This window comes from Gottfriedia acidiceleris, from assembly GCF_036421055.1.
In the GTDB taxonomy this organism is placed as follows: Bacteria; Bacillota; Bacilli; order Bacillales; family Bacillaceae_G; genus Gottfriedia; species Gottfriedia acidiceleris_C.
Window position 1 is genome coordinate 1 of record NZ_JAZGQS010000001.1, and the last position, 115,343, is coordinate 115,343.

Annotated in this window: 99 protein-coding genes, 2 pseudogenes and 1 riboswitch (1 of these 102 running past the window's edge); of the genes and pseudogenes, 97 read left to right on the plus strand and 4 right to left on the minus strand. The window is 33.5% G+C overall.

From position 1 onward, the window contains the following. Window positions 1-17: 17 nt before the first annotated feature. On the minus strand, window positions 18-1,718 hold the full coding sequence (locus tag RAH41_RS00005; protein WP_331219691.1) for an Rqc2 family fibronectin-binding protein: 1,701 nt from the start codon (window positions 1,716-1,718) through the stop codon (window positions 18-20). Between the two features lie 415 nt (window positions 1,719-2,133). On the opposite strand from RAH41_RS00005, the gene RAH41_RS00010 reads away from it, so the two are divergent. The 16 genes from RAH41_RS00010 to spoVM all read left to right on the plus strand — a co-directional run bounded on the left by RAH41_RS00010 (window position 2,134) and on the right by spoVM (window position 20,162). Further along, window positions 2,134-4,806, plus strand: a complete 2,673-nt coding sequence (locus tag RAH41_RS00010) for a calcium-translocating P-type ATPase, SERCA-type (protein WP_331219693.1) — start codon at window positions 2,134-2,136, stop codon at window positions 4,804-4,806. 147 nt (window positions 4,807-4,953) lie between these two features. Next, window positions 4,954-5,823 (plus strand): YicC/YloC family endoribonuclease, encoded by an 870-nt coding sequence (locus RAH41_RS00015; protein ID WP_331219694.1) that lies wholly within the window; start codon window positions 4,954-4,956, stop codon window positions 5,821-5,823. Between the two features lie 155 nt (window positions 5,824-5,978). Further along, a complete protein-coding gene (gene gmk, locus RAH41_RS00020; RefSeq protein ID WP_331219696.1) occupies window positions 5,979-6,596 on the plus strand; it encodes a guanylate kinase in 618 nt (205 codons plus the stop codon). A gap of 3 nt (window positions 6,597-6,599) precedes the next feature. Further along, the gene (gene rpoZ / locus RAH41_RS00025; protein WP_098808998.1) at window positions 6,600-6,812 is read left to right on the plus strand and encodes a DNA-directed RNA polymerase subunit omega; all 213 of its coding nucleotides are present in this window, start codon (window positions 6,600-6,602) and stop codon (window positions 6,810-6,812) included. 303 nt (window positions 6,813-7,115) lie between these two features. Next, window positions 7,116-8,321 (plus strand): bifunctional phosphopantothenoylcysteine decarboxylase/phosphopantothenate--cysteine ligase CoaBC, encoded by a 1,206-nt coding sequence (coaBC, locus tag RAH41_RS00030; protein ID WP_331219699.1) that lies wholly within the window; start codon window positions 7,116-7,118, stop codon window positions 8,319-8,321. Further along, window positions 8,318-10,717, plus strand: a complete 2,400-nt coding sequence (gene priA, locus RAH41_RS00035; protein ID WP_331219700.1) for a primosomal protein N' — start codon at window positions 8,318-8,320, stop codon at window positions 10,715-10,717. The genes coaBC and priA overlap by 4 nt, the downstream gene beginning before the upstream one ends. Window positions 10,718-11,066: 349 nt before the next feature. Then, entirely contained in the window at window positions 11,067-11,540 is a 474-nt protein-coding gene (gene def / locus RAH41_RS00040; RefSeq protein ID WP_331219702.1) for a peptide deformylase, read from the plus strand. A gap of 8 nt (window positions 11,541-11,548) precedes the next feature. After that, window positions 11,549-12,493, plus strand: a complete 945-nt coding sequence (gene fmt, locus RAH41_RS00045; RefSeq protein WP_331219704.1) for a methionyl-tRNA formyltransferase — start codon at window positions 11,549-11,551, stop codon at window positions 12,491-12,493. 1 nt (window position 12,494) lies between these two features. Then, the gene (rsmB, locus tag RAH41_RS00050) at window positions 12,495-13,841 is read left to right on the plus strand and encodes a 16S rRNA (cytosine(967)-C(5))-methyltransferase RsmB (protein ID WP_331219705.1); all 1,347 of its coding nucleotides are present in this window, start codon (window positions 12,495-12,497) and stop codon (window positions 13,839-13,841) included. 2 nt (window positions 13,842-13,843) lie between these two features. Further along, entirely contained in the window at window positions 13,844-14,935 is a 1,092-nt protein-coding gene (gene rlmN / locus RAH41_RS00055; protein ID WP_248266390.1) for a 23S rRNA (adenine(2503)-C(2))-methyltransferase RlmN, read from the plus strand. A 4-nt stretch (window positions 14,936-14,939) separates the two neighbouring features. Next, entirely contained in the window at window positions 14,940-15,692 is a 753-nt protein-coding gene (locus tag RAH41_RS00060) for a Stp1/IreP family PP2C-type Ser/Thr phosphatase (protein ID WP_097975522.1), read from the plus strand. Between the two features lie 8 nt (window positions 15,693-15,700). Further along, window positions 15,701-17,695 (plus strand): Stk1 family PASTA domain-containing Ser/Thr kinase, encoded by a 1,995-nt coding sequence (gene pknB / locus RAH41_RS00065; RefSeq protein ID WP_331220407.1) that lies wholly within the window; start codon window positions 15,701-15,703, stop codon window positions 17,693-17,695. Window positions 17,696-17,715: 20 nt separating this feature from the next. After that, window positions 17,716-18,597 carry a ribosome small subunit-dependent GTPase A gene (gene rsgA / locus RAH41_RS00070; RefSeq protein WP_331219711.1) on the plus strand — a complete coding sequence of 294 codons (882 nt, stop codon included), beginning with the start codon at window positions 17,716-17,718 and terminating at the stop codon, window positions 18,595-18,597. Between the two features lie 2 nt (window positions 18,598-18,599). Beyond that, window positions 18,600-19,244 carry a ribulose-phosphate 3-epimerase gene (gene rpe / locus RAH41_RS00075; protein ID WP_331219713.1) on the plus strand — a complete coding sequence of 215 codons (645 nt, stop codon included), beginning with the start codon at window positions 18,600-18,602 and terminating at the stop codon, window positions 19,242-19,244. 98 nt (window positions 19,245-19,342) lie between these two features. Beyond that, window positions 19,343-19,984: a thiamine diphosphokinase gene (locus RAH41_RS00080; protein WP_331219715.1), complete on the plus strand. Its 642-nt coding sequence runs from the start codon at window positions 19,343-19,345 to the stop codon at window positions 19,982-19,984. Between the two features lie 94 nt (window positions 19,985-20,078). Beyond that, window positions 20,079-20,162 (plus strand): stage V sporulation protein SpoVM, encoded by an 84-nt coding sequence (gene spoVM / locus RAH41_RS00085; protein WP_056470930.1) that lies wholly within the window; start codon window positions 20,079-20,081, stop codon window positions 20,160-20,162. Between the two features lie 97 nt (window positions 20,163-20,259). On the opposite strand, the gene rpmB is transcribed toward spoVM, so the two are convergent. Further along, the gene (rpmB, locus tag RAH41_RS00090; protein ID WP_025568947.1) at window positions 20,260-20,448 is read right to left on the minus strand and encodes a 50S ribosomal protein L28; all 189 of its coding nucleotides are present in this window, start codon (window positions 20,446-20,448) and stop codon (window positions 20,260-20,262) included. Window positions 20,449-20,771: 323 nt separating this feature from the next. On the opposite strand from rpmB, the gene RAH41_RS00095 reads away from it, so the two are divergent. The 57 genes and pseudogenes from RAH41_RS00095 to dpaB all read left to right on the plus strand — a co-directional run. After that, window positions 20,772-21,134: an Asp23/Gls24 family envelope stress response protein gene (locus RAH41_RS00095; protein ID WP_025568946.1), complete on the plus strand. Its 363-nt coding sequence runs from the start codon at window positions 20,772-20,774 to the stop codon at window positions 21,132-21,134. 23 nt (window positions 21,135-21,157) lie between these two features. Then, window positions 21,158-22,846 carry a DAK2 domain-containing protein gene (locus RAH41_RS00100; protein ID WP_331219718.1) on the plus strand — a complete coding sequence of 563 codons (1,689 nt, stop codon included), beginning with the start codon at window positions 21,158-21,160 and terminating at the stop codon, window positions 22,844-22,846. 503 nt (window positions 22,847-23,349) lie between these two features. Further along, window positions 23,350-24,012 carry an L-serine ammonia-lyase, iron-sulfur-dependent subunit beta gene (sdaAB, locus tag RAH41_RS00105; protein WP_331219719.1) on the plus strand — a complete coding sequence of 221 codons (663 nt, stop codon included), beginning with the start codon at window positions 23,350-23,352 and terminating at the stop codon, window positions 24,010-24,012. Window positions 24,013-24,029: 17 nt separating this feature from the next. Then, window positions 24,030-24,911, plus strand: a complete 882-nt coding sequence (sdaAA, locus tag RAH41_RS00110) for an L-serine ammonia-lyase, iron-sulfur-dependent, subunit alpha (RefSeq protein ID WP_331219721.1) — start codon at window positions 24,030-24,032, stop codon at window positions 24,909-24,911. Beyond that, window positions 24,911-26,959 (plus strand): ATP-dependent DNA helicase RecG, encoded by a 2,049-nt coding sequence (recG, locus tag RAH41_RS00115; RefSeq protein WP_331219722.1) that lies wholly within the window; start codon window positions 24,911-24,913, stop codon window positions 26,957-26,959. Before sdaAA ends, recG begins: the two co-directional genes overlap by 1 nt. A 102-nt stretch (window positions 26,960-27,061) precedes the next feature. Then, window positions 27,062-27,628 carry a transcription factor FapR gene (gene fapR, locus RAH41_RS00120; RefSeq protein ID WP_025568940.1) on the plus strand — a complete coding sequence of 189 codons (567 nt, stop codon included), beginning with the start codon at window positions 27,062-27,064 and terminating at the stop codon, window positions 27,626-27,628. Window positions 27,629-27,640: 12 nt separating this feature from the next. Continuing rightward, a complete protein-coding gene (gene plsX, locus RAH41_RS00125; RefSeq protein WP_331219723.1) occupies window positions 27,641-28,636 on the plus strand; it encodes a phosphate acyltransferase PlsX in 996 nt (331 codons plus the stop codon). A gap of 14 nt (window positions 28,637-28,650) precedes the next feature. Then, window positions 28,651-29,601, plus strand: coding sequence for an ACP S-malonyltransferase (gene fabD, locus RAH41_RS00130; protein ID WP_331219724.1), 951 nt, complete (start codon window positions 28,651-28,653; stop codon window positions 29,599-29,601). Continuing rightward, the gene (fabG, locus tag RAH41_RS00135; protein ID WP_331219725.1) at window positions 29,595-30,338 is read left to right on the plus strand and encodes a 3-oxoacyl-[acyl-carrier-protein] reductase; all 744 of its coding nucleotides are present in this window, start codon (window positions 29,595-29,597) and stop codon (window positions 30,336-30,338) included. The genes fabD and fabG overlap by 7 nt, the downstream gene beginning before the upstream one ends. 67 nt (window positions 30,339-30,405) lie before the next feature. After that, complete coding sequence (gene acpP / locus RAH41_RS00140; protein WP_088012963.1) at window positions 30,406-30,639, plus strand: acyl carrier protein; 234 nt, start codon at window positions 30,406-30,408, stop codon at window positions 30,637-30,639. Window positions 30,640-30,733: 94 nt separating this feature from the next. Beyond that, window positions 30,734-31,477: a ribonuclease III gene (rnc, locus tag RAH41_RS00145; RefSeq protein ID WP_331219728.1), complete on the plus strand. Its 744-nt coding sequence runs from the start codon at window positions 30,734-30,736 to the stop codon at window positions 31,475-31,477. A 246-nt stretch (window positions 31,478-31,723) separates the two neighbouring features. After that, window positions 31,724-35,296: a chromosome segregation protein SMC gene (smc, locus tag RAH41_RS00150; protein WP_331219729.1), complete on the plus strand. Its 3,573-nt coding sequence runs from the start codon at window positions 31,724-31,726 to the stop codon at window positions 35,294-35,296. A 14-nt stretch (window positions 35,297-35,310) separates the two neighbouring features. After that, the gene (gene ftsY, locus RAH41_RS00155; protein WP_331219731.1) at window positions 35,311-36,303 is read left to right on the plus strand and encodes a signal recognition particle-docking protein FtsY; all 993 of its coding nucleotides are present in this window, start codon (window positions 35,311-35,313) and stop codon (window positions 36,301-36,303) included. Window positions 36,304-36,600: 297 nt separating this feature from the next. After that, window positions 36,601-36,933 (plus strand): putative DNA-binding protein, encoded by a 333-nt coding sequence (locus RAH41_RS00160; protein ID WP_025569019.1) that lies wholly within the window; start codon window positions 36,601-36,603, stop codon window positions 36,931-36,933. Between the two features lie 16 nt (window positions 36,934-36,949). After that, window positions 36,950-38,293 (plus strand): signal recognition particle protein, encoded by a 1,344-nt coding sequence (gene ffh, locus RAH41_RS00165; protein WP_331219732.1) that lies wholly within the window; start codon window positions 36,950-36,952, stop codon window positions 38,291-38,293. A gap of 135 nt (window positions 38,294-38,428) precedes the next feature. Continuing rightward, a complete protein-coding gene (gene rpsP, locus RAH41_RS00170) occupies window positions 38,429-38,701 on the plus strand; it encodes a 30S ribosomal protein S16 (RefSeq protein WP_025569022.1) in 273 nt (90 codons plus the stop codon). 14 nt (window positions 38,702-38,715) lie between these two features. Next, complete coding sequence (locus tag RAH41_RS00175; protein WP_025569023.1) at window positions 38,716-38,943, plus strand: KH domain-containing protein; 228 nt, start codon at window positions 38,716-38,718, stop codon at window positions 38,941-38,943. A gap of 215 nt (window positions 38,944-39,158) precedes the next feature. Then, window positions 39,159-39,674 carry a ribosome maturation factor RimM gene (gene rimM / locus RAH41_RS00180; protein WP_331219734.1) on the plus strand — a complete coding sequence of 172 codons (516 nt, stop codon included), beginning with the start codon at window positions 39,159-39,161 and terminating at the stop codon, window positions 39,672-39,674. Beyond that, window positions 39,674-40,420, plus strand: coding sequence for a tRNA (guanosine(37)-N1)-methyltransferase TrmD (gene trmD / locus RAH41_RS00185; protein WP_098427112.1), 747 nt, complete (start codon window positions 39,674-39,676; stop codon window positions 40,418-40,420). The genes rimM and trmD overlap by 1 nt, the downstream gene beginning before the upstream one ends. A gap of 129 nt (window positions 40,421-40,549) precedes the next feature. Then, entirely contained in the window at window positions 40,550-40,894 is a 345-nt protein-coding gene (gene rplS, locus RAH41_RS00190; RefSeq protein ID WP_025569026.1) for a 50S ribosomal protein L19, read from the plus strand. A 154-nt stretch (window positions 40,895-41,048) separates the two neighbouring features. Next, complete coding sequence (gene lepB / locus RAH41_RS00195) at window positions 41,049-41,603, plus strand: signal peptidase I (protein ID WP_331219735.1); 555 nt, start codon at window positions 41,049-41,051, stop codon at window positions 41,601-41,603. 45 nt (window positions 41,604-41,648) lie between these two features. Beyond that, the gene (gene ylqF / locus RAH41_RS00200; protein ID WP_331219736.1) at window positions 41,649-42,548 is read left to right on the plus strand and encodes a ribosome biogenesis GTPase YlqF; all 900 of its coding nucleotides are present in this window, start codon (window positions 41,649-41,651) and stop codon (window positions 42,546-42,548) included. Between the two features lie 68 nt (window positions 42,549-42,616). After that, on the plus strand, window positions 42,617-43,384 hold the full coding sequence (locus tag RAH41_RS00205) for a ribonuclease HII (protein ID WP_331220409.1): 768 nt from the start codon (window positions 42,617-42,619) through the stop codon (window positions 43,382-43,384). A 368-nt stretch (window positions 43,385-43,752) separates the two neighbouring features. Next, on the plus strand, window positions 43,753-44,913 hold the full coding sequence (sucC, locus tag RAH41_RS00210; protein WP_069034519.1) for an ADP-forming succinate--CoA ligase subunit beta: 1,161 nt from the start codon (window positions 43,753-43,755) through the stop codon (window positions 44,911-44,913). A 16-nt stretch (window positions 44,914-44,929) separates the two neighbouring features. Continuing rightward, window positions 44,930-45,844 carry a succinate--CoA ligase subunit alpha gene (sucD, locus tag RAH41_RS00215; protein ID WP_088012949.1) on the plus strand — a complete coding sequence of 305 codons (915 nt, stop codon included), beginning with the start codon at window positions 44,930-44,932 and terminating at the stop codon, window positions 45,842-45,844. Window positions 45,845-45,902: 58 nt separating this feature from the next. Beyond that, window positions 45,903-46,769: a DNA-processing protein DprA gene (gene dprA, locus RAH41_RS00220; RefSeq protein ID WP_331219738.1), complete on the plus strand. Its 867-nt coding sequence runs from the start codon at window positions 45,903-45,905 to the stop codon at window positions 46,767-46,769. Between the two features lie 257 nt (window positions 46,770-47,026). Next, window positions 47,027-49,102 carry a type I DNA topoisomerase gene (gene topA / locus RAH41_RS00225; RefSeq protein WP_331219740.1) on the plus strand — a complete coding sequence of 692 codons (2,076 nt, stop codon included), beginning with the start codon at window positions 47,027-47,029 and terminating at the stop codon, window positions 49,100-49,102. Window positions 49,103-49,306: 204 nt separating this feature from the next. Then, complete coding sequence (gene trmFO / locus RAH41_RS00230; protein WP_331219741.1) at window positions 49,307-50,611, plus strand: FADH(2)-oxidizing methylenetetrahydrofolate--tRNA-(uracil(54)-C(5))-methyltransferase TrmFO; 1,305 nt, start codon at window positions 49,307-49,309, stop codon at window positions 50,609-50,611. 64 nt (window positions 50,612-50,675) lie between these two features. Beyond that, the gene (gene xerC / locus RAH41_RS00235; protein WP_331219742.1) at window positions 50,676-51,575 is read left to right on the plus strand and encodes a tyrosine recombinase XerC; all 900 of its coding nucleotides are present in this window, start codon (window positions 50,676-50,678) and stop codon (window positions 51,573-51,575) included. A 47-nt stretch (window positions 51,576-51,622) separates the two neighbouring features. Then, complete coding sequence (gene hslV / locus RAH41_RS00240; RefSeq protein ID WP_056470870.1) at window positions 51,623-52,168, plus strand: ATP-dependent protease subunit HslV; 546 nt, start codon at window positions 51,623-51,625, stop codon at window positions 52,166-52,168. A gap of 11 nt (window positions 52,169-52,179) precedes the next feature. After that, entirely contained in the window at window positions 52,180-53,571 is a 1,392-nt protein-coding gene (gene hslU / locus RAH41_RS00245) for an ATP-dependent protease ATPase subunit HslU (protein WP_331219744.1), read from the plus strand. A gap of 87 nt (window positions 53,572-53,658) precedes the next feature. Continuing rightward, window positions 53,659-54,438, plus strand: coding sequence for a GTP-sensing pleiotropic transcriptional regulator CodY (gene codY / locus RAH41_RS00250; RefSeq protein WP_088012939.1), 780 nt, complete (start codon window positions 53,659-53,661; stop codon window positions 54,436-54,438). A 1,227-nt stretch (window positions 54,439-55,665) separates the two neighbouring features. Next, on the plus strand, window positions 55,666-56,436 hold the full coding sequence (locus RAH41_RS00255) for a FliA/WhiG family RNA polymerase sigma factor (protein ID WP_331220411.1): 771 nt from the start codon (window positions 55,666-55,668) through the stop codon (window positions 56,434-56,436). A gap of 562 nt (window positions 56,437-56,998) precedes the next feature. Then, entirely contained in the window at window positions 56,999-57,697 is a 699-nt protein-coding gene (rpsB, locus tag RAH41_RS00260) for a 30S ribosomal protein S2 (protein ID WP_056470859.1), read from the plus strand. A gap of 127 nt (window positions 57,698-57,824) precedes the next feature. Further along, on the plus strand, window positions 57,825-58,709 hold the full coding sequence (gene tsf, locus RAH41_RS00265) for a translation elongation factor Ts (protein WP_331219746.1): 885 nt from the start codon (window positions 57,825-57,827) through the stop codon (window positions 58,707-58,709). 93 nt (window positions 58,710-58,802) lie between these two features. Beyond that, a complete protein-coding gene (gene pyrH, locus RAH41_RS00270) occupies window positions 58,803-59,525 on the plus strand; it encodes a UMP kinase (protein WP_069034511.1) in 723 nt (240 codons plus the stop codon). Between the two features lie 2 nt (window positions 59,526-59,527). Continuing rightward, the gene (frr, locus tag RAH41_RS00275) at window positions 59,528-60,085 is read left to right on the plus strand and encodes a ribosome recycling factor (RefSeq protein ID WP_248266366.1); all 558 of its coding nucleotides are present in this window, start codon (window positions 59,528-59,530) and stop codon (window positions 60,083-60,085) included. 188 nt (window positions 60,086-60,273) lie between these two features. Beyond that, the gene (locus tag RAH41_RS00280; protein ID WP_331219749.1) at window positions 60,274-61,053 is read left to right on the plus strand and encodes an isoprenyl transferase; all 780 of its coding nucleotides are present in this window, start codon (window positions 60,274-60,276) and stop codon (window positions 61,051-61,053) included. A gap of 17 nt (window positions 61,054-61,070) precedes the next feature. Next, window positions 61,071-61,847: a phosphatidate cytidylyltransferase gene (locus RAH41_RS00285; RefSeq protein ID WP_331219750.1), complete on the plus strand. Its 777-nt coding sequence runs from the start codon at window positions 61,071-61,073 to the stop codon at window positions 61,845-61,847. Window positions 61,848-61,880: 33 nt separating this feature from the next. Continuing rightward, on the plus strand, window positions 61,881-63,032 hold the full coding sequence (gene dxr / locus RAH41_RS00290) for a 1-deoxy-D-xylulose-5-phosphate reductoisomerase (RefSeq protein WP_331219752.1): 1,152 nt from the start codon (window positions 61,881-61,883) through the stop codon (window positions 63,030-63,032). A gap of 13 nt (window positions 63,033-63,045) precedes the next feature. Next, on the plus strand, window positions 63,046-64,302 hold the full coding sequence (gene rseP / locus RAH41_RS00295; protein WP_331219754.1) for an RIP metalloprotease RseP: 1,257 nt from the start codon (window positions 63,046-63,048) through the stop codon (window positions 64,300-64,302). Window positions 64,303-64,549: 247 nt separating this feature from the next. After that, a complete protein-coding gene (locus RAH41_RS00300) occupies window positions 64,550-66,247 on the plus strand; it encodes a proline--tRNA ligase (RefSeq protein WP_331219756.1) in 1,698 nt (565 codons plus the stop codon). A gap of 123 nt (window positions 66,248-66,370) precedes the next feature. Next, the gene (locus RAH41_RS00305; RefSeq protein ID WP_331219757.1) at window positions 66,371-70,681 is read left to right on the plus strand and encodes a PolC-type DNA polymerase III; all 4,311 of its coding nucleotides are present in this window, start codon (window positions 66,371-66,373) and stop codon (window positions 70,679-70,681) included. Between the two features lie 244 nt (window positions 70,682-70,925). Then, window positions 70,926-71,399, plus strand: coding sequence for a ribosome maturation factor RimP (gene rimP, locus RAH41_RS00310; RefSeq protein ID WP_097975469.1), 474 nt, complete (start codon window positions 70,926-70,928; stop codon window positions 71,397-71,399). 16 nt (window positions 71,400-71,415) lie between these two features. After that, window positions 71,416-72,540: a transcription termination factor NusA gene (nusA, locus tag RAH41_RS00315; RefSeq protein ID WP_025568539.1), complete on the plus strand. Its 1,125-nt coding sequence runs from the start codon at window positions 71,416-71,418 to the stop codon at window positions 72,538-72,540. 8 nt (window positions 72,541-72,548) lie between these two features. Then, window positions 72,549-72,818 carry an RNase P modulator RnpM gene (gene rnpM / locus RAH41_RS00320; protein WP_331219758.1) on the plus strand — a complete coding sequence of 90 codons (270 nt, stop codon included), beginning with the start codon at window positions 72,549-72,551 and terminating at the stop codon, window positions 72,816-72,818. Continuing rightward, entirely contained in the window at window positions 72,815-73,114 is a 300-nt protein-coding gene (locus RAH41_RS00325) for a YlxQ family RNA-binding protein (protein ID WP_025568541.1), read from the plus strand. Before rnpM ends, RAH41_RS00325 begins: the two co-directional genes overlap by 4 nt. A 23-nt stretch (window positions 73,115-73,137) precedes the next feature. Further along, window positions 73,138-75,318, plus strand: a complete 2,181-nt coding sequence (gene infB, locus RAH41_RS00330) for a translation initiation factor IF-2 (protein WP_331219759.1) — start codon at window positions 73,138-73,140, stop codon at window positions 75,316-75,318. A gap of 284 nt (window positions 75,319-75,602) precedes the next feature. After that, the gene (rbfA, locus tag RAH41_RS00335) at window positions 75,603-75,950 is read left to right on the plus strand and encodes a 30S ribosome-binding factor RbfA (protein WP_025568543.1); all 348 of its coding nucleotides are present in this window, start codon (window positions 75,603-75,605) and stop codon (window positions 75,948-75,950) included. A gap of 72 nt (window positions 75,951-76,022) precedes the next feature. Continuing rightward, window positions 76,023-76,934, plus strand: coding sequence for a tRNA pseudouridine(55) synthase TruB (truB, locus tag RAH41_RS00340; protein ID WP_331219760.1), 912 nt, complete (start codon window positions 76,023-76,025; stop codon window positions 76,932-76,934). Window positions 76,935-77,005: 71 nt separating this feature from the next. Then, window positions 77,006-77,947, plus strand: a complete 942-nt coding sequence (gene ribF / locus RAH41_RS00345; protein WP_331219761.1) for a bifunctional riboflavin kinase/FAD synthetase — start codon at window positions 77,006-77,008, stop codon at window positions 77,945-77,947. Window positions 77,948-78,086: 139 nt separating this feature from the next. Next, window positions 78,087-78,356 carry a 30S ribosomal protein S15 gene (gene rpsO, locus RAH41_RS00350; protein ID WP_025568545.1) on the plus strand — a complete coding sequence of 90 codons (270 nt, stop codon included), beginning with the start codon at window positions 78,087-78,089 and terminating at the stop codon, window positions 78,354-78,356. Window positions 78,357-78,587: 231 nt separating this feature from the next. Further along, complete coding sequence (gene pnp, locus RAH41_RS00355) at window positions 78,588-80,702, plus strand: polyribonucleotide nucleotidyltransferase (protein ID WP_331219762.1); 2,115 nt, start codon at window positions 78,588-78,590, stop codon at window positions 80,700-80,702. 400 nt (window positions 80,703-81,102) lie between these two features. Next, entirely contained in the window at window positions 81,103-82,083 is a 981-nt protein-coding gene (locus RAH41_RS00360) for a polysaccharide deacetylase family protein (RefSeq protein ID WP_331219764.1), read from the plus strand. A gap of 101 nt (window positions 82,084-82,184) precedes the next feature. Further along, the gene (locus RAH41_RS00365; RefSeq protein ID WP_331219766.1) at window positions 82,185-83,426 is read left to right on the plus strand and encodes a pitrilysin family protein; all 1,242 of its coding nucleotides are present in this window, start codon (window positions 82,185-82,187) and stop codon (window positions 83,424-83,426) included. Between the two features lie 235 nt (window positions 83,427-83,661). Next, window positions 83,662-84,564, plus strand: a complete 903-nt coding sequence (gene dpaA, locus RAH41_RS00370; RefSeq protein WP_331219767.1) for a dipicolinic acid synthetase subunit A — start codon at window positions 83,662-83,664, stop codon at window positions 84,562-84,564. After that, a pseudogene (dpaB, locus tag RAH41_RS00375) lies at window positions 84,561-84,986 on the plus strand (dipicolinate synthase subunit B); the annotation flags it as partial. The gene dpaA and the pseudogene dpaB, both read left to right, overlap by 4 nt. 36 nt (window positions 84,987-85,022) lie before the next feature. Here dpaB and RAH41_RS00380 read toward each other — a convergent pair. Beyond that, the gene (locus RAH41_RS00380) at window positions 85,023-86,519 is read right to left on the minus strand and encodes a recombinase family protein (RefSeq protein WP_331219770.1); all 1,497 of its coding nucleotides are present in this window, start codon (window positions 86,517-86,519) and stop codon (window positions 85,023-85,025) included. 121 nt (window positions 86,520-86,640) lie between these two features. Here RAH41_RS00380 and RAH41_RS00385 point away from each other — a divergent pair, with 121 nt between their 5' ends. From RAH41_RS00385 to dapA, 6 genes and pseudogenes are all read left to right on the plus strand, one after another. Beyond that, window positions 86,641-86,814, plus strand: a complete 174-nt coding sequence (locus RAH41_RS00385; RefSeq protein ID WP_331219772.1) for a cell division protein FtsZ — start codon at window positions 86,641-86,643, stop codon at window positions 86,812-86,814. 306 nt (window positions 86,815-87,120) lie between these two features. After that, window positions 87,121-87,654 (plus strand): hypothetical protein, encoded by a 534-nt coding sequence (locus RAH41_RS00390; RefSeq protein WP_331219773.1) that lies wholly within the window; start codon window positions 87,121-87,123, stop codon window positions 87,652-87,654. A 139-nt stretch (window positions 87,655-87,793) separates the two neighbouring features. After that, window positions 87,794-87,982, plus strand: a pseudogene (gene spoVFB, locus RAH41_RS00395) (dipicolinate synthase subunit B); the annotation flags it as partial. A gap of 183 nt (window positions 87,983-88,165) precedes the next feature. After that, window positions 88,166-89,209 carry an aspartate-semialdehyde dehydrogenase gene (gene asd, locus RAH41_RS00400; RefSeq protein WP_331219775.1) on the plus strand — a complete coding sequence of 348 codons (1,044 nt, stop codon included), beginning with the start codon at window positions 88,166-88,168 and terminating at the stop codon, window positions 89,207-89,209. A gap of 25 nt (window positions 89,210-89,234) precedes the next feature. Further along, entirely contained in the window at window positions 89,235-90,464 is a 1,230-nt protein-coding gene (dapG, locus tag RAH41_RS00405; RefSeq protein ID WP_331219777.1) for an aspartate kinase, read from the plus strand. A 20-nt stretch (window positions 90,465-90,484) separates the two neighbouring features. Further along, window positions 90,485-91,378, plus strand: a complete 894-nt coding sequence (gene dapA / locus RAH41_RS00410; RefSeq protein ID WP_331219779.1) for a 4-hydroxy-tetrahydrodipicolinate synthase — start codon at window positions 90,485-90,487, stop codon at window positions 91,376-91,378. 95 nt (window positions 91,379-91,473) lie between these two features. On the opposite strand, the gene RAH41_RS00415 is transcribed toward dapA, so the two are convergent. After that, complete coding sequence (locus RAH41_RS00415; protein WP_331220412.1) at window positions 91,474-93,006, minus strand: multicopper oxidase; 1,533 nt, start codon at window positions 93,004-93,006, stop codon at window positions 91,474-91,476. A 458-nt stretch (window positions 93,007-93,464) separates the two neighbouring features. On the opposite strand from RAH41_RS00415, the gene RAH41_RS00420 reads away from it, so the two are divergent. The 18 genes from RAH41_RS00420 to rny form a co-directional block, all read left to right on the plus strand. Continuing rightward, the gene (locus RAH41_RS00420; RefSeq protein ID WP_331219781.1) at window positions 93,465-95,135 is read left to right on the plus strand and encodes a ribonuclease J; all 1,671 of its coding nucleotides are present in this window, start codon (window positions 93,465-93,467) and stop codon (window positions 95,133-95,135) included. 168 nt (window positions 95,136-95,303) lie between these two features. Next, complete coding sequence (locus RAH41_RS00425) at window positions 95,304-95,987, plus strand: ClpP family protease (protein ID WP_235821793.1); 684 nt, start codon at window positions 95,304-95,306, stop codon at window positions 95,985-95,987. After that, entirely contained in the window at window positions 95,984-96,196 is a 213-nt protein-coding gene (locus tag RAH41_RS00430; protein ID WP_025568559.1) for a YlzJ-like family protein, read from the plus strand. Before RAH41_RS00425 ends, RAH41_RS00430 begins: the two co-directional genes overlap by 4 nt. Window positions 96,197-96,319: 123 nt before the next feature. Then, on the plus strand, window positions 96,320-98,710 hold the full coding sequence (locus tag RAH41_RS00435) for a DNA translocase FtsK (protein WP_331219783.1): 2,391 nt from the start codon (window positions 96,320-96,322) through the stop codon (window positions 98,708-98,710). A gap of 60 nt (window positions 98,711-98,770) precedes the next feature. After that, window positions 98,771-98,872, plus strand: a riboswitch (purine riboswitch). A 245-nt stretch (window positions 98,873-99,117) separates the two neighbouring features. Next, the gene (locus RAH41_RS00440; protein ID WP_331219785.1) at window positions 99,118-99,843 is read left to right on the plus strand and encodes a GntR family transcriptional regulator; all 726 of its coding nucleotides are present in this window, start codon (window positions 99,118-99,120) and stop codon (window positions 99,841-99,843) included. Window positions 99,844-100,012: 169 nt separating this feature from the next. Next, complete coding sequence (locus tag RAH41_RS00445; RefSeq protein ID WP_331220414.1) at window positions 100,013-101,110, plus strand: BMP family ABC transporter substrate-binding protein; 1,098 nt, start codon at window positions 100,013-100,015, stop codon at window positions 101,108-101,110. A 249-nt stretch (window positions 101,111-101,359) separates the two neighbouring features. Beyond that, a complete protein-coding gene (locus tag RAH41_RS00450; RefSeq protein ID WP_331219787.1) occupies window positions 101,360-102,883 on the plus strand; it encodes an ABC transporter ATP-binding protein in 1,524 nt (507 codons plus the stop codon). Further along, a complete protein-coding gene (locus RAH41_RS00455; protein ID WP_331219789.1) occupies window positions 102,880-103,947 on the plus strand; it encodes an ABC transporter permease in 1,068 nt (355 codons plus the stop codon). Before RAH41_RS00450 ends, RAH41_RS00455 begins: the two co-directional genes overlap by 4 nt. A 3-nt stretch (window positions 103,948-103,950) precedes the next feature. Continuing rightward, on the plus strand, window positions 103,951-104,898 hold the full coding sequence (locus RAH41_RS00460; RefSeq protein ID WP_331219791.1) for an ABC transporter permease: 948 nt from the start codon (window positions 103,951-103,953) through the stop codon (window positions 104,896-104,898). Between the two features lie 293 nt (window positions 104,899-105,191). Next, window positions 105,192-106,469: an EF-P 5-aminopentanol modification-associated protein YfmF gene (gene yfmF, locus RAH41_RS00465; protein ID WP_331219793.1), complete on the plus strand. Its 1,278-nt coding sequence runs from the start codon at window positions 105,192-105,194 to the stop codon at window positions 106,467-106,469. Beyond that, a complete protein-coding gene (gene yfmH, locus RAH41_RS00470; protein WP_331219795.1) occupies window positions 106,469-107,752 on the plus strand; it encodes an EF-P 5-aminopentanol modification-associated protein YfmH in 1,284 nt (427 codons plus the stop codon). The genes yfmF and yfmH overlap by 1 nt, the downstream gene beginning before the upstream one ends. A gap of 181 nt (window positions 107,753-107,933) precedes the next feature. Next, window positions 107,934-108,662 carry an elongation factor P 5-aminopentanone reductase gene (ymfI, locus tag RAH41_RS00475; protein WP_331219797.1) on the plus strand — a complete coding sequence of 243 codons (729 nt, stop codon included), beginning with the start codon at window positions 107,934-107,936 and terminating at the stop codon, window positions 108,660-108,662. Between the two features lie 112 nt (window positions 108,663-108,774). Further along, window positions 108,775-109,566, plus strand: coding sequence for a DUF3388 domain-containing protein (locus tag RAH41_RS00480; protein ID WP_331219799.1), 792 nt, complete (start codon window positions 108,775-108,777; stop codon window positions 109,564-109,566). 20 nt (window positions 109,567-109,586) lie between these two features. Continuing rightward, the gene (locus RAH41_RS00485; RefSeq protein ID WP_331219801.1) at window positions 109,587-110,480 is read left to right on the plus strand and encodes a helix-turn-helix domain-containing protein; all 894 of its coding nucleotides are present in this window, start codon (window positions 109,587-109,589) and stop codon (window positions 110,478-110,480) included. Between the two features lie 72 nt (window positions 110,481-110,552). Continuing rightward, the gene (gene pgsA / locus RAH41_RS00490; RefSeq protein WP_331219803.1) at window positions 110,553-111,131 is read left to right on the plus strand and encodes a CDP-diacylglycerol--glycerol-3-phosphate 3-phosphatidyltransferase; all 579 of its coding nucleotides are present in this window, start codon (window positions 110,553-110,555) and stop codon (window positions 111,129-111,131) included. 23 nt (window positions 111,132-111,154) lie between these two features. Then, a complete protein-coding gene (locus tag RAH41_RS00495; protein WP_331219805.1) occupies window positions 111,155-112,414 on the plus strand; it encodes a competence/damage-inducible protein A in 1,260 nt (419 codons plus the stop codon). Window positions 112,415-112,663: 249 nt separating this feature from the next. Next, window positions 112,664-113,707, plus strand: coding sequence for a recombinase RecA (recA, locus tag RAH41_RS00500; RefSeq protein WP_098848311.1), 1,044 nt, complete (start codon window positions 112,664-112,666; stop codon window positions 113,705-113,707). A gap of 413 nt (window positions 113,708-114,120) precedes the next feature. Next, on the plus strand, window positions 114,121-115,343 hold the 5' portion of the coding sequence (rny, locus tag RAH41_RS00505) for a ribonuclease Y (protein ID WP_069034493.1). It continues 349 nt past the right edge of the window; 1,223 of the gene's 1,572 nt are visible here — the first part of the coding sequence; its start codon is at window positions 114,121-114,123; its stop codon lies beyond the right edge, outside the window.

Below are 115,343 nucleotides of genomic sequence, written 5' to 3' on the forward strand. Positions count from 1 at the left end.
TTATAGGCACCATTTTTTTACTTCTTCAATTTTAAAACAAGTTCTTCGTCAGGAGTTACATAAACTGTATTGTTTTGTTCGTATATGACAAAACCTGGTTTGGAACCATTTGGTTTTTTGACATGGCGAATTTCTGTGTAATCAACTGGGACCGAGCTTGATTGTCGTGCTTTACTAAAATATGCAGCGATAATAGCTGCTTCTTTAATCGCGGTTTCACTAGGATTCTTAGCACGAATGACAACATGGGATCCTGGGATATCTTTTGTATGGAACCAAAGCTCGTCTCTACTCGCAAGTTTATTTGTTAAATAATCATTTTGTTTATTATTTTTACCGACTAATAATTGTTCGCCAGTCGTAGAGATGTATTCATCTAATGTAACTTTTTGTTTGTTAGACTTTTGGGCTTTTTTCAATTTTTTCTTTCTTATATAACCCGTCTCCACAAGTTCTTCTCTAATTTCTTCTAAATCACGAGGAGAAGCAGACTCGATTTGCTGGATAACTGTCTCTAAATAATCATTTTCTTCTTTCGTTAATTTAATTTGTTCTTTAATATGAGCGACTGAATTTTTAAGCTTTGTATATTTGGTGAAATAAGCTTGTGCATTTTCAGAAGGTGTTTTTAATGGCGATAAAGGAATGACCACAGTAGCACCATTTTCATCATAATAATTAATTACTTCTATTTCTTTCATACCTTTTTGTAGTGCAAACATATTTGCAGTAAGCAATTCGCCTTGTAACTGAATTTTATCTGCTTTATCTGTATCTTCAAGACTTTTGTGTAACTTTTTAATTTTTTTCTTATTTTTTGTTAGTTCATTTTGTAACAGTTTTTCTAAGTCTCCGCTTTGTTGTTTTACACGGTCACGTTCAGCTTTACCAAAGTAATAAACATCTAACAGCTCACTTAAGCTGTCGAAAACAGTTTGTTTGGCTTGTAAGTGAGATAAATTTATGAAATAAAACATTTCTCTCGATTCTAAGCGGAAAAGTGAAGGAGTAAACTTTTTTAATTGTATTTCATTCATAATTGATTTAAATGAATTATACACTTCTTCTTTTCCATTATAGACAATTTCATTTGCGAGCAATGGAGAGATTCCGGAGAACTGTTGAACAATTGCTTCGGATGGTGATTGATCACTTTGAGTAATTAAAAGATTAAATTCCTCTTTGGAAGTGACTTGAAATGGATCATGTTTTTCTTGATTAGGAGGAGATATATAAGTAGCACCGGGTTGTACAATTCGATGACGGTTAACAGCCATCGGTACGTGCTTTATACTATCTAAAATTACTTGTCTTTCCTCATCAATTAAAAGGATATTACTATGTCTACCCATTAGTTCAATGATCAATGTTCGGTATTGTTCATCACCAATTTCATTTCTACTACGAACTTTAATGTTAACAATTCGCTCGTGTTCAAATTGTGTAATGCTTTCAATAATTCCACCATTTAAATGTTTTCTCAAAAGCATTGTAAACATTGATGGTTCTGAAGGGGTATCGTAGTTTTGATTTGTAAAATGGAATCTTGCGTAACTAGGGTGAGCGCTTATTATAAGTTTGTAATTGGCACCATTTGCTCTTACAGTAAGTAGTACTTCATAGTTACTTGGTTGTACAATTTTTGATATTCTTCCAGTTGTTAATTTAGAAGCTACCTCGTTTGTCATAGCTCCTGTAAAAAGTCCGTCAAAAGACATATGTATCACGTCCTACTCTTAAAAACACTATTTTTATTTTTTAAATTTATAAATTTTTTATCATTATCAAAAAACGATGAGATGTTAAATGTGACTTAATATGAATGGGGATTAGTAAGTTGAGTTCCACTACAGAGTGCCCGAATACTATCCTAAAATTCCAATTAACTTCTAATTACTACTCTTTAAATCAACATAATTCTTTAACTGGCTCATATCCATTAAATAAACAATCAAGAAATTTCTCATGGATTTCAATCATACAATATCTTGATTGGTTTTGTCACAGTTCTAGTTGGTTAATAGCTAGATTTATTTTCATCATTATATCATTTATTTGGACGAGTCTGAATATGCTTTTATGAGAGGTAAGGGGGACAACTTACCTAATGTATAATTAGGGGTGAACGCGGGTATGAATTTTTATCGGATGAGAGCGGAAGAAGTCGTGCAAGTAACGAATACAAATGTTTCCTCCGGTTTAACTGATGAGGAGGTAAAAAAAAGGCGAGCAACTTTTGGGGCAAATGAATTAAGGGAATCAGAGAAAACTTCCAAACTCGTTTTATTTTTAAATCAGTTTAATGACTTTATGGTATTTGTTCTATTAGGTGCAACGATTATATCAATCTTTTTAAAGGAAGTAGTAGATGCAGTTGCGATTATGGCAATTGTATTAATTAACGGGATTTTAGGATATTTTCAAGAAGCTAAGGCAGAGAGATCATTGGAAGCTTTGAAAGAATTGGCTGCTCCACAAGTAAATGTTTTGCGTGATGGGCAATTTGTTAAGCTACCTTCAAGAGATTTAGTTGTTGGGGATATTATTAAGTTTTCAAGTGGCGATCGGATTGGTGCTGATATTCGCATAATCGAAGCATCAAGTTTATACATAGAAGAATCAGCGCTAACAGGGGAATCTGTTCCGGTTCAAAAAAGATTTGAATCCATACAGGTAGATGATATTGGTATTGGTGATCAAGATAATATGGGCTTTATGGGAACACTCGTAACGCGGGGAAATGGTAAAGGTGTTGTTGTATCGACAGGAATGAAAACAGCAATGGGTCAAATTGCGAATTTACTTCAAAATACTGAAACCATTGTTACCCCTTTACAAAGACGATTAGAACAATTAGGTAAAATATTGATTGTTTTAGCATTGTTTTTAACAGCTTTAGTTGTATTTATCGGTGTTTATCAAGGAAATGAATTATATCATATGTTTTTAGCGGGTGTGTCACTTGCAGTTGCTGCGATTCCAGAAGGTTTGCCAGCAATTGTAACAGTAGCTTTATCACTTGGTGTGCAACGGATGATTAAAAAGAAAGCAATCGTTCGAAAACTTCAAGCCGTTGAAACATTGGGTTGTGCTTCAGTCATTTGTTCAGATAAAACAGGGACTATGACAGAAAATAAAATGACTGTTACAAATATTTGGTCGGGCGGAACTAGTTATGAAGTATCTGGAAACGGATATGCAATCGATGGAGAATTTACAAATAAAGAGAGAACGATTAATCCAACTTTAAATAAACAATTATTCCAAACTCTTGTATTTGGATCAATTTGTAGTGATGCACAATTAATTCAAAAGAAAAAAGAAATCGTACTTGATGGAGATCCTACTGAAGGTGCAATTGTTGTTGCAGGTTATAAAGCTGGGATTGACCGTGAATACGTCAATTCAAATTTTACTAGAATACATGAGCTTCCTTTTGATAGTACACGGAAAATGATGTCGGTCGTTGTAAAAAATAAATCAGGTGAACAATTTGTAATTACAAAAGGTGCACCAGACGTCTTACTTTCAAAATGTAATACAATTTTATGGCATGAAAGAGAAGAACAATTAAATACGTTTAGACAAAATTCAGTTGAAAGTATAATCGAAACATATGCAAATAATGCACTTCGTACGATTGCGATTGCTTTTAAACCATTAAATCCAAATTCGATCATTGATGAAAGGGAACTCGAAAGCAATTTAACTTTTATTGGCTTACAAGGGATGATTGATCCACCTAGAGCAGAAGTTGCACAAGCCGTTCAAGAATGTAAAGAAGCTGGTATTAGGACGGTTATGATTACTGGGGATCATAAGTTAACTGCTTCTAGTATTGCTAGAAAACTAGGAATCTTAAGAGATAACGGTAGAGTAGTAGAAGGTAAAGAATTAGATGCACTTTCTGTAGAGCAGATTCAGGAATTTGTTGAAGATGCTGCTGTGTTTGCCCGAGTTTCACCTGAACATAAATTGAAAATTGTTAAAGCACTTCAAGCGAATGGACATATTGTAGCGATGACTGGTGATGGTGTAAATGATGCACCAGCCATTAAAGCAGCCGATATTGGAATTTCAATGGGGATTACTGGTACAGATGTAGCAAAGGAAGCTTCATCATTAGTATTACTAGATGATAATTTTGCGACAATTAAATCTGCAATTAAAGAAGGTCGCAATATTTATAGTAATATTCGTAAATTTATTCGTTATTTATTAGCTTCAAATGTTGGTGAAATTTTAGTTATGTTGTTTGCAATGTTATTAGCCTTACCGCTACCCCTTGTTCCAGTACAAATTCTATGGGTAAATCTAGTGACTGATGGTTTACCTGCAATGGCATTAGGTGTTGATTCAGCTGAAGATGATGTAATGAAAAGGAGTCCCCGCTCCTTAACAGAAGGTATTTTTGCAAGAGGATTAGGATGGAAAATTATTTCAAGAGGGTTTTTAATTGGATTTGTCACACTATTAGCTTTCATTATTTCCTATAATCAACATCCGAATCAACTAGAATATGCACAAACAGTTGCTTTTTCTACTTTAGTTTTAGCTCAATTGATTCATGTGTTTGATTGTAGAAGTGAGCGTTCCATTTTCCATCGAAATGTATTTGGAAATTTATATTTAATTGGTGCTGTGATCGTTTCAATGCTATTAATGCTCGTCGTTATTTACTATCCACCATTACAACCTATTTTCAAAACGATTCCGATTGTACCAAGAGATTGGTTCTTAATTGGAGGTCTATCATCAATTCCAACTTTTATGCTTGCGGGAGCATTATTTACTAAGAAAAAATAATTTACGAACAAAATGGATAACCAATTTAAAATATGTTATAATTCCTTAAGGTAGTAGAGGTATGCTCTATTACCTTTTCTCTTTTACATATTGAATGAAATTTGGGAAATAAATTAGAGAGAAAATTAGTGTATTGGAAGTGGAACAATGGTCGTAAGTATGACAGGGTATGGTAAAGCCATTTTGTCAAATGAACAGTACAAAATACATATTGAAATGAAAGCAGTGAATCATCGATACTTAGAGACAATCGTTCGAATGCCTAGGCAATTATTAGCATATGAAGATGCAATTAAGAAAATTGTAGCTGAGTATACTAGTCGAGGGCGAGTTGAGGTTTTTGTTACAATTGAGGGCTTATTACAACGTACGTTACAAATAGATGAAGGCTTAATTCAACAATATAAAAAAGCGATTGAACATCTTTCAGGTGAAGAGCAAAATAAATCTTCTTATAATCCAATCGATTTATTAAAGCTACCTGAAGTTACTACAGTAAGTGAAGTAGAACAAATCAATGATAATTTTGAAGAATTATTATTAACGACTACTGAAAATGCATGTCAGCAATTTTTTGATGTTAAGTGCAAAGAAGGTGGACAACTTAAAAAAGATTTAATAGAAAGATTAACAGCAATTGAAGAATGTAAAAAACAGATTACTTTGCATTCTCCTCTTGTTTTGAAATCATATCGTGAAAAACTTCAATCGAAATTAGCGGAAGTTGAACTAACAGCGATTGATGAGCAAAGATTATTAACAGAAATTATGCTCTTTGCCGATCGATGTGACATATCTGAGGAATTAGTTCGACTAACTAGTCATTTAGAATTATTTAATGAAACGTTACAAATAAAAGAATCAATTGGCCGAAAATTAGATTTCATCGTACAAGAAATGAATCGTGAAGTAAATACGATTGGTTCTAAAGCAAACTCATTAGATATTTCTAAACAAGTTGTTGAAATTAAAAATAATCTTGAAAAAATTAGAGAGCAAGTTCAAAATATTGAATAATGTAAAAGATTTGTTTATAGTTGCAAAGGTCCGGTAACAATGTGAAGTAGAAGACTAATTAATTTTTTATTAATTGACTCTAAATACACAAGAAGTAACAATAGATTGACCTTTAATAAATTAAACTGTCTAGAATTAGAAGGGTAGGGTCATAAATGAGGCATGAAAGAGGCTTATTAATCGTACTTTCTGGTCCATCAGGAGTAGGTAAGGGTACGGTGCGTAAAGCTATTTTTGATAATAAGGACTTAGATCTGCAATATAGTATTTCGATGACGACAAGAAATCCTCGTGAAGGTGAAGTACATGGAGTAGATTATTTCTTTACATCAAAAGAAGATTTCAAACAGAAAATAAATGAAAATAAGTTTCTTGAGTGGGCAGAGTTTGTAGGTAATTACTATGGAACGCCAATTGATTATGTTGAAAAAACATTAAGCGAAGGAAAAGACATTTTCCTAGAAATTGAAGTTCAAGGTGCCTTACAAGTAAAAAAAGCCTTTCCAGAAGGAATTTTTATTTTCTTAGCCCCTCCAAGTATGAGAGAATTACAAAATAGAATTGTAACAAGAGGTACAGAAACTGAAGAAGTAATTATGAATCGTATGAATGCAGCAAAAGAAGAAATTGAAATGATGGATGCTTACGATTATGTAGTTGAAAATGATCAAGTTGATTTAGCTTGTGACCGTATTAAAGCTATTATTTTAAGTGAACATTTAAAACGTGAACGAGTTGCAAATTATTATAAAAGAATGATGGAGGCCGAATAAACTATGTTATATCCTTCGATTGACCGTTTATTAACAAAATTAGACTCAAAATATACGCTAGTAACAGTTGCTTCAAAGCGTGCTCGCGAAATGCAAGTAAATAAAGATATTCGTGTTGAAAAACCAGTGTCTGATAAATTTGTAGGAAAAGCATTAGAAGAAATTAATGCTGGATTATTATCATATAGAAAACTTGAAGAAGTTAAAGAAGATTAATATTTAACTGTGTGATGAGGCTGTCCCAAAACATTTGCTAATTATCCATATGACTAAAAAGGACAACGTGGTGTTTAACACCTCTCCTAAAAGTTTCGTGGTGATTAGAAATGGGGGCAGTCTTATTTTTGTGATAAAATTGCCAAGAAATTTAATCGACGAAAAGCCTATGACGAGCTTTTTTAGAAAAGCCTATAACATTTATTTCAAGCATATTTGTGGTATCTTAGACATAGAACGTCAAAAAGACCTATTTTTTGACATATAACATAGAAAGAATAAAATTTGAAAGGGTGAAGGTGAGTGGAACAAAAAAAGATTCTCCTATGTGTTACAGGTGGAATTGCAGTCTATAAAGCAGCAGCACTTACAAGTAAATTAGTACAAGCAGGATATGACGTTAAAGTAATGATGAGCTTATCCGCTACAAAATTTGTGACACCTTTAACGTTTCAAGCTTTATCAAGAAATGATGTTTATATAGATACTTTTGATGAAAAAGATAGTTCAAAAATTGCACATATCGATTTAGGTGATTGGCCTGATTTAATAATCGTTGCCCCAGCATCTGCTAATACAATTGGAAAATTAGCAAATGGTCTTGGAGATGAAATGATTCAGGCAACATTACTGGCTGCAACAAAACCAGTTTGGATCGCACCAGCTATGAATGTTAATATGTATAACCATCCAATTGTTCAAAAGAATATGAACATATTAAAAGAGATTGGTCAACGATTTATTGAGCCAAATGAAGGATATTTAGCATGTGGCTATGTTGGAAAAGGTAGATTAGCAGAGCCAGAAGAAATCGTTCAAATCGTGAATGAACATTTTCAAAGTGATGTTAGTTTATTAAAAGGTAAAAAAATTATTATATCTGCTGGCCCAACAGTTGAAAAAATTGATCCAGTTCGTTTTGTTTCAAATCATTCAACGGGTAAGATGGGTTATAGTATCGCAGAAGTTGCAGTTTCTTTAGGAGCAGAGGTTATTCTCGTTTCTGGACCAACTAATTTAACACCACCTAAAGGGTGTAAATTTATCCAAACTGAGTCTGCTGAGGAAATGTTTGAAGCCATTTGGTCTTATTATAATGAAGCGGATGTTGTAATAAAAACAGCAGCAGTTGCAGATTACACACCTTCAATTACTTATGATCAAAAAGTGAAAAAAGCTAATGGTGATCTTTCAATAGCTTTTAAACGTACAAAGGATATTCTTCTAACATTAGGTCAACATAAAACACATCAAATTTTAGTAGGGTTTGCTGCAGAAACTGATCAAGTAGATGAGTATGCAAAAAGTAAACTTTTAAAGAAAAATGCTGATATGATTGTAGCTAATGATGTAACAAAAGCAGGGGCTGGCTTTGGATCTGATACGAATATTGTAACCATTTTTAAGCGTAATGGTGAAGTTAAGCCACTTCCTAAAATGAGTAAAAAAGAAGTAGCAGAAGAAATATTACTTGAAATTCATCACTTATTAAATGAGGTAGAAAGATGACATACGCATCAGTATTAGTTGATGTATCAGTCAGACAAACAGACCGTCCTTTTGATTACAAAGTACCAATTAGATGGCAGGATGCAATACAACCTGGAATGCGAGTAATTGTTCCTTTTGGGCCAAGGAAAGTTCAAGGATTCGTATTGTCTATTAAAGAAACGACTAATTTAGAGAAGGTAAAAGAAATTGAGGAAGTTCTTGATGTCATGCCAGTTTTAACAGAAGAACTTCTTCTTTTAGGTTCTTATCTATCTCAAAAAACACTTTGTTTTTTCATTTCTGCATATCAAGCAATGCTTCCGACTGCTATTAAAGCTGTATATAAAAAACATGTTCAAGTAACATCTGAAGAAGCTTTAGAACGTCTAGTCCCTGAATTAGCAAATCTTTTTTCAATCGTTAAAAGAAGAGAATGGACTGAAATAGAAAGTCTTGTTAGTAAAATTTCATTAGTTCAAAGAGCAATTAAAGAAGGATTGCTTGAAATTGAATATGAAGTGAAAAATAAAGCAAATAAAAAAACAGAACGTGTAGTTTCTCTATTAAAGGTATTGGACGAAGAATTACCTGTCATTAAATCTCCACAACAAAAAGACATTATAGAATACTTACGTATGAATGGACAAACAAGTGTGAAGGAGTTGAAAGAATGTCTTGGAATCACTGATTCACCTATAAAGACATTGGAGAAAAACGAGGTAATTTCAATTAAAACAGTTGAAGTTTATCGTGATCCATATGTGGGTAGGGAAATTGAACGTTCTAAGCCTTTACCATTAATAGAAGAACAACAGATTGCATTCGATCAAATCGTTTCTTCATTCCATGAAAAAAAGAATAAGATTCATCTTTTACACGGCGTAACAGGTAGTGGAAAGACAGAAGTATATTTACAAGCCATTCAAGAGGTCCTATCTGTTGGGAAAGAAGCAATCGTATTAGTACCAGAAATTTCACTTACCCCACAGATTGTAGGACGTTTTAAAAGTAGATTTGGAAATGATGTTGCAGTTCTACATAGTGGTTTATCTATTGGTGAGAAATATGATGAATGGAGAAAGATTCAAAGAAAAGAAGTTAAGGTAGTAGTTGGCGCCCGTTCAGCAATCTTTGCACCATTTGAAAACATAGGCATGATCATCATTGATGAAGAACATGAGACAACATATAAACAAGATGAACATCCAAGATACCATGCAAGAGATATTGCAATTTGGAGAGGAGAATATCATCATTGTCCGATTGTTTTAGGAAGTGCAACTCCTACACTTGAATCATTTGCTAGAGCCAGCAAAGGTGTTTATGAACTGAATACAATGTCAAAAAGGGTTAATCAAGGCCCATTACCTGAAGTGGAAATAGTCGATATGAGAGAACAATTAAGAATCGGAAATCGTACGATGTTTTCTACAGCTTTACATGAAAAAATAATTGAACGATTAGAGAAGAAAGAACAAATCATCTTATTTTTAAACCGTCGAGGCTATTCTTCGTTTGTAATGTGTAGGGATTGTGGTTACACGATTCAATGCCCCCATTGCGAGGTTTCCTTAACTTATCATAAACATAATCATCATCTAAAATGTCATTATTGCGGATATGAAACCTATATGCCAAAACAATGCCCATCTTGCCAAAGTGAACATATTCGATTTTTTGGAACTGGAACGCAAAAGGTAGAAGAGGCTATTACAAAAACCTACCCAGAAGCAAGAGTAATTAGGATGGATAATGATACAACTAGTCGTAAAGGTGCCCACGAAAAAATGCTTAAGCAATTTGGAAACGGTGAGGCTGATATATTACTAGGTACACAGATGATTGCAAAAGGACTTGATTTTCCAAATGTTACATTGGTTGGTGTTTTAGCAGCAGATAGTTCTCTTCATTTACCTGATTTCAGAGCAAGTGAGCGAACATTTAGCTTATTGACACAAGTAAGTGGAAGAGCTGGTCGTCATGATAAACCAGGTGAAGTAGTTATACAAACATATTCACCAGAGCATTATAGTATTGAATTAGCTAAAACACAGGACTATGTTGCGTTTTATGAAGAAGAAATGAAAATAAGACGTTCATTTCGATATCCACCTTTTTACTATTTAGTGTTAATCTCAATAGCACATAATGATTTGATAAAAACAGTAAAAGTAAGTGAACAAATTGCAGGCTATTTAAGAGAGTACTTATCAGAAGGATCAATTGTACTAGGACCAGTAGCATCACCAATCGCAAAAATAAAAGACCATTTTCGCTACCAATGTGTGATAAAATACAAATCTGAACCTGCACTCTATGACGTCCTAAACCGAATCCAACAATACTACCAAGACGAAACGGACAAAAGCAAACTACAATTAACAATCGACTTTCAACCTACTATGTTTATGTAACGAAAAGTGGAAGGCGTTTGCTCAGCCCCGACAAGCATAAGACAAAGGCCGATTAAGGTTGGTTTTTAACCTTTATTGGGCTTTGGCTTATGACCTCGAGGGGCTAACGCCTGGAACTAGACATAGCGAAAAGTGGAAGGCGTTTGCTCAGCCCCGACAAGCATAAGACAAAGGCCGATTAAGGTTGGTTTTTACCTTAATTGGACTTTGACTTATGACCTCGAGGGGCTAACGCCTGGAACTAGACATAGCGAAAAGTGGAGGCGACTGGTTAGATAAAGGCAAGCATAAGACAAAGGTCGTTTTTAGAAGTTAAATTTAACGTTCAATCAAGATAGGAGTTGTGAAATTGGCTTTATTAAAAATAGTAGAATATCCAAATGAAGTTCTTGAAACACCTTGTGAAAAAGTGACGACATTTGATAAAAATTTAGTAAAACTTTTAAATAATATGTATGAAACAATGCTAGCAGCAGATGGTGTTGGTTTAGCAGCTCCACAAGTTGGAATTCTGCAACAAGTAGCTGTTGTTGATGTTGAAGATGAGAATGGAAGAATTGATTTAATTAATCCAATCGTAATGGAAACAAAAGGCGAGCAAACTGATGTGGAAGGTTGTTTAAGTTTCCCTAACTTATATGGTGATGTAACAAGACCTAGCTATGCAAAAATCAAAGCACAAAATAAACGTGGAAAATATTTTATTATAGAAGCTCGTGGTTTTTTAGCTCGTGCACTTTTACATGAAATTGATCATTTAAATGGAGTTTTATTCACTTCTAAAGTCTCGAAATACTATGAAGAAAGTGAATTAGAAGGGTAGGCAAAAAAATGACAAAGATTGTTTTTATGGGGACGCCAGATTTTTCTGTTCCTGTTTTAAGAAGATTAATTGAAGAAGGATATGATGTAGTCGGTGTAGTAACTCAGCCAGATCGCCCTGTTGGTCGAAAAAGAGTGCTAACTCCACCACCTGTTAAAGTAGAGGCTTTAAAACATAATATCCCAGTATTACAACCTGAAAAAATTAGACTGCCAGAAGAAACAGAAAAAGTTTTGGCATTGAAGCCAGATTTAATTGTAACTGCAGCTTTTGGACAAATTCTTCCAACAGATATTCTTGAAGCTCCTAAATTTGGTTGTATAAATGTACATGCTTCATTGTTACCAGAATTACGAGGTGGGGCTCCAATTCATTATTCAATCATTCAAGGTAAGAGTGAAACTGGTGTAACAATTATGTATATGGTTGAAAAGTTGGATGCAGGTGATATGTTAGCTAAAGTCGTTGTTCCAATTGAAGAAAAAGATCACGTTGGAACGCTTCATGATAAATTAAGTATTGCTGGTGCGAATTTACTTTCAGAAACAATCCCACCATTATTAAAAGGTGAAATTACTGCAGTGAAGCAAGATGAAAGTAAAGTTAGCTTTGCGAAAAATATTAAGCGTGAGGAAGAACAAATAAATTGGTCAAAAACTGGTGAAGAGATTTATAATCACGTAAGAGGTTTACACCCTTGGCCAGTAGCTTATACTACATTAAACGGAGAAGTTTTAAAAGTTTGGTGGGGTGAAAAAGTAAATACGAATCAAAATTCTACATCAGGTGAAATCATTGATGTTTTAAACGATGGCATATTAGTGGCAACTGGTAATCATACGGCTATCAAAATTACTGATTTACAGCCTGCTGGTAAAAAGCGTATGGAAGCAAAGCAATATATTAATGGAGCAGGTTCTTTTATTGAACGTGGAATGAAGTTAGGAGAATAACATGAGTAAAAATGTACGAGAGATTGCCTTGGAGGCTCTTCTTTCAGTTTATAAAAATCAATCGTATAGTAATTTGTTAGTAAATAACTATATTCAAAAGAATGATTTATCTTCTGCTGATTCGGGACTATTAACAGAAATAATCTATGGAACAATCCAAAGAGATCAATTATTAGATTTTTATTTAGAGCCATTCATAAAAAATCAGAAGAAATTAGAAGAATGGGTTTATATTTTAATAAAACTTTCATTATATCAATTGCATTTTTTAGATCGTATTCCCCCTCACGCAGTTTTAAATGAGGCTGTTAATATTGCTAAAAAGCGAGGACATAAAGGAATTGCTTCTTTAGTAAATGGGGTTTTAAGAAATATTCAAAGAAATGGTTTACGATCAATTGATGAAATAAAGGACCCAATTGAAAAGCTTTCAATAGAAACCAATCATCCAAAATGGTTAATTGAACAATGGGTAAAAGAATTTGGAGAAGAAGAAACGAGAAAAATTTGTGAAGAGAACATACTTCCACCGTTTCAAACTGCAAGAGTCAATACAATGAAAGCAACAAGAGAAGAAGTGCTTAATATGCTTGAAGATGAAGGAGTACAAGTTAAGAAAGGAAAACTGTCTCCATTTGCAATAGAAATCCAAAAAGGAAATGTTGCTCATACAAAAGCATTTAAAGAAGGTTTCCTTTCAATTCAAGATGAAAGCTCGATGTTAGTTGCACAAGCACTTGGAGTTGAAAAAGGTGAAGATATTTTAGACACATGTGCAGCACCTGGAGGGAAATCAACACATATTGCTGAGTTGTTAGGCGGTACTGGATCAGTTACTTCATTAGATTTACACAAGCATAAAGTAAAATTAATAAAAGAACAAGCTAATCGTTTAGGGTTAGATAATATTGAAACGAAAGCGCTAGATGCTAGAAAAGCACCTGAAGAGTTTGAAGGAAGATTATTTGACAAAGTATTAGTAGATGCTCCATGTTCTGGTTTAGGGGTTATTCGTCGTAAACCAGATATTTTATTAAAAAAGAATGCTACTGATGTAACAAATTTACAAAGAGTCCAGAAGTCTATTTTAAACGAAGCTTCAAAGTTAGTTAAGCCAGGTGGAACTTTAGTATATAGTACTTGTACAGTTGGACATGAAGAAAATATTGATGTAGTCGAAGCTTTTTTAGATGAGCATAAAGATTATGAATTAGATCATTCATTAATTGATCATGTTCCGGAAAAATTAAATGAAAATGAATCCGTTCAAAAAGGGTATGTACAGCTTCTACCGCATTATTTTGGAACGGATGGATTTTTTATTGCAAGATTAAGGAAGAAGGTGTAACGTTGAAATTAGAAAATACTACAAATTCAGTCAAAATAGAAAAAACTCATAAACCCTCAATTTACTCGTTAAAAGTGAGTGATATAGAGGATTGGTTAAAGGCGCAAAAGCAGCAGGCTTTCCGTGCAAAGCAAATTTATAATTGGCTATACGTACAACGAGTTGAAAGCTTTGAAGAAATGCAAAATATTCCAAAAGAGCTACGTATGTTACTTGAAGAGAATTTTACTATAACAACATTAAAAACATTAGTGAAACAAACCTCTTCAGATGGTACTATGAAATTTTTATTTGAATTACATGATGGATATTCGATTGAAACTGTTTTAATGAGACATAATTATGGCAATTCTGTATGTGTAACGACACAAGTAGGTTGTCGAATTGGATGTACTTTTTGTGCATCGACACTTGGTGGTTTAAAACGAAATCTTGAAGCAGGTGAAATCGTTGCACAAGTATTAGAAGTACAACGTGCTATCGATGAAGTTGAAGAAAGAGTTAGCTCAATCGTAGTTATGGGTATAGGTGAACCATTTGATAATTATAACGGTTTAATGGATTTCTTAAGAATTGTTAATTCTGATAAAGGTCTTAACATTGGTGCAAGACATATTACAGTATCAACAAGTGGAATCATTCCAAAAATCTATAACTTTGCTGATGAAGGACTTCAAATTAATTTTGCGATTTCATTACATGCTCCTAACAGTGAGTTGCGTTCCAAATTAATGCCAATTAATCGTGCATACAAATTACCGGATTTAATGGACGCTGTTCGTTACTATGTTGAAAAAACTGGTAGACGTGTAACGTTTGAATATGGTTTATTCGGTGGTGAAAATGACCAAGTTGAGCATGCTGAAGAACTTTCTAAATTACTTAAAGGAGTTAAGTGTCATGTTAATTTAATTCCAGTTAACTACGTACCTGAAAGAGATTACGTAAGAACACCAAAGGAACAAATTTTTGCATTTGAAAAAGTACTTAAAAATAATGGAGTTAATGTTACAATTCGTCGTGAACAAGGTCATGATATAGATGCGGCTTGTGGACAGTTGCGTGCAAAGGAGCGTAAAGAGGAGACGAGGTGAAAGAATGCAAACTTTTTTTCAAACTGATACGGGGAAAGTTCGAGAGCATAATGAAGATAGCGTAGGTATATTTACGAACGATTCAGGGATCGTATTAGCTGTAGTTGCTGACGGTATGGGTGGCCATTTAGCTGGTGAAGTTGCCAGTATGATGGCAATCAATTTCCTTGAAGCAGAGTGGAAAAATACTAGTAATTTTGAAACACCGGTAGAAGCCGAATCATGGCTAAAAAATATTGTAGCGCAATTAAATACAAACTTATTAGTTCATTCAGAGCAAAATGAAGAGTGCAAGGGTATGGGGACAACCCTTGAAGCAATTATTTGTACTCCTTTATTTTTTACGATTGCACATATCGGTGATAGTAGAAGTTATTTAAGAAATGATGAAGGGTTTAAGCAAATAACAGAAGATCATACTTTTGTAGCTGAACTCGTTAAATTTGGGCAAATTTCTATGGAGGATGCAGAAATTCATCCACGTAAAAATGTTATAACGCGAGCACTTGGTACCGAGGAAACAGTTGATGTTGATATTAAAACTTTAACTTGGGAAGAAGATGATTTAATCATTTTATGTTCAGATGGTTTATCGAATAAAATCTCAAATGAACTTTTCAATGAAAAATTAAATGAAAATCTACCAATCGATATTCTCGGTAACCAATTGATTTCAATCGCAAATGATCTTGGTGGAGAAGATAACATCACGCTTGCCATTATTAAGTTTGAGCCTAGAAATATAGAGAAAGGGTGATGATGAGCGTGATGATTGGTAGACGCCTAAACGACCGATATAAGATCTTAAAATTAATTGGTGTTGGCGGTATGGCAAACGTTTATTTAGCCCGTGATATGATATTAGATCGAGATGTAGCTGTAAAAATGTTAAAAGCTGATTTTTCAAATGACCCTGATTTCTTAAGAAGATTTCAACGTGAAGCATATTCAGTTACTTCGTTATCTCATCCAAATATCGTAAGCTCATATGACGTTGGGGAAGAAGATGGATTACAGTATATCGTCATGGAATACGTTGAAGGTGAGACTTTAAAGGAGTATATTCAGCATCATACACCTATAAAGCCAAAAGAAGTATTGAGGATTATGGAACAATTAGCCTCAGCATTAGCACATGCGCATCATTTTCAAATCGTTCATAGAGATGTAAAACCGCAAAATATTTTAATCAATAAAGAAGGAAATGTGAAAATAACTGATTTTGGAATTGCAACAGCTTCGACAGCTGCAACAATTACACAAACAAATTCAGTACTTGGTTCTGTTCACTACCTTTCACCTGAACAAGCAAGAGGTGGAGTTGCGAATAAAAAGTCAGATATTTATTCTTTAGGAATTGTAATGTTTGAGCTTTTAACTGGAAAACTACCATTTTCGGGTGAGAGTGCAGTTGCGATTGCATTAAAACATTTACAAAGCGAAGTTCCGCCACCAACAAAATTTAATCCAGAAATACCGCAAAGTGTAGAAAATATCGTTTTAAAAGCTACTGCCAAAGATATCTTTTATCGATATGATACTGCAGATGAGATGAAGCTAGATTTACAAACAGCATTAGATAGTGATCGCTTGAATGAAAAACGTTTTGTGATTCCTACAAATGATGATGAAACGAAGGTAATTCCGATCATAAAGGACATTCCTGTATCGACTAATGATGATACTGTTGTCGTACCAACAAAGAAAAAATCAAATAAAGAAAATGAACCGATTAAAAAAGAAGCTGTAAAAAAAGAAGCTGTAAAAAAAGACTCTGATAAATTAAAACGGAAGAAGAAAAATTCTTTTGCAAAGTTTATTATAGGTACATTTATTGCACTTTTAATTGGTGGTTTATTAGCGATAACGTTGATTCCTGCATTATTTTTGCCTGAAGACGTAGAAATTCCAGATGTAAAGGATATGACATACGAAAGTGCTGTTACTTTGCTTGCATCAAAAGGGTTAAAGATAAGCGATCCTAAAGAAATTTTTGATGATGAAGTGGATGAAGGGAAAGTAGTTAAAACTTCTCCTAATATTGGGGAAACTGTTAAAGAAAATTCATCGATAACGATTTATAAATCAAAAGGTAAAAAAAGTAACGAGATGGAAGACCTAAAAGGGTTCCAATATAACACGATAAAATCTCGATTACAAGACGATTATCGCTCTGTTACAACGCATTTTATCGAAAGTGATGAATCAGAAGGTGAAATAATCGACCAATCTCCGAATGTTGGGGCTGAAGTCGTGCCATCAGAAACGGATTTAAATGTATGGATTAGTAAAGGGACATCTACGATCACTCTTCGTGACCTAAAAGGATGGTCTAGAAAAGATGTTGAAACCTATGCAGGTGACAATAACCTAAAGCTTAACGTAACGAAAGAAGATTCTGGTACAGTTGCTGAAAATCATGTTATATCGCAATCTCCATCTGCTAACGTTGCAGTAAAAGAAGGGGATACATTAAATGTCGTTATTTCTTCTGGAAAACAAAAAGAAAAGACGAAAAAAGTAACAATCAATATACAAGTACCATATACCCCAACCAATCCTAGTACACCTCAACTAATAGAGGTATATATTAGGGATAAAAAGAATAATGGTGAAAAACCTGCAATTTCAAAATCGATCACCGAAACAACTACTATACCAGTAGAAGTGACAATTGATCCTGGACAAACTGCTTCCTATAAAATTGTTAAAGATGGTCAAGTTATTGCAGAAAGAGATGTACCTTATCCATCGAATTAAAGAGCTGTAGGAGTGAGTATATGCCAGAAGGCAAAATCATAAAAGCATTGAGTGGATTCTATTATGTCGAAACAGATGAGACAGTTGTTGCTTGTCGTGGTAGAGGGAATTTTCGTAATAAGAAAATAACGCCTTTAGTCGGAGATGAGGTAGAATATCATATCGAAAAAAGTGGAGAAGGTTATCTACTTGAAATTAAAGAGCGAAAAAATGAACTTGTTCGACCGCCAATTGCAAATGTTGACCAAGCAATTTTAGTTTTTTCAGCAGTAGAGCCCGATTTTTCTCCAATATTATTAGATCGATTCCTTGTATTAATTGAGTTTAATGAAATTAAACCATTAATTGTCATTACAAAGATTGATTTGTGTTCAGAAGCACAATTAAAATTAGTGTATGAATACGTTTCTTATTATCGCCAAATTGGATATGAAGTATGTTTAACTTCTTCAAAAACTGAGGAAGGATTAGAAAAAGTACTTCCACATCTTTCAAATAAAATATCTGTATTTGCAGGACAATCTGGCGTTGGTAAGTCAACTTTACTAAATGCGATCAATCCAGAGCTAGATTTAAAAACGGGTATTATTTCCTCTCATTTAGGACGAGGAAAACACACAACTAGACATGTTGAATTAATAAAAATTGGACAGGGGCTAGTTGCAGATACTCCTGGTTTTAGTTCATTGGAATTTATGGGAATCGAATCTGAAGATTTATCGTATTGTTTTATTGAAATGAGAGAAAAAAGTAAAGAATGTAAATTTAGAGGTTGTACCCACTTAAAAGAACCTAAATGTGCTGTAAAAGCTGCGGTTGAAAGTGGGGAAATTTCTCCTAAACGATATGATCATTATGTATCATTCATAGAAGAAATAAGAGATAGAAAGCCGAGGTATTAATCATGGTTAAAATTGCACCATCAATCCTTTCAGCGAATTTTGCTAAACTTGGAGAAGAAATTTTAGATGTAGAACGTGGAGGAGCAGATTATATTCACGTCGACGTAATGGATGGTCATTTTGTACCAAATATTACGATTGGACCTCTAATTGTAGAAGCAATTAGACCAGTGACGAAGCTTCCACTTGATGTACATTTAATGATTGAAAAACCAGATCAATACATAGAGCAATTTGTAAAAGCTGGAGCGGACATTATTACAGTTCATGTTGAAGCTTGTACACATTTGCACCGCACAATCCAAACAATTAAATCATTTGGTATTAAAGCAGGTGTTGTTCTTAATCCAGCGACTCCAGTTTCAACAATTGAACAGATTATTGATGATGTTGACATGGTCCTATTAATGACAGTAAATCCAGGCTTTGGCGGACAGAAATTTATTCATTCAGTTGTTCCTAAAATTAAACAAGTTGCTAATTTAATTAAAGAACGCAATTTATCAGTCGAAATCGAAATAGATGGCGGCGTTGACGAGCATACAGCTAAAATTTGTATTGAAGCAGGTGCTACCGTATTAGTAGCTGGTTCAGCAGTTTATAATAAGGAAGACAGAAAAGAAGCAATAGCGAAAATTAGAGGATAATGTAATCATCTAAAGTTGCATGGAACATCTAATTATTAATTATGAAATAAAAAATGCAATCGACATTCGATTGCATTTTTTTTAAAGGTGGAAAAAAGTTGATTATACATATTGTAGGAGCAGGACCGAAATCAAATACAATTACTGAAATTATTCAGAAAGATGAAAACAAGTTACTTATTGGTGTAGATAATGGAGCGCATTACTTAATTGAAGAAGGATTAATTCCAGACGCAATATTCGGAGATTTTGATTCTTTAAGTGATGAAAATTTAGAAAAGATAAAAATGCTTGTCCCAAATGTTTTTATTTACCCACCGGAAAAAGATGAAACAGATTTAGAACTTGCAATTCAATGGGCAATTAAACAAAAACCAGAACAGATTTTAATCCATTGTGTAACCGGAAAACGTTTAGATCATGAATTTGGCAGTATCACATTATTAATTAAATTTATGAATTCTAATGTTCCAATAAAAATCGTTGATGAATATAACGAAATATATGTCATTCAGGAAGGTACACATTTCATTAGTAAGCTGCAGCATTTTAAATATGTTTCCTTTTTTTCATTAGGTACTAAAGTAGAAAATTTAACTTTAATAGGATTTAAATATCCACTAACTAATCATTTATTGGAGATTGGATCATCCCTTTGTGTAAGCAATGAACTGCTAGAGAATGAAGGGTCTATTTCATTTAGCGAAGGCATAGCATTAGTAGTAAGGAGCAAAGATTAACAATTTCATGTCATAGTTTTCGCTCAACGCAAGTAGAATGTAATAGGATTAATCTTTTCCTTAAAAATGCTAGAAAGCTTGTAGGAGGGAAAGCATGAGATTTTATACGATTAAATTACCTAAATTTCTTGGCGGACTTGTTCGCGCCATGCTGAGTACATTTAAAAAAGACGCTTAGCTTAGTTGGAGTAGAGTTTTTTGCTTAGAGGCAACAGGTATCATAAAAAAAGTAAAAAAGCATAGCGGATCGCTATGCTTTTTAGTACGTTAATAAATTAAACGCGCTCAATTTTACCTGATTTTAATGCTCTCGCTGAAACGTAAACACGCTTTGGTTTACCATTTACTAAAATACGAACTTTTTGAAGGTTAGCACCCCAAGTACGTTTTGAAGCATTCATAGCGTGAGAGCGACTGTTACCAGAACGAGATTTTCTTCCTGTGATTACACAAACACGAGCCATCTATTTCCCTCCTAACAAAAAACGGAATAACATTTCAATGATTATTTTCATTCAAACACTACTATAATTTATCATACCGCTTTACTTAATGCAACAGTTATTGATAAGTTGTTCAAGAAAAAAACCTTGACATCGAAATGTATGATATACTAAATATTAAAGAGGGACCTTAGACTTACCTTAAAAGAAATTCATTCAAAATTGTCTATTGAAATGTTAATAATAATAGTGAGTCAATAGAATTATTTTGGAAAAAGGTATACAATAATAAGTAAGTAGTATAACTAACTATACTTGGATTATCCAATAAGGGGGACCAAATTATGTCATTAGAAATGAAAACTCAATATGGAACAATCGAGATTGGTACAGATGTGATCGCTACAATTGCTGGTGGGGCTGCCGTTGATTGTTACGGTATTGTTGGAATGGCTTCTAAGAAACAAATTAAGGATGGTCTTACAGAAATCCTAAAAAAAGATAACTTTACAAAAGGTGTTATTGTTCGTCAAGTAGGTGAGGACGTTAATATCGATATGTACATAATTGTAAGCTATGGTACGAAGATTTCTGAAGTTGCTAATAACGTACAAAATAAAGTGAAATATACTCTTGATCAAACATTAGGATTGTCAGTTGACTCTGTTAATATTTTTGTTCAAGGTGTGAAAGTAGCTAACCTGTAAAGACGCATTAAGGAGGAGAATTTGTGTCGATAAAACGTATTGACGGTAAATTATTTGCAGATATGGTGATTCAAGGTGCAAATAACTTAACGAAAAATGTAAAATTTGTAGATTCATTAAATGTATTCCCAGTACCAGATGGTGATACTGGAACAAATATGAATCTTTCTATTACTTCTGGGTCAAAGGAAGTAAAAGAAAAACCAAATAGTCATGTAGGGAAAGTTGGTCAAAGCTTTGCAAAGGGCTTATTGATGGGGGCGCGCGGAAATTCTGGTGTTATCCTTTCTCAATTATTTAGAGGTTTTTCTAAATCAATTGAGTCTAAGGATTCAATTTCAACTACTGATTTTGCTTTAGCATTAGAAGCAGGGGTAGAAACTGCTTATAAAGCTGTTATGAAGCCTATTGAAGGAACAATCCTAACAGTTGCAAGAGAAACAGCAAAAAAAGCAGTTGTCATAGCAAAAACACATGAAGAATTTATTCCTTTTCTTGAGGAAACAATTATTGAAGCAAATGCATCTTTAAACCGTACCCCAGACTTACTTCCAGTTTTAAAACAAGTAGGTGTAGTTGATAGCGGAGGTCAAGGTTTAGTACTTGTCTATGAAGGATTCTTAGCATCATTAAAAGGTGAAGAAATTTCGCTAGAAGGTGCTGAGGCGAATCTTTCACTTGAGGAACTTGTTGAAGCTGAACATCGAAATGTACAAAGTATGTTAAATACTGAAGACATTGTTTACGGATACTGTACAGAATTTATGGTGCGATTTGAAAAAGATAAATTAAATAAACATCCTTTTGACATAGACACTTTCCGTAAAGAGCTAAGTGCATGGGGTGATTCTTTATTAGTAGTTGCTGATGATGAAATTGTAAAAGTTCATATTCACGCTGAGTATCCTGGAGAAGTATTTAATTTAGGTCAACGATTTGGAAGCTTTTTAAAACTAAAAGCTGAAAATATGCGCGAACAACATACTAACTTACTACATGAAGAGGTTTCAAATGAATCTCCTTCTAAAAATGAGTCTTTACAAACTACTGAAAAACAAGAATTTGGTATCGTTACGGTAGCGATGGGATCAGGGATTAAAGCATTATTTGAAAGTATTGGTGCAACTGTTGTAATTGAAGGCGGTCAAACAATGAATCCTAGTACAGAAGACATTGTAAAAGCGATTGAGCAATGCAACGCAGAAAATGTTATTGTTCTTCCTAACAACGGAAATATCGTAATGGCTGCTGAGCAAGCTGCATCTGTTGCAGAATGTAATGTAGCAGTTGTAACGTCTAAAACAGTACCCCAAGGTATGTCAGCTTTATTGTCATTTAATCCTACTGCATCATTAGATGAAAATAAATCAGGTATGCAAGAGGCATTAAAGACAGTAAAAACAGGTCAAATAACTTATGCGGTTCGAGATACAGAAATTGATGGTGTAGAAATAACAAAAGATCATTTCATGGGGATCCTTGAAAGTAAAATTGTTACAACTGATGCAAATCAATTAGAGGCTGCAAAAAAATTATTACAGGATATGATTGATGAAGATTCTGAAATATTAACAGTCTTATATGGTCAAGATGTATCAGATGAAGAAATTTCAAAATTAGTTGAATTTGCCGAAGAGAGCTTTGATCACTTAGAAGTTGAAGTTCATAACGGTAATCAGCCTTTATATTCATATATTTTTTCAGTTGAATAAGGTAGCAAAAAGAAGAGGTGTAGAGCACTTCTTCTTTTTTTGTATACAACGTTTTTAGTCTATACTTCTTTTAATTCGAACTTTAGATATCATTAGTAATCTTAATTTAAAACACTTCTTTATTAGGTTTTGGTATAATGGATTGTTGATTCGAACCATTAGATATTACAATAATTTTTGTGTAAAGATTGGAGCGTAAGGAGCGAGTCACCTGTGGGGAATAGAAGGAAGGTTTAATTACTTAGCAGACGCGACGACGATAAGGCTCACCTTTCTTACGGAAAGGGAGCAACCTGGAGCGAAATTGACTATTTAGTCTTCTTTTTTTGTAAATTATTTAAGGAGTATTGTAAAATAACGTAGAACTCTGTAGAATTTCGTATTACACTATAAGGTGGACATTGTTTTGTCCATAATACCAACTTTTTATATAAATGATTTGTTCTAACAAAACAAAAACTAAATATAATACGCTTTTACAATAACGTATTGGGGGAAACGTGATGAAATATAAAAGTGTTTTTGACATAATTGGTCCAATTATGATTGGTCCATCAAGTTCACATACAGCGGGAGCGGCTAAAATTGGTCGGGTAGCAAGAAATCTTTATGGAAAAGAACCAAAAAAGATTTTGATTTCATTATATGGTTCATTTGCTAAAACATATCGTGGACATGGTACAGATGTTGCGCTTATTGGTGGATTATTAGATTTTGATACATTTGATGAGCGAATTCCAGAATCATTAAGTATTGCACAGGAAAAAGGGATGTCAATTGATTTCGTTGAAGAAGATGCAGTAACTGAGCATCCAAATACAGTGAAAATTTCCATTCTTGATGATGACCAACCATTTGAATTAGTAGGAATTTCAATTGGTGGTGGAAAAATTGAAATTATCGAATTGAATGGATTTGAACTTAAACTTTCGGGTAATTACCCTGCAATCCTTGTTGTTCATAATGACCGTTTTGGTTCGATTGCTGGTGTAACAAATGTCCTAATGAAATATGCTGTAAATATTGGCCATATGGAAGTTTCACGTAAAGAAGTCGGACAAATTGCTTTAATGGCAATTGAGGTCGATCAAGATCTAGATAATAAAATTATTAAAGAAATCGAATCTTTACCTCATATCATTCGCGTTACGAAAATGGTTGACTAAAGAGAGGGGGAACTAAAATGTTTAAAAATGTTGCAGAATTAGTTGAATTAGCAGAATCAAAAAATGTTAAAATTTCTGAAATAATGATTCAACAAGAGATGGTTTTTACAGGAAGAAGCCGTGAAGAGATTATCGGTAAAATGGAGCAAAATCTTGTTGTTATGGAAAAGGCAGTTGAAAGAGGTCTTGCAGGTGTTCATTCGCCAACAGGTTTAACAGGAGGAGACGCTGTATTACTTCAAAATTACATCGCAAAAGGTAATTCGCTTTCTGGTCATTTACTTTTAGATGCTGTTAGTAAAGCGGTTGCTACAAATGAAGTAAATGCTGCAATGGGTACGATTTGTGCAACTCCTACAGCAGGTTCTGCTGGGGTAGTTCCTGGAACTCTGTTTGCTGTAAAAGAAAAATTAAATCCTACTCGAATGCAAATGATTGAATTTTTATTTGCATCAGGTGCTTTCGGTTTTGTTGTAGCCAATAATGCGTCAATTTCAGGTGCTGCAGGTGGCTGTCAAGCGGAAGTAGGCTCTGCAAGTGGTATGGCAGCAGCAGCAATCGTTGAAATGGCTGGCGGTACTCCAAGTCAAAGTGCCGAAGCATTTGCCATTACATTAAAAAATATGCTTGGTTTAGTATGTGACCCTGTTGCAGGTTTAGTAGAAGTACCATGTGTTAAGCGAAATGCAATGGGTGCTGCTAACGCAATGGTAGCAGCAGATATGGCATTAGCAGGTATTACAAGTCGCATTCCATGTGACGAAGTAATTGATGCTATGTATCGAATTGGACAAACAATGCCATCTGCGCTAAGAGAAACTGCAGAAGGAGGACTAGCGGCAACGCCAACAGGACGTGAATTGGAAGCTAAAATATTTGGTGTTTCGCTAAAAAAATAGTGAGTAGTGAACTTGAACAAAAAGTATCTGTATTAAGTGGTGTCGGCGAGGAAACTGAAGCACAGTTAAATGATATGGGTATTTTTTCTATAAATGACTTAATCGAATATTTACCGTATCGATATGAGGATTTTCGAAATAAAGATTTATCAGAAGTGAAGCATGAAGAGCGCGTGACTGTTGAGGGGATTGTTCATAGCGCTCCTCTTCTTCAATATTTTGGCAAAAATAAATCACGACTAACATTTCGCCTTTTAGTTGATCGATACTTAATTACTGTTATTTGTTTTAATCGACCGTATTTTAAAACAAAGTTAAATTTAAATGAGCATGTAACTGTTTCTGGTAAGTGGGATCAACATAAACAAACCATTTCATTAACAGACCTTGTATTTGGCTCTCGTACGAATAGTCATGAAATTGAGCCTGTCTACTCAATTAAGGGGAAAATGTCTGTAAAAACAATGCGAAAATTTGTTGAGCAGTCTTTTAAAAAATTTGGACATTTAATCAATGATTTAGTCCCAAACGAACTAATTCAAAAATATAAACTTTTAAATCGCTCAGAAACATTAAGATTACTTCACCACCCAATTGATGCGAATAGTTTAAAGCAAGCTAGAAGAAGTTTTGTTTATGAAGAGTTTTTTCTTTTTCAACTAAAAATGCAAGCACTTCGAAAAATTCAGCGTAATCAATCAAAAGGTATCCCAAAAAAATTAAACATTGAAAAAATTCAACAACTAATCCAATCCTTACCATTCCCTCTGACATCAGCTCAAAATAGAGTTGTACAAGAAATATTCACAGATTTAGAAAGTCCTTATCGAATGAATCGCTTATTACAAGGTGATGTTGGATCAGGAAAAACCGTGGTCGCTACCATTGCTTTGTATGCATGTACACTTAATGGTTATCAAGGGGCATTAATGGTTCCTACAGAAATTTTAGCTGAGCAACATTTTGAATCTTTAGCAAAAATGCTACAACATACAGAAGTAAATGTTGAGCTTCTTACAAGTTCTGTAAAAGGTAAAAAGCGTCGTGAAATTTTGGACCGATTAAAGAACGGTGAGGTACATATTTTAGTCGGTACCCATGCTTTAATTCAAGATGAGGTTCAATTTAAAAAATTAGGCATTGTCATAACGGATGAACAACATCGATTTGGTGTTGGTCAACGAAGAGTTTTAAGAGAAAAAGGCTATTTCCCTGACGTTTTATTTATGACAGCAACTCCAATCCCAAGAACTTTGGCAATTACAGCTTTTGGTGAAATGGATGTATCAATCATTGATGAATATCCGGCTGGTCGTAAAAAAATAGAAACCTATTGGGTTAAGCAAGAAATGTTTGATCGCGTTTTAGATTTTATCAGTAAAGAAATCAAAAATGGACGACAAGCATATCTAATCTGTCCACTTATCGAAGAGTCAGAGAAATTAGATCTTCAGAATGCATTAGATCTACATAGTGTTCTAACTTTTCATTACCAAAACTTAGCGAAAGTTGGATTAATGCATGGGAAGCTTTCATCAACAGAAAAGGATGACGTCATGAAGGCGTTTGCTGCTAATGAGGTTCAAATATTAGTATCAACAACGGTTGTAGAAGTAGGTGTAAATGTACCGAATGCAACTGTGATGGTTATTTATGATGCAGATCGCTTTGGACTTTCACAATTACATCAGCTAAGAGGACGAGTTGGACGAGGTTCTGAACAATCGTATTGTATTTTAGTTGGTGATCCAAAAAGTGAAGTAGGTAAAGAAAGACTAACAATCATGACAGAAACAAATGATGGTTTTGAGTTAAGCGAAAAAGATTTGGAATTAAGAGGACCAGGAGATTTCTTTGGAAAACAACAAAGTGGTGTACCTGAATTTAAAATGGCCGATATGGTACATGACTATCGTGCATTAGAAGTTGCACGAAATGATGCAACATTATTAGTTAATTCAGATGTATTTTGGAAAGCTAATGAATATCAAGGATTAAGAATGTACTTAGACAGAACGGGAATATTTAATTCAGAAAAATTAGATTAGTACTAGGTATTAAAAATTTGTAAAAAACTATTGTAATACATGGATTTTTAATATAAACTGTATTTAATACCTGGTCACAAATTAGTAGTTGAGGTATGTAATATGAGAAGAAATAAAAAAGATCGTCATGAATTGTTAAAAAAAATTATAAAAGAAAATCCGTTTATTACAGATGAAGATTTAGCTAATCAATTATCTGTGAGCATACAAACTATTCGTCTTGATCGTCTTGAATTATCAATTCCTGAGTTAAGGGAGCGCATCAAAAATGTTGCCACTCAGCAATTAGAAGATGTAAAATCACTACCAGTAGATGAAATAATCGGTGAAGTTATTGATATTCATTTAAACGAAAGTGCCATTTCTATATTTGACGTTAAGGAAGAGCATACTTTTAGTAGAAATGGAATTGCCCGAGGTCATCACTTATTTGCCCAGGCTAATTCTTTAGCAGTTGCAGTTATTCATGATGATTTAGCTCTTACAGCTAAATCCAATTTTGTTTTTATTAAACCAGTAAGAACAAATGACCGAGTAATTGCAAAAGCAAAGGTTTTACCGCAAAAAGGAGATCCGAGGCGTACTACAGTTGATATCAATGGCTATGTAGAAAAAGAACATGTTTTCCATGGCTTGTTCGAAATGTACCACCGAAGTATTGAAGAATAGGAAGTGAACAAGATGAAATTAGCTATCGATGCAATGGGTGGAGATCATGCCCCAAAAGCCATCGTTGAAGGTGCGATGCTTGCAGTTGAAAAATTAAATGATATACATATTACTTTAATTGGCGATGAATCAAAAATTAAACCATTCTTAACGAATGATAAAAATATAACGATTATCCATACAGATGAAGTAATTGAAGGAACTGAAGAGCCAGTTAGAGCGGTTAGAAGAAAGAAAAATGCTTCGATGGTCTTAATGGCAAACCAAGTAAAAGAAGGTTTTGCTGATGCATGTATTTCTGCTGGAAATACTGGAGCATTAATGACAGCGGGATTATTAGTGGTTGGTCGAATGGAAGGTGTAGAACGACCAGCACTATCACCTACTATGCCTACTTTAGATGGAAAAGGCTTTGTTTTCCTCGATGTAGGTGCTAATGTTGATGCAAAAGCAAATCATTTACTTCAATATGCGATAATGGGCTCTGTATATGCACAAAAAGTAAGAGGCGTACATAACCCAACTGTAGGCTTACTAAATGTCGGTACGGAAGATAAAAAAGGTAATGAACTTGCTAAACAAACTTTCCAATTACTTAAAGAAAGTAATTTGAATTTTATAGGAAATGTTGAAGCTAGAGACTTAATGAACTCAGTAGCAGATGTAGTAGTGACAGACGGGTATACTGGAAATGTAGCTTTAAAAGCGATTGAAGGTACTGCACTTGCAATGTTTTCATTAATTAAAGATGCGATGCTTACTAATTTCACATCGAAGCTTGCAGCAGCTGTATTGAAACCAAACTTAAAAGGTGTTAAAAAGAAAATGGATTACTCTGAGTATGGTGGAGCAGCTTTATTTGGCTTAAAATCACCTGTCATTAAGGCACATGGAAGTTCGGATGCTATGGGTATTTTTAGTGCAATTAAGCAAACGCAAACGATGGTTGAACAGAATGTTGTAAAACTAGTAAGTGATCACATGGAGAAAATCGAATCAAATGCATAAGGGGGGTCACTCCAATGGGTAAAGTGGCGTTTATTTTTCCTGGACAAGGATCACAAAAAGTTGGAATGGGTAAAGATGTAGCTGAGAGCTATAATGAATGTGGATCAATTTTTGAAACTGCTAACGAACAAATTGGTTTTAGTCTTTCTGAGATTATTTTCAATGGAACAGATGAAGAGTTAACTGCTACATATCATGCACAGCCAGCAATCTTAACAACTTCAATTGCTATGCTTGAGAAGATTAAAGAAGCTGGAATTAAACCAGATTTTGTTGCTGGTCATAGTTTAGGTGAGTTTACAGCACTTGTTGCAGCTGAAAGCATTTCATTTGAAGACGGTGTTAAATTAGTACATACACGTGGAAAATTAATGGAGCAAGCTGTACCAGTTGGACAAGGTGCTATGGCAGCTGTATTATTTTTAGCGCCAGAAAAAATTGAAGAAGTTATTTCTGAAGTAAATAAAAATGGTCATTCTGTAGGGATTGCGAATTATAATTCTCCTACACAAGTAGTTATTACTGGAGATGCAGAAGGTGTACAAATTGCTTCTGGTTTACTAAAAGAAGCTGGAGCTAAACGTGTATTACCTTTAAAAGTAAGTGGTCCATTCCACTCATCTTTAATGAAACCTGCAAGCGAAGAATTCCAAAATGAACTTGGTAAAATAAATGTTAATGATTGTGTAACGCCATTGATTTCAAATGTAACTGCTAAAGTGGTTACAGATGCAAATGAAATTAAGGAATTATTAGTTAATCAATTATATTCTCCAGTAAAATGGAACCAATCTATTCAGGAATTAGTTGACCTTGGTGTTGATACATTTGTTGAAATTGGTCCTGGAAAAGTTTTAACTGGATTAGTAAAAGCAATCTCTCCATCATCAAAATTAGTTAATGTTTATGATGTTGAAACATTAAACCAATTTTTAAATGAATGGGAGGAAATAAAATCATGCTAAATGGGAAAGTTGCATTAGTTACAGGTGGATCTCGTGGTATCGGACGAGCAATCGCGCTATCTTTAGCAAAAAATGGTGCGAATGTCGTTGTTAATTATTCTGGGAATGAAGCGGCTGCTCTTAAAGTTGTAGAAGAAATTACAGCACTTGGAGTTAAAGGGATTGCATTTAAAGCAAATGTATCAAATAGTGAAGAAGTTGCTGCATTAGTAAAAAATACTGTTGATGAATTTGGTAGTATTGATATACTAGTAAACAACGCAGGTATTACAAGAGATGGTCTTTTATTACGTATGAAAGATGCTGATTGGGATGATGTAATTGATACAAACTTAAAAGGCGTATTTAATTGTATCAAAGCAGCAGCTAAATTTATGACTCGTCAACGTAATGGCCGCATCATAAATATTAGTTCAGTTGTTGGACAAATTGGTAATCCAGGACAAATGAACTATGTAGCAGCAAAAGCTGGCGTATTAGGTTTAACTAAAACAGCAGCAAAGGAATTAGCTTCTAGAAATATTACTGTTAATGCAATTGCACCTGGTTTTATTGAAACTGATATGACGAATGAATTAAATGAGCAAGTTAGAACACAAATGTTATCTAATATTCCATTGCAGTCTTTTGGACAACCAGAAGATATCGCAAATGCAGTAATATTCTTAGCAATGGATGCTAGTAGATATATTACGGGACAAACAATTAATGTTGATGGTGGCCTTGTAATGATTTAGTTTGGCGTTTGCCACATTTTTATGTATAATGCATAAGTAGACAATCTTTGGGGGGAGGTGAATAATAATGCAAGATGTATTAGAGCGCGTATCAAAGATTATTGTTGACCGTTTAGGTGTAGAAGAATCTGAGATTCAAGTTACAAGTCGTTTCAAAGAAGATTTAGACGCAGACTCATTAGACGTAGTTGAATTAGTAATGCAATTAGAAGATGAGTTTGAATTAGAAATTTCTGACGAAGATGCTGAAAAAATCGTCACAGTTGGTGATGTTGTGAACTACATAGAGAGCAACATGTAATGAGAAAAGTCCCGTATTTTATACGGGACTTCTCATCATTTTCTTGACTAGTAGGTTTAGCAGCATATCAAACTGCTTTTAGTTGGAGGTAAATATGCCGCATTCAAGAAGAGTAAGAGAATATAAACTTTCTGATGTTGAAAAAGATAACTTTGTTAAATTACAAAAACAAATAAATATTAGTTTTAATAATGAGAGCTTGCTAATCCAAGCGTTTACACATTCATCCTATGTGAATGAGCATCGTAAAAAACCATATGAAGATAATGAGAGATTAGAATATTTAGGGGATGCTGTTTTAGAGCTTACCGTTTCACAATATTTATTTCAAAAATATATTACAATGAGTGAAGGCGAGTTAACAAAATTACGTGCCGCAATCGTTTGTGAACCATCACTAGTGAAATTTGCGAATGAATTAGATTTTGGTCGATATATATTACTTGGTCGCGGAGAAGAAATGACAGGTGGTCGAACACGTCCAGCACTACTTGCGGATGTTTTTGAAGCATTCATTGGATCATTATATTTGGACCAAGGATTACAAACAGTTATTAACTTCTTATCTCTTCATATATTCCCAAAAATAAACGATGGTGCTTTTTCGCATGTGATGGATTTTAAAAGTCAATTACAAGAGTTTGTACAAAGGGATTCCACAGGTTCAATTGAGTATAAAATACTTCAAGAAAAAGGACCAGCTCATAATCGAGAATTTGTTTCAAAAGTATTATTAAATGGTGAAACATTAGGAATCGGTAGTGGTAGATCTAAAAAGGAAGCAGAGCAACAAGCAGCTAAAGAAGCATTATTAAAATTAAAAGAGTCAAGTAAATAGATTATCTAATAATTCTAGTAGAAACTTGTCAATTAAACGATCAAACTTAGTTTTTAGACTGATTGCAAGCGCTTGACATTCGAAGGTTGAATCTTGCCTTAAGGAGCTTAAGTTGCCCATAGACGGTAAAGAGCACTGTTAGACAGGTGAAGCAACGAAAAAAGCGAGCGTTTGGCGGGCAGTCTGCTCCCCCTTTTATGGGGGAGTTTTTGTGTATATAATTAAATCAAAAAAGGGGGAATTCAGTTGTTCCTCAAACGACTAGATATAATTGGATTTAAATCATTCGCTCAGCGAGTTACGATAGATTTTGTAAAAGGTGTTACAGCAGTTGTAGGACCAAATGGAAGTGGTAAAAGTAATATTACAGATGCTATTAGGTGGGTACTAGGCGAACAGTCAGTCAAATCATTACGAGGAGCGAAAATGGAGGATATCATTTTTGCTGGTAGTGATGGAAGAAAACCGTTAAATTATGCAGAAGTTACGCTGACTTTAGATAATGAAGATCAACAATTACCACTAGAGTATAGTGAAGTAAGTGTAACTAGACGTGTTTACCGTTCTGGAGATAGTGATTTTTATATTAATAAACAATCTTGTCGCTTAAAAGATATTGTTGATTTATTTATGGATTCTGGACTTGGCAGAGAGGCATTTTCTATTATTTCTCAAGGTAAAGTAGAAGAAATATTAAGTAGTAAGCCAGAAGAACGAAGAGGAATTTTTGAAGAAGCTGCTGGCGTATTAAAATATAAAAACAGAAAGAAAAAGGCTGAAGCAAAATTATTCGAAACGCAAGAAAACTTAAATCGAGTTGATGATATATTATTTGAATTAAGTTCCCAAATTGAACCACTAAGAATGCAAGCTTCCATTGCAAAGGAATACATAGAACATAGAGATGAGTTAGAGAAGGTTGAGGCAGCTCTCTTAGTATACGAAATTGAATCTCTTCATCAGAAATGGGAGGAGCTTAAATTAGAAATTGCCCAAAACTCTGATTTAGAAATCTCGTTATCGACAGAGATTTCAACTGAAGAATCAAAACAACACGAATTACAAGAAAAATTAAATGCATTAGATGAATCAATCGATCAATTGCAGCAAGTTTTATTAACTGTTACGAAGAACTTGGAAAAATATGAAGGTCAGAAAGAGCTAATGAAGGAGCGAAAAAGAAATACTTCAACTCAATCTGAACAATTAAGAAAACAAGTTGATGAGGTTACAGAACAAATTAACGAGATGACTAAATTAATCGAAGCAGAAAAAGAACAAGAAAAATATTCTCGTCAAAATGTAAATAAAACAAAAACAAAAATTATTGAGATCCAAAATGAGATTACATCTTATGAAGGTGATATTGAAGAACAAATCGAATTAATAAAATCCGATTATATTGAACTTCTAAATAATCAAGCATCGATAAAAAATGAAAAAACAATGCTTGAAAAGCAAAGCCAACAATACTCAGTAAAATCAAGTCGTTTAGATTTAGAAAATGAAAAATATATTCGTCAAAGAGAACAATTACAGAATAGAAAAACTGAATTGCTTAATGAAAAAGAACAATTTGATTTAACATTTAAAGAGTTAAATGAAAAATTTGAATTTCTGAATAATCAGCTTGATGAAACTTCTACAGTCTTAAAGGAAAAAGAAGAATTACTAAATAAAGCTTATCAGTTTATTCAACAAACAAAATCAAGAAAAGAAACACTTGAAGAACTTCAAGAAGATTTTGCTGGTTTTAATCAAGGTGTTAAAGAAATTTTGAAAGCAAGAGGCACTAAATTAGATGGTATTAAAGGTGCAATCGCTGAGTTAATTACAACAAACAAACAATACGAAATTGCAATTGAAATTGCACTAGGTGCAGCTACACAACAAATTGTTGTTGAAAACGACGAGCATGCTAGAAGGGCAATTCAATTCTTAAAGCAACAAAGATTAGGACGAGCTACATTTTTGCCAATGAATATTGTTAAAGCGCGTTTTGTACCTGCTAATGTTATTGAAGGATTAAAAAGAAATCCTTCCTTTATTGGAGTGGCATCATCTCTTGTTCATTATTCAGGGGAGTATGAGCAGGTGATCCAAAACATACTTGGAACTGTTTTAATCGCACGAGATTTAAAAGGTGCTAACGAACTGGCTAAACTCGTTGGACATCGCTATCGCTTTGTCACGCTTGAAGGTGATGTAGTTAATCCTGGTGGAGCGATGACTGGTGGGGCTGTTCGAACTACTAATTCTTCACTTATTGGTAGACAGCGTGAGTTAGAAGAAATCACCTTAAAACTTAAAGATATGCAAGAAAAGACGAACTTGCTTGAGAATGAGGTTCAAAACCTTAAAGTGACAAATCTAGAAAGTTCTTCTAAAGCTCAAACATTAAATGATGAAATTCAAAAAATTAAGCAAATAATTGTTTCAATTATGGAACAACTAAAAAGTATCGAATTTGAAGAAAAAAATATAAATGATGCTTTAGCAATTTATGATTTAGAAATGGGAAGTTCAGCAAGTGATTTATTAAAAGTTAAAGACCGTCTAGAGGAATTATCTTCATTAAATGCGAAAGTGAAAAATGAGATTATTTCAAAAGAACAGAAGATCAATGAATTAACTGAACGGAAACTAAATCAAAAGGAAATGAAAGATGAATTGCAATCGAAGTTAACAAGTCTGAAAATTTCTCTAGCCCAAGAAGAGCAAAAGTTAAGTTATAGTAACGAAAGAATTCGCCAGTTTGAAGAAAATTCTATAAAACAAAAGCAAATTCTTGAAGAAACGAAAGAAAAAATAATCTTCTTATCTAGTGAACTTATGACGAATGAAAATGGTAAGGAAGAGCTCGAGAAAATAATTTCGGATACTCGCATTGAATTTTCAAAAACGACGGAAATTATTTCGAAACGCCGAGAGCAACGAATTGCTTATCAAACAGAGCTAGAAGATTATGTTCAATCATTACGTGAAAAGCAGCGTCAATATAAGTCACTATCTGATTTACTAAAACAGCAAGAAGTAAATAGTAATCGACTTGATGTAGAGCTTGAAAATCGTCTTGAACAATTGAATGTAAAGTATATGACTACTTACGAAGCGGCAAAAATGAAATATACTCTAGAAATGACAATTGATGATGCAAGGAAGCGAGTTAAACTATTAAAGCGTTCCATTGAGGAATTAGGAACTGTTAATATTGGTGCAATTGATGAGTACGAACGTGTATCCGAACGCCATGATTTTCTTCAAGAACAAAGAACTGATTTAAATGAAGCAAAAATCACACTTTACAATGTAATTAGTGAAATGGATGAAGAAATGACAAAACGTTTCGAAACAAGTTTTAGTGCAATTCGTGAAAAATTCCAAGTCGTCTTTACTCAGTTGTTTGGTGGAGGAAGAGCTGATTTAGTTTTAACGGATAAGGAAAATTTATTGTTAACAGGTGTTGATATTGTTGCTCAGCCACCAGGTAAAAAGCTTCAAAATTTAGGCTTATTATCAGGAGGCGAAAGAGCCCTTACAGCAATCGCTCTACTATTTGCAATTTTACAAGTACGTCCAGTACCTTTCTGTGTACTTGATGAGGTTGAAGCTGCACTAGATGAAGCGAATGTAGCACGATTTGCAAAATTCTTAAAATATTTTAGTGAACAAACTCAATTTATTGTTATTACACACCGTAAAGGTACGATGGAAGAATGTGATGTATTATACGGTGTTACAATGCAAGAATATGGAGTTTCTACGCTAGTATCAGTTCGTTTAGATGAGGGCGAAGCATTATTATCGAATGGTAATTAGAAAGGATTGAAATTATGAGCTTTTTTAAAAAATTAAAAGAAACAATCTCGAAGCAAACGGAGTCAGTGACTCAAAAATTTAAATCTGGATTAGAGAAATCTAGAAATAACCTGACAGAAGGTTTAAACGATTTATTTGCCAGATACCGTAAAGTAGATGAAGATTTTTTTGAAGAACTTGAAGAAATTCTAATTATGGCTGATGTTGGTGTAAACACAGTAATGGAATTAGTGGAAGACTTGAAATTTGAAGTGAAACGAAAAAATATTCAAGATCCAAAAGGTGTACAAGAGGTTATTTCTGAAAAATTAGTTGAATTGTACAAAGGTGATGATTTAACTGATGATTCATTTGAGTTAAATTTAAATCCTGATGGTTTAACAGTTGTTTTATTCGTTGGAGTTAACGGGGTAGGAAAAACAACTTCAATTGGTAAAATCGCTCATAAACTAAAAACTGAAGGCAAAAAAGTACTACTTGCTGCTGGTGATACATTTAGAGCCGGTGCTATTGAACAATTAGAAGTTTGGGGAGACCGTGTTGGTGTTGAAACAATTAAACAAGGTGAAGGATCTGACCCAGCTGCAGTAATGTATGATGCGGTTCAAGCTGCAAAAGCACGTAAAGTTGATGTATTACTTTGTGACACAGCAGGCCGCCTACAAAATAAAGTAAACTTAATGAAAGAACTTGAAAAAGTACGTAATGTCATTGCTAGAGAAGTACCTGGTGCACCACACGAAGTATTACTAGTAATTGATGCTACAACTGGCCAAAATGGTCTTGTTCAAGCGAAAACATTCTCTCAAGCAACAAATGTCTCTGGTATCGTCTTAACAAAACTGGATGGAACGGCTAAAGGTGGAATTGTTTTAGCAATCCGAAACGAATTAAAAGTACCAGTAAAATTTGTCGGATTAGGAGAAAAAATGGACGACCTACAACCATTCCAAGCAGAACAATTTGTCTATGGCTTATTTGGAGATTTGATGAATAAAGAAGCATAAATAATTAAGAAATGTAGTGGATATGTATAGATTAAAAAGACATATCCACTTTTTTAAAATGTAAGAATAGCAGATAGTATGAGATACAAGAAGAACCACAAAAGGCAAGCACTCCACAGGGGATTCAGCTTTGCTTTAGTTAAGACAATTAGGATAAAACCTCAAATTAATTTTTGTTGTTTTAATTTTAATTAATCGTCAAGTGAAAAACTTGACAGATATTTATGTATTAGGTAAACTAGCATATGTAAAGGCAATTCACTTAACAAAGGAGTGATAGTTTTGTCAGATCATACAATGTTAGATAAAACGATGAGAATCAATTATCTATATGATTTTTATCATTCTCTTTTAACTCCTAAACAACAAAGCTATATGTCATTATATTACTTGGATGACTATTCTTTAGGTGAGATTGCGGAAGAGTTTAACATTAGTAGACAGGCGGTTTATGATAATATAAAACGCACTGAAGCTATGTTAGAAGAATATGAAGAGAAATTATTACTTCTAAAAAAATTTCAACAACGAAATGAACTTTTAAATCATTTGAAAACTTATGCTAAAAAAGGTAAAGTTGTAGATGACGAGTTTCTTCGAGTGATCGATGCGTTAGAGAAATTAGAATAATAAGGAGGACGGTTTTATGGCATTTGAAGGATTAGCCGACCGACTTCAAAAGACATTACAAAAGGTTCGAGGCAAAGGTAAAGTATCTGAATCTGATGTCAAGGAAATGATGAGAGAAGTTCGTCTTGCTTTACTAGAGGCGGATGTTAACTTTAAAGTTGTTAAAGATTTTGTGAAACGTGTTTCTGAACGAGCTGTAGGACAAGAAGTATTACAAAGCTTAACGCCGGGTCAACAAGTTGTAAAGGTAGTTCAAGAAGAACTAACGGCATTAATGGGTGGAGAACAAAGCAAAATTGCTGTTTCAAATCGCCCTCCGACTGTTATTATGATGGTTGGTTTACAAGGTGCTGGTAAAACAACAACGACTGGTAAATTAGCGAATTTACTTCGAAAAAAGTACAATCGTAAGCCGCTTTTAGTTGCAGCAGATATTTACCGTCCTGCCGCGATTAAACAGCTTCAAACATTAGGTAAACAATTAGATTTGCCAGTATTTACACTAGGAGATCAAGTAAGTCCAGTTGAAATTGCGAAACAAGCGATTCAACACGCTAAGGATGAACATCATGACTATGTCCTAATTGATACTGCAGGTCGTTTACATATTGACGAAGGTTTAATGGAAGAACTTTCACAAATTAAAGAGCTTTCAAAACCTGAAGAAATCTTCCTAGTCGTTGATGCAATGACAGGACAAGATGCAGTCAATGTGGCACAAAGCTTTAATGATCAATTAGGTTTAACTGGAGTCGTTTTGACGAAGCTTGATGGCGATACTCGTGGTGGTGCAGCATTATCAATTCGTGCAGTTACAAATACTCCAATTAAATTTGTTGGACTTGGTGAAAAACTAGATGCAATTGAGCCGTTCCATCCAGAACGAATGGCATCGCGTATTCTAGGAATGGGTGATGTGCTTACTTTAATTGAAAAGGCACAAGAAAACGTTGACCAAGAAAAAGCAAAAGAGATGGAACAAAAATTAAGAAATGCATCTTTTACTTTAGATGATTTCTTAGACCAACTTTCTCAAGTTAAAAAAATGGGACCACTTGGTGATATTTTAAAAATGATGCCAGGTGCAAACAAAATTAAAGGATTGAATGATCTGCAAATTGACGATAAACAAATCGCTCATGTAGAGGCAATTATTCAATCAATGACAAAGCAGGAGAAGCTTACACCAGATATTATTAACTCAAGTCGCAGAAAGCGAATAGCTAGAGGTTCTGGTCGCCCTGTACAAGAAATAAACCGTTTATTAAAACAGTTTGAAGAAATGAAAAAAATGATGAAAATGATGGGTGGTATGCAAAAAGGGAAGAAGAAAGGTTTTAAATTTCCGGGCTTATTCTAACCTATTTGTATAATTTTCCAGCATTTAAACATCATTTAATAAAAAATTATGCTGTTAAGAAATTTTACTTTACAAACAGTATTGGTTTTTGATAATATATAAATCGTTGTAAATATTTTCGGAGGTGCTTTAAAAATGGCAGTTAAAATTCGTTTAAAACGTATGGGAGCTAAAAAATCTCCTTTTTACCGTGTAGTAGTAGCAGACGCTCGTTCTCCTCGTGATGGACGTTTCATCGAGGAAATTGGAACTTACAATCCAGTTGCTCAACCAGCTGAAATCAAAATTAACGAAGAAGCAGCATTAAAATGGTTAGGAACAGGTGCTAAACCATCTGATACAGTTCGTAACTTATTCTCTAAAGCTGGTATCTTAGAGAAATTCCACAACGCTCGCAACGGCAAGTAATTATGGAAAAAAAGATGAATACACTCATAAATGCAATTGTTTCAAGTCTTGTAGATCATCCAGAGGATATTTCACTTCAAGTTAAAGAAGATGAGAACAATCTATTCTTTCATTTACAGGTAAACCCTGAAGATGCTGGTAGAGTGATTGGCAAACATGGTAAAATTGCTAAAGCGATTCGTACGGTTGTATATGCAGCAAGTAATGAACACGCAAAACGTATTCACTTAGATATTCAGTAATGTAAAACGGTCCTTGGCTATAGCTAAGGGCCGTTTTCAACATTTTAGAGTTTTACGAGGAATTGTGGGATTTGATGATTTAATGACTTTAAAATATGCTATACTTGGCATGAAGTAATCTGTTAAAACCGCCTATTGTCTTAGGTAGACATATAAACAATCTAAATGGTCAAACTAATAATGAACATAAGAAAATTTAATATAGAGGTAAAAGAATGAAAAAATATTTAAATGTCGGAAAAATTGTAAATACACATGGAGTTCGAGGAGAGGTTCGTGTTATTTCAAGAACTGATTTTCCAGAAAAACGTTACGTAAAAGGCAATACACTATATTTCTTTAAAGAAAACGAATCGACACCAATCGAATTAATCGTAACAAGTCACCGTGTACATAAAAATTTTGATTTACTTACATTTGAAGGGTATGAGTCTCTAAACTCAGTAGAACCACTTAAAAATGGGATTTTAAAGATAACTGAAGATCAATTACACGAACTCGATAAAAATGAGTATTATTACCATGAAATTATTGGTTGTGTTGTTGAGACAATTGATGGAGAAGAAATTGGCAAAATAAAAGAAATACTATCTCCAGGAGCAAATGATGTTTGGGTTATTCAAAGAAAAGGTCAAAAGGATGCCCTTATTCCATATATCGAGCAAATTGTAAAAGAGATAGATGTAGCGAATAAAAAAGTTAAAATCGAATTAATGGAAGGTCTATTATGATGAAATTAGACTTTTTAACCCTTTTCCCAGAAATGTTTGAAGGAGTTTTAAATTCTTCTATTTTAAAAAAAGCACAAGAAAAAGAGGCTGTTAAGTTTCGTTGTGTAAATTTTAGAGATTTCTCTACGAATAAACATTCAAATGTTGATGACTATCCATATGGTGGTGGCGCTGGTATGGTACTAGCTCCACAGCCAATTTTTGATGCTGTTGATGAATTAGTTTCAAAAAGTGAAAATAAGCCGAGAGTAGTCCTTCTATGCCCTCAAGGAGAGCGATTTAATCAACGTAAAGCAGAAGAGCTTGCAAAAGAGGAGCACTTAATCTTTATTTGTGGACATTATGAAGGCTATGATGAACGAATTCGTGAACATGTTGTGACGGATGAAATCTCAATTGGAGATTATGTATTAACAGGAGGAGAACTTGGCGCAATGGTCATTGCTGATAGCGTTGTTCGTTTATTACCTGGGGTGCTTGGTAATACGACTTCAAAAATTGAAGATTCGTTTAGTACAGGATTATTAGAGCATCCTCATTACACGAGACCTGCCGAATTTAGAGGCCATAAAGTACCAGATGTTTTATTATCTGGAAATCATGCGAAAATCGAAGAATGGCGAACAAAACAATCTTTTAAACGCACGATAACGCGTCGTCCAGATTTACTCGAAAACTACTCTCTTTCTGAAATAGAGTCAAAATGGATGGATCAAGTAAAAGAAGAATTAAAACAAGAAAACTAGTTGCGTACACTAATAGAATATGTTAATATAACTTGTGGCTTGAGTAATACTTAAGCCTTTATTCTCGGTGTTCCGCTGCGAGTCACTAAATCTTGTAAGAGCATCGGTTGGAAAAGGAGAGCATACATTATGCAAAATTTAATCAACGAAATTACAAAAGAACAACTAAGAACTGACTTACCAGCATTCCGTCCTGGTGATACTGTACGAGTTCACGTTAAAGTTGTTGAGGGTACTCGTGAGCGTATCCAATTATTCGAAGGTGTAGTTATTAAACGTCGTGGTGGCGGAATTAGCGAAACTTTCACAGTTCGTAAAATTTCTTACGGAGTTGGTGTTGAACGTACGTTCCCAATTCACACTCCAAAAATTGCTAAATTAGACGTTGTTCGTCGCGGTAAAGTACGTCGTGCTAAACTTTACTACCTACGTGCACTTACTGGTAAAAAAGCAAGAATTAAAGAACTTCGATAGTCTTTTGAAAGGAGCTTGTATAAAACAAGCTCCTTTTTTTCCAATATTTGTAGATTATGGATATAATAAAAAGTAAAATAGAATACATAAATTAAGTTATTAACTTAACTGGTTAAAACTGCAAAACGTATGGTTATAAAATGGAGGGATTAGGTTGAAAGAAAGCAATAGTGGTGGAATTTGGGAGTTAGTTAAAACAATTTTTATTGCGCTTGTACTTGCACTTGGTATTCGAACATTCCTTTTTACACCGGTTTTAGTTGACGGTATCTCAATGATGCCAACTCTACAGGATCAAAGTAGAATGATTGTAAATAAGATCGTATACAAACTACATGAACCTAGACGTTTTGATATTGTAGTCTTCCATGCTACAAAGGAAAAAGATTATATTAAACGAGTTATTGGCTTACCTGGTGACACAGTAGAATATAGAAATGATGTCCTATATGTTAACGGTAAACCGTATAAAGAACCATATTTGAACGAATATAAAAAAGAAACGACAGATGGTCCTCTAACTGAAGACTTTAAGTTAGAAGAGATTACTGGTAGAAAAACCGTACCTAAAGGACAAGTATTCGTTTTAGGTGATAATCGTCGATTAAGTAAAGATAGTCGTATTATCGGAACAGTAAGTCAAAAAGAAATTTTAGGCCGAGCAAGTTTTGTTTTTTGGCCGTTATCTGAGGTTAAAATGGCTAAATAAAAGCCAAATTAATCTTGATTATTCAATATATAAGAAGGTGGCAACATGACGATTCAATGGTTTCCTGGCCATATGGCAAAAGCTAGAAGACAAGTTACTGAAAAACTATCATTAATTGATGTTGTAATTGAATTAGCGGATGCAAGGGTACCCGCTGCTTCTAGAAATCCAATGATCGATGAAATAATTTCAAATAAACCAAGATTGCTTTTATTAAATAAAGCAGATTTAGCAGATCCAAGAATTACTCAGCAGTGGTTAGCACATTATGAAAAACAAGGTGTAATGGCAATTGCTATTGATGCAGCATCTGGACAAGGGTTAAAAGCAATTATTTCTTCCTGTGAAATACTTGTAAAAGAGAAATTTGATAAAATGAGATCAAAAGGAATTAAACCTCGCGCAATTCGAGCGTTAATTGTTGGGATCCCGAATGTTGGAAAATCGACTTTAATCAATAAGCTCGCACGAAAAAATATTGCTAAAACTGGTGATCGTCCAGGCGTAACGCAAGCACAGCAGTGGATAAAAGTAGGGAAAGAAATCGAACTGCTTGATACACCAGGTATATTGTGGCCTAAATTTGAAGATCAACTTGTGGGTCTTCGTTTAGCAACTACAGGAGCAATAAAAGATAGTATCATTAACCTACAAGAAGTAATGATTTATGCGATTAAATATTTAAGAGAGTTTTATCCAAATGTATTAAAAGAAAGATATGACATGAATGAGGAAGTTTTATTTTCTGAAGAAGTCGTTGATATTTTTGATCATATTGGTAAGAAACGTGGATTACTTATGTCAGGCGGAATGATAGATTATGATAAGACAGCTGATTTATTTTTACGTGAGCTAAGAGCTGGGAAATTAGGAAGATTAACTTTCGAAAATCCATCAATGCTTGAAGTAACTGATGAAATATTAGAAGAAAGTGCGCAAGAATAGGCGTACTTTCTTCTTTTTTAATGAGTTTTTATCGTTCAAACAGTACATATGTATAAAAGGAGTTCTAAATTATGTCTCTGAAAATAGATGAAATAAAAAATATACTAAGTAAATTAACTGACCCAAAGAATGAACTCTTAAAAGAATTTGAAAGTGATCAAAGAATTGGTGTGCAAAAGCTAGTAGCTAAATGGTATAAAGAACAAGAAAAAAGAGATTTAGCTAGGGAGAAATTCCTTAAAATGATGGAATATGAACAAAATCTTTATAGCCAAAATATAAAGTTAATTGCAGGAGTAGATGAAGTTGGTAGAGGTCCATTAGCTGGTCCTGTTGTAGCAGCGGCAGTAATTTTAGCAGAAAATACTGAGCTAATTGGATTAGATGATTCAAAAAAATTATCGAAAGAGAAACGACAGTATTTTGTAAAGCGGATTAAGGAAGAAGCAATTTCTTATGGGGTTGGTATGGCTAGTTCAACTGAAATAGATGAAATCAATATTTATGAAGCGACTAAATTAGCGATGAGACGTGCAATCGATCAACTTACTCATTCACCTGAACATTTATTAATTGATGCAATGAAACTACCGCTGGATATTTCCCAAACATCAATCATTAAGGGCGATGCAACGAGTATTAGTATAGCAGCTGCTTCAGTACTTGCAAAAGAAACAAGAGATTCACTAATGTGCGAACTAAGTTTAAAATATCCAAACTATGGATTTGAAAAACATATGGGATATGGAACAAAGGAACATTTAAAAGCAATCGATGAGCATGGAATTATTAATGAACATAGAAGATCTTTTGCTCCTATTAAAGAAAAAGTTTAATTATAAAAATAATTGGTAGTTAGATTGTTTACTAAAAGTGGACTAAAATAGAATAGATTAACGACGTTTAAATTTACCTAATATTTTTAGTTTGTATAAAGTAGATAAACAAATCGAAATGATGCAAACCTAAAATAAAAAATGATTTTAACTGTCGTTAATCTATTTTTTATTAGACAAGGATAAATTATTGGATAAATAATATTGTAATATGATAAACTACATTGACTATTGTATATGAAAGGGTTTTCTATATAAAAACATAGAATATTAAATTCTTTTCTACTAAAGTATTTACAGTATATTCTGTAAGAGATACAATAGGGATGTGTTTTAATTTGTCTTGTTCTAAAAGGGGAGGATGGATCATGAATATCCATGAGTATCAAGGGAAAGAAATCCTACGAGGCTATGGCGTAAAAGTACCAAATGGTAAAGTTGCATTCACAGTTGAAGAAGCAGTAGAAGCAGCTAAAGAACTAGGTACAGCTGTATGCGTAGTAAAAGCTCAAATTCACGCTGGTGGCCGCGGTAAAGCGGGTGGCGTAAAAGTAGCGAAAAATTTAGATGAAGTAAATACATATGCTAGTGAAATTCTAGGTAAAGTATTAGTTACTCATCAAACTGGACCAGAAGGTAAGGAAGTTAAGCGCTTACTTATCGAAGAAGGCTGCGATATTAAAAAAGAATATTATGTTGGTTTAGTTTTAGACCGCGCTACTTCACAAGTTGTATTAATGGCTTCTGAAGAAGGTGGAACTGAAATTGAAGAAGTAGCTGAAAAAACACCAGAAAAAATCTTTAAAGAGTATATTGATCCAGCAGTAGGTCTACAAGGCTTCCAAGCTCGTCGTATTGCGTTCAATATCAACATTCCAAGTAACTTAGTAAACAAAGCTGTTAAGTTCATGATGGGCTTATATACTGCGTTTATCGAAAAAGATTGCTCAATCGCTGAAATTAACCCATTAGTAGTTACAGGTGATGGAGAAGTAATGGCATTAGATGCAAAGTTAAACTTTGACTCAAATGCTTTATATCGTCATGCAGACATTTTAGCTTACCGTGACTTAGAAGAAGAAGATCCAAAAGAAATCGAAGCTTCTAAGTATGACTTAAACTATATTTCTTTATACGGAAATATCGGTTGTATGGTTAATGGTGCTGGTCTAGCAATGGCTACAATGGATATCATTAAACACTACGGTGGAGATCCGGCTAACTTCCTTGATGTAGGGGGCGGTGCTACAGCTGAGAAAGTTACAGAAGCGTTTAAAATCATCCTTTCTGACCAAAATGTTAAAGGGATTTTCGTTAATATCTTCGGTGGCATCATGAAGTGTGATGTTATTGCTGAAGGTGTAATCGAAGCAACTAAACAAGTTGGTTTACACTTACCATTAGTAGTTCGTTTAGAAGGAACGAATGTTGAATTAGGTAAGAAGATTCTTAATGAGTCAGGCTTAAACATTGTTGCAGCAGATTCAATGGCTGATGGCGCTGAAAAAATCGTTGCACTTGTAGGCTAAGAAAGGGAGGATAAAAATGAGCGTATTCATTAATAAAGATACAAAAGTCATTGTACAAGGTATTACTGGTTCACAAGGCTTATTCCATACAACTCAAATGTTAGAGTATGGAACTAAAATCGTTGGTGGTGTAACTCCTGGTAAAGGTGGAACTGATATTGCAGGCGTACCTGTATTCAATACAGTTAAAGATGCAGTTGAAGCTACTGGTGCTAATGCATCTGTAATCTATGTACCACCAGCATTTGCTGCTGATGCAATCATGGAAGCAGTTGATGCAGAATTAGATATCGCAATTTGTATTACAGAAGGAATTCCAGTACTTGATATGGTAAAAGTTAAAAAGTACATGGAAGGCAAAAAGACTAGATTAGTTGGTCCTAACTGCCCTGGTGTAATTACTCCAGATGAGTGTAAAATTGGTATCATGCCTGGTTATATCCATAAAAAAGGTCATGTAGGAATTGTATCACGTTCTGGTACATTAACTTATGAGGCTGTACATCAATTAACTCAAGCTGGTATTGGTCAATCTACAGCTGTAGGTATTGGTGGAGACCCTGTAAATGGAACAAACTTCATCGATGTATTAAAAGCATTCAATGAAGATCCAGAAACTTATGCAGTTATTATGATTGGTGAAATCGGTGGAACTGCAGAAGAAGAAGCTGCTGAGTGGGTACAAGCTAATATGGCGAAACCAGTAGTAGGATTCATTGGTGGTCAAACAGCTCCAGAAGGTAAACGTATGGGACATGCTGGTGCAATCATCGCAGGCGGTAAAGGTACTGCTAAAGAGAAAATGGCTACAATGGAAAGCTGTGGCATTAAAGTTGCACTTACTCCAGCAGTAATGGGCGAAACTTTAATTGGTGTATTAAAAGAGCGTGGCTTATATGAACAATGTAAGACACACGAAGCTTTAGTATAAGAATGATAAATAAGTAGCCTCCGTTAGGAGGCTACTTTCTTATAAGAAAGGAGAATGTATGAAAAAGAAAATTCGACTAATTCATTTGCATCATTTTTTATTTGAAAATTATCAAGCAATTAAAAAGATTCTTCTCTATGATCCACATTTAGAAAACCTCTATCACTATACACCTTCTACTTTTAAAACTACTTTTGAAATGACTTCTAAAGCCGCTGAAAAATTATATGACCAACTTCATACAACTTCCATTTTTGATATTTTAAAAGAAAGCTATAAAAAAAATATTAAAATTATTACAATTTATGATGATGTTTATCCGGATTTGTTAAGGGAAATATGTGACCCTCCTTTTGTTTTATATTTAAAAGGTAATCAAGATCTCCTTACTAAACAATTTATGTTGAGTATAATAGGTGCTAGAAAACCAACTTCATTTGCAAAAATTATTTGTGATTCATTAATAATAGGTCTGATAAGAGAAAAATGTGTGATCGTAAGTGGAATGGCATCTGGATGCGATTCAATTGCACATAATTCAGCTATTTTCCACAATGGTACAACGATTGCAGTTGTCGGATGTGGGTTAGACTATATTTATCCTAAAGAAAACCGTACCTTATTTAATGAAATATCTCTAAATCATTTAGTTATTAGCGAATATCCATATTATATTAGACCAGAAAAAAGATATTTTCCTAGAAGAAATAGAATTATTGCTGGTTTATCCAAAGGTTTAATTGTTTTAGAGGCTAAGGAGAAGAGTGGGACGATGATTACTGCAAATTTTGCAATTCAATATAATAGAGAGGTATTTGCAGTGCCAGGTCCGATTATAATGGAAGAATATAAAGGAAATCATCGATTAATTCAGGATGGAGCGAAATTAATTACATGTACAAATGATATTTTAGAGGAATTTTAGGAATATACTAAAAAATAAAAAAATATGTTTATATTACAAAATATTGACAATACTAATGCGACTTGTGTTATTTTATATCTAAATAAAATTTGACTAATGTATAGAATAAACTATACAATTTGAAATTGTATGAAGGAAAATCAAAAATATAATTGAACTCTTCTTATTATGAATCTATTTGAGAATACATAAGAATAAAAGAAAGAAATAAGGAATACAGAGAGTAATGAATAGGAAACTCTCGGGAGGCTTAAAAGATGGCAGAAAATTTAGTTATAGTGGAGTCCCCTTCAAAGGCTAAAACAATAGAAAAGTACTTAGGTAAAAAATTCAAAGTAATTGCATCAATGGGACATGTACGAGATTTACCTAAAAGCCAGATGGGGATTGAAATAGAAAACGATTACAACCCAAAATACATAACAATCCGTGGAAAAGGTCCAGTATTAAAGGATTTAAGATCTGCTGCGAAAAAAGCAAAAAAAATCTATCTAGCAGCCGATCCAGATCGCGAAGGAGAAGCAATAGCTTGGCATATTGCGAATACTCTCAATATCGATACATCATCGGATTGTCGTGTAGTGTTTAATGAAATTACAAAAGATGCTATTAAAGAGTCTTTTAAAAAACCTAGACCAATTAATATGAATTTAGTAGACGCACAGCAAGCAAGACGTGTACTAGATCGTTTAGTAGGGTATAACATAAGTCCATTACTATGGAAGAAAGTAAAAAAGGGTTTGAGTGCTGGTAGAGTGCAATCTGTCGCTCTTAGACTGATCATCGAACGAGAAAAAGAGATAGAAATCTTCCAACCTGAAGAATATTGGACAATTAAAAGTAAGGCTTTAACAAAGAAAGAAACATTTGATACTTCTTTTTACGGAGTTAATGGTAAAAAAGTGGAATTAAATTCAGAAACTGACGTGAAAAATGTTTTATCACAAATTAAAGGTGAACACTTTGAAGTTCAAAGTGTTACTAGAAAAGAACGTAAACGTAATCCAGCAACTGCTTTTACTACTTCTTTACTACAGCAGGAAGCAGCTAGAAAATTAAATATGCGTGCAAAGAAAACGATGATGATTGCACAGCAATTATATGAAGGAATTTCTCTAGGTAGTGGAGGACAAGTCGGATTAATTACATATATGAGAACTGATTCGACTAGAATATCCGATGTTGCGGCTGAGGAAGCAAAATCTTATATAATTGATACTTATGGTGCAGATTTTGTTGCTACAAATAAAAAAAGTGAAAAAAAATCAGATAAAGTACAAGATGCACACGAAGCAATTAGACCAACGTCTACATTACGTTCGCCTGATACAATTAAAGCACATGTTAGCCGTGATCAATATCGACTTTATAAATTAATCTGGGAACGATTTGTTGCTAGTCAGATGGCATCAGCAGTACTAGATACTGTTAAAGTTGACTTAATTAATAATGATGTAATATTTAGAGCTAATGGGTCAGTAGTAAAATTCCCTGGTTTTATGAAGGTGTATATAGAAAGTAACGATGATGGCACAGAAGAGAAAGATCGTCTCCTTCCACCGTTAGCTGAAGGTGAAAAAGTTAAATTTGAAGATCTATTACCTGAACAACATTTTACTCAACCACCTCCACGATACACGGAAGCTAGATTAGTAAAAACGCTTGAAGAGTTAGGAATAGGTCGACCATCAACCTATGTACCTACCTTAGAAACGATTCAGAAACGTGGATATGTTTCATTAGATAACAAACGATTTGTACCTACTGAACTAGGTCAAATAGTATTCGATTTAGTCGTTGAGTTTTTCCCAGAAGTAATTAATATTGAATTTACGGTTCAAATGGAAGGTGACCTTGATAAAATTGAAGACGGTAATGTGAACTGGATTCAAATCATCGATCAATTTTATAAAGGTTTTGAGAAACACTTAGAAATAGCTGAGAAAGAAATGCAAAAAGTTGAAATAAGAGATGAACCTGCTGGTGAAGACTGTGAAGCATGTGGAAGCCCGATGGTATTTAAAATGGGCAGATACGGTAAGTTCATGGCGTGCTCAAACTTTCCAGATTGCAGAAATACAAAAGCAATCGTAAAAGATATTGGTGTCAAATGCCCTACATGTAAAGATGGGAATATAATTGAGCGTAAATCGAAAAAGAATCGAATATTCTATGGATGCACGAATTATCCGGAATGTGAATTCTTATCATGGGATAAGCCAATTGCGAGACCATGTCCGAAGTGTGAAAACCTATTAGTTGAAAAGAAAATGAAAAAAGGTATTCAAGTTCAATGTGTATCATGTGACTACAAAGAGGATCAACAAGTGTAAGCAACTGATCTTTCGCATCTTTAGACTGCCAGCAAGAATCAGTCTGAAAATCAAATTTAAGGGACTTAGTCTAAATACAAGTGTGAGCAATTAATTTGCTCACTTTTACTTTTCATATCAACTTTTTATTAAGAAATCTTTAAGAAAAAAATTATAAAATATTATTACGTAATTTGGATTGAATCAGCGTAGAAGGAGTTAACAATGAAAGAACAATTTATTAATGTAATTGGAGCAGGTTTAGCAGGAAGCGAGGCTGCTTATCAAATCGCAAAAAGAGGAATTAAAGTACATTTATATGAGATGAGACCAGTTAGACAAACGCCTGCTCATCATACTGATAAGTTTGCTGAATTAGTTTGTAGTAATTCACTAAGAGCGAATACTTTAACGAACGCTGTAGGTGTCTTAAAAGAGGAAATGAGAAGATTAGATTCAGTAATTATTCGATCTGCTGATGAGTGTGCTGTACCAGCAGGTGGTGCGTTAGCTGTAGACCGACATGAGTTTGCTAGCCGTGTAACTGAGTATGTAAAAAATCATCCAAATGTAATTGTGCATAACGAGGAAATGACAAAAATTCCTGAAGGACCAACAGTTATTGCAACGGGACCTTTAACATCACCTGAATTATCACAACAATTAAAAGAATTAACGGGTGAAGATTATTTCTACTTTTATGATGCAGCGGCTCCAATAGTGGAAAAAGAAAGTATTGATTTAAATAAAGTATATTTAAAATCAAGATATGACAAAGGTGAAGCAGCTTACTTAAACTGCCCAATGACAGAAGAGGAATTCGATCGTTTTTATGAAGCATTAACAACGGCTGAAACAGTTCCTTTAAAGGAATTTGAAAAAGAGATTTTCTTTGAAGGCTGTATGCCAGTTGAAGTAATGGCTAAACGTGGAAAGCAAACATTATTATTTGGACCAATGAAACCGGTAGGCTTAGAGGATCCAAAGACTGGTAAGACGCCGTATGCAGTCGTTCAACTACGTCAGGATGACAGTGCAGGAACTTTATATAATATTGTAGGATTCCAAACACATTTAAAATGGGGGCCTCAAAAAGAAGTATTACAATTAATACCTGGCCTAGAGAATGCTGAAATTGTACGATATGGTGTAATGCATCGAAATACGTTTATAAATTCACCAAATCTATTAGAGGCAACATATCGTTTTAAAGGTCGCAAGGATTTATTCTTTGCAGGTCAAATGACTGGAGTGGAAGGTTATGTAGAATCTGCTGCATCTGGTTTAGTAGCGGGAATAAATGCAGCTAGATACGTAATGGAGAAAGAGTTAGTCGTATTCCCAGCAGAAACTGCAATTGGAAGTATGGCTAATTATATAACGACAACAAGTGCAAAACACTTCCAACCTATGAATGCTAATTTCGGTCTGTTCCCTAGGCTTGATGTCAAAATTAAAAGAAAACAAGAACGATATGAAGCGTATGCAAACCGTGCATTAGAATCAATTATGAATTTTGTAGAATGTTAAGAAAATAAATTGCAAATAGCTACTTAATATGTTAGTATGTAGTGGCTTGTGAGGAGAAATTACCTTGAATATTAAAATATTGTGTCAATTATTCATTCAGTATTTACAATTAGAGAAAAACTCTTCACAATACACATTAAATAGTTATAAAAAAATTGTTGAACAATTTCTAGTTTTTATGGAGCAACAATCTATTATTTCATTTTCTTCTGTTACTTATTCTGATGTTCGTCTCTATTTAACAACTTTGCATGATAAACAGCTATCAAGACGTACAGTCTCAAAGCATATTTCTTGTTTAAGAAGTTTCTATCGTTTTCTTATGAGAGAAAATGAAGCAAAAGAGAATCCTTTTGTATTAGCGTCACTTCCTAAAAAAGAAACTATGATACCAAGATTTTTATACAAGGAAGAACTTGAAAAACTATTTAAGATTAGCGATCTAGATACGGAACTTGGACAAAGAAATCAAGCTCTTTTAGAATTGCTATATGCTACCGGAATCCGAGTAAGCGAATGCTGTAATTTGAAATTAAAAGACATAGATTTTCAAATTGGGACTATTTTAGTAACAGGCAAAGGGAATAAACAGCGGTATATTCCCTTTGGCAGTTATGCAGAAAAAGCTCTTCATACATATATAGAAGATGGCCGAAATAGACTGATAGTAGCTAACAAGCAAATGAATGATGATCTTTTTTTGAATCACCGTGGTACAAAACTAACGGCAAGAGGTATCCGTGGTATATTAGAAAAAATGATCAAAGATACTTCGTTGACGAATAAAATCTATCCACATATGTTAAGGCATACTTTTGCTACGCATATGCTTGATAACGGTGCTGATATTCGTAGTGTTCAAGAATTACTTGGACATGAAAATTTATCATCTACTCAAATCTATACACATGTAACGAAGGAAAGATTACAAAAGGTATACAATTTACATCATCCTAGAGCATAAATTCGCTCATTTTTAGAAATTTATCGACGTTTCTAAGGAGGATTCACATGTCCAATTTTCATGCTACAACGATTTTCGCAATCAGACACGATGGTAAAAGTGCCATGGCAGGTGATGGCCAAGTAACTTTTGGAAATGCAGTGGTAATGAAGCATACTGCAAGAAAAGTTAGAAAGCTTTTTAATGGAAAAGTTTTAGCTGGTTTTGCAGGATCTGTTGCCGATGCATTTACATTATTCGAACTTTTTGAGGGCAAGTTAGTTGAATATAATGGTAATATTCAACGAGCTGCTGTTGAATTAGCGAAAAAATGGAGAACAGATCGAGTATTACATAAACTTGAAGCATTGCTAATCGTAATGGATCATAATTCATTATTATTAATTTCTGGTACTGGTGAAGTAATTGAGCCTGACGATGGAATTCTTGCAATCGGTTCTGGAGGGAATTACGCCCTTGCAGCAGGCCGTGCGCTAAAGGAAAACGCAGGGGAAAATCTTTCAGCAAAACAAATTGCATATGCTAGTTTAAAAACTGCAAGTGATATTTGTGTGTATACGAACGGAAATATAATTTTAGAAGAATTAGAATAGGAGAGTGTATTATGAGTACTTCTTTCACGCCTCGTCAAATTGTTGAAAAACTTGATCAATATATTGTTGGACAGCAACAAGCGAAAAAAGCAGTAGCAATTGCACTCAGAAATCGATATCGTAGAAGTTTACTTGAAGAGTCATTCCGTGATGAAATTTCACCAAAAAATATTTTAATGATTGGCCCAACAGGTGTTGGTAAAACTGAAATTGCTAGAAGAATGGCAAAACTAGTTGGCGCACCATTCATTAAAGTTGAAGCTACTAAATTTACAGAAGTTGGTTACGTTGGTAGAGATGTCGAATCAATGGTTCGCGATTTAGTCCAAACTTCCATTCGAATTGTAAAAGAAGAGCGTATGAATAAGGTGAAAGATCAAGCTGAAAAAAATGCGAATCAAAGATTAGTAAAACTTCTAGCACCAAGTACGAAAAAACAAGCTTCATTCAAAAACCCACTTGAGATGCTTTTTAATCAAGATTCACAAAACTCGAATGCTGAGCAAGAAGAGAATGACACAGAATTAACATCTAAAAGAAGAAATATAGAATTTCAACTATTATCTGGAAAACTAGAAGAAGATCTTGTGTCTATTGAAGTTGAGCAACAACAAGCTCCGATGCTAGATTTTATGCAAGGAACTGGAATGGAACAAATGGGAATGAACTTCCAGGAGTCATTAGGAAGTCTATTTCCAAAGAAAACTAAAAAAAGAAAGCTTACTGTTAAAGAAGCTCGTAAGATTTTAACGAATGAAGAAGCTCAGAAATTAATTGATATGGATGAAGTAACACAAGAAGCAGTATATAGGGCTGAGCAATTAGGTATTATATTCATTGATGAAATTGATAAGATTGCAAGTAAACAAAACTCTACTCAAGATGTTTCGAGAGAGGGTGTACAAAGAGATATATTACCAATCGTTGAAGGAAGTACAGTTGTAACAAAATATGGACCGGTTAAAACGGATCATATTCTATTTATTGCAGCTGGTGCTTTTCATATTTCAAAACCATCAGATTTAATACCTGAATTACAAGGTCGCTTCCCAATTCGTGTAGAGTTAGGGAAATTATCTGTTGAAGATTTTGTTCGTATCCTAGTTGAGCCTGATTTTTCAATTATTAAACAATATAAAGCTTTATTGTCTACAGAAGGTATACAAATCGAATTTTCTGACGATGCTATACGTAGAATAGCAGAAATAGCATTTGAAGTTAATCAGACGACGGACAACATAGGCGCAAGAAGATTGCATACTATTATGGAAAAGCTTCTTGAAGACCTATCGTTTGAAGCTTCTGAAATTCAAATGGGAACAATTATGATTACACCACAATATGTAAATGAAAAGCTCGCAAATATTGCAAAAGATAAAGATATAAGTCAATTCATTTTATGATTTAACAAAGAACATTTTTGAATTCAGCTATGATATTGCTAAGAAGTTCAAAGGAAACGTACAATTAAATAGGAGGCATTTAGAAAGATGCAATTATTAGAAAAAACAAGAAAGATTAATAAGTTATTACAACAATCAGCAGGGAAACCAGTAAACTTTAAAGAAATGGCAGATACATTAGAAGAGGTTATTGAATCAAATGTATTTATTTTAAGTCGTAAAGGGAAATTATTAGGTTACGGTCTTCACCAAAAAATCGAAAATGAGCGTATGCAAAAAATGTTCAGCGATCGCCAATTCCCTGAAGAATATACACAAAACCTATTTAATATTAATGAAACTTCATCAAATATAGACATCAACAGTGAGCACACTGCATTCCCAGTAGAAAATAAAGATTTATTTTCTGGCGGTTTAACAACTATTGTACCGATTATCGGTGGTGGTGAGCGCTTAGGTACTCTTGTTCTAGCTCGAATTAATCAAGATTTTGAAAATGATGATTTAATCTTAGCTGAATATGGCGCTACAGTAGTAGGGATGGAAATTCTACGTGAAAAAGCAGAAGAAATTGAAGAAGAAGCAAGAAGTAAAGCTGTTGTACAAATGGCTATTTCATCTCTTTCTTATAGCGAATTAGAAGCAATCGAACATATTTTTGAAGAATTAAATGGCTATGAAGGTTTATTAGTAGCAAGTAAAATTGCTGACCGAGTAGGAATTACAAGATCTGTTATCGTAAATGCACTACGTAAATTAGAAAGTGCTGGTGTTATCGAGTCTAGATCGCTTGGAATGAAAGGTACTTATATTAAAGTACTAAATGATAAATTCTTATTAGAGTTAGAGAAATTAAAATCTAACTAATTAATAAAATTTCTTCTTAAAGAACACTAGAAGATAAAATTATGTATAAACCTTTTCTCGATGAATAATTGGGAAAAGGTTTTTATTATGCTAAGAATTTTACATAAATTTATATTGGAATAAAAAAATAAATAAATAATGACTATTTGTTTTTTTTGTATAAATGATCTATATAGACGTAATGGAAATTATGGTATGATTAAAAAATATTTACTTGATTATAGTGATAAAATATAATAATTATTCGTTTGATTCGGATACAATTTTGAGTAGAATTAGATCATAGAATTGTAATGGTAATTTCTACTTTTATACTACTGGTTGTTTTCAAATATATTTGTATTTTTTTGTATATGTCTGTTAATTTTACTCCAGATAGATACTCTCCCTAAGACGAAGTTAAAAAAGTACAATATCAAACAAGTAGAGGGAATTACTAGATCTCCCCTACTTTCTTTTTGTCTTTACTCAATTACTATGTCTACTTCGCTTTCTTTAATAAATTTTTGTCGTTAACAGTTAATTACTGAAGCACAATATAGAATAAAGATTACTTTTTCAATAGTATGAATTAATGAATTATAAACTGTTTAAATCTGTTCTTTATTAAGTAGAACTAAAATCATTTTGAAAAATAATTATTTTATTTATAAATAGAATTCTGGAATATAGGAACAATTATTTTAAAAAAATGAAAAAATACTATTTTTTATTGTGTTATGTAAAGTTTCACATTATTTTAAAGAATAGGTGAATAAATTAAAGTATTTTAATAATATAATTTTTAAGAAGGGAGAAATGAAATAATCAATTAGTTTTTGTCATTCTGCGGTATATTCACGCGAAATGGATTGATTCGTTGAATAAAATTAATAGATTCATATTTATTACTATTTAGCCGTTTAATAATAGGGAAATTGAAAGGCTAAATAGTAATAAAAGAAGAATTTGATGAATCCATTCTAGATTTGCTGTAATCTCCTTTTGATAAATATTTGATTGGAACGAAAAGGTAGCTCACTGGACTCCTTGTGAATTAGACATGATATTACATATTTAATTGAGAATTGTATTTTCAATAACACGAATAAAACTTGTGTAAAGTATTAATTGAATTTATTAAAATGATGCCTAAAAATTTAATTTTCACCAAAAATCACTATTTAAAAACAAATTGTCAATCAAGTAATAAACATAATATGGTAATTCGCTGAGGTGAAAGACGTGTTGCAAGTTCAAAAAAATGTTTCACAAAGATATTGGAAAATGTGGATTGAAGATCGTGATTTAGATGCTGGAGATTCGTTAATGCGGATTTATATGCCTCTAGTCCACTTTCAAGTAAATCGTATAGCTCAAAGATTACCTTCAAGTGTCAGCAGAGATGATTTACACAGTTTAGCGATGATGGGCTTATATGACGCACTAGAGAAATTTGATCCGAAAAGAGATTTAAAGTTCGAAACTTATGCTTCAATTAGAATAAGTGGTAATATATTGGATGGTCTTCGTAAAGAAGATTGGTTACCTAGATCAATTAGAGATAAAGCAAAAAAAATTGAATGTGCTATTGAAAAGTTAGAACCGGCTCTTGAACGAAAAGCTACACCTGAGGAAATAGCACTGTATACTGGTTATACTTCGAGGGAAGTTATTAATGTCTTAAATGATGTATTTTTTTCTAATATGTTGTCTGTAAATGAACAAATCAATGATGCTGGAGATCGACAAGTTAATTTTATTCATTCAATAAAAGATCATGAAACATTAACCCCAGAAGAAAAGCTACTGAAAGATGAACAAATAAGGCTGCTAGCCGAGACGATTATGACTGAATTAAATAAAAAAGAGCAGTTAGTAATAAGTTTGTATTATCATGAAGAATTAACATTTACTGAAATTGGAACAATTATTAATTTATCGACTTCTAGAGTTTCTCAGATTCATGCTAAATCTATTTTTAAATTAAGGGATCTTTTAAGTAAAAATTATAGATAGGAGCTTTGTAAACGCTACCTTGTATTGATTTAGATTTTTAATAGCATAGAATAAAGTTTTTTACTTATTTCTATTTTTGAAGTGGGAAAAACCTCACATAACTCTATTATTAACAATTTCTTTTTTAACAATTTTATAAAATATGAAGAAGTATACGATTAAATTGAATAAATTAACAAAAATTCCCAATACTGTTAAAGAATCAGTGGGGATAGGGAAAATCTCTATTTCTAAATCACTTTAATGATTAATGATTGCTCTGTGTTAAACATACGGTTTGGAAGAATAGTCCAAATTCGAATAATAGCAGTTTGATCGAAAATTTGACTTTCTATGGATGGAAATGGAAGAAGGATTTATATTGAGAAAAGGAAAAGCAAACATTGTTGAATCTTCGACAATAATTTCTCGTTTTCTCTTGATAAATAATGATGTATATGCTATAGTAGTCCATGGTGTTAATACACACGCTTGCCGATTTTCTTATTGGTGCTACCCAGTTTGGGAGTGATAGGAGAAGATGACGTGAGCGGAGGAAAAAGAACCATTAGGAGGAAATAAAATGTCAGTAATTTCTATGAAGCAATTATTAGAAGCTGGTGTTCACTTCGGTCACCAAACACGCCGTTGGAACCCAAAAATGAAACGTTACATCTTCACTGAGCGTAACGGTATCTACATCATCGACCTACAAAAAACAGTTAAAAAGGTTGAAGAATGTTACAACGTAATGAAAGGTATCGCTGCTGAAGGTGGAAACATCCTTTTCGTTGGTACTAAAAAACAAGCTCAAGAAGCTATTAAAGATGAAGCAATCCGTTCTGGTATGTACTTCATTAACCAACGTTGGTTAGGTGGAACGTTAACAAACTTCCAAACAATCCAAAAACGTGTTAAACGTTTAAAAGATATCGAAAGAATGCAAGAAGATGGCACTTTTGAAGTGTTACCTAAGAAAGAAGTTATTCAACTTAAAAAAGAATTAGAACGTCTTGAAAAATTCTTAGGCGGAATCAAAGACATGAAGCAACTTCCTGATGCATTATTCGTTGTTGATCCTCGTAAAGAGCGTATCGCTGTTGCTGAAGCTCGTAAGTTAAACATTCCAATCATCGGTATTGTTGACACTAACTGTGATCCAGATGAAATCGATCACGTTATCCCAGCAAACGACGATGCTATTAGAGCTGTAAAACTTCTTACATCAAAAATGGCAGATGCGATTCTTGAAGCGAAACAAGGCGAAGAAACAACTGCTTAATGAGAAATTGAAAGGTGATAAGAGGTTTTAGCCTTTTATCACCTTTTTTAAGGTTAAAATAATCGGAAATTGTTTACCTTATAAAACGATTGAATAAAATAAGCTTACATATAGGAGATGAAATATTATGGCAATTACTGCACAAATGGTAAAAGAATTACGTGAAAAAACTGGCGCTGGTATGATGGATTGCAAAAAAGCATTAACTGAAACTGAAGGTAACATGGACAAAGCAATCGACTACCTTCGTGAAAAAGGGATCGCAAAAGCTGCTAAAAAAGGTGACCGTATCGCTGCTGAAGGTTTAACTTTCGTTGAAGTATCAGGAAACGATGCAGTATTAATCGAAGTAAACTCTGAAACTGATTTCGTTGCAAAAAACGAAGGTTTCAAAGAATTAGGTTCTGTTCTTGCTAAACACATCGTTGCTAACAAACCTGCAACTGTTGAAGAAGCTTTAGCACAAACAATGGAAAATGGTGAAACTGTTGAAACATACATCAACCATGCAATTGCTAAAATCGGAGAAAAAATCTCTTTACGTCGTTTTGAACTAGTTTCTAAAACTGATGCTGATGCATTTGGTGCTTACTTACACAGTGGCGGTCGTATCGGTGTTCTTTCAGTAGTAGAAGGAACAACTAAAGAAGATGTTGCTAAAGACGTATCTATGCACATCGCTGCAATCAACCCTAAATATATCTCTCGTGATGCTGTTTCTCAAGAAGAAGTTGAGCATGAGCGTGGAATTTTAACTCAACAAGCATTAAACGAAGGTAAACCTGAAAACATCGTTGCTAAAATGGTAGAAGGACGTATTGGTAAATACTTCGAAGAAATCTGCTTATTAGATCAATCTTTCGTTAAAAACCCAGACGTTAAAGTAGGTCAATTCGTTAAAGCTGCTAACGGAACTGTTAAATCTTTCGTTCGTTATGAAGTTGGAGAAGGCTTAGAAAAACGTGAAGATAACTTTGCTGAAGAAGTAATGAATCAAGTAAAAGGTAACTAATTTAAGTTACTTTGAATGAAAATAGGGGACACTATGTGTTCCCTATTTTTTAAAGAAACGTAAATATATAGATGTACGTAAATGGAGGGTATTATGAGTAAAGCAAAGTATAATCGCGTAGTATTAAAACTTAGTGGTGAGGCACTAGCTGGCGGACAAGGTTTTGGAATTAATCCATCAGTTATTAAATCAATTGCTGAACAAGTTAAGGAAATTGCAGAACTAGATGTTGAAGTTGCAGTAGTAGTAGGTGCTGGTAACATTTGGCGTGGTAAGACAGGTAGCGAAATGGGAATGGATCGAGCTACAGCTGACTACATGGGTATGTTAGGTACTGTAATGAACTCATTAGCACTTCAAGATAGTCTTGAAACACTTGGTGTGCAATCTCGTGTACAATCATCAATTGAAATGCGTCAAGTTGCAGAACCATATATCCGTCGTAAAGCAATTCGTCATTTAGAGAAAAAACGTGTTGTAATTTTTGCTGCTGGTACAGGAAATCCTTATTTCTCAACTGATACTACTGCTGCATTACGTGCTGCTGAAATTGAAGCAGATGTTATTTTAATGGCAAAAAATAATGTAGACGGAGTATATTCAGCTGACCCATCAATTGATAAAACTGCTGTTAAATACGAAACTCTTACATATTTAGATGTATTAAAAGAAGGTTTAGGTGTAATGGATTCAACTGCATCTTCTTTATGTATGGACAATGATATTCCATTAATTGTATTCTCAATTATGGAAGAAGGTAATATTAAACGTGCCGTACTTGGCGAAAATATTGGAACAATAGTAAAGGGGAAATAAAGATGTCTAATCAAATCATTTCTTTAGCAAAAGAAAAAATGACAAAAGCTGTTTCTGCTTTCTCTAGAGAATTAGCAACAGTACGTGCTGGTCGTGCAAACCCAGCTATTTTAGATAAAGTTTTAGTTGAATATTATGGTGCTCCAACACCAATTAACCAAATGGCAAATATTTCAGTACCAGAAGCAAGATTATTATTAATTACTCCTTATGATAAAACGGTCATTAATGATATGGATAAAGCGATTCAAAAAGCCGACTTAGGCTTAAACCCTTCAAATGATGGAACTGTTATCAGAATTAGTTTCCCACCATTAACAGAAGAGCGTCGTCGCGATTTAGTAAAAGTAGTTAAAAAATCTGCTGAAGATGCTAAAGTTGCAGTACGTAACATCCGCCGTGATGCAAATGACGATCTTAAAAAAGCAGAAAAAAATGGTGAAATTACTGAAGATGAATTACGTGGTCTTGTAGAAGACATTCAAAAACAAACAGATTCACATATCGAAAAAATCGATGGAATCACAAAAGAAAAAGAAAAAGAGATAATGGAAGTTTAATACTGCATTGCAAGGTATATCTTATTAGCGCTTAGAAAAATAATGAATTTTTCACATTATGCTATTACATAATTTCATTATTGCATTATAATTAAATAAACTAAGCGCTTTGAGTAAAAAGACCCTCTGTTTAAGGGGGTTTTTTTACTCAATGCTTTAATTAGATATACTTAGACGGAGGATTAAAGATGTTTAAATTAATTTCTTTTTTTAAAAGAAATAAAGAAGAGAAAAATGTACCTCCAAGTTCGCAATTAAATGGGGTCGATGGAGTAATTCCTGAGCATGTTGCAATAATAATGGATGGTAATGGTAGATGGGCACAAAAGAGAAATCTTCCTAGGGTTAAAGGACACTATGAGGGAATGAAAGTAGTTCGGAAAATTGCAAGAACTGCTAGTAAATTAGGTGTAAAGACTTTAACGTTATATGCTTTTTCAACCGAGAATTGGAAAAGGCCTAAAACTGAAGTAGAATTCTTAATGAAGTTACCACAAGAATTTCTAGGGACATTTTTACCTGAATTAATCAAAGAAAATGTGCAGGTAAGATTAACCGGAAATAAAGAGCAATTACCAAGCTATACAACAGAAGCTGTATTAAAAGCAGTAGAGGAAACAAAAAATAATACGGGTATGGTATTAAATTTTGCCCTAAATTATGGTTCTAGAGACGAAATTATCTCTGCAGTTAAAAAAATTTCTTCAGATGTATCGGATAATAAAATAAATAAAGAAGAAATTAATGAAGAATTGTTTAATCGTTATTTAATGACTAGTGATTTTAAGGATCCAGATTTGTTAATTAGAACTAGTGGTGAATTAAGGATTAGTAATTTTATGCTTTGGCAAATTGCTTATTCTGAACTATATTTTACAGATGTATTATGGCCCGATTTTACTGAAGAATGTTTAATTGATGCGGTAAAAGAATATCAAAATCGAGCAAGAAGATATGGTGGTATTTAAGAAAGCGGTGAACGAACTTGAAACAGCGTATTATAACAGGAGTTATAGCTGGAGCATTATTTTTAGGATTAGTAATATTTGGTGGATGGCCGTTTGGATTACTTGTATTTGCTCTTGGCACAATCGGTTATTTTGAATTGATTAGAATGAAAAGGTTTAATTTATTTAGTGCACAAACTGTACTTGGATTAATCTTAACATGGGTAGCAATTACACCAAATAAGTTATTTCCTATAGAAATCGGTAAAACTGAAATTTCTATTGTACTAATCCTATTACTTTTATCATATACGGTAATTACAAAGAATACATTTACTTTTGAAGATGCTTCTTTTGTAGTACTAAGCAGTTTGTATGTAGGATTCGGATTTCATTATATGTACGAGATGAGAAATATGGGCATTTCATACTTCTTCTTTCCATTATTCGTAATTTGGGCAACTGATTCAGGTGCATATTTTATTGGGAAAGCCACTGGTAAAACAAAACTTTGGCCAGATATTAGTCCAAATAAAACGATTGAAGGTTCGATAGGTGGAATTATTTGTGCTGTAGTAGTTGCAGTAATTTTATCGATTATGTTAACTTTAAATCATTCAATACTATATTTAGTACTAATAGCAGTTCTTGTTTCGATTTTTGGTCAATTAGGTGATCTTGTACAATCTGCATATAAAAGGCACTACGGTGTTAAAGACTCAGGAAATTTATTACCTGGTCATGGTGGGATTTTAGACAGATTTGATAGTATCATTTTCACATTGCCAATCGTCTATTTACTATTTACGTTATAGTATTAGTTTTTGTATTTAAGGAGATATATGAAAATGAAGAAAATCAGCTTACTTGGAGCAACTGGTTCAATCGGTATACAAACACTAGATATTATTAGAAATCAATCGAACGATTTTGAATTAGTCGCGTGTTCAGCTGGGAAAAATATTGATGAATTATTTAAGATCATTTTAGAATTTAAACCAAAACTAGTTTCAGTTGCAGGCAAAGTAGAGGCTGAAAAACTGTCGAACTTAGGTATCCCTTCGAATACTAAGGTTTTATATGGTGAAGAAGGCTTGATCGAAGTTGCAGTCCATGATGACAGTACAATACTTGTTAACGCAGTAGTTGGAAGTGTCGGTTTAGTTCCAACTATGAAAGCAATCCAAACTGGTAAAACAATCGCACTTGCGAATAAAGAGACATTAGTAACAGCAGGTCATATTGTAATGGCAGAAGCAAAAAAATATGGTGTCTCAATTTTACCTGTAGATAGTGAGCACTCAGCAATCTATCAATGTTTAAATGGTGAAAACCCTAATGAAATACATAAATTAATCATCACAGCTTCTGGTGGTAGCTTTAGAGATAAAACAAGAGACCAATTAAAGGATGTTACAATTGAAGATGCTTTAAATCATCCAAATTGGTCAATGGGTGCAAAGATTACCATTGATTCAGCTACAATGATGAATAAAGGTTTAGAAGTGATTGAAGCACATTGGCTATTTAATATGCCTTATGAAAAAATTGATGTAGTACTTCATAGAGAAAGTGTTATTCACTCTATGATTGAATTTGATGACGGAAGTGTAATGGCTCAATTAGGAACACCTGATATGAGAGTACCGATTGCCTATGCACTAAACTATCCTTCAAGAAAACCAATTCATAATCATAAACCATTAGATTTAATTAAATTTGGGACACTTCATTTTGAAGAGATGGATTTTAACAGGTTTAAATGTTTGGATTATGCTTATCACGCAGGAAAAGTTGGCGGTAGTTTACCAACTGTATTAAATGCAGCAAATGAGGAAGCGGTAGCTGCTTTTCTACAGAAAAAAATATCATTCTTACAAATTGAGAATTTAATAGAAAACGCTCTTGAAAAACACAATGTAATAAGTAAACCTTCATTAGAAGAAATTCGTAACATTGATGAACAAACAAGACAATTCGTTTCATCACTAATAAAGTAAGGGTGGTAATTAGATGAATACAGTTATAGCGTTTGTTGTAATTTTTGGCGCACTTGTATTTTTTCATGAATTAGGACATCTATATTTTGCAAAACGTGCAGGTATTTTATGTAGAGAATTTGCGATTGGATTTGGTCCAAAAGTTTTCTCATTTTTTCGAAATGAAACTACATACACAATAAGATTATTGCCGCTTGGTGGTTATGTTCGTTATGCTGGAGAAGATCCAGAAATGGTACAAGTAAAGCCTGGATCACATATCGGTTTACAATTCAACTCAATTGGTGAAGTTACTAAAATTGTCGTTGATCAGTTTGATCGTTTCCAAGATCTTCGTTTCGTTGAAGTTGATTCAATAGATTTAGAGCATAAGTTAGAAATTATTGGTATTGAAGAAGGAACTGAAGGCGTATCAAAATTCAATGTAAATGAAAAAGCGTTTATTTATAGTGAAGGACAAGGTCATCAGATTGCTCCGTATAACCGACAATTTAATAGTAAATCAGTAGGTAAAAGAGCGATTGCCATTTTTGCTGGCCCAATGATGAATTTTGTTCTAGCTTTAGTCATTTTTATCTTGTTGGGATTACTTCAAGGAACTCCAGTAAATGATGCTAAAATTGGTGAATTACTTCCAAAAGGTCCAGCGCAAACTTCTGGTCTAAAAGAAGGCGATATTGTTTTATCAATTGATAATAAAGATGTTTCAAAATGGGCAGAAGTAGTTAAAATTGTTAGAGAAAGCCCAAGTAAAGAATTATTATTTAAAGTGAAGAGAGATAACAAAGTTATTTCGATTCCAATCACTCCAAAGTCAGAAACAATCGATCATAAAGTTAATGGCTTAATCGGTGTATATGCACCTGTCGAAAAGAATGTTTTTTCTTCGGTTAAATATGGAATAACAGAAACCATTGGATGGACAAAAGAAATTGTATTAGCAGTAGGTCATTTAGTATCTGGTCAATTCTCAATCAATAATCTTTCGGGTCCAGTTGGTATTTATCAGGTAACAGATCAAGCTGCACAATCAGGTATTTTCTACTTAATGAAATGGGCAGCATTTTTAAGTATCAACCTTGGTATTATGAATTTATTACCATTACCAGCTCTTGATGGAGGAAGACTAACATTTTTTGCAATAGAAGCATTAAGAGGTCGACCGATAGATCGCCAAAAAGAAGGTGTCGTTCACTTTATTGGTTTTGCGCTTTTAATGTTATTAATGATCATCGTTACATGGAACGATATTAAAAGATTTTTCTTATAAGAAGCTCTGTTTAATTTAATCGTGTAATTTTAAGTATTTGTTAAAGAATCCGCGACTTACTTGCTTATAAAACGGGCTTAGTGACATATTGATTGTCAATTAGCCCGTTTTAAGTGGGAGCGGATTCTTATCATGCCAGGCTCTTTTTTAGAATCGTTCGCTTACATACACATACTAAAATAGCAACGATTTTAAAATTTATAAAAAAGAATATTAGAATAAAAGAAAAAATATGAGGTGAATCCTTTTGAAACAAAGTATCGTATATAGTCCAACTCTTCGTGAAGTACCAGCAGATGCGGATATAAAAAGCCATCAATTATTATTAAGAGCAGGTTTTATTAGACAAAATGCATCTGGTATATATAGTTTCTTACCTTTAGGCAATAAAGTTCTTCAAAAAGTTGCAAATATCGTTCGAGAAGAAATGAATAATGCTGGTGCGATGGAAATGTTAATGCCATCAATGCAAGCGCAAGAATTATGGGAAGAATCAGGTCGTTGGGATAATTTTGGTCCAGAACTAATGCGTTTAAGAGATCGTCATGGAAGAGGATTCGCATTAGGGGCAACACATGAAGAAGTTGTTACTTCCATTATTCGCGATGAATTAAAATCATATAAAAAATTACCGATTACACTTTACCAAGTACAATCAAAATTCCGTGATGAAAAACGTCCTCGTTTTGGACTACTTCGCGGGCGTGAATTTTTAATGAAAGATGCATATTCTTTCCATGCAACACAAGAAAGCTTGGATGAAGTATATGATCGTTTATTTACGGCCTATAGCAACGTATTTACTCGTTGTGGATTAAATTTCAGAGCGGTAGTTGCTGATTCAGGAGCGATGGGTGGAAAAGATACGCACGAATTTATGGTGTTATCTGACATTGGTGAAGATACAATCGCATTTTCTAATGAATCAAGCTATGCAGCAAATATTGAAATGGCTCCAGTTGTTACGAAATACGAACCATCTGATGAGAAATTAGAAGAAGTTCAAAAAGTAGAAACGCCAAATCAAAAAACAATCGATGAAGTAATTGAATTCTTAAACTTACCGATTGAAAAAAGCATTAAATCAATTATTTTTAAAGCAGATGATCGTTTTGTTTTAGTGCTTGCTCGTGGTGACCACGAAATCAATGATATTAAATTAAAGAATTATTTAGGTGCACATTCAGTAGAGCTTGCCTCTAAAGAAGAAGTTAAAGAACTAATGAATTGTGAAATAGGATCACTAGGTCCAATTGGAGTTAAATCTGATTTATTAGTATTAGCAGATAATGCAATTAAAGGTATTGTAAATGGTTGTTGTGGAGCAAATGAAGAAGGCTATCACTACATTAACGTAACTGTCAATAGAGACTATGATGTGAAAGATTTTGTAGATTTAAGATTTATACAAGAAGGTGACTTATCACCAGACGGTAAAGGAACTATTTCATTTGCAAAAGGTATTGAAGTAGGACATGTATTTAAATTAGGTACAAAATATTCTGAGTCTATGAACGCAACATTCCTTGATGAAAATGGGAAATCGAATCCGATCATTATGGGATGTTATGGAATTGGTGTATCTCGTACATTAGCTGCAATTGTAGAGCAATACAATGACGAGAAAGGGATTGTGTGGCCTAAAAACTTAGCTCCTTTTGATGTACATGTTATTACTGTAAATACAAAGAACGAAGAGCAAGTAAACTTAGCAGACGATATTTATAAAACGTTAAAAGAGATTGGACAAGATGTATTATTAGATGACCGAAATGAACGTGTAGGTGTAAAATTCGCAGACGCAGATCTTTTCGGAATTCCTGTACGTGTAGTTGTTGGTAAAAAAGCTGCAGAAGGAATAGTTGAACTTAAAACCAGAGATGGACAAGTTAGTAAAGAAGTAGAAATTTCTAACCTTGTGAATGAAATAAATATGTTAAAATAAAATAAATGTGGAAGCGACACCTTACGGAAATCGCACACAAATAAAAAGTACCTCTTATATTAGAGGTACTTTCGATTTTTTTTACACATATACTGCAATTTATATAATAAGGTTGGTGAAAAAATGGGACAAACACGTCAAGAGCGGTTTCAGCTATTATTAGATCAGCTTCAGTTTCCCGAAGATATGCGAGATCTGTATTTCAAAAATGGGGAAATCGTAAATCTTGAAGTAAATAAAAGTGAAAAAAAATGGCAGTTTACTTTTAAAATAGATAATGTTTTACCTTTTGCAACATTTCAAGTATTTGTTACAAGTCTATTAAGAACTTTTAAACATATAGCAGATGTTTCAGTCGTTATTAATACTGAAAATCCAAAAATAGAAGAACAAAAAGTAATTGATTACTGGTCATTTATGATTCAATCTGTTGAATCGAAATCCCCTATATTACAGCATATTGAAACTGCCGTACCTTCAGTTGAAAATAATAAAGTAATGATCCATTTAAATAGTCTAATTGAAGAGAATGCTTTTACAAATCGATACGTTCCTCAATTGCAAGATTTATATCAAAAAGTAGGTTTTCCTAAGTTGTTTTTTGAGAATACGATAAAAGATAATGTTGAAGAAAAAACTGAGTTTCTTGAGAAAAAAGCTGAAGAAGATCGCAAGCGAGCGATGGAAGTGCTTGTTGAATTAGAAAAGAAAGAGGCGGCTGAAGAAGCAGAAGGAGATGAGCCTCAGGGTCCTCTTGTTGTTGGATATTATATTAAGGAAACTGAAATTAACACAATCTCGTCAATTATTGAAGAAGAAAAACGAGTAGTTCTTCAAGGATATGTATTCGATTCTGAAATTCGTGAACTTAAGAGTGGCCGTGTCTTAATTACCTTTAAAATGACTGATTATACGAGCTCAATACTAGTTAAAATGTTCTCTAGAGATAAAGAAGATATCCCTATGTTAAATAAAATTAAAAAGGGTATGTGGGTAAAAGTTAGAGGATCAGTTCAAAATGATACATTTGTCCGTGATTTAGTCATGATTGCAAATGATATAAATGAAATAACGCCAGATGAACGCAAGGACGAAGCAAAAGAAGGAGAGCGTAGAATTGAGTTGCATGCTCATACACATATGAGCCAAATGGATTCAGTCGTTTCAGCAGCTGATTTAGTCAAACAAGCAGGCAAGTTTGGACATGAAGCAATTGCAATAACGGATCATGCAGTTGTTCAAGCCTTTCCTGAAGCATTTGGAGCTGGGAAAAAACACGGTGTAAAAATACTATATGGCGTTGAAATAAATCTAGTAAATGATGGTGTACCAACAGCATATAATCCATCCCATATTTCATTAGAGGAAGCAACCTATGTTGTATTTGACGTAGAGACAACAGGTCTTTCTGCAGTTTATGATACGATCATCGAATTAGCTGCTGTAAAGATTCATAAAGGTGAAATCATTGACCGATTTGAACGATTTGCAAATCCTCATCATCCACTTTCTGCAACTACAATTGAATTGACGGGAATTACTGACGAAATGGTAAAAGATGCCCCAAATGTTGATGTAGTACTTCGTGAGTTTAAAGAGTGGATGGGTGACGATATACTAGTAGCTCATAATGCTTCTTTTGATATGGGCTTTATTCAAATGGGCTTTAAAAAATATGAAATTGGCATTACAAATAACGGTGTAATTGATACGCTTGAGTTAGCTAGAACTTTGTATCCGGATTTTAAAAACTTTCGATTAAATACACTTTGTAAAAAATTCGATATTAATTTAACACAACATCATAGAGCGATTTATGATGCAGAGGCCACTGGCTACTTACTCCTAAAAATGCTGAAAGATGCCGCAGAGCAGGATATGTATTATCATGACGAGCTAAATAATAACATGGGTAAAGGTGATGCTTATAAACGAGCAAGACCATCACATGCTACTCTATTAGCTACGAATGAAACTGGACTAAAAAACTTGTTTAAAATTGTATCATATTCTCATATACATTATCATCATCGAGTTGCAAGAGTTCCTCGATCTTTACTAGTAAAACATCGAGAAGGAATATTAGTTGGATCTGCATGTGATAAAGGTGAAGTTTTTGAGGCAAGTGTTCAAAAATCTCCTGAAGAAGCAGAAAAACTAATGGAGTTTTATGATTATATCGAAGTAATGCCACCAGAGACACTTTTACATTTAGTAGAATTAGAAATTGTTCGAAATGAACAACATTTAAGAGAAGTAATTTCAAAGCTTGTAAAAATGGCTGAAAAAGTAGAAAAAATTGTTGTTGGTACTGGTAATGTACATCACTTACAAAAAGAAGATCAAATTTATCGGAAAATTTTAGTTGGTTCTCAAGGTGGAGCAAATCCTTTAAATCGACATCGATTACCAGATGTTCATTTTAGAACAACCAATGAGATGCTATCTTCATTTGCATTTTTAGGAGAAGAAAAAGCAAAAGAAATAGTTGTTACAAATACTCAAAAAATTGCTAGTTTAATTGAAGATATTAAACCAATTAAGGATGACCTATATACACCAAAAATTGAAGGTGCTGAAGATGAAGTTCGTAATATGAGCTACCAAATGGCAAGATCTATTTACGGAGAGCAATTACCAGAAATTGTAGAAGCCCGTCTTGAAAAAGAGTTAAAAAGTATTATTGGACATGGTTTTGCCGTAATTTACTTGATTTCCCATAAACTTGTAAAAAAATCCTTAGATGATGGTTACCTAGTAGGTTCAAGGGGATCTGTAGGTTCATCATTAGTAGCGACCATGACAGAAATAACGGAAGTAAATCCACTCCCACCACATTACGTCTGTCCAAATTGTAAGCATTCAGAGTTTTTCAATGATGGATCAGTTGGTTCAGGATTCGATCTACCGAACAAAGATTGTCCAGAATGTGGTACTGCATATAAAAAAGATGGTCATGATATTCCTTTCGAAACCTTCCTTGGATTTAAAGGAGATAAGGTACCCGATATTGATTTGAATTTCAGCGGTGAATATCAACCAACTGCTCATAATTATACAAAGGTACTTTTTGGTGAGGACTATGTCTATCGTGCAGGTACAATTGGTACTGTAGCTGATAAGACAGCATACGGTTATGTAAGAGGGTATGCAAATGATCATAATTTAAATTTACGTGGGGCTGAATATGATCGTTTAGCTATGGGATGTACAGGTGTAAAAAGAACAACTGGACAACATCCAGGTGGAATTATAGTAGTTCCAGATTATATGGACATTTATGATTTTTCACCGATTCAGTTCCCAGCTGATGATGTAAAGTCTGAATGGAAAACGACACATTTTGATTTCCATTCAATTCATGATAATTTATTAAAACTTGATATATTAGGACACGATGATCCAACGGTTATTCGTATGCTTCAAGACTTAAGTGGAATCGATCCAAAAACGATTCCAACGGATGACCCTGAAGTTATGAAGATATTTGCTGGACCTGAGTCGCTAGGCGTTACTGAACAGCAGATACTCTGTAAAACAGGTACTTATGGAATACCTGAATTCGGAACAAAATTCGTTCGTCAAATGTTAGAAGATACGAAGCCATCTACATTCTCAGAACTCGTTCAAATTTCTGGTTTATCTCATGGTACAGATGTATGGTTAGGAAATGCATCTGAACTAATTAACAGTGGTACTTGTACACTTTCTGAAGTAATTGGTTGTCGTGACGACATCATGGTTTATTTAATCTATCAAGGATTAGAGCCTTCATTAGCATTTAAAATAATGGAATCTGTTCGTAAAGGTAAAGGTGTACCACCAGAGTGGGAAGAAGAAATGAGAAAAAATAATGTACCTGCTTGGTATATTGATTCTTGTAAAAAAATTAAGTATATGTTCCCTAAGGCGCATGCCGCTGCTTACGTTTTAATGGCAGTACGTATTGCATATTTCAAAGTGCACCATCCAATCCTTTATTATGCTGCATACTTCACAGTTCGTGCTGAAGATTTCGATATTGAAGCAATGATTGCAGGTCCAAGTGCGATTAAAGCTAAAATAGAAGAAATCGCAATAAAAGGATTAGATGCTTCAGTAAAAGAAAGAAGTTTAATGACTGTTTTGGAGATTGCTTTGGAAATGTGTGAAAGAGGCTTTTCGTTTGAAAAAATGGATTTATATCGCTCAAGTGCAGATGAATTTTTAGTCAATGGGAATAAGCTAATCCCACCGTTTAATTCGATTCCTGGATTGGGAACGAATGCGGCTAAAAATATTGTTACAGCTAGAGAAGATGGAGAATTCCTTTCGAAAGAAGACTTACAACAAAGAAGTAAAATTTCAAAAACAGTGTTGGAGTATTTAGATAAACAAGGGTGTTTACAAAATTTACCTGATCAAAACCAATTATCTTTATTCGATGGCTTTTAACAGTTTGCAAAACTTGGGAATTATGATATAGTAGATACAGATGTAATTTAGCACGGGATTTTTCTTGAAGAGCAGGGGCAACCTGCTCTTTCTTATTACCCTTATGACCCAATTCATCTCTTACGTAGTTTCGCAACTTGAATTTTAAGTTACAATAAATACGTAAATTGGAAATACTAAAGATAATTTCCCTGCTAAATAGCAGGGAATTTTCATCTTGTAATGTTTGGAAGGAGGATACTTCTTGAGTAAGAAGGTCACAGAGGTTGTATCAGAATTAGCACAACCAATAATTGAACAACTAGGATTAGAGTTAGTTGATGTCGAATACGTAAAAGAAGGAAAAGACTGGTTCCTTCGAGTATTTATAGATAGTGAGTCTGGAATTGATTTGGAGCAATGTGCTGCAGTAAGTGAAAGACTAAGTGAAGTCTTAGATGAAAAAGATCCAATTGAAAACCTTTATTTTTTAGATGTTTCTTCACCAGGTGCTGAACGTCCTTTAAAGAAAGAACAAGATTTTATAAAAGCAATTGGAAAACAAGTTTTCATTAAAACGTATGAACCAATCCTGGACGAAAAGAAATTCGAAGGAAAATTAATTTCCTATACGTCAGAGGAAGTTCAGTTAGAATTAACAATTAAAACTAGAAAAAAAATGATTACAATTCCAACACCAAAAATCGCAAGTGCAAGACTTGCTGTTACGTTTTTCTAAGTAGGGGGTACTTTTAATGAGTTCGGAGTTATTAACAGCATTAGAAATAATTGAAAGAGAAAAAGGAATTAGTAAAGATGTAGTAATTGAAGCAATTGAAGCAGCTTTAATTTCAGCATATAAACGTAATTTTAATCAAGCACAAAATGTTCGAGTTGATTTTAACCTACATAACGGTTCAATTCGTGTTTTTGCTAGAAAAGAAGTAGTAAGCAATGTGTTTGATACACGTTTAGAAATTACAGTTGAAGAGGCACAACAACACAATCCAAACTTTATGGTGGGAGATATCATTGAATTAGAAGTAACACCTAAAGACTTTGGACGAGTTGCTGCAACTACTGCTAAACAAGTAGTAACACAAAGAGTTCGTGAAGCAGAACGTGGAGTAATATATTCAGAATATATTGACCGCCAAGAAGATATGATGACAGGTACAGTTCAACGTATCGATTCACGCGCAATTTATGTTAACTTAGGTAAAATTGAAGCAGTACTTCCTGTAACAGAACAAATTCCAACTGAGAAATACAGAATCCATGACCGCATTAAAGTATTTGTTACAAAAGTTGAAAAAACATCAAAAGGTCCACAAATTTTTGTATCACGTACTCACCCTGGATTATTAAAGCGTTTATTTGAAACAGAAGTACCTGAAATTTATGATGGTGTTGTAGAAATTCGTTCAGTAGCACGTGAAGCAGGTGACCGTTCTAAGATTTCAGTTTATACAAGCAATCCTGATTTAGATCCAGTGGGTGCTTGTGTAGGTCAAAAAGGTCAACGTGTACAATCAATTGTTAATGAATTAAAAGGTGAAAAAATTGATATTGTACGTTGGTCTTCAGATCCAGTTGAATTTGTTGCAAATGCATTAAGTCCATCTCAAGTTATTAGAGTTTTAGTAAATGAAGAAGAAAAAGCAACGACAGTAGTAGTACCAGATCACCAATTATCTCTAGCAATTGGAAAAAGAGGTCAAAATGCAAGATTAGCTGCGCGTTTAACTGGTTGGAAAATTGATATTAAATCACAATCTGATGCAGATAAAATTGGTATTGACTATACATCTCCAGCGCAAGAAGTAACAGTATCTAATGATGATTTCGATGCTTACGCTGACGACTTTAATGAGGAGTGAGTAAACTCATGAATCGAAAAATTCCTTTACGTAAGTGTGTTGTCACACAAGAAATGAAACCAAAAAAAGAATTAATAAGAATTGTTCGTTCTAAAGAAGGTGAAGTGTCTATTGATCCAAGTGGAAAAAAATCGGGTCGTGGAGCTTACTTAACAAAATCTGTTGAAGTAGTAAAACAAGCGCAGCAAAAAAATACGTTAGAACAGCAATTAAATACTAAAATTGATGCTAGTTTATATGAAGAACTTTTAGCGTTTATTGAAAAGGAAAAAGCATGACAAATAAAGGATTGTCTTTATTAGGACTTGCAGCTAGAGCTCGTAAAGTGGTTTCAGGCGAAGAGTTAGTTGTAAAAGAAGTCCAGCAAAAAAGAGCAAAACTAGTCATTTTGTCAAAGGATGCTTCCGATTTAACTGCGAAGAAAATAAAAGACAAGACAACTTATTACAATACTCCACTTTGTTATGTTGAAAATCGATTTGAATTAGGGCACGCTATTGGGAAAGACGCTCGAGTGGTCGTTGCAATTACTGATCAAGGATTTGCAACAAAACTTCAGACATTATTAAATTAATGGACTAATCTGGGGGTGAACGTATGACGAAAATTAGAATTTATGAGTATGCTAAAAAGCAAAATGTTTCAAGTAAGGAAATTATTGAAAGACTCAAGGATTTAAAAATCGAAGTAAAGAATCATATGGCCACAATTGCAGAGGATATTGTTGAAAAGTTAAATAAAAGCTTTCAACCAAAGTCTGTAGAGATAAAACAACCCCAAAAAGCTGTGTCAAAATCTTCTTTTAAGGTAATTCCTGCATTTAATGTAGAAGCTAGTGAAGAGCTTGATTATGAAGTAGACTATCAATTAGAAGATACAAAAGTAAAATCAAAAAAGAACAGTAATAAAAAGAAAAAGACTGATAGCCAAAAGCAAAGCAGTCAAATTGAAGATCGACAAACGACAGGGATAAAGAAAGGCAATCAAAATATGAATCATAAAAATAACTCAACCGAGAACACCTCAAATAAAATAATATTCTCAGGTTCATTAAAAGTATCTGAGCTTGCAAAAAAATTAGGTAAAGAACCATCAGAATTAATTAAAAAATTATTTATGTTAGGCATTATGGCAACAATCAACCAAGACCTTGATAAAGACACAATCGAATTATTAGCAAGTGACTACGGAGTTGAAGTTGAAGAGGAAATTATTGTTGATGAAACAGATTTCGAAAGCTTTATTGATGAAGCTGATGATGAAGCTAGTCTACAAGAACGTCCACCAGTAGTAACAATTATGGGTCACGTTGACCATGGTAAAACTACTTTACTTGACTACATCCGTAAATCTAAGGTTACTGCTGGAGAAGCAGGTGGAATTACACAACATATCGGTGCTTACCAAGTAGAAATCGAAGGAAAGAAAATTACGTTCTTAGATACACCTGGACACGCAGCATTTACTACAATGCGTGCACGTGGAGCACAAGTTACTGATATTACAATTATCGTTGTAGCAGCTGATGACGGTGTTATGCCTCAAACAGTTGAAGCAATCAATCACGCAAAAGCAGCAGAAGTACCTATTATTATTGCTGTGAATAAAATGGATAAAGAATCAGCAAACCCAGATCGTGTAATGCAGGAATTAACTGAACACGGTATTGTATCAGAAGCATGGGGTGGAGACACAATCTTTGTTCCGATTTCAGCATTAAACGGTGACGGTGTTGATCAGTTACTTGAAATGATTCTTTTAGTTAGTGAAGTAGAAGAATATAAAGCTAACCCAACACGAAAAGCACTAGGTACAGTAATTGAAGCCGAATTAGATAAAGGTAAAGGTGCAGTAGCAACTTTATTAGTACAAAATGGTACATTAAAAGTTGGAGATCCAATAGTTGTTGGTACTTCATTTGGTCGTGTACGTGCAATGGTAAATGACTTAGGTCGTCGAATTAAAGAAGTTGGCCCATCTACTCCAGTTGAAATTACTGGTTTAAATGAAGTACCTCAAGCGGGTGACCGTTTTATGGTATTTGCTGATGAGAAGCGCGCACGTCAAGTTGGTGAAGCACGTGCTTCAAAAGCAGTTCTTCAACAACGTAACGAAAGCTCAAAATTATCTCTTGAAGATTTATTTGCTCAAATTCAAGAAGGCAATGTAAAAGAAATTAACATCATTGTAAAAGCAGACGTTCAAGGTTCTGTTGAAGCAATGGCTGCTTCATTACAAAAAATTGAAGTAGAAGGCGTAAAAGTTAAAATCATCCACACAGGCGCTGGTGCAATTACTGAGTCTGATGTAATTTTAGCATCTGCATCTAATGCGATTATTATTGGTTTCAACGTACGTCCTGATGTAAATGCAAAACGTACTGCAGATTTAGAAAATGTTGATATTCGATTACACCGTATTATTTACAAAGCAATTGAAGAAATTGAATCTGCGATGAAAGGTATGTTAGACCCTGAGTTTGAAGAAAAAGTAATCGGTCAAGCAGAAGTTCGTCAAGTATTCAAAGTATCAAAGGTTGGTACAATTGCTGGATGTTATGTAACTGATGGAAAAATCACTCGTGACAGCGGTGTTCGTTTAATTCGTGACGGTATTGTTGTATTTGAAGGTCAATTAGACACATTAAAACGTTTCAAAGATGACGTTAAAGAAGTAGCGACAAACTACGAATGTGGTATCACAATCGAGAAATACAATGATATTAAAGAAGGCGACATAATCGAAGCTTACGTAATGGAAGAAATTAAACGTAAATAATAGCGAAATGTGGAAGGCGTTTGCTCATCCCCGACAAGCATAAGAACAATAGCAGAAAAGGTTGGTTTTTAACCTTTACTGCTATTGGGCTTATGACCCAGAGGGGCAAGTCGCTGGAACTAAACATCATATTATTTTCTTTTTGAAGATGTTTTAAAACTGGAAATAAATAATGGACTTATCACAAATGAATAAGTTCAGCATAATAAATAATTATTTATACATTAGTTAAACTAATTGTATGAAGCACGAATTGTTTTGCTTTGTAAGATTGAGGTGAAAGTATGAAAGTAAGAGCACATCGTGTTGGGGAACAAATGAAGAAAGAACTTGGTGAGATTATTGGTAGAAAAATTAAAGATCCAAGAATCGGCTTCGTAACTGTTACTGATGTTCAAGTAACTGGTGACCTTCAACAAGCTAAAGTCTATATTTCAGTATTAGGTGACGATGAACAACGTCAAAATACATTAATTGGATTAGCGAAAGCAAAAGGATTTATTCGTTCTGAAATTGGTCAACGTATTCGTTTACGTAAGACACCAGAATTAATTTTTGAATTTGATGAATCAGTCGATTATGGAAATCGAATTGAGACATTGCTAACTCAAATTAATAAAGAGAATAACTGATAATGAATGGATAGGCGAGAGATTCGTCTATCCATTTTTCATCATGCTAAAAAATAAATGATAGGTGATAAGATGAATGGTGTAATTGCATTGAATAAACCAGCGGGTCTTACTTCTCATGATTGTGTCTTTAAAATTAGAAAAATTTTAAAGACAAAAAAAGTTGGTCATACAGGAACTCTTGATCCAGAAGTAACTGGCGTCTTACCGATATGTGTAGGTGAAGCTACAAAGCTAATACCATATTTAACCGATGATCGGAAAAAATATATTGGAGAAATTACTTTAGGATTTTCTACAACAACTGAGGATGCTCATGGTGAAATGATTGAGCAAAAAAAGGTTAATCGAGTTTTTACTCGTGAAGAGATTTTAAATGTATTAAATCAATTAACAGGAGAGATTAGTCAAACTCCTCCTATGTATTCTGCTGTTAAAGTAAATGGTAAAAAGCTATATGAATACGCTAGAGCTGGAATCGAAGTTGAACGTCCAACTAGAACGGTTACAATATATCAAATTATTTTACTTGATGATCGAGAAGTATTCGAAGGCGATACAATTTCTTTTAAGTTTGAAGTATTCTGTAGTAAAGGTACATATATTAGAACTTTAGCAGTTCAAATAGGTGAACTTTTAGGGTTCCCAGCTCATATGTCTTATTTAACTAGAACAAAAGCAGGCGCATTTACGATTAAGGATTGCGTTACTTTTGCTGAATTAGAAGAATATGCGAATGATTACACTTTAGATCGTGTAATGTTAACAATGGAGCAGGCTCTTAATGAGTATCCACGTCTAAATGTGAATGAAGAAGAAGAAGTAAGAGTATTTAACGGTGGATTTTTTCCAAATACAATGAACTGTAAAGAAGGAGAATATATTGCAGTCTACAATGAAAATAATCGAATTATTGCAATGTACACTCCAAATCCTAAAAATAATAATGTGATTAAACCGACTAGAGTATTTCATAATCAATAGAAAAAACTATATAAATTTTATACGTTGTTCTATAATGGGAAAAGAGACTTGATTATAGAAAAGGTGATAATATGACTAAAATAATAAAAATCACCCATCCTCATTCAATAAAAAAAGAAGATTGTAAAGAAACGGTCTTAGCACTTGGCTTTTTTGATGGAGTACATAAAGGTCATCAACAAGTCATAAAAGCTGCTAAAGAAATTGCGGATGAAAAAGGATTATTATTATCAGTGATGACATTCGATCCTCATCCATCTGCAATTCTAGGGAATCGTGATGATGCGATTTCTTATTTGACACCTTTGGAGCTAAAAGTGAAGTGGATGGAGAAACTTTGTGTAGACCAATTATTTGTTGTTGAATTTTCAGAGGAATTTGCGACACTACTACCACAAGAATTTGTCGATCAATACATTATTGCTTTAAATGCAAAACATGTTGTTGCTGGTTTTGATTTTTCATTTGGAAAGTTTGGTAAAGGGAATATGGAATCATTACCGTTTCATTCTAGAGGTGAATTTACACAAACAACAGTTTCAAAATTCGTTTTAGACGATGAGAAAGTAAGTTCAACACGAATTAGAGAAGCGATAAAAGCCGGTGAAATGGAAGAAGCTACTCACTTACTTGGCAGACAGTATCAAATTAAAGGGATCGTTGTAGATGGTGACAAACGTGGACGAACAATTGGATTTCCAACAGCTAATATTTCTGTTTCAATTCCGTATGCATTACCATCAGTAGGTGTTTATGCTGTAAAATGCATTGTTAACGGTGAAATATATGAAGGTATGTGTAATATTGGATACAAACCAACTTTCTATCATGAGTTCCAAAAACAAACAATTGAAGTAAATATATTTGAATTTAATGAAGATATTTATGGAAAAGAAGTTGAAATTTTTTGGTATGCTAGAATACGTGATGAAAAGAAGTTTAATGGTATAAATGAGTTAATCGATCAATTACAAAAAGATCGTGAAACAGTAAAAAATTATTTTCGAGAATAACTAATTTAGAATACTTGCTTTTATAATTAAAACAATGTAATATTATTAAAGTACTTGAAAAACCGTTGCTTGGCAAATCGATTCACCGACGACTGCTAGGTGATAGGTGTTCAACAATATTATTATGAGGTGAAAAAACATGGCATTAACTCAAGAACGTAAAAACGAAATTATCAGCACTTACAAAACTCATGCAAACGATACTGGTTCTCCAGAAGTTCAAATTGCAGTTTTAACTGAAAACATTAACTCTTTAAATGGGCACTTACGTACTCACAAAAAAGATCACCACTCTCGTCGTGGTTTATTAAAAATGGTTGGTAAGCGTCGTAACTTACTTAACTACTTACGTAACAAAGACATCACTCGTTACCGTGAATTAATTAACAAATTAGGTTTACGTCGTTAATTCGAGTATTAATTTGATACTTTAAGAAAAAGCGGGATTCTTCCCGCTTTTTCTTATACATATCGATTTAAAATTACTGATTAATTGAATTTTAAATTTATAAATATTTATTCTCTTTTTCTCGTTAGTTGATTTCTTTACTAAACATAGGAGATAATAGAGAATATACGATTTTTTTACATAATTAGTTTAGACTTTGAATTGTAAATTAGAGAGGGGTATTTATACCATATGGAACAACAAAAGCACGTTTTTTCCACGGAGCTTGCTGGCAAAACTCTTACAGTTGAAGTAGGACAATTAGCAAAACAAGCAAATGGAGCAGTTTTAGTAAGATACGAAGATACTGTCGTATTAGCAACAGCAACTGCATCAAAAGAACCTAAAAAAGTTAGCTTTTTCCCATTAACAGTAAATTACGAAGAGCGTTTATATGCAGTAGGTAAAATTCCTGGTGGATTTATTAAACGTGAAGGTAGACCAAGTGAAAAAGCAATATTAGCGAGTCGACTAATTGACCGCCCAATTCGACCATTATTTGCTGATGGATTCCGTAATGAAGTACAAGTAATCAGCATGGTAATGAGTGTTGATCAAGATTGTTCATCAGAAATGGCTGCTATGTTTGGTAGTTCACTAGCACTATGCGTATCTGACATTCCTTTTAACGGACCTATTGCTGGGGTTGTAGTTGGTCGCATTAATGGTGAATTTATTATTAATCCAACTGTTGAGCAAGCAGAAAACAGTGACATTCATTTAACAGTTGCTGGTACAAAAGATGCAATTAACATGGTTGAAGCTGGAGCTAATGAAGTGCCAGAAGAAGTTATGCTTGAAGCAATTATGTTTGGTCATGAAGAAATTAAAAAATTAATTGCATTCCAAGCAGAAATTGTAGCTCAAATTGGAAAAGAAAAAATGGAAATTCAGCTTCATGAACTTGATGCTGAATTAGAAAAACAAATTCGTGAAATTTGTGAAACAGAATTAAATGCAGCAATTCAAGTACATGAAAAACATGCTCGTGAAGCTGCAATCAATGAAGTAAAAGAACGTGTGGTTCTTCAGTTTGAAGAAAATGAAGCAGACGAAGAGACGATTGGACAAGTTAAAGAAATCCTTTCAATGCTAGTAAAAGAAGAAGTGCGTCGTTTAATCACGGTTGAAAAAGTTCGTCCTGATGGAAGAAAATTAGATGAAATCCGTCCATTATCATCACAAGTTGGTTTACTACCTCGTACACATGGTTCTGGCTTATTCACTCGTGGACAAACTCAAGCGCTAAGCATTTGTACATTAGGGGCTCTAGGTGATGTGCAAATTCTTGATGGATTAGGAATAGAAGAATCAAAACGTTTTATGCACCATTATAATTTCCCACAATTTAGTGTTGGAGAAACAGGACCAATTCGTGGACCAGGTCGCCGTGAAATTGGACATGGTGCATTAGGTGAAAGAGCACTTGAACCAAGTATTCCAGATCAAAAGGATTTCCCATATACAATCCGTCTTGTTTCAGAAGTACTTGAATCAAATGGTTCAACTTCACAAGCAAGTATTTGTGCAAGTACTCTAGCAATGATGGATGCAGGTGTACCAATTAAAGCACCTGTTGCTGGTATTGCAATGGGCTTAATTAAATCTGGTGAACATTATTCAGTTCTTACAGACATTCAAGGTATGGAAGATCATTTAGGAGATATGGACTTTAAAGTAGCAGGAACAGCTAAAGGTGTAACTGCACTTCAAATGGACATTAAAATTGAAGGCTTATCAGAACAAATTTTAAAAGAAGCATTAGATCAAGCAAAAATTGGTCGTATGCAAATTCTTGATTCAATGCTTGCAACAATAAGTGAACCAAGAACGGCATTATCTGAGTTTGCTCCTAAAATCTTAATGATGACAATTAACCCAGATAAAATTAAAGATGTTATTGGACCAGGTGGGAAACAGATCAATAAAATTATTGAAGAAACTGGTGTAAAAATTGACATCGAACAAGATGGAACAGTATTTATTTCATCTGTAGATCAACCTATGAATGAACGTGCAAAACAAATTATCGAAGACCTTGTTCGTGAAGTAGAAGTAGGTCAATTATATATGGGTAAAGTAAAACGAATCGAAAAATTCGGCGCGTTCGTTGAAATCTTTGCAGGTAAAGATGGATTAGTCCATATTTCTGAACTTGCAGAAGAACGCATTGCAAAAGTTGAAGACGTAGTTTCACTTGGAGATGAAATCCTAGTAAAAGTAACTGAAATCGACAAACAAGGACGCGTAAATCTATCTCGCAAAGCTGTATTAAAAGAACAAAAAGAAAAAGCTGAGCAACAATAAAACGTGGAGCAAGCTCGTCCAGCTCTGAAATCTCCATCTGAAGGAGTAACGGTTTTTCCACTTCAAAGATGAATGGAATATTACTTAAAGAGCAAGCTTGCGGAACTAGACATTACGAAAAGCTAAAAGGCGTTCGCCTTCTTAACAATAAAAACAACAGGCACAAATAAAAATGAGCCTGTTGTTTTTTTATTTACTTTCAAACACCTACTTAATCCTCTCTTTTAATTTTCCAAATTTCATGTGTGCCTAAAAATTTTTTGGTTACAATAAGAAAAGTAGAACTAGAAATTACCAGTTAAATTAGTTATTGCTAATTAAGTCGTACATATGTTGTAGCAAGCTTGTTCTATTTTATTAAAAAATATCATATTCCTTCTAGTAGGAGGGCGTTTAGGAAATGAGTAGAAGTCGATTAAAAGTCTTAGCATTCGTTATGGCATTATTTCTAGCAATTTTAGTAGTTAGAAATCAATATACCAATCAATATGTGAGGAACTTTACTTCAAAGTCCTCATTTGTAACAGCAAAAACAAATGGGTTATATGAAGAAATCAAAACAAAAGCGCCAACTTTCGAGATACCTCCAAAAGATGCCTATGTGGACTCGGTTTGGAAAGCAATACCTGGCTATAACGGTTTAACAGTCGATGTTAATGCGTCATATAAGAAAATGAAAGAAAAAGGTAAATTTGATAAGAATAAACTAGTATTTAAAGAAGTTTCTCCAAAAGTTCATTTAAAGGATTTACCACCATCACCAGTGTATAAAGGGAATCCTGAAAAACCAATGGTAGCATTTACAATCAATGTTGCATGGGGAAATGAATATATTCCGAAAATGTTAGAAGTATTAAAGAAGCACAACGCAAAAGCCACTTTCTTTCTTGAGGGTAGATGGGTAAAAAATAATCCAACTGTCGCTCAATTAATCACTGCTGCAGACCAAGAAGTAGGGAACCATTCTTATACACATCCCGATATGGCAAGATTAGGTAGTCAGCAAATTAGAAATGAAATAACCCAAACAAATTCAGTCATACTAGCTACAACCGATCAAAAAGTTGTATGGTTTGCCCCTCCAAGCGGTAGTTATCGAGATGAAGTAGTTAAAATCGCTTCAAATTTAGGTTTAAAAACAATTATGTGGACAGCAGATACGATTGATTGGCAAAAACCGCCAAGAGAAGTCATTATTAATCGTGTTATGAAAAAAGTAGGCAATGGTACAATCGTTCTTATGCATCCAACGAAACCGACAGCTGAGGCGCTTGATGAACTAATTACAAACATAGAAGCATCAGGTCGAAAAGTTGTAAATATTTCAACTTTATTAGATGAAAAACGGTACGATACAATTAAAAAAGTTGAAAACAAATGACAATTACTTTCAGCTTTGTTAAGATGATTGTAAAATATAGTTAAATTTTTCAATCTTATTACAAAAGTGTAAATAGATGGTGTATACATAGGAGGCATTACATGATTGTACGACATACTTGCAAAAATGGAGTTAGAGTAGTAATTGAAAATATTTCAACTGTCCGTTCAGTTGCACTTGGGGTCTGGATTAAAACAGGTTCAAGTAATGAAACGTCAGAACTAAATGGGATATCACATTTTCTTGAGCATATGTTCTTTAAAGGTACTAAAACACGCAGCGCAAAAGAAATAGCTGAAAGTTTCGATTCAATAGGTGGACAAGTAAATGCATTTACATCAAAAGAATATACTTGTTATTACGCTAAAGTATTAGATACTCATGCGGATTACGCGTTAGAAGTGTTAGGAGATATGTTTTTTAATTCTACTTTTGATGAAGGTGAATTAGAAAAAGAAAAAAATGTTGTACTTGAAGAAATCAAAATGTATGATGATACACCAGATGATTTAGTTCATGATTTATTAAGTAAAGTTATGTATGAAACTCATCCATTAGGTTATCCAATTTTAGGTACAGAAGAAACTTTAAAAACTTTTAATGGGGATACTTTACGTCAGTATATGAAAGATTTTTACACTCCGGATCAAGTAGTTATTTCAATTGCGGGTAATATAGATGAATCCTTTATTAAACGTGTTGAAGATCTATTTGGAAATTATGAGGGTAAAAAGAAAGATATAAACTTTGGAATTCCTACAATCCATTATGGACAAATTGCTCGCAAAAAAGAAACAGAGCAAGCACATCTTTGTGTTGGCTATAGAGGTCTTGAACTTGGACATAGCGATTTATATCCATTAATTGCCCTAAATAATATACTTGGTGGTAGTATGAGTAGTCGTTTATTCCAAGATGTTCGTGAGCAAAAAGGACTTGCATATTCAGTTTTTTCTTATCACTCTGCATACCAAGATAGCGGTACTGTTGCAATTTATGCAGGTACTGGAAAAAGTCAACTAAATCAATTATTTGAAACAATCCAAGAAACGTTAAAAGTATTAAATGCAGATGGAATAACAGAAAAGGAATTAAATAATTGTAAAGAGCAATTAAAAGGTAATTTAATGTTAGGATTAGAAAGTACAAATAGCAGAATGAGCCGAAATGGTAAAAATGAATTAATGTTAGGTAATCACCGTACTTTAGATGAAGTAATTCAACTGATAGATGATGTAACAATTGACAAAGTAAATGATATTGCGAAGTTTGTTTTTACTGACGACTATGCAGTTTCATTAGTAAGTCCTGATGGAGTAATTCCAACAAATATTAAACAATAAGTTGATAAATTAGGAGGTCTCTTATAGGGCCTTCTTTTTTATTTTTCAAAAGACAGAAAATAAATGGAGTCAGATTTTAACAGTTTTTCATTACTGCTCCTTAATTTTAGAAAGAATCTTCACCAATGCAATGGAAGATTCATAAGATATTTAGGAGAAAGATGTTAGGCGGTAGTCCTGCTTACAAGAGATTAATTTCCATTTACCATAGTGAAGTAAAGAAGGTGAATGCTGCATGTTAACTGGCTTGCATATTGCTGTTATTGGTGGGGACGCCAGACAGCTGGAAGTTATTCGGAAGTTAACAGAGTTAGACGCAAAGGTAACATTAATAGGTTTTGAACAATTAGATAGTGGCTTTACCAGTGCATCAAAAGAATTAATGGCAGATGCAAATTTTGAAGATCTAGATGCAATCCTTCTACCTGTACCTGGTACGAATATTGAAGGAGTTGTCGATACAATTTTTTCAAATGAGAAAGTAGTGCTGACAAAAGAAATTTTAGACAGTACTCCTTCTCATTGTACGATTTACTCTGGAATAAGTAACTCTTACTTAGATAGTATAGTTACAGCTTCAAATCGAAAGTTAGTAAAATTATTTGAACGAGACGATGTAGCTATTTATAATAGTATTCCGACCGTTGAAGGTACGATTATGATGGTTATTCAACATACGGAATATACAATTCATAATTCGAAAGTAGCCGTATTAGGTTTAGGTCGTACAGGAATGAGTGTCGCGAGGTCTTTTCATAATTTGGGCGCAAAAGTTAAAGTAGGGGCTCGTAAATCAGAACATATTGCTAGAATTGTTGAAATGGGCTTAGAAGCTTTTGAATTTAAGAATATTGAAGAGGCTTTAAAGGATGTAGATGTTGTAATTAATACTGTTCCAGTTCAAATCGTGACAGCAAGTGTCATTTCAAAATTACAACCTCATTCATTAATCATTGATTTAGCTTCTAAACCTGGAGGAACAGATTTTCGTTATGCTGAAAAAAGAGGTATTAAGGCATTACTAGCACCAGGTTTACCAGGAATCGTTGCTCCTAAAACAGCAGGTCAAATAATTGGAAACGTACTAACACAGCTATTAAAGGTAGATTTAGATAAAAGGAAGGAGCAACAAAAATGACGTTGAAAGGTAAGAAAATTGGATTTGGTATTACAGGATCACATTGTACTTATGAAGAGGTAGTACCACAAATTCAAAAGTTAGTGGATGATGGAGCTGACGTATACCCTGTTGTTACTTTTACTGTAAAAAGCACAACAACTCGTTTTGGAGTAGGAGAAGACTGGATTGAAAAAATAGAAGAAATTACAGGGCGTAAAACAGTTGATTCAATTGTAGGAGCAGAACCATTTGGTCCAAAAGTACAATTAGATTGTATGGTAATTGCACCGTTAACAGGAAATTCAATGAGTAAGTTCGCTAATGCTCAAACTGATAGCCCTGTATTAATGGCAGCTAAGGCTACATTAAGAAATGGAAAACCTGTTGTTTTAGGTATTTCTACAAACGATGCTTTAGGTTTAAATGGAACTAATTTAATGTGACTTAGATGGTAATACCTAATCATGAACAAGAGATCACCTAGGGAGCTTTGGGTAAAGTATAAGTGTAAAATCATCTAGTTTTTGATGTGGCTCTTTTTGATACTCAACTTTAAATAAAACTGATTTAAGGAGACGATTTTTAAGTTCAGTATCAGTTGTTTTGTAATATAAATCTAACACTTTTTCACAGGTTGGAATAAATTGTTCGTTTAGCAACCCTCTATTGTAATATAAAGCGAGTTCTTCCAAAATTAACGTCTTACTATTTGCAAGGTCTTCTAGTTGATTAGAGAGGATTTCAGAACGTTCATTGAATATCGATTCATCATAAACACCACGTTCTAGTAAATTAAATAAATTATTTTTTTGTTTTACTACTTCGTTTAAATCATTTTCGATTTGTTTAAGCGCCTGTTTTTTTAAATTAATTATTTCAAAATCTTCTTCATCTGTTTGATTTGTAAAACTTATTTTGTATTCTTTTAACCAAATTTCTAACCCTTTTAAGAGTTTCTCTTCAATTAAATGAGTATAGGAAGAGCGAGTGTTACAACGGTTATTTGTACACACAATTTGTCTAGGCTTGCCTTTTGGATAACGCTGCTGTAATTTTGATCCACACTTACTGCAAAACATTATTCCAGCTAGCTGATTACTTAATTTACTATTATAAGGGGCATGGTAACGACTATTTAAAATAGCTTGCGCTGAGTTGTATATAGTAAGGTCAATGATTGCTTCATGTTTTCCATCAACAATTAACCAATCAGATTTTGGCTTTCTTTTACCCTTATTAGATTTTTTATTCCAAGTCACCTTACCGATATAAATAGGATTTTTGATCATTTCCAAAATGGAATGGTAACTCCACTTTTTCCCAGTATAGGAAGGGATATTCAGTTGATTTAAACGTTTAGCAATTTCATTTGCACCAATTAAATCTTTCGTATACCATTCAAAAATACTTTTTACTACCTTTGCCTGATTGCTATTAATTCGTAAAGAGCGGAATTCCTTCGTTTCATAAATTTCATATCCATAAGGTGCAAAACTTCCTAAATAATTTCCTCTTTGGACTGATAAAACTCGACCTCGTTGTAGCCTACGTGTAATTATTTTTAATTCTTTTCGTGCCATAAAGGCCTCAAATTCACTGTATTCCTCATCAAACTCATCATGAAGGTCATAGGTCTTTCTTGGTGTAATAATTTTTGTTCTAGAAGATTTAAATGTTTCTAAAATAATACCCTGCTCCTTCATATTACCGCGTCCAAGACGGTCCATATCCATTACTAATACGCCATCATATTTAAATTCTTCAACTTCTTGTAAGAGCTTTAACATTTCTGGCCGGTAAACAAGCGATTCACCAGATGCAATTTCCTGTCGGATACAAATTATATTTAAATTTTTTTCCTTAGCGAATTTTAAAAGCTGCTCCTTATGCTTTGATAAGGTCTCACCTTCACCTCTAGCTTCTGCATCTAAATCTGCTCGACTTTTACGCAAGTACAATGCAACGCGTTCCATTTAATCACCTCATAGACTATATATATGTCTATATTAGGAATTAATTAATTTTTGAATCAATCAGCTATAAAAGGTTGGTTAGTCCATCATAAAACTAAACATACAATGAATTATGGGGGTGGTGATACTGAGTAAACAAACAGAATTTACTGCTACCTATCAATTTGGAAAAACAAAAGTGAATATAATTGCACCAAATGATGTTACAGAAGAAAATAAAAAGAAAATTATTGAAGAAATTCATACGATTGGCTGGAAGATCGTTAAAGAAGAATTGTATAAGAAACATGATTAGTAAGATGAAATTAATAGGAAGCACCTATAAAGGGGTGCTTTTTTATTTGCTATCTTGAGTAATGAAGAATTAGCTATTATTTCAAAATTTAATTGCTTAGTAAAACAATATTTTTTACTTTTTACAACGGTAAAAAACTAAATATGCATTCAATTTATCTGCAGATATAATAGTGACCATGATCAAGGATGATTCATGTATTTAAAAAAATTTCTGAGACAGATTACTCAAAAATCTGTCATTTTTTTTACATAACGATCGTAATTATAGTGATAGTGATCTAAATATTCATCATAGAGAGGAATGTTGGTTATTATCGAATATCATTTAAGAAAACAATTGTTTTCAAAAGAAAAATTGATCGAACGAAAGCTTGCTGATCATTTAATTTTAAATGTCAGAACAAAAGATGTCTTAGAACTAGCTTATAATAACTGGGCTTTAGATTATGCTAAAGGTGTAGTTGCTTTTAATCTTACAAATGGTGAATTGATCGGTTATTCAATTAAGGGTGCAAATAATAGAACTAGAAACGACTATGAGATTATTATTTTTGAACTAGATGCAAATGTTGACGTTGAAGATGTGACCGTTTTAATGGGGAATATTGGCGTTCGAGCTGTACGGACATTTTTTGAAATCGACGATGAAACTTTTTCAAACAATATGGTATTTTGGACTGAAACCTATTTGCGGTTTCATAATTTGACGATTAAATCAATAAGAGATCGGTTTTTAAAGGTACTATTTTCAGATTATAAACAAACATTTTATAATACTTGCATAAAAAAACAACTTGATTCGGTTTACGCTAAATATATCGTTCATTACAATCATTAGGGTGAGATCTTAAAAATTATTTTGCTAAGTTTAATTTTTTGTTTCAATCCCCTTTTAAATCCTTTAATCGGCTCCCTTTAAAGTCAATATATTACCGTCCCAATCAAAGATATTCCGTTTAAATAGGTATTATCCTCTAGGTCAAAATTTAATGCGATTAATGAGTACAAAAAATATCTATTTTATTCCCTTTGGTCAAGATGATCCAATAAAAAAACCGAATTCATTAGTGGCAAGAATGGATTCGTTACTTGATACAGTGAAATCTTCTATTGAAGGAAAACAACTTCAACCTGTTTTAGTTGAAAAATATCGCGATCTCCAATAAATATTTTAGAAAAAATAGGACTGAAATATTTTTTCTATGTTAGAATGAAGAAAATTGAGTATGTGTCATTAGGATACATACTCGTTACTATGAAATCAATTATTCAAGCGAAAACCTTTGAATATAAACTTCATTTGACGTAAACTATTTAATAAAAGTGAAAACAGGGATGGTGCAAAAAAAGTGGGGAATAAACAAAGTTATGTAGTAGCTGTAGTTGGTGCAACTGGAGCAGTTGGACAACAAATGATTGCAACATTGGAGAAAAGAAATTTTCCAGTAAAAGAAATTAAATATTTATCTTCAAAACGTTCAGCAGGGACTAAATTAACTTATAAAGGTGAAGAAGTAATCGTACAGGAAGCTACTCCTGAAGCTTTTGAAGGTGTTGATATTGCTTTATTTAGTGCTGGTGGATCAGTATCAAAAGATCTAGCTCCTGAAGCAGTTAAAAGAGGGGCAGTAGTAGTAGATAACACTAGTGCATTTAGAATGGCTGAAGATGTACCTTTAGTTGTACCTGAAGTAAATGACAAAGATTTATTTAATCATAAAGGTATTATTGCAAATCCTAACTGTTCAACAATCCAAATGGTTGTTGCCCTAGAACCAATTCGTCAATCAATTGGTTTAAATAAAGTAGTAGTTTCAACTTACCAAGCCGTTTCTGGTGCTGGAGTTACAGCAATCGAAGCATTAAAGGAACAAGCGCAAGCATTCTTAAATGGTGAAGAAGCAACTCCATCAGTATTACCGGTAAAAAGTGGTGAGAAACATTATCAAATTGCTTTTAACGCAATTCCACAAATCGATGTATTTACTGAGAATGGATATACTTATGAAGAAATGAAAATGATTAATGAAACGAAAAAAATCATGCATTTACCTGAATTACAAATTAGCGCAACTTGTGTAAGACTTCCTGTAATTTCTGGTCACTCTGAGTCAGTTTACATTGAAGTTGATAAGGAAGTATCGGTTGCTGAACTTAAATCACTTTTAAGTGATGCACCTGGAATTGTTTTACAAGATGATCCAGAACAACAACTATATCCAATGCCATTTTACAGTATTGGAAGTAATGAAGTATTTGTAGGACGTATCCGTAAAGACTTAGATAATCCAAATGGATTCCACTTATGGATCGTTTCAGATAATCTATTAAAAGGTGCTGCTTGGAATTCAGTGCAAATTGCTGAAAGATTAATTGAGTTAAGCATCATTTAGTGAAAACTGCTAGAGAGGTGCAAGAATGAAAATATTAGTCCAAAAATTTGGAGGGACTTCAGTACGTGACGAAAATGGAAGAGAGCACGCACTTAAGCATATAAAAGAAGCATTAGAAAAAGGATATAAATTAGTAGTAGTTGTTTCTGCTATGGGACGAAAAGGTGAACCATATGCAACAGATACACTATTAAATTTAGTTGGCGCAAAAAAAAGTAAAGTTACACAAAGAGAACTTGATTTATTAATGTCATGTGGTGAAACAATTTCATCGATTGTTTTTTCAAATTTATTGAATGAAAACGGTATTCATGCAATGGCAATGACAGGTGCAACGGCAGGTTTTCGAACAAATGATGAATTTGGAAATGCAAAAATTCTTGATATGAAATGTGGCCGTCTAATTAAAGAACTAGAAAACTATGATGTAGTAGTAGTCGCAGGATTCCAAGGATCAACATCTAATGGTGATATTACGACTTTAGGTAGAGGTGGTAGTGATACTTCTGCTTCTGCACTTGGCGTTGCTGTTGGTGCAGAAACAATTGAAATCTTTACTGACGTTGAAGGCGTAATGACAGCAGATCCAAGAATTGTAAAAGAAGCAAGACCTTTATCAGTTGTTACTTATGCAGAAATTTGCAATATGGCATATCAAGGAGCAAAAGTAATTCATCCTAGAGCTGTAGAAATCGCGATGCAAGGGAAGGTACCTATTCGAATTCGTTCAACTTATTCAAATAGTTTAGGTACACTTGTAACTTCGAATCCTACTAAAAGAATTATTGGTGAAAATATTCAAGACCGTTTAATTACAGGAATCGCACATGTACCGAATGTTACGCAAATTAGAGTAACTTCAAAGGAACATACTTTTGACCTACACTCTCAAGTCTTTAAAGCTATGGCAAATAAAGGAATTAGTGTAGACTTTATTAATATCTCACCTAATGGTGTAGTATACACTGTAAGTGATGAAGTAGCTTCAAAAGCGATTGATGTTTTAAAAGGAATTGGGTATGAGCCTTCATATACTACAGGATGTGCAAAAGTATCAATAGTAGGAGCGGCAATCGCAGGAGTACCAGGCGTAACTTCAAAAATTGTAACTGCATTAGCTGAAAAAGGGATTCAAATTTTGCAATCAGCTGACAGTCATACAACTATTTGGGTGCTTGTTAAAAATGAAGATATGGTCGAAGCAGTTACTGCACTGCATGATGCATTTGAACTTAGTTCAGTTAAAATGGATTAATATTTGATCGGAGTGGAACAATGAGTAGATTTGGTAAAATTTCAACAGCGATGGTAACACCTTTTGATTCAAAAGGAAATATAGATTTCGCAAAAACAACAAAACTTGTGAACTACTTAATTGATAATGGCACGGATTCAATCGTAGTTTGTGGAACAACTGGAGAATCTCCAACGTTAACTTCTGAAGAAAAGTTAGCATTAATTAGCCATGTTGTTTCAACTGTAGCTGGAAGAGTACCTGTAATCGCAGGTACGGGAAGTAATAATACTCGTGAAACAGTGGAATTAACGAAAAAGGTTTCTGCTTTAGGTGTAGATGCAATAATGGTAGTTGTACCTTATTATAATAAACCAAACCAAGAAGGACTATATCAACACTTTAAAGCCGCAGCGGAAAGTACTGAACTGCCGGTAATGTTATATAATGTACCAGGTAGAACAGTTGCTAGCCTTACTGTAGATACAGTTGTAAGATTAGCAGAAATTCCGAATGTAGTGGCAATTAAAGATGCGACGGGTAATTTAAGCATAATGACAGAAATTATTGATCGTACTCCTGAAGATTTTGAATTATATTGTGGTGACGACGGTCTAACACTACCTGCATTTGCAATTGGTTCAAAGGGAACTGTTTCAGTTGCATCACACGTGTTAGGAAATGAAATGCAGCAATTAGCTGAAAGCTTCTTCACAGGAGATATGGCTAAAGCACAATTCTTACACCGTAAACTATTACCATTATTTGAGGGATTCTTCATGGCTCCAAGTCCAGGTCCAATCAAAACAGCTTTACAGATGAAAGGTTTAGATGTTGGTGGAGTACGTTTACCGCTTGTACCACTTTCAGAAGCTGAACGCACAACGATCGGTATATTAATAAATAAATTAGACGAAGCATTACAAAGTAATTAATAACAAAACCACTTACAAATAATCCGATTAATTTGGATAAAGTAAGTGGTTTTTTTATTATTGGATGGACTCATCCTCAAAAAAATAGAATTCTCCTATTGAATCACAATAAATGGTCTCATCATTTCATAATCTTCATGTTCCAACATATGACAGTGCCAAACATACAATCCTGTGAATGCCCCAAATCTCATGATTATTCTAGTTACTTGATTTGGATTAGCTTGAACGGTATCCTTCCATCCACATTCTTGTGGCGTTGGTGGAAACGGTGGATCTGTGTAATGAATGATCCTTTCCTTTTTAAACTTTTCTACATCAAAGTTTCTACGATCTAAGATTTGGAAATTAATTAAATGTAGATGGATAGGATGAGCATCTGGCGTTAAGTTAATTAAATACCATATTTCGGTCGTTCCTAATTTCGGACTTTCTGTAATGGGGGCATCCCAATGTTTATTATCCAATAACATAATTTCTCGTCCATATTGATCCATCTTATGATCTAATGTTAAGTATCGCTTCATTGAAACAGATTGTTCATTCATTTTTGGAATTGTTACCATATTTGCTGGTATCATACTCGTATCCACGTTTGACAATGGCAATGTAACTTGAAATTGCATCACTGTTCCCGTATTTTCATCAACAGGTTTTCCAGATGGAAATGGGGTAGGAGCATCATTGAGCATAATTATCTTCTTACCTTCAAGATTCGTAAAATCGATGATTACTTCTGCTCGTTCTGCAGGTGATAACATGAGCTCGTTTATTCCAATCGGATGCTGCATGAATCCACCCTCAGTTGCGATTTGATACATAAGTTGACCAGTATCAAGCTTTAACCGAAAAAAGCGTGAGTTAGAACCGTTTAATAACCTAAATCGATACTTTCTTGGTTCAACTTTTAAATAGGGATGAACTTTACCATTCACGATCACTGTATCACCAATAAATTCCGGGATAATAGTCGTTTGTAGTTCTTTGATTGGTTGCTCTGGTTGTTTTGGATAATAAAGTGAACCATCATGATTAAAACTTTTATCTTGTATCAATAGCGGAACATCATATTTCTCATTCGGTAAATTTAATGAACTTTCTTTCTGATCACTAATTAGATAGAATCCTACTAAACCAGCATAAATATTAAGCCTTGTAATACCAAGTGCATGATCATGGTACCAAAGTGTAGATGCACAATCGCAATTATCATATCGATATACTTGCTTACTAAAATAACGACCAACTTGTTTATAGCCTTTTGTAAACCAAGCTTCAGGATAGCCATCACTTTCAGGTTCAACACAAGCACCATGTACATGTACAACTGTCCTTACATCAGGGACATCTTTATGAGCACCATGAACAGTATAATCTATCGGAAACAGGTGTTTATTTGGGAGGTCATTGATCCATTTAATAAACACGATTTCATCTTTTTCTACTTTAATTGTAGGTCCAGGATAGCTTCCTTCATACCCCCAAACAGTTGAGTCATTTAGCTCACTATGGAGCGATTGCTTAAACTCCGTCATCGATACTTCGTAATAAGTATAAAAATGATCTTTCCAGTGAGGTTTTAAAATTGGTGGGATTGGTAGTTCATCTACAAATTTAGAAAGATTCATTTTTGGGGGCTCCCTATCATTAAAATTCATATCGATCCTCCTTTTCTAACATATTCATATTCCAACAATAAATAATAATTGACCATTCAATTACTATAAATAAAGAAATTCAATCTAGACACTTTTGGACAACACCAAAGAGCTGACTCTGTCATTTTTTCACCATTGAAAGTTTTATAAATTACTTTATTAAAAAGAAGTTAAAAGAGAATAAGAGATAAGATAATCTTTACTACTATCGTTAAGAAGAAAGAAGATGTAGAAACAACAATTTTTCTTTTTTATGTTCGCTATAACAATTTATGCTTTAAAAATGATTAAAAATACATCCCAAAAGTAATCCGATTTTCCTATTTAAGGAAGAATGTATCTTGTTTTACCTGTTCGGACTAGGATATAATGTTTGTAAGATTTTGAACGGTCTGTAAATTTAAAGAATTAACTAGGAGGAACAGGTTGTGGTGAAGGAAATGAAGGAACAAGTAAAAGTTTTTGCCCTTGGGGGCGTCGGAGAAATCGGAAAAAACATGTATATAGTCGAAGTTGGTGATTTGATTTACGTGTTAGATGCAGGTTTGAAATTTCCTGACCAAGAAATGTACGGAATAGATCATGTCATACCTGATGTAAGTTATTTAGAAAAAAATGCACATAAAGTAGTAGGTGTTTTTATAACACATGGACATGAAGATCATATTGGTGCAATTCCATATATTATGAATAAACTTCCACAAGTAAAATTTTACACGAATAAATTAGCTTATTTATTTATAAGAGAAAAATTAAGTGAAAAGGGTATTAAAACCCTTGAGCAATTTGAACTATATGACGAAACTACTTTCTTAACATTTGAAAATAGTTCAATTAGTTTTTTTAGGACTACTCACAGTATTCCAGATTCATTTGGATTTTGTGTAAATACACCACAAGGTGCTGTCGTTTTTACGGGAGACTTCAAATTTGATCAATCGAAAAGTCCTTATCCAGGTGCTGATCTAGGTAAACTAGCATTAATTGGAGATAAAGGTGTCTTATGTTTGCTATCTGATAGCACAAACGCAGAAAGACAAGGATTCTCGGGGTCTGAAAAGAAAGTATCGGAAGAAATAAAAAAAGAAATAATGAATGCAAAAGGAAGAGTTTTAGTAGCTTGCTTTTCTTCAAATATCTATCGAATTCAGCAAGTTATTGATGCAAGTGTAGCTTCTGGTAGAAAACTAGCAGTAGTCGGAAGCAGTATGATGAAATCGATAGAAATAGCAAAGGAATTAGATTATTTATCGATTCCTGATGATTTAATGATTTCAGTTGTGGATACAGATAATTATAAAGAAAGAGATATTGTTATCCTTACAACAGGTACTCAAGGAGAACCGATGGCAGCTCTTTCAAAAATTGCAAAAGGTACACATAAACAAGTTTCAATCCGAAAAGGTGATACTGTACTAATGGCGGCAACACCTATTCCAGGAAATGAAATGTTAGTTTCATCTTCGATTAATCTATTATTTAGAGCTGGCGCAAATGTTATTTATGGTTATAAAAAGGTACATGTATCTGGCCATGGATATGAAGAAGAATTAAAATTAATGCTTGAATTAATGAAGCCAAAATATTTCATACCAGTTCATGGTGAATATCGAATGCAAAAAGCACATTCACATATTGCACAAGAAGTAGGAATGGCAAAAGAAGATATTTTTATTCTTGAAAAAGGGGACATCGTTTCGTTTAAAAATGGTCAAGCTTCACGTACTGAAAAAATTGAAGTTGGCAATGTTTTAATTGACGGAATTGGTGTCGGTGATGTTGGAAATATCGTATTACGTGATCGTAAGCTACTTTCTCAAGATGGAATACTAATCGTTGTGGTAACATTTAACAAGCAAAAAAAAGCAATTATATCAGGTCCAGAAATTATAACTCGTGGCTTTGTATATGTTCGTGAGTCCGAAAAATTAATAACTAGATCAACTGAAATTGTTAAAGACATTACAGAAAAAATGTTACAAAATGATCAAATTGAATGGACCTTATTAAAAAATTCAATAAGAGATGGATTAAGCGCTTACTTATATGAAGAAACAAAAAGAAGACCAATGATTCTTCCAATATTAATGGAAGTATAAGTTAAAATAACGAGTTACTTCTTATTTCAAGATGGGTATGATTTCCTTATTATTTTCACATACTAACTTGTATGAAAAATGATAGGGGGAACCGTTTTGACAAATTCAAATAATGAAACACCTATTCCAAACGAAGATGCACCTCCAAAGCCAAATGATCAAAAGGATATGAGCATTGTTGAAAAAATTCAGCAATTAGGACAAACAAATGTTCCAGCAAGCAATGATTCAAAAATCCATTGTCTAACGATAATTGGACAAATTGAAGGGCATGTGGCATTACCGCCTCAAAACAAGACAACTAAATATGAACATTTAATCCCGCAATTAGTGGCAATAGAACAAAATCCTAAGATTGAAGGATTATTAATTGTTCTAAATACAGTTGGTGGAGATGTGGAAGCAGGCCTTGCGATATCAGAAATGATTGCGACATTAACGAAACCTACTGTATCAATCGTTTTAGGCGGTGGACATAGTATCGGAGTACCGATTGCAGTAAGTACTGACTATTCATTTATTGCTGAAACAGCAACAATGACGATTCATCCAATTCGTCTAACAGGTTTAGTGATTGGTGTTCCACAAACATTTGAATATCTTGATAAGATGCAAGAAAGGGTAACTCGTTTTGTTACGAAGCATTCGAATATTACAGAAGAACGTTTCAAGGAATTAATGTTTACAAAAGGTAATTTAACAAGAGATATCGGCTCAAATGTAGTCGGTGGAGATGCAGTAAAATATGGACTAATTGATGATGTAGGTGGAATTGGGCAAGCACTAAGCAAGTTGCAGGAATTAATTGATGAACGAAAAGAAAAATCTAATAAAGAGGAGAATGAATTTTGATTCTTTATACAATAATGCCAATTGAATCGATTTTTCCTGTTGATCAACAAGAATACACATCGCAGCAGTTTTTGGAATACAATGGTGTCCCAATGTTGGTTGATAGTGTTGGGGGTACTGCTTTTGAAATTAAAAGAATTGTAAGTACCGATCCGCAGCATTTTATGCAATATACACCTGGTCAAAGAATTTTAGTTCTTCCAACTTGAGGTAATTATTAACAATACATGGTAAACATATGTTCTGATATGTTATAATAAATTCAATTTAAGAAAGCAGCCAAAAGGCTGCTTTCTTTGGCGAATCTGCAAATTTTGATGGGGGTGAATTACATGGCAAAGCAGAAGCAGCAAAAGTCAAAAGCTCGAAAATCAGTAAGTGGTAATGGTTCAATATGGTATGAAATTAGTGGATTAATATTTTTAGCACTATCAATCGTAACAATTTTAAAGCTTGGTATTGTAGGTAAAGCTTTTGTATTATTCTTGAGATTTTTCTTTGGAGAATGGTACATGCTTAGTTTTCTATTTATCATCGGTTTATCTGCATATAGCATAATTTATCGAAAAAGACCTCCATTTGTTTCGAGTATTACGATTGGTGGAATGTTAATCTTCTTTAGTATATTGATGTTTAGTCATGTTACTCTATTTGATTTATTAGCAAAAAATAATCAATTTCATGATCAATCTGTCATAAAAAGTACGCTAGATTTATTTTTAATTGAAGCCAAAGGAAAAATTAGTACGGTGGATCTTGGTGGAGGTATGATTGGAGCGATACTTTTTGCAGTTTTATATTTCTTATTTGATCGAACGGGTGCGATTCTATTCGGAATTATTGCAATTGTTGCGGGAGTTTTATTTATTACTGGTAAGCCACTTGGTGGTTATATCTATCAATATATCATGCCAAAAGTAAGAAATTTAATTTCAGATAGCTGGAAGGATTTTGCAAATTTTTGGAAACGTGGTCGTGAACAAAAAACTACTAGTAGAAGAGCTGAAGCTAAGCAAAAGAGAAAAGCAAAGAAAGATTCGTATGAAGACAATGATAATGAAGTAGAGGTGTCTACTGGTAATAGTTTAAATTACCAAGTTAAAAATTCATATGAAGATGAAATCATCGAGCCGAAAAAAGAAATTCAAATCGAATATTCTCCTACATATCAGCCACCTAAGGAACCAGAATTGATTATTGCAAATAATTCAAATCAAATCCAGGCTCATTTTGCAGAGGAAGACGATCAGTCAATTGAATTGCCAGTTGCAGAAGTAGGAATGGATGATAAGGTAGATTACGTATTACCATCAATGGATTTATTAGCCTACCCAAAGGGTGCTAAAAAACGTGAAAATGAATCCAAACTAAAGGAAAACGCGGACAAGCTTGAAAGAACATTTCAAAGTTTTGGTGTAAAGGCTACAGTAACAAAAGTACATCATGGACCTGCTGTAACAAAATATGAAGTATACCCTGAAGCAGGGGTAAAAGTTAGTCGTATTGTAAATCTAAGTGATGACTTAGCACTTGCACTTGCAGCCAAAGACATTCGAATTGAAGCTCCGATTCCAGGTAAATCTGCTGTAGGAATTGAAGTGCCTAATACGAATATAACGACTGTATTATTAAGAGAAGTTCTCGAAGCTAAAAATCCGAAATTACAAAATCCATTAGCTGTATCGTTAGGAAAAGATATTGCTGGTGATGCTGTATTTGCTGAGCTTAATAAAATGCCGCATTTACTAGTGGCTGGTGCGACAGGTAGTGGGAAAAGTGTATGTATAAATGGAATCATTGTTAGTATCCTAATGAATGCAAAACCATCTGAAGTAAAGCTAATGCTGATTGATCCGAAGATGGTTGAATTAAATATTTATAATGGTATTCCTCATTTGCTAACACCGGTTGTTACAAACCCTAAAAAGGCTTCACAAGCATTAAGAAAAGTTGTTAGTGAAATGGAAAGAAGATATGAGCTTTTTTCTCATTCAGGTACTAGAAATATCGAAGGTTATAACGAATTAACTAGACAAAATAATACGATGACCGATTCGAAGCAACCTTTATTACCATTTATCGTTGTGATTGTTGATGAGTTAGCTGACTTAATGATGGTAGCTTCGAGTGACGTGGAAGATTCAATCACTAGATTAGCTCAAATGGCTCGTGCAGCGGGTATTCATTTAATTATTGCAACACAACGACCGTCTGTTGATGTTATTACAGGGGTCATTAAAGCAAATATACCTTCCCGAATTGCTTTTAGTGTATCTTCTCAAACAGATTCTCGAACAATTCTTGATACTGGCGGAGCAGAAAAACTATTAGGAAGAGGAGATATGTTATATCAACCAATTGGTGCATCTAAACCAATCCGAGTACAAGGTGCATTTTTATCTGATGATGAAGTTGAAAGAGTAGTCGAGTTTTCAATCTCTCAACAAAAGGCACAATACCAAGAAGAAATGATGGTGAAAGAGGAAAAAGATGGAAAATCTGAAGTAGATGATGATCTTTATAATGAAGCGGTTGAGTTAGTAACAAATATGCAATCAGCCTCGGTATCACTACTTCAAAGAAGATTTAGAATTGGTTATACAAGAGCTGCCAGACTAATTGATGCAATGGAAGATAATGGAATAGTTGGTCCGTATGAAGGTAGCAAACCTAGGGAAGTATTAATTAGTAAACCAGTGGAAGATGAGCAAGCCTTGTCTTAGCAAAAAGAAAAAATTGTCGAAACATTGTTGACATTTTTAGACATAGAATGATATTATTTCTTCAGATAAATTGATAGTCCTCATATAATATCGACATAATGGGTCGGAAGTTTCTACATTGCAACCAATATTTGCAATACTATGGGGAAAAAGCATTATTATGGAGAAATGATTTATATTTACGAAAATCAAAAACTCTTATAATCTAGCTTTTTCACTAAGTGGAACAGTAGATTATAAGAGTTTTTTCTTGTTAAATATAAACAAATGATTCATTAACGAAATAAAAAATAAAGCGTTTACAAAAAAATGTTGAAATGAGTAAAAAATAACAGTATAGTAAAGAAGGATTATACGACAGATGTCTAACAACTGATGTCTGAAATCCGAAGTTTGGGGGATGGGAAATGAAGATTAAAACAGACACCAGATTACTTTATCTCCAAGTGATGGATCGAATTAAACAAGATATTGAGAATGGTATTTACTTGCCACATCATAAGTTACCATCAGAGTATGAGTTATCTAAAATATTTGGAGTATCAAGAGCAACATTAAGAGAAGCATTAAGGGTTTTAGAAGAAGAAAATATCTTAGTTAGAAGACACGGAGTCGGTACGTTTGTGAAACCGAAACCAATTTTTAGGACAGGCATTGAACAATTAAGTAGTGTCTCAGAAATGATTATTGAAGCAGGTAAAGAGCCTGGTACAATCTTTCTATCTTCTAAACTATTAGTTCCAACGAAAGAAGATTTAAAAAGCTTCACAATCACTGAAGATGATCGAATGCATGTAGTAGAAAGAATTCGAACAGCTAATGGTGAACCTGTAGTTTATTGCATTGATAAATTACCGACTAATTATTTTAAACAGGTTCCATCATATGAAGATCATTCATTCTTTTCATTCATCAAAAAAGAAACTGGTCGAAATATCGAATATTCAAGTGCAAGAATTGAACCGATCGGTTACCACGATAAAGTTTCTCCTTTATTACAGTGTGAACCAGATGTTTCATTATTATTAATCGAGCAATTACATTTTGACGATTTAAACCGCGCAGTTTTACATTCTTATAATTACTTCAGAGCGGATCAGTTCAGCTTTAATGTTTTAAGAAAAAGAAATTAAATTGTATAGCCAAATTAATATTTACGAAAAATAAAGTTTGGCTGGTTTTCAAATGTTGTTTACTGAAATTTCATTAAATTATTAGGGAGGTGGATCGTTAAGATAACGATTATAAACCAAGCTAGTACAAATGTAAATAAAAATTTAAGGGGGCAAAATTTTTATGAAGATGAAAAAAGCTGGTCTTGTTCTTTCAATGGCCTTAGCAGCAGGTACAATTTTAGGTGCTTGTGGTAAAGGTGGAGATACAAAAGACGCAAAAGGCGCATTTAAAGTAGGGATGGTAACTGACTCTGGTACGATTGACGATAAGTCATTTAACCAAGGTACTTGGGAAGGGATCCAAGCTGGAGCTAAAGATTTAGGTTTCAATCTTAAGCAAGATACAAAATACTTAAAGCCTGCTGGTGAAACTGAAGCTGATTACTTAAAAGAAATCGGTAATTTAAATGATGCAGGGTTTCAATTTATCATAACTCCTGGTTATAAATTTGAAACAGCAATTAATAAAGCGCAAGATAAATATAAAGATGACAAATTTGTAATTATCGATGGTACTCCACACACAGCTAAAGATTTTACTCCAAATGTAAAAGGTAACACAGTTTCAATTTTCTTCGCAGAACATGAAGCTGGCTACCTAGCTGGTATTGCAACAGCAGTTCAATTAAAAACTGGTGACGTTGGATTTATCGGTGGTATGGAAATTCCAGCAGTTCAAAAATATAACTGGGGATTCCAACAAGGTATTAAATATGCAAACGAAAAACTTGGAACAAGCATTACTTTAAAAGCTAATAACGTAGTTTATTCTGGAAGCTTTACAGACAAAGCAGCAGGTCAACAAATTGCAGCTCAAATGTATGACCGCGGTGTTAAAGCGATTTTCACTGCAGCAGGTGGAGTAGGACAAGGTGCTATTACTGAAGCTAAAAACAGAGTAGCTAGTGGTAAAGAAGTTTGGGTTGTTGGTGTAGACGTAGATCAGTACGCTGATGGTGTTTATAAAGATAACAAATCAGTCATTTTAACTTCAGCAATGAAAGGTGTTGCAAAAGCAGCTTCTGATATGGTTAAAGCTGAAAAAGATAAAAAATTCCCTGGTGGACAAACTTTAACTTATGATGCAAAAAATGATGGAATTGGTTTACCAAAAGAAAATCCAAACTTAAGTTCTGATACTTTAACAAAAGTTAATGATGTATTTAACAAAATTAAGTCTGGTGAAATTGTAGTAGCAAGTGAAAGAGGAAATTTAATTAAGTAATTAAATTTCTAATAAATGATAGAAGAAGCATAGGAAAGGAGACCCTTTTATATGCTTCTTCTAACCTATAAAGGATTTTATTTTTCATGCATTAATCAATTGAAAGCATTAATTTGGTGCTTCCAATTGATTAGGGCGTGACTATCGGGTGAGAGAGTGAAACCCTCCCTAAAAAAATATAGAAAAATATTTCGAAATCAAGTAAAACTTTAAAAATAAATGACTTCGTAATATACAAGGAGGAAAATTATGGAATATGTAGTGGAGATGCTAAATATAACAAAAGAGTTTCCTGGCATTATAGCGAATGATAATATTACACTACGATTAAAAAAAGGGGAAGTTCATGCTTTATTAGGAGAAAACGGAGCAGGGAAATCAACTTTAATGTCTGTACTTTTTGGAATGTACACTCCTGAAAAAGGGATTATCAAAGTAAAAGGTAAAGAAGTTAAAATTTCAAATCCTAATGTTGCGAATGAACTAGGAATCGGAATGGTTCACCAACATTTTAAATTAGTTTCAAATTTTACAGTAACAGAAAATATTATTCTAGGTCTTGAACCTAAAAAGGGTCTAGTAGTAGATATCAAGACTGCAGCAAAACGTATTGAAGAGCTTTCTAAAACTTACGGTTTAAATGTTGATCCATATGCAAAGATTGAAGATATAACTGTAGGGATGCAACAAAGAGTCGAAATTTTAAAAACTCTATACCGTAATGCAGAAGTACTAATACTAGATGAGCCAACAGCAGTGCTTACTCCACAAGAGATACAAGATTTAATGAAGATTATTAAAAACTTGATTAAAGAAGGCAAGTCAATCATTATCATTACACATAAATTAAAAGAAATTAAAGCTGTTGCAGATCAATGTACAGTCATTCGTCATGGGAAATACATTGGTACGGTTGATGTAAAACAAACCACTGAATCTGAAATGGCATCTATGATGGTCGGACGTCAGGTGTCTTTCAAGGTAGATAAGGTAGAATCAAAACCTGGTGAAGTTGTACTAGATGTAAATAATTTAAGTGTTAAAAATAATAAAAAAGTTTTAGGGTTAAAAAATGCTACTCTTCAAGTTCGAGCAGGTGAAATCGTTGGAATTGCAGGGGTTGAAGGAAATGGACAATCTGAACTTGTTGAAGCAATTACAGGTTTAAGGTCTATTGAAGAAGGTACTATTCTATTAAAAGGACAAGATATTACAAAACACAGTATTCGCGAGAGAATTAAAAGCGGTATTGCTCATATTCCAGAGGATCGTCAAAAAAGAGGACTTGTTCTTGAATATACGATTGAAGAAAACGTTGTTCTAGAGATTTATAATCAAGAACCATTCTCTAAATATGGAGTTTTAGATAAAGCTGCGATTGCCAAACATGCAAAGAAAATCATTGAAGAATTCGACGTACGTTCTGGTGAAGGTGCTAAAACAGTCGTTGAATCAATGTCTGGAGGAAACCAACAAAAAGCAATCATTGGCCGTGAAATTGAACTTAAGCCTGAATTACTAATTGCGTGTCAACCAACGCGTGGATTAGATGTTGGTTCGATTGAGTATATTCATAAGAGATTAATAGAGCAAAGAGATAGTGGTAAAGCTGTTCTACTAATCTCGTTAGAGCTAGATGAAGTTCTTAATCTATCTGACCGCATTGCAATTGTAAATGCTGGTGAAATCATTGATGTCGTTAATGCAAAAGACACAAATGAAGATGAATTAGGATTAATGATGGCTGGTATAAGGAGAGGTGAAGGGGCATGAAAAAGGGAGGAATCATTTCTCTAATTGCCGTAGTATTAGGTTTACTAGCTGGAGCATTATTAATTTTAGTAACAGGTAATGATCCAGTAGAAGGATTTACTTATTTATTCCAAGGTGGATTAAAAGATCCGGAGCGTATTGGTAATACATTTGCTACTGCTACTCCGTTAATTTTAACAGGACTTTCTGTTGCATTTGCATTTAGAACTGGTTTATTCAACATTGGTGCAGCTGGCCAAATGCTTTTCGCAGGATTTTGCGCTTCTGCAATTGGTCTAACTGTCGATTTACCTACTCTTATCTTAGTTCCGATTATGGTAATTGTAGCCTTTATTGCAGGTGCGGCTTGGGCATTTATTCCAGGACTACTAAAAGCTAAGTTTAATGTACACGAAGTAGTTTCTACAATTATGATGAACTGGATAGCATACTGGACTGTTTATTATTTAGTACCACAATATTTTAAAGGTAGTACTGAAACAGAGTCAAAAATGCTAGCAGATGCTGCAACATTAAAAATGCCATTTTTATCAAATTTATTTGGTGGTTCATATATTAACTTCGGTTTATTTATCGCCGTAATTATGGTAATCGTTATTTCATTTATTATTAATCGAACAGTATTAGGTTATGAATTAAAAGCTGTAGGTTATAACCGTAGTGCTGCTGAATACGCTGGTATTTCAGTAAATAGAAATGTTATTTTATCAATGATGATTTCAGGTGGTCTTGCAGGATTAGCAGGTGTTGTTCAATTCGCTGGTAATGCATCACTAATTCAAATAGGTGTTTTACCTACTGAAGGATTCGACGGAATTGCCGTGGCACTTTTAGGAATGAATACACCAGTTGGCGTATTTTTCTCAGCTATTTTCTTTGGGCTACTTTATTCTGGTAAAGGTTTTATGAGTGCAATGACTTCAATTCCACCAGATATTGCTGATGTAATCATTGCAATCATTATCTATTTCTCAGCAACTAGTATTTTAATTAAAAAAGTTATTGATCGAGTATCGAAATCACGCAAATACAAAAACAGCAATGTAGGAGAGAAGGTGAAATAAGGCATGGATTTAATTATACAAATTTTCCCATATGCAATTGCCTATACGATTCCATTATTAATCGTAGCATTAGGTGGTTTATTTTCTGAGCGAAGCGGTGTCGTAAATATTGGTTTAGAAGGTTTAATGGTTGTTGGTGGTTTCACTAGTGCCTTAACAATTTCAAAACTTCAAGAAACTCATCAAGGTGAAGTTTGGGTAATCTGGGTAGGAATTCTTGTTGCAGTTCTTACAGGTGCTTTATTTTCTTTACTACATGCTTTTGCAAGTATAAATTTACACGCAGATCAAGTAATTAGTGGTATCGCAATTAATATGATTGCTGGTGCTTTAACAATCTTCTTAGCAAGAAATATTACTGGATCAGGTAACATCAGTATTAACGGTATTACACGTACTGATATCCCAGTCTTAAAAGACATTCCAATTATCGGAGATTTATTCTTTAAAAACACGTATTCTACAACTTGGTTAGTAATTGGTATTCTAATCATTAGTACATTTATACTTTATAAAACTCGTTTAGGCTTACGTCTACGTGCATGTGGTGAATACCCTCAAGCAGCTGATGCAGCAGGTATTAACGTATACCGTATCCGTTACCTTGGCGTTATTATTTCTGGTGCATTTTCTGGATTAGGTGGAGCAATTATTTTAGTAACATACTCTGGCGAATTTACAGGTAGTGTTGCAGGTCTTGGTTTCTTAGCAATTGCTGCATTAATTTTTGGACAATGGAAACCACTTGGAATTTTAGCAGCGACCCTATTCTTTGGTGTAGCTACAACAATTGCCAATGTATCGCAAGTTATTCCAAGTTTAGCTCACATCCCACCATTAGCATTAAAGTTATTCCCATACGTAGTAACTTTAATCGCATTAGTAATTTTCTCAAAATCATCTCAAGCGCCAAAATCAGTTGGTGTTGCATATGAAAAAGGTAAACGATAAATAATTTTTTAAGAAGCTTCCTATTTAATTAGGAAGCTTTTTTTATTCTGATTAAAGAATGTTATCCATAAATTAGGAATAAAAAGATCAATTTTAACGGAATTAGACAAAATAAAAGGCTATCGACTTTTTCGATATCTCTAGAGAATTTTAAAATAAGAAGCTTCTTTTTATTTGAAATAATTATTTTGGGTAAACTAAGCAGTAGGTTTTATTTTTGGTAAAATTAGAGATACAATGAAGATATTGGAAATAAATATGAGTAAATAGTATTTGACTAAGGAGGGTTCAATTTGAATTTGTTACAGTACAAAAATAGTGATATAAACGGTATTAAATTACATGTGGTAACAACTGAAAAATTTAAAACAAATTCGATTACATTAAAAGTACGTGGAAAACTTGAAGAAGATACAGTATCATATCGCGGAATTTTACCTTATGTATTGCAAAGTGGAACAAAAGATCTTCCTACCAATGGTGAAATCCGAAGAAAATTGGAAGAATTATATGGGGCGACCTTCTTTGTAGACGTATCAAAAAAAGGTGATTATCATGTAATGTCATTTACAATTGATATTGCAAATGAAAAATATCTTTCAAATCAAGGTTCATTACTAAATGAAGCACTCTTGCTAATTGCTTCAATTTGGCAAAATCCATTTTTAGAAAATGGGGTATTTTCAGCTAAGCATGTTGAAACCCAAAAACGAACACAAGTACAACGAATTCAGTCTATTAATGATGATAAATTGAAATATGCAAATCAACGTTTAGTGGAAGAAATGTTCAAAGATGAACCTTATTCGTTACTTGCAAATGGAAAAACAGAAGATGTTAATTCAATTACAGCTGAGTCACTTTATAAGTACTATGAAAAAGCTCTCCAACAAGACTTAATTGATCTTTATATAGTTGGAGATGTTGCATTTGACCAATGTAAACAATTAGTTGAAGAGAACTTTAGAAACACAACTAATGGAAAGTTAACAGTTGATACAACAAAAGCAACTCCAGTCGATTCTCCTAATGAAGTAATTGAAGAGCAAAAACTAAATCAGGCTAAACTACACATCGGTTATACTACTGGAATCTCGATAAAAGATCCAGATTACTTTGCACTTCAAGTATTTAATGGACTTTTTGGAGGATTCTCACATTCAAAATTATTTATAAATGTTCGAGAAAAAAATAGCTTAGCATACTACGCTGCTTCTCGTTTTGAAAGTCATAAATCAATTTTAATGGTTATGTCCGGTATAGCAAGTGAAAATTATGATAAAGCAACTACAATTATTGCTGAACAACTTGAAGAGATGAAAAAGGGGAATTTCACTGAAGAGGAAATTAATCAAACAAAATTAGTGATTAAAAACAGTCTATTAGAAAGTATGGACACTGCTTATGGAATCATTGAAACATTATTCAATGACCAAGCTGCAGGAAATGAACGTCCGATCGAGGACTGGTTCCCTGAAATCGAAAAAGTTACTAAAGATGAAATTGTAGCTGTAGCTAATAAAATTAAACTTCATACAACTTATTTCTTAAAAGGTCAGGAGGGAGCATAATGGAAAAAAAGTTTTTTGAACAATTGAATGAAACGCTTTATTTCGAGGAGCTTGAAAACGGATTAAAAGTATATATTCTTCCTAAACAGGGCTACAACAAAACATATGCGACCTTTACAACTAAATACGGTTCGATTGATTCTGAATTTATTCCTTTAGGAAAAGATGAAAAATTAGTTGTACCAGATGGGATTGCTCATTTTTTAGAACACAAATTGTTTGAAAAGAAAGATGGGGACGTATTCCAGGTTTTTAGTAAACAAGGAGCCTCTTCTAATGCGTTTACCAGTTTTACACGAACTGCTTATTTATTTTCAGCAACGAATAATGTTGAACAAAATTTAATGACTCTAATTGATTTTGTTCAAGATCCGTATTTTTCTGATCAAAGTGTTGAAAAGGAAAAAGGAATTATTGGTCAAGAAATTAAAATGTACGAAGATAACCCAGATTGGAGACAATATTTTGGGATGATTGCAAATTTATACGGTAAACATCCTGTTAGAACAGATATTGCTGGTACGGTTGAATCAATTTCAAAAATTACAAAAGAATTACTATATACTTGTTACGAAACTTTTTATCATCCAAGTAATATGTTATTTTTCGTTGTAGGTCCAGTAGACCCTGATAAAACAATGAATTTAATTAGAGAAAACCAAAGCAAAAAAACGTTTAAAGATGCAAATGAAATTAAAAGATTTTTCCCTGAAGAAACTCCGGAATCTGCAGAAAAGAAAAAAGTGTTACATATGAATGTCCAATCATCGAAAGTGTTGGTTGGTGTGAAAGACTTTTCTGCACCTAAAGGTGGAAGCGAATTATTAAAGCATGAATTATCAATTTCAGTATTACTTGATTATTTATTTGGTAAAGGCTCAAATACGTATCAACAAATGTATGAAGATGGTTTAATTGATGATACGTTCTCATATGATTACTCTGCAGAAAATGGTTTTGCTTTTGCAATCATCGGAGGAGATTCTACTTCACCGGAAAAACTTTCTGAAAAAATAAAAGAAGTATTATTAGATTCAAAAAATCATCAGTGGGAAAAAGAAATAGTCGATCGCGTAGTTAAAAAGAAAATTGGCGGATTCTTACGCTCATTAAATTCTCCAGAATATATCGCTAACCAATTTACACGATATGCGTTCTTAGATATGCATTTATTTGACATTGTATCTGTGTTACAATCTATTTCTGTAGAGGATCTAAAAGAAAGTGCTAGTCATCTAATAAATGAAGACTTTATGAGTGAATTTTTTGTTCTTCCTCATTGAATGAATTAAAAGCATCCTTTTTTGGATGCTTTTTGAAATTTAAAAAATTTAAGAGTTTTGATAAAACTAAGTGTAATATTTACTAATAAAAATTCTTAAGAGAGCTTCCTCGCTTACCTTTATATTTCTTAATACTATTTAAACCTGCATTAAAACCTCGAATAAATGGAGATTATAATAAATGAGAAAAAGAATTCTAGTAATTGGAGCTAGTGGTGACATTGGCTTAGCAATTTCGAAAAAATTAATCAATGAAAAATACGATTTAGTTGTCCATTATAATAGTAAGAAAGAGCCCCTTAATGAACTAATCGAACTGGCCAATGAGATTGAGGTAAATTGCCAATTCGTTAAAGCGGACTTATCAGTAGAAAATGGAGTTAAAATTTTAACATCACAAATACATGATAAAATTGATTCAATTGTGTATGCATCTGGTTTTTCAATCCTTGGTTTGATTAGCGATGTAACTGATGAAGAAATCGATCGAATGACGCAATTACATATCAAAAGTTTGATTAAGATAGTCAATCATTTTCTTCCAAATATGGTGGCTAAAAAATCTGGCAGTATAGTCGTTATTTCGTCTATATGGGGACAAATTGGTGCTTCATGTGAAGTATTATATTCAACTACTAAAGGTGCTCAAAATGCCTATGTAATGGCCTTAGCTAAGGAATTAGGGCCAAGTGGAATAAAAGTAAATGCTGTTGCTCCAGGTGCCGTAAAAACGAATATGTTAAACTCCTTTAGTGAAGAGGATTTAAATGAAATTGCAAATGAAATTCCAATGAATCGTTTAGCTCTACCAAGTGAAATTGCGAATACTGTAAATTACCTAATTTCCGAACAATCTTCTTATATAACTGGCCAAATACTTGGAGTAAACGGCGGTTGGCATACTTCATAGTAAAATTTCCGGTCGAAAGTTATTTATTTCACATATTTTACCTTTTATATTATGGCGAAATCGTTTATTATTAAATGGAGAGTTAAGTAGTTAACAAATAGGGGGTATAGGTATGGAGTTAATCGAATGGTATTTTGAGTATGAAATACATAAGAATCGCCCTGGACTACTTGGAGATATTGCATCGCTAATCGGTATGCTAGGGATTAATATTTTAACAATCAATGGTGTCGATACAATGAAACGCGGCATGTTACTTGGTTGCGATAACGATGATCAAATTACGAGATTTGAATCAATTTTAAATACTATGGACAATATAACAATAATTAAACTTAGAAAGCCAACTCTAAGAGATCGTTTAGCTGTAAGACATGGTGCTTATATTCAACGAGACGTAGATGATAAAAAGACTTTTCGTTTTGTCCGCGATGATCTAGGTATGCTTGTTGATTTTATGGCAGAATTATTTAAAATGCCAGGCCATAAGCTAATCGGAATTAGAGGGATGCCTCGTGTTGGTAAAACTGAATCAGTTGTAGCAGCAAGTGTATGTGCAAATAAACGCTGGTTATTTGTTTCATCAACATTAATTAAACAAACATTAAGAAGCCAATTAATAGAAGACGAATACAATTCAGATAATGTATTTATTATTGATGGCATCCTTTCTCATAGAAGAGCAAATGAGCAACATTGGCAATTGGTTCGCGAAATTATGGCAATGTCTTCTGTGAAAGTAGTAGAGCATCCTGATGTATTTGTACAGCAAACTGAATACTCTTTAGAAGATTTTGATTACATAATTGAACTAAGAAATGATGAAAATGAAGAAATTAAATATGAACTTGTAGACCAAATGGATAAAAATGGACACAACTCGTTCTCGATGTTTGATTTTTAAAGTTAGTTGGGGTGTAACTTGTGACAGAATTAGGAAAATATTTACGAGAAGCAAGAGAAGCGAAAGGTTTATCAATTGACGATGTACAAGAGTTAACTAAGATTCAGAAACGTTATCTTGAAGCAATCGAAGAAGGTAATTATGAAATATTGCCAGGGCAATTTTATGTTCGTGCATTTATTAGACAATATGCAGAAACAATTGGTGTTGACGTTTCTGGATTTCTAACTGAAAAGCCAGTGGTAGAAGAATCAACTGTGGCAAGTACAGTAGAAGAAGTAAAGCATGAAGAAATTCCTAGTAGATCATCCAAGCTTAAAGAACCTTTAAGCAATGTTAAGTCATCACGTGTAATGGATTATTTACCAAGGATACTAATAGCGATTCTTATCATTGGGATCTGCATCGCTATTTATATGATGTTCCCATCAAAAAATGATGGAAAATCTGCGGATACGAATCAAACTCAATCTAACTCTAATTCTGAAATTGAAAAACCAAAAAATAATGCGCTAGATCAGGCAAAAGTTAAAAATACGCAAAAAACAGAGAAACCGAAAAATGATGTGACTGAGCAAACGCCAGCGCAAAAAATTACTGTTGACTCTGCAGCGGGTAAACGAACAACTATTTCTTTATCTGGTACGGATGTATTTAAATTAGAAGTAGTTGCAAACGGTGAAAGTTATGTAGATTTAAAAAATGCTGATGGAAAAATGTTCTATTCAGGAATTTTAAAACAAGGACAAACTCAAAACTACGACTTAACAGATGAAAATGAAGTAACTGTAAATATTGGTGCTTCTAATAATGTTGAGCTAAGAATTAACGATGAGGTATTTAAATATCCTGTTAGTCCAACAAATGCTGTTCACCAAAAGATTACGATTAAAAATTTAAAAATGAATCAATAGTCATCTTTAAGATGGCTTTTATTCATTTATTATAAATGCTTCATTTTTTAGAAAGTTTTGGAGGGTTTTACCATGAATTTACCAAATAAGATCACAGTGTCAAGGGTTTGTCTAATTCCATTATTTATGATTGCCGTTTTAATCGATTTTGGATGGGGAAAAGTTTCGTTAATGGGTGATTCAATACCAGTTAATCATTTAGTAGGAGCTGCAATTTTTATTATTGCCTCAGTTACTGATTTTATAGATGGTTATTACGCAAGAAAATATAATCTAGTTACTAATTTTGGTAAGTTTCTAGATCCACTTGCTGATAAATTACTTGTTTCTTCAGCACTAATTATCTTAACTGATTTTCAATATGTTCCTGCGTGGATTACGATTGTCATAATAAGTAGAGAGTTTGCTGTAACCGGTTTACGAATGATTTTAGCTGGATCTGGAGAAGTTCATGCTGCTGCAATGCTAGGTAAAATTAAGACTTGGGCACAAATTGTTGCGATTTCTGCATATTTCTTACATGACTTCCCACTGAATTTCTTACCATTTTCGATTGCGGATGTATCACTTTGGGTGGCATTATTCTTTACAGTATATTCTGGTTGGGATTATTTTTATAAAAATAGAGATGTTCTTCTTAAATCAATGTAATTAATAATATAGGGGGAAATGATATGAAGCGTGCTGAAATCATCGCAGTAGGTACTGAGCTACTTTTAGGCCAAATTGCAAATACAAATGCTCAATTTTTAGCTAAACATTTATCTGCCTTAGGATATCACCATCATTTCCAAACAGTTGTAGGAGACAATGCAAAACGACTTAAAAGTGCATTAGAAATTGCTTCATCAAGAAGTGATTTAATTATCTTAACTGGTGGACTTGGTCCAACAAAGGATGATTTAACGAAGGAAGTTGTCGCAGAATATGTTCAAGAGTCACTTGTTTACCATGATCAATCACTAGCGTATATTGAACAATATTTTATTAAAGTTAATCGACCAATGACTGAAAATAATAAAAAACAAGCATTAGTCATTAATAATGCACATGTTTTATTGAATAAAAACGGTATGGCACCTGGAATGGTTTATGAAGCGAAAAATAAACAATTTGTATTATTACCAGGACCACCTAAAGAAATGATTCCGATGGTTGAAAAAGAACTAATTCCATATTTTTTAAAAGGTAAGGAAGCAAGTACGATTATTTCGAAAGAGCTTAAGTTTTTTGGCATCGGGGAATCGATTTTAGAAACTGAAATTCTTGATTTACTCGAAAATCAATCAAATCCAACAATTGCTCCTTTAGCTAGTGAGGGAGAAGTAATGCTTCGAGTTACTGCAAGTGCTAGTAATGAACAAGAGGCAGAAAAACTAATTGAACAAGCTGAAGAACAAATACGTGAACGTGTTGGGCAGTTTATATATGGTACAAATAATGAAAACTTATTTACAGTTTTATCAAGAAAGTTAAAAGATTTTAAACTAACAATTTCTGCAGCTGAAAGTTTAACTGGAGGTCTATTCAGTAAAAGAGTGACAGATATTCCTGGGAACTCGTCTATTTTTAAAGGTAGCGTTGTTTGTTATTCTAATGAAATGAAACAAAACCTTTTAAATGTTCCATCAGACATTCTTAATAAAAATGGTGCAGTAAGTGCAGAGTGTGCAAAATCACTAGTTGAAAATATTCAAAGATTAACAGGTAGTATTATTTCAATTAGTTTTACTGGTGAAGCAGGACCTTCTACATTAGAAGATGTGCCGGTAGGGAAAGTGTTTATCGGTATAAAAATTGGTGAATCTGATTCAATTGTAAAAGAGTTTCAATTCAGTGGTACTAGAGAACAAATAAGATTATCAAGTGTCAAAAATGGCGCGAACTTGTTGATTAAATTAATAAATTCAAGTTTTGAAAGTCAAGACTTATAAAATGAAATAGAATATTTTATAATATAAAAGCTCGGTTAATTTAGCCGAGTTTTTTAATTTTATAGTTTCGATATTAATAAAAATCTAGTTTTATAGACCGAAAAATACGAAACAAGCGTTTCTATTCTTTAAAAATTTAGTTTAAATACGAAAAATATCGAATAAACGTTCTATTTTTTTGTTGGCAAACGAACAAAAAACAGTTATTATATAGTTAAGAGATAAACGAATCCTGAAGGAGGAATCTAAATGAGTGATCGTCAAGCTGCATTAGATATGGCTTTAAAACAAATCGAGAAACAATTCGGTAAAGGTTCAATTATGAAACTTGGAGAACAAACTGACCGCCAAATTTCAACTATTTCTAGTGGATCGTTAGCACTAGATGTAGCATTAGGTGTAGGTGGATATCCAAGAGGACGAATTATCGAAGTATATGGTCCTGAAAGTTCAGGTAAAACAACTGTAGCTTTACATGCAATCGCTGAAGTTCAAGCAAATGGAGGACAAGCGGCGTTTATAGATGCTGAGCATGCATTAGATCCGGTTTATGCTCAAAAATTAGGTGTAAACATTGATGAGTTATTATTATCTCAACCAGATACAGGTGAACAAGCACTTGAAATCGCTGAAGCATTAGTACGTAGTGGAGCAATTGATATTATCGTAATCGATTCAGTAGCTGCATTAGTTCCAAAAGCTGAAATTGAAGGTGAGATGGGTGATGCTCACGTAGGTTTACAAGCACGTTTAATGTCTCAAGCATTACGTAAACTTTCTGGTGCAATTAATAAGTCAAAAACAATCGCAATCTTCATTAACCAAATTCGTGAAAAAGTTGGAGTTATGTTTGGTAATCCTGAAACGACTCCAGGTGGACGTGCGTTAAAATTCTATTCTACAATTCGTTTAGAAGTACGTCGTGCTGAACAGTTAAAACAAGGTAATGATATTGTAGGTAACAAAACAAAGATTAAAGTAGTTAAAAATAAAGTAGCACCACCATTTAGACAAGCAGATGTAGACATTATGTATGGAGAAGGTATTTCTAAAGAAGGAGAAATTCTTGATATTGGATCTGATTTAGATATCGTTCTTAAAAGTGGAGCATGGTATTCTTACAATGAAGAGCGTCTTGGACAAGGCCGTGAGAATGCTAAGCAATTCTTAAAAGAAAATAAAGAAATACGTGATACGATTAAACAATCAATCCGTCTTCACCATGGTTTAGATAACCCTGTTACTGTAACAGAAACAGATGATGAAGAACAATTCTCTTTATTAAATGAGTAATCATAAGTTAGTTTAAAACGACAGAAAAAATGCGGGCGCTTATTAAAAGTGCTTGCATTTTTTTATATGATCATTTCATTCTTTTATATTTATTAGTTGGTTTTTATAGATGAAAAATTCGATCAATTAACTTACTAATCAGATCTTAATAAAAAAATTAATGAATAAAATTTAGATTCTCATGTATGAAATCTAGTAAAAATGTAATAAATATTGATAAATCAAGTAAGTAAGCGATTTACAAGGCTTGACATCATTTGGTAAGAGATTTAATATTTAAGTGTATATTCTAAAAAAATATTACTATTTTGTGAAAAATTGAATTGAAGTGTGCTGTATGTTGATGCAATTATTTATACAATATAACAGCCGACAAAAATGAAACTAACTAAATAGCAAGAGGAGGTGAAATCATGGGTGCAAATACTATAATTTTGATCATCTTCGCATTGCTTGCCACATTCGGAGTCGGTTATGCTGTCGGATTTTTTGTCCGTAAGTCCATTGCAGAAGCTAAAATAAATGGCGCAACTAATCATGCAAATCAAATTATTGAAGATGCAAAACGTGATTCAGAAACAATTAAAAAAGAAGCTTTATTGGAAGCAAAGGACGAAATTTTCAAAATTCGTACAGATGCAGAGAACGAAATTCGAGACCGTCGTAGTGAACTACAAAAGTCAGAAAATCGTTTAATGCAAAAAGAAGAGAACTTAGATCGTAAAGATGATGGACTTTCAAAACGTGAGTCTGTTCTTGAGAGAAAAGAGGAATCTCTTGTTTTAAAACAACAGCAGATAGAAGAAATGGAAAGCAAGATAGAAGCATTAATTGCTGCTCAACAAGAAGAGTTAGAGAGAATTTCTAGCTTAAATCGTGAAGAAGCAAGACAATTAATACTTACTAAAGTCGAAAATGAATTATCCCATGAAACAGCAATACTAGTAAAAGAAACAGAAGCTCGAGCAAAAGAAGAAGCAGATAAGAAAGCAAAAGATATTTTATCATTAGCAATCCAGCGATGTGCTGCAGATCATGTTGCTGAAACAACTGTTTCAGTTGTAAATCTTCCAAATGATGAAATGAAAGGTCGTATTATTGGCCGTGAAGGACGAAATATACGTACTTTAGAAACGTTAACTGGTATAGATTTAATTATTGATGATACGCCTGAAGCTGTAATATTATCAGGTTTTGATCCAATTCGTCGTGAAACTGCACGAATTGCACTAGATAAATTAGTACAAGATGGTCGTATCCATCCTGCACGAATTGAAGAAATGGTTGAAAAATCAAGACGAGAAGTAGATGAGTACATACGTGAAGTCGGTGAACAAACTACTTTTGAAGTTGGTGTTCATGGAATTCACCCTGACTTAATTAAAATATTAGGTCGTCTGAAATTTAGAACTAGTTATGGTCAAAATGTGTTAAAGCATTCGATGGAAGTAGCGAACTTAGCTGGACTTATGGCTGCTGAACTTGGTGAGGATACAAAACTTGCAAAACGTGCAGGTTTACTTCACGATATTGGTAAAGCAATTGACCATGAGGTAGAAGGAAGTCACGTTGAAATCGGTGTCGAATTAGCAACGAAATATAAAGAACATCCAGTAGTTATCAATAGTATTGCATC

Coding starts and splice junctions, on each gene's coding strand:
- RAH41_RS00005 (WP_331219691.1), bottom strand. CDS start 1,718: ATGTCTTTTGACGGACTTTTTACAGGAGCTATGACAAACGAGGTAGCT.
- RAH41_RS00010 (WP_331219693.1), top strand. CDS start 2,134: ATGAATTTTTATCGGATGAGAGCGGAAGAAGTCGTGCAAGTAACGAAT.
- RAH41_RS00015 (WP_331219694.1), top strand. CDS start 4,954: ATGGTCGTAAGTATGACAGGGTATGGTAAAGCCATTTTGTCAAATGAA.
- gmk (WP_331219696.1), top strand. CDS start 5,979: ATGAGGCATGAAAGAGGCTTATTAATCGTACTTTCTGGTCCATCAGGA.
- rpoZ (WP_098808998.1), top strand. CDS start 6,600: ATGTTATATCCTTCGATTGACCGTTTATTAACAAAATTAGACTCAAAA.
- priA (WP_331219700.1), top strand. CDS start 8,318: ATGACATACGCATCAGTATTAGTTGATGTATCAGTCAGACAAACAGAC.
- fmt (WP_331219704.1), top strand. CDS start 11,549: ATGACAAAGATTGTTTTTATGGGGACGCCAGATTTTTCTGTTCCTGTT.
- rsmB (WP_331219705.1), top strand. CDS start 12,495: ATGAGTAAAAATGTACGAGAGATTGCCTTGGAGGCTCTTCTTTCAGTT.
- RAH41_RS00060 (WP_097975522.1), top strand. CDS start 14,940: ATGCAAACTTTTTTTCAAACTGATACGGGGAAAGTTCGAGAGCATAAT.
- rsgA (WP_331219711.1), top strand. CDS start 17,716: ATGCCAGAAGGCAAAATCATAAAAGCATTGAGTGGATTCTATTATGTC.
- rpe (WP_331219713.1), top strand. CDS start 18,600: ATGGTTAAAATTGCACCATCAATCCTTTCAGCGAATTTTGCTAAACTT.
- spoVM (WP_056470930.1), top strand. CDS start 20,079: ATGAGATTTTATACGATTAAATTACCTAAATTTCTTGGCGGACTTGTT.
- rpmB (WP_025568947.1), bottom strand. CDS start 20,448: ATGGCTCGTGTTTGTGTAATCACAGGAAGAAAATCTCGTTCTGGTAAC.
- RAH41_RS00095 (WP_025568946.1), top strand. CDS start 20,772: ATGTCATTAGAAATGAAAACTCAATATGGAACAATCGAGATTGGTACA.
- sdaAB (WP_331219719.1), top strand. CDS start 23,350: ATGAAATATAAAAGTGTTTTTGACATAATTGGTCCAATTATGATTGGT.
- sdaAA (WP_331219721.1), top strand. CDS start 24,030: ATGTTTAAAAATGTTGCAGAATTAGTTGAATTAGCAGAATCAAAAAAT.
- fapR (WP_025568940.1), top strand. CDS start 27,062: ATGAGAAGAAATAAAAAAGATCGTCATGAATTGTTAAAAAAAATTATA.
- plsX (WP_331219723.1), top strand. CDS start 27,641: ATGAAATTAGCTATCGATGCAATGGGTGGAGATCATGCCCCAAAAGCC.
- fabD (WP_331219724.1), top strand. CDS start 28,651: ATGGGTAAAGTGGCGTTTATTTTTCCTGGACAAGGATCACAAAAAGTT.
- fabG (WP_331219725.1), top strand. CDS start 29,595: ATGCTAAATGGGAAAGTTGCATTAGTTACAGGTGGATCTCGTGGTATC.
- acpP (WP_088012963.1), top strand. CDS start 30,406: ATGCAAGATGTATTAGAGCGCGTATCAAAGATTATTGTTGACCGTTTA.
- rnc (WP_331219728.1), top strand. CDS start 30,734: ATGCCGCATTCAAGAAGAGTAAGAGAATATAAACTTTCTGATGTTGAA.
- ftsY (WP_331219731.1), top strand. CDS start 35,311: ATGAGCTTTTTTAAAAAATTAAAAGAAACAATCTCGAAGCAAACGGAG.
- RAH41_RS00160 (WP_025569019.1), top strand. CDS start 36,601: ATGTTAGATAAAACGATGAGAATCAATTATCTATATGATTTTTATCAT.
- ffh (WP_331219732.1), top strand. CDS start 36,950: ATGGCATTTGAAGGATTAGCCGACCGACTTCAAAAGACATTACAAAAG.
- rpsP (WP_025569022.1), top strand. CDS start 38,429: ATGGCAGTTAAAATTCGTTTAAAACGTATGGGAGCTAAAAAATCTCCT.
- RAH41_RS00175 (WP_025569023.1), top strand. CDS start 38,716: ATGAATACACTCATAAATGCAATTGTTTCAAGTCTTGTAGATCATCCA.
- rimM (WP_331219734.1), top strand. CDS start 39,159: ATGAAAAAATATTTAAATGTCGGAAAAATTGTAAATACACATGGAGTT.
- trmD (WP_098427112.1), top strand. CDS start 39,674: ATGAAATTAGACTTTTTAACCCTTTTCCCAGAAATGTTTGAAGGAGTT.
- rplS (WP_025569026.1), top strand. CDS start 40,550: ATGCAAAATTTAATCAACGAAATTACAAAAGAACAACTAAGAACTGAC.
- ylqF (WP_331219736.1), top strand. CDS start 41,649: ATGACGATTCAATGGTTTCCTGGCCATATGGCAAAAGCTAGAAGACAA.
- sucC (WP_069034519.1), top strand. CDS start 43,753: ATGAATATCCATGAGTATCAAGGGAAAGAAATCCTACGAGGCTATGGC.
- sucD (WP_088012949.1), top strand. CDS start 44,930: ATGAGCGTATTCATTAATAAAGATACAAAAGTCATTGTACAAGGTATT.
- dprA (WP_331219738.1), top strand. CDS start 45,903: ATGAAAAAGAAAATTCGACTAATTCATTTGCATCATTTTTTATTTGAA.
- topA (WP_331219740.1), top strand. CDS start 47,027: ATGGCAGAAAATTTAGTTATAGTGGAGTCCCCTTCAAAGGCTAAAACA.
- trmFO (WP_331219741.1), top strand. CDS start 49,307: ATGAAAGAACAATTTATTAATGTAATTGGAGCAGGTTTAGCAGGAAGC.
- hslV (WP_056470870.1), top strand. CDS start 51,623: ATGTCCAATTTTCATGCTACAACGATTTTCGCAATCAGACACGATGGT.
- hslU (WP_331219744.1), top strand. CDS start 52,180: ATGAGTACTTCTTTCACGCCTCGTCAAATTGTTGAAAAACTTGATCAA.
- codY (WP_088012939.1), top strand. CDS start 53,659: ATGCAATTATTAGAAAAAACAAGAAAGATTAATAAGTTATTACAACAA.
- rpsB (WP_056470859.1), top strand. CDS start 56,999: ATGTCAGTAATTTCTATGAAGCAATTATTAGAAGCTGGTGTTCACTTC.
- tsf (WP_331219746.1), top strand. CDS start 57,825: ATGGCAATTACTGCACAAATGGTAAAAGAATTACGTGAAAAAACTGGC.
- pyrH (WP_069034511.1), top strand. CDS start 58,803: ATGAGTAAAGCAAAGTATAATCGCGTAGTATTAAAACTTAGTGGTGAG.
- frr (WP_248266366.1), top strand. CDS start 59,528: ATGTCTAATCAAATCATTTCTTTAGCAAAAGAAAAAATGACAAAAGCT.
- RAH41_RS00280 (WP_331219749.1), top strand. CDS start 60,274: ATGTTTAAATTAATTTCTTTTTTTAAAAGAAATAAAGAAGAGAAAAAT.
- dxr (WP_331219752.1), top strand. CDS start 61,881: ATGAAGAAAATCAGCTTACTTGGAGCAACTGGTTCAATCGGTATACAA.
- rseP (WP_331219754.1), top strand. CDS start 63,046: ATGAATACAGTTATAGCGTTTGTTGTAATTTTTGGCGCACTTGTATTT.
- RAH41_RS00305 (WP_331219757.1), top strand. CDS start 66,371: ATGGGACAAACACGTCAAGAGCGGTTTCAGCTATTATTAGATCAGCTT.
- nusA (WP_025568539.1), top strand. CDS start 71,416: ATGAGTTCGGAGTTATTAACAGCATTAGAAATAATTGAAAGAGAAAAA.
- rnpM (WP_331219758.1), top strand. CDS start 72,549: ATGAATCGAAAAATTCCTTTACGTAAGTGTGTTGTCACACAAGAAATG.
- RAH41_RS00325 (WP_025568541.1), top strand. CDS start 72,815: ATGACAAATAAAGGATTGTCTTTATTAGGACTTGCAGCTAGAGCTCGT.
- infB (WP_331219759.1), top strand. CDS start 73,138: ATGACGAAAATTAGAATTTATGAGTATGCTAAAAAGCAAAATGTTTCA.
- rbfA (WP_025568543.1), top strand. CDS start 75,603: ATGAAAGTAAGAGCACATCGTGTTGGGGAACAAATGAAGAAAGAACTT.
- truB (WP_331219760.1), top strand. CDS start 76,023: ATGAATGGTGTAATTGCATTGAATAAACCAGCGGGTCTTACTTCTCAT.
- ribF (WP_331219761.1), top strand. CDS start 77,006: ATGACTAAAATAATAAAAATCACCCATCCTCATTCAATAAAAAAAGAA.
- rpsO (WP_025568545.1), top strand. CDS start 78,087: ATGGCATTAACTCAAGAACGTAAAAACGAAATTATCAGCACTTACAAA.
- pnp (WP_331219762.1), top strand. CDS start 78,588: ATGGAACAACAAAAGCACGTTTTTTCCACGGAGCTTGCTGGCAAAACT.
- RAH41_RS00360 (WP_331219764.1), top strand. CDS start 81,103: ATGAGTAGAAGTCGATTAAAAGTCTTAGCATTCGTTATGGCATTATTT.
- RAH41_RS00365 (WP_331219766.1), top strand. CDS start 82,185: ATGATTGTACGACATACTTGCAAAAATGGAGTTAGAGTAGTAATTGAA.
- dpaA (WP_331219767.1), top strand. CDS start 83,662: ATGTTAACTGGCTTGCATATTGCTGTTATTGGTGGGGACGCCAGACAG.
- RAH41_RS00380 (WP_331219770.1), bottom strand. CDS start 86,519: ATGGAACGCGTTGCATTGTACTTGCGTAAAAGTCGAGCAGATTTAGAT.
- dapG (WP_331219777.1), top strand. CDS start 89,235: ATGAAAATATTAGTCCAAAAATTTGGAGGGACTTCAGTACGTGACGAA.
- dapA (WP_331219779.1), top strand. CDS start 90,485: ATGAGTAGATTTGGTAAAATTTCAACAGCGATGGTAACACCTTTTGAT.
- RAH41_RS00415 (WP_331220412.1), bottom strand. CDS start 93,006: ATGAATCTTTCTAAATTTGTAGATGAACTACCAATCCCACCAATTTTA.
- RAH41_RS00425 (WP_235821793.1), top strand. CDS start 95,304: ATGAGCATTGTTGAAAAAATTCAGCAATTAGGACAAACAAATGTTCCA.
- RAH41_RS00435 (WP_331219783.1), top strand. CDS start 96,320: ATGGCAAAGCAGAAGCAGCAAAAGTCAAAAGCTCGAAAATCAGTAAGT.
- RAH41_RS00440 (WP_331219785.1), top strand. CDS start 99,118: ATGAAGATTAAAACAGACACCAGATTACTTTATCTCCAAGTGATGGAT.
- RAH41_RS00445 (WP_331220414.1), top strand. CDS start 100,013: ATGAAAAAAGCTGGTCTTGTTCTTTCAATGGCCTTAGCAGCAGGTACA.
- RAH41_RS00450 (WP_331219787.1), top strand. CDS start 101,360: ATGGAATATGTAGTGGAGATGCTAAATATAACAAAAGAGTTTCCTGGC.
- RAH41_RS00455 (WP_331219789.1), top strand. CDS start 102,880: ATGAAAAAGGGAGGAATCATTTCTCTAATTGCCGTAGTATTAGGTTTA.
- RAH41_RS00460 (WP_331219791.1), top strand. CDS start 103,951: ATGGATTTAATTATACAAATTTTCCCATATGCAATTGCCTATACGATT.
- yfmH (WP_331219795.1), top strand. CDS start 106,469: ATGGAAAAAAAGTTTTTTGAACAATTGAATGAAACGCTTTATTTCGAG.
- ymfI (WP_331219797.1), top strand. CDS start 107,934: ATGAGAAAAAGAATTCTAGTAATTGGAGCTAGTGGTGACATTGGCTTA.
- RAH41_RS00480 (WP_331219799.1), top strand. CDS start 108,775: ATGGAGTTAATCGAATGGTATTTTGAGTATGAAATACATAAGAATCGC.
- pgsA (WP_331219803.1), top strand. CDS start 110,553: ATGAATTTACCAAATAAGATCACAGTGTCAAGGGTTTGTCTAATTCCA.
- RAH41_RS00495 (WP_331219805.1), top strand. CDS start 111,155: ATGAAGCGTGCTGAAATCATCGCAGTAGGTACTGAGCTACTTTTAGGC.
- recA (WP_098848311.1), top strand. CDS start 112,664: ATGAGTGATCGTCAAGCTGCATTAGATATGGCTTTAAAACAAATCGAG.